The 106,193-nt window shown below is 69.8% G+C and carries 98 protein-coding genes and 1 tRNA gene (1 of these 99 running past the window's edge); 36 read left to right on the plus strand and 63 right to left on the minus strand.

The genetic code is table 11. From position 1 onward, the window contains the following. The 4 genes from KK087_RS08945 to KK087_RS08960 all read left to right on the plus strand — a co-directional run. On the plus strand, positions 1–562 hold the final stretch of the coding sequence (locus KK087_RS08945; RefSeq protein WP_214564887.1) for a SulP family inorganic anion transporter. Its footprint begins 956 nt before the window's first position; only the last 562 of its 1,518 coding nucleotides appear in the window; its start codon lies off the left edge, out of view; the stop codon is at positions 560–562. 122 nt (positions 563–684) lie between these two features. After that, positions 685–1,395 (plus strand): NADPH-dependent F420 reductase, encoded by a 711-nt coding sequence (locus KK087_RS08950; RefSeq protein ID WP_214564888.1) that lies wholly within the window; start codon positions 685–687, stop codon positions 1,393–1,395. A gap of 135 nt (positions 1,396–1,530) precedes the next feature. Next, positions 1,531–2,070: an RNA polymerase sigma factor gene (locus KK087_RS08955; RefSeq protein WP_083389453.1), complete on the plus strand. Its 540-nt coding sequence runs from the start codon at positions 1,531–1,533 to the stop codon at positions 2,068–2,070. A 25-nt stretch (positions 2,071–2,095) separates the two neighbouring features. Beyond that, on the plus strand, positions 2,096–2,875 hold the full coding sequence (locus KK087_RS08960; protein ID WP_214564889.1) for a hypothetical protein: 780 nt from the start codon (positions 2,096–2,098) through the stop codon (positions 2,873–2,875). 61 nt (positions 2,876–2,936) lie between these two features. Here KK087_RS08960 and KK087_RS08965 read toward each other — a convergent pair whose 3' ends face one another. Then, a complete protein-coding gene (locus KK087_RS08965) occupies positions 2,937–4,007 on the minus strand; it encodes a magnesium and cobalt transport protein CorA (RefSeq protein ID WP_214564890.1) in 1,071 nt (356 codons plus the stop codon). Between the two features lie 242 nt (positions 4,008–4,249). Here KK087_RS08965 and KK087_RS17910 point away from each other — a divergent pair, with 242 nt between their 5' ends. The 4 genes from KK087_RS17910 to KK087_RS08985 all read left to right on the plus strand — a co-directional run bounded on the left by KK087_RS17910 (position 4,250) and on the right by KK087_RS08985 (position 8,102). Next, entirely contained in the window at positions 4,250–6,202 is a 1,953-nt protein-coding gene (locus KK087_RS17910) for an alpha/beta hydrolase (protein ID WP_214564891.1), read from the plus strand. Between the two features lie 2 nt (positions 6,203–6,204). After that, positions 6,205–6,714, plus strand: a complete 510-nt coding sequence (locus tag KK087_RS08975) for a hypothetical protein (protein WP_214544610.1) — start codon at positions 6,205–6,207, stop codon at positions 6,712–6,714. 217 nt (positions 6,715–6,931) lie between these two features. Beyond that, positions 6,932–7,627, plus strand: coding sequence for a helix-turn-helix transcriptional regulator (locus KK087_RS08980; protein WP_214564892.1), 696 nt, complete (start codon positions 6,932–6,934; stop codon positions 7,625–7,627). A 97-nt stretch (positions 7,628–7,724) separates the two neighbouring features. Next, positions 7,725–8,102 (plus strand): VOC family protein, encoded by a 378-nt coding sequence (locus KK087_RS08985; protein ID WP_214564893.1) that lies wholly within the window; start codon positions 7,725–7,727, stop codon positions 8,100–8,102. Between the two features lie 10 nt (positions 8,103–8,112). Here the strand turns inward: KK087_RS08985 and KK087_RS08990 are convergent, their stop codons facing one another. Further along, on the minus strand, positions 8,113–8,508 hold the full coding sequence (locus tag KK087_RS08990; RefSeq protein WP_214530086.1) for a MerR family transcriptional regulator: 396 nt from the start codon (positions 8,506–8,508) through the stop codon (positions 8,113–8,115). 56 nt (positions 8,509–8,564) lie between these two features. Between KK087_RS08990 and KK087_RS08995 the strand changes: the two genes are divergently transcribed. Further along, positions 8,565–9,275 carry an SDR family oxidoreductase gene (locus KK087_RS08995; RefSeq protein ID WP_214544613.1) on the plus strand — a complete coding sequence of 237 codons (711 nt, stop codon included), beginning with the start codon at positions 8,565–8,567 and terminating at the stop codon, positions 9,273–9,275. A 9-nt stretch (positions 9,276–9,284) separates the two neighbouring features. Here the strand turns inward: KK087_RS08995 and KK087_RS09000 are convergent, their stop codons facing one another. Continuing rightward, on the minus strand, positions 9,285–9,938 hold the full coding sequence (locus tag KK087_RS09000; protein ID WP_214564894.1) for an FMN-dependent NADH-azoreductase: 654 nt from the start codon (positions 9,936–9,938) through the stop codon (positions 9,285–9,287). 124 nt (positions 9,939–10,062) lie between these two features. On the opposite strand from KK087_RS09000, the gene KK087_RS09005 reads away from it, so the two are divergent. Continuing rightward, the gene (locus KK087_RS09005; protein ID WP_307860013.1) at positions 10,063–10,497 is read left to right on the plus strand and encodes a winged helix-turn-helix transcriptional regulator; all 435 of its coding nucleotides are present in this window, start codon (positions 10,063–10,065) and stop codon (positions 10,495–10,497) included. 181 nt (positions 10,498–10,678) lie between these two features. On the opposite strand, the gene KK087_RS17650 is transcribed toward KK087_RS09005, so the two are convergent. The 3 genes from KK087_RS17650 to KK087_RS09015 all read right to left on the minus strand — a co-directional run bounded on the left by KK087_RS17650 (position 10,679) and on the right by KK087_RS09015 (position 12,319). After that, entirely contained in the window at positions 10,679–10,804 is a 126-nt protein-coding gene (locus KK087_RS17650) for a hypothetical protein (protein WP_284732960.1), read from the minus strand. A gap of 119 nt (positions 10,805–10,923) precedes the next feature. Then, positions 10,924–11,967: a DMT family transporter gene (locus KK087_RS09010; protein ID WP_307860016.1), complete on the minus strand. Its 1,044-nt coding sequence runs from the start codon at positions 11,965–11,967 to the stop codon at positions 10,924–10,926. Then, positions 11,948–12,319 (minus strand): ArsR/SmtB family transcription factor, encoded by a 372-nt coding sequence (locus tag KK087_RS09015; RefSeq protein WP_214564896.1) that lies wholly within the window; start codon positions 12,317–12,319, stop codon positions 11,948–11,950. The genes KK087_RS09010 and KK087_RS09015 overlap by 20 nt, the downstream gene beginning before the upstream one ends. A 356-nt stretch (positions 12,320–12,675) precedes the next feature. Between KK087_RS09015 and KK087_RS09020 the strand changes: the two genes are divergently transcribed. Continuing rightward, positions 12,676–16,479, plus strand: a complete 3,804-nt coding sequence (locus tag KK087_RS09020) for a TIM-barrel domain-containing protein (protein ID WP_214564897.1) — start codon at positions 12,676–12,678, stop codon at positions 16,477–16,479. Positions 16,480–16,507: 28 nt separating this feature from the next. After that, entirely contained in the window at positions 16,508–16,918 is a 411-nt protein-coding gene (locus KK087_RS09025) for a P-loop NTPase family protein (protein ID WP_214564898.1), read from the plus strand. Between the two features lie 123 nt (positions 16,919–17,041). On the opposite strand, the gene KK087_RS09030 is transcribed toward KK087_RS09025, so the two are convergent. After that, entirely contained in the window at positions 17,042–17,908 is an 867-nt protein-coding gene (locus KK087_RS09030; protein WP_214564899.1) for an AraC family transcriptional regulator, read from the minus strand. A 565-nt stretch (positions 17,909–18,473) separates the two neighbouring features. Between KK087_RS09030 and KK087_RS09035 the strand changes: the two genes are divergently transcribed. After that, positions 18,474–18,662, plus strand: a complete 189-nt coding sequence (locus KK087_RS09035; RefSeq protein WP_214564900.1) for a hypothetical protein — start codon at positions 18,474–18,476, stop codon at positions 18,660–18,662. 243 nt (positions 18,663–18,905) lie between these two features. On the opposite strand, the gene KK087_RS09040 is transcribed toward KK087_RS09035, so the two are convergent. Further along, the gene (locus tag KK087_RS09040) at positions 18,906–19,388 is read right to left on the minus strand and encodes a GNAT family N-acetyltransferase (RefSeq protein WP_214564901.1); all 483 of its coding nucleotides are present in this window, start codon (positions 19,386–19,388) and stop codon (positions 18,906–18,908) included. Positions 19,389–19,996: 608 nt separating this feature from the next. On the opposite strand from KK087_RS09040, the gene KK087_RS09045 reads away from it, so the two are divergent. Next, positions 19,997–20,206, plus strand: coding sequence for a hypothetical protein (locus KK087_RS09045; RefSeq protein ID WP_214564902.1), 210 nt, complete (start codon positions 19,997–19,999; stop codon positions 20,204–20,206). A gap of 95 nt (positions 20,207–20,301) precedes the next feature. Here KK087_RS09045 and KK087_RS09050 read toward each other — a convergent pair whose 3' ends face one another. Together KK087_RS09050 and KK087_RS09055 are read right to left on the minus strand one after the other, a co-directional pair. Then, positions 20,302–21,549, minus strand: a complete 1,248-nt coding sequence (locus KK087_RS09050; protein ID WP_214564903.1) for an MFS transporter — start codon at positions 21,547–21,549, stop codon at positions 20,302–20,304. A 241-nt stretch (positions 21,550–21,790) separates the two neighbouring features. Continuing rightward, positions 21,791–22,813 (minus strand): DUF6414 family protein, encoded by a 1,023-nt coding sequence (locus tag KK087_RS09055; protein WP_214564904.1) that lies wholly within the window; start codon positions 22,811–22,813, stop codon positions 21,791–21,793. A 1,048-nt stretch (positions 22,814–23,861) separates the two neighbouring features. Here KK087_RS09055 and KK087_RS09060 point away from each other — a divergent pair. After that, entirely contained in the window at positions 23,862–25,196 is a 1,335-nt protein-coding gene (locus KK087_RS09060; protein ID WP_214564905.1) for a cell envelope integrity TolA family protein, read from the plus strand. 3 nt (positions 25,197–25,199) lie between these two features. Here the strand turns inward: KK087_RS09060 and KK087_RS09065 are convergent, their stop codons facing one another. Both KK087_RS09065 and KK087_RS09070 read right to left on the minus strand, forming a co-directional pair. Continuing rightward, entirely contained in the window at positions 25,200–25,781 is a 582-nt protein-coding gene (locus tag KK087_RS09065; protein ID WP_214564906.1) for a GIY-YIG nuclease family protein, read from the minus strand. 22 nt (positions 25,782–25,803) lie between these two features. Further along, positions 25,804–27,000, minus strand: coding sequence for a PIN domain-containing protein (locus KK087_RS09070; RefSeq protein WP_214564907.1), 1,197 nt, complete (start codon positions 26,998–27,000; stop codon positions 25,804–25,806). A gap of 917 nt (positions 27,001–27,917) precedes the next feature. Between KK087_RS09070 and KK087_RS09075 the strand changes: the two genes are divergently transcribed. Next, positions 27,918–31,637 carry a YobI family P-loop NTPase gene (locus KK087_RS09075; RefSeq protein WP_214564908.1) on the plus strand — a complete coding sequence of 1,240 codons (3,720 nt, stop codon included), beginning with the start codon at positions 27,918–27,920 and terminating at the stop codon, positions 31,635–31,637. 102 nt (positions 31,638–31,739) lie between these two features. Here KK087_RS09075 and KK087_RS09080 read toward each other — a convergent pair whose 3' ends face one another. Together KK087_RS09080 and KK087_RS09085 are read right to left on the minus strand one after the other, a co-directional pair. Next, positions 31,740–32,009, minus strand: a complete 270-nt coding sequence (locus tag KK087_RS09080) for a hypothetical protein (protein ID WP_214564909.1) — start codon at positions 32,007–32,009, stop codon at positions 31,740–31,742. A 53-nt stretch (positions 32,010–32,062) separates the two neighbouring features. Next, complete coding sequence (locus KK087_RS09085) at positions 32,063–34,660, minus strand: AAA family ATPase (RefSeq protein ID WP_214564910.1); 2,598 nt, start codon at positions 34,658–34,660, stop codon at positions 32,063–32,065. Between the two features lie 230 nt (positions 34,661–34,890). On the opposite strand from KK087_RS09085, the gene KK087_RS09090 reads away from it, so the two are divergent. After that, positions 34,891–35,784, plus strand: a complete 894-nt coding sequence (locus tag KK087_RS09090) for a hypothetical protein (RefSeq protein ID WP_214564911.1) — start codon at positions 34,891–34,893, stop codon at positions 35,782–35,784. 422 nt (positions 35,785–36,206) lie between these two features. On the opposite strand, the gene KK087_RS09095 is transcribed toward KK087_RS09090, so the two are convergent. The 3 genes from KK087_RS09095 to KK087_RS09105 form a co-directional block, all read right to left on the minus strand. Beyond that, positions 36,207–36,280, minus strand: a tRNA-Pro gene (locus tag KK087_RS09095). 137 nt (positions 36,281–36,417) lie between these two features. Continuing rightward, complete coding sequence (locus KK087_RS09100; RefSeq protein ID WP_214564912.1) at positions 36,418–37,008, minus strand: DUF2238 domain-containing protein; 591 nt, start codon at positions 37,006–37,008, stop codon at positions 36,418–36,420. Further along, positions 36,996–37,826 (minus strand): endonuclease/exonuclease/phosphatase family protein, encoded by an 831-nt coding sequence (locus tag KK087_RS09105; protein WP_214564913.1) that lies wholly within the window; start codon positions 37,824–37,826, stop codon positions 36,996–36,998. The genes KK087_RS09100 and KK087_RS09105 overlap by 13 nt, the downstream gene beginning before the upstream one ends. Before the next feature lie 70 nt (positions 37,827–37,896). On the opposite strand from KK087_RS09105, the gene KK087_RS09110 reads away from it, so the two are divergent. Continuing rightward, complete coding sequence (locus tag KK087_RS09110; RefSeq protein ID WP_214564914.1) at positions 37,897–39,372, plus strand: hypothetical protein; 1,476 nt, start codon at positions 37,897–37,899, stop codon at positions 39,370–39,372. Positions 39,373–39,496: 124 nt separating this feature from the next. Further along, positions 39,497–41,626: a RecQ family ATP-dependent DNA helicase gene (locus KK087_RS09115; protein ID WP_214564915.1), complete on the plus strand. Its 2,130-nt coding sequence runs from the start codon at positions 39,497–39,499 to the stop codon at positions 41,624–41,626. Between the two features lie 275 nt (positions 41,627–41,901). Here KK087_RS09115 and KK087_RS09120 read toward each other — a convergent pair whose 3' ends face one another. From KK087_RS09120 to KK087_RS09190, 15 genes are all read right to left on the minus strand, one after another. Continuing rightward, complete coding sequence (locus KK087_RS09120; protein WP_214543607.1) at positions 41,902–42,423, minus strand: hypothetical protein; 522 nt, start codon at positions 42,421–42,423, stop codon at positions 41,902–41,904. A 155-nt stretch (positions 42,424–42,578) separates the two neighbouring features. Next, entirely contained in the window at positions 42,579–43,205 is a 627-nt protein-coding gene (locus tag KK087_RS09125) for a hypothetical protein (RefSeq protein WP_214530713.1), read from the minus strand. Between the two features lie 114 nt (positions 43,206–43,319). Further along, positions 43,320–44,840 carry a ribosome biogenesis GTPase Der gene (gene der / locus KK087_RS09130; protein WP_071405612.1) on the minus strand — a complete coding sequence of 507 codons (1,521 nt, stop codon included), beginning with the start codon at positions 44,838–44,840 and terminating at the stop codon, positions 43,320–43,322. A 109-nt stretch (positions 44,841–44,949) separates the two neighbouring features. Continuing rightward, entirely contained in the window at positions 44,950–45,645 is a 696-nt protein-coding gene (gene cmk, locus KK087_RS09135; RefSeq protein ID WP_214564942.1) for a (d)CMP kinase, read from the minus strand. A 227-nt stretch (positions 45,646–45,872) separates the two neighbouring features. After that, complete coding sequence (locus KK087_RS09140; RefSeq protein WP_214564916.1) at positions 45,873–46,985, minus strand: prephenate dehydrogenase; 1,113 nt, start codon at positions 46,983–46,985, stop codon at positions 45,873–45,875. Positions 46,986–47,043: 58 nt separating this feature from the next. Beyond that, complete coding sequence (locus KK087_RS17385) at positions 47,044–47,832, minus strand: pseudouridine synthase (RefSeq protein WP_250893284.1); 789 nt, start codon at positions 47,830–47,832, stop codon at positions 47,044–47,046. A 1,297-nt stretch (positions 47,833–49,129) separates the two neighbouring features. After that, on the minus strand, positions 49,130–49,798 hold the full coding sequence (gene scpB / locus KK087_RS09150; RefSeq protein ID WP_439647691.1) for an SMC-Scp complex subunit ScpB: 669 nt from the start codon (positions 49,796–49,798) through the stop codon (positions 49,130–49,132). 43 nt (positions 49,799–49,841) lie between these two features. After that, complete coding sequence (locus KK087_RS09155) at positions 49,842–50,645, minus strand: segregation and condensation protein A (protein WP_214530711.1); 804 nt, start codon at positions 50,643–50,645, stop codon at positions 49,842–49,844. After that, a complete protein-coding gene (locus tag KK087_RS09160; RefSeq protein ID WP_214564918.1) occupies positions 50,629–51,504 on the minus strand; it encodes a ParA family protein in 876 nt (291 codons plus the stop codon). The genes KK087_RS09155 and KK087_RS09160 overlap by 17 nt, the downstream gene beginning before the upstream one ends. Positions 51,505–51,574: 70 nt before the next feature. Continuing rightward, the gene (locus KK087_RS09165; RefSeq protein WP_214530710.1) at positions 51,575–52,390 is read right to left on the minus strand and encodes an SseB family protein; all 816 of its coding nucleotides are present in this window, start codon (positions 52,388–52,390) and stop codon (positions 51,575–51,577) included. A gap of 4 nt (positions 52,391–52,394) precedes the next feature. After that, positions 52,395–53,141, minus strand: a complete 747-nt coding sequence (priA, locus tag KK087_RS09170; protein ID WP_214564919.1) for a bifunctional 1-(5-phosphoribosyl)-5-((5-phosphoribosylamino)methylideneamino)imidazole-4-carboxamide isomerase/phosphoribosylanthranilate isomerase PriA — start codon at positions 53,139–53,141, stop codon at positions 52,395–52,397. 97 nt (positions 53,142–53,238) lie between these two features. Then, positions 53,239–53,877 carry an imidazole glycerol phosphate synthase subunit HisH gene (hisH, locus tag KK087_RS09175; RefSeq protein ID WP_017885903.1) on the minus strand — a complete coding sequence of 213 codons (639 nt, stop codon included), beginning with the start codon at positions 53,875–53,877 and terminating at the stop codon, positions 53,239–53,241. Next, positions 53,874–54,476, minus strand: a complete 603-nt coding sequence (hisB, locus tag KK087_RS09180) for an imidazoleglycerol-phosphate dehydratase HisB (protein WP_214530708.1) — start codon at positions 54,474–54,476, stop codon at positions 53,874–53,876. The genes hisH and hisB overlap by 4 nt, the downstream gene beginning before the upstream one ends. Continuing rightward, positions 54,473–55,579 (minus strand): histidinol-phosphate transaminase, encoded by a 1,107-nt coding sequence (locus KK087_RS09185; RefSeq protein WP_214564920.1) that lies wholly within the window; start codon positions 55,577–55,579, stop codon positions 54,473–54,475. Before KK087_RS09185 ends, hisB begins: the two co-directional genes overlap by 4 nt. A 64-nt stretch (positions 55,580–55,643) precedes the next feature. After that, positions 55,644–56,021 carry a LysM peptidoglycan-binding domain-containing protein gene (locus tag KK087_RS09190; RefSeq protein WP_214530706.1) on the minus strand — a complete coding sequence of 126 codons (378 nt, stop codon included), beginning with the start codon at positions 56,019–56,021 and terminating at the stop codon, positions 55,644–55,646. A 236-nt stretch (positions 56,022–56,257) separates the two neighbouring features. On the opposite strand from KK087_RS09190, the gene lexA reads away from it, so the two are divergent. Then, complete coding sequence (gene lexA / locus KK087_RS09195) at positions 56,258–56,902, plus strand: transcriptional repressor LexA (RefSeq protein ID WP_214530705.1); 645 nt, start codon at positions 56,258–56,260, stop codon at positions 56,900–56,902. A gap of 196 nt (positions 56,903–57,098) precedes the next feature. Here the strand turns inward: lexA and hflX are convergent, their stop codons facing one another. Continuing rightward, entirely contained in the window at positions 57,099–58,640 is a 1,542-nt protein-coding gene (gene hflX / locus KK087_RS09200) for a GTPase HflX (RefSeq protein ID WP_214564921.1), read from the minus strand. Positions 58,641–58,701: 61 nt separating this feature from the next. Here hflX and KK087_RS09205 point away from each other — a divergent pair, with 61 nt between their 5' ends. Further along, entirely contained in the window at positions 58,702–59,313 is a 612-nt protein-coding gene (locus KK087_RS09205) for a class I SAM-dependent methyltransferase (RefSeq protein WP_214530703.1), read from the plus strand. Positions 59,314–59,450: 137 nt separating this feature from the next. On the opposite strand, the gene dapF is transcribed toward KK087_RS09205, so the two are convergent. The 14 genes from dapF to KK087_RS09275 all read right to left on the minus strand — a co-directional run bounded on the left by dapF (position 59,451) and on the right by KK087_RS09275 (position 74,274). After that, on the minus strand, positions 59,451–60,341 hold the full coding sequence (dapF, locus tag KK087_RS09210) for a diaminopimelate epimerase (RefSeq protein WP_214530702.1): 891 nt from the start codon (positions 60,339–60,341) through the stop codon (positions 59,451–59,453). Continuing rightward, positions 60,338–61,249 carry a tRNA (adenosine(37)-N6)-dimethylallyltransferase MiaA gene (gene miaA / locus KK087_RS09215; protein ID WP_214564943.1) on the minus strand — a complete coding sequence of 304 codons (912 nt, stop codon included), beginning with the start codon at positions 61,247–61,249 and terminating at the stop codon, positions 60,338–60,340. Before miaA ends, dapF begins: the two co-directional genes overlap by 4 nt. Before the next feature lie 85 nt (positions 61,250–61,334). Continuing rightward, the gene (gene miaB / locus KK087_RS09220; protein ID WP_214564922.1) at positions 61,335–62,828 is read right to left on the minus strand and encodes a tRNA (N6-isopentenyl adenosine(37)-C2)-methylthiotransferase MiaB; all 1,494 of its coding nucleotides are present in this window, start codon (positions 62,826–62,828) and stop codon (positions 61,335–61,337) included. A gap of 26 nt (positions 62,829–62,854) precedes the next feature. Beyond that, entirely contained in the window at positions 62,855–63,775 is a 921-nt protein-coding gene (locus KK087_RS17915) for a regulatory protein RecX (protein ID WP_214543617.1), read from the minus strand. After that, complete coding sequence (gene recA, locus KK087_RS09230; RefSeq protein WP_214530699.1) at positions 63,772–64,833, minus strand: recombinase RecA; 1,062 nt, start codon at positions 64,831–64,833, stop codon at positions 63,772–63,774. Before recA ends, KK087_RS17915 begins: the two co-directional genes overlap by 4 nt. A gap of 271 nt (positions 64,834–65,104) precedes the next feature. Next, positions 65,105–65,329: a DUF3046 domain-containing protein gene (locus KK087_RS09235; protein ID WP_214530698.1), complete on the minus strand. Its 225-nt coding sequence runs from the start codon at positions 65,327–65,329 to the stop codon at positions 65,105–65,107. 87 nt (positions 65,330–65,416) lie between these two features. Beyond that, positions 65,417–65,725 (minus strand): helix-turn-helix domain-containing protein, encoded by a 309-nt coding sequence (locus KK087_RS09240; protein ID WP_214530697.1) that lies wholly within the window; start codon positions 65,723–65,725, stop codon positions 65,417–65,419. A 154-nt stretch (positions 65,726–65,879) separates the two neighbouring features. Next, on the minus strand, positions 65,880–66,407 hold the full coding sequence (locus KK087_RS09245) for a CinA family protein (RefSeq protein WP_214530696.1): 528 nt from the start codon (positions 66,405–66,407) through the stop codon (positions 65,880–65,882). Then, positions 66,404–67,048 (minus strand): CDP-diacylglycerol--glycerol-3-phosphate 3-phosphatidyltransferase, encoded by a 645-nt coding sequence (gene pgsA, locus KK087_RS09250; protein ID WP_250900959.1) that lies wholly within the window; start codon positions 67,046–67,048, stop codon positions 66,404–66,406. The genes KK087_RS09245 and pgsA overlap by 4 nt, the downstream gene beginning before the upstream one ends. A 5-nt stretch (positions 67,049–67,053) precedes the next feature. Next, positions 67,054–69,993, minus strand: a complete 2,940-nt coding sequence (locus KK087_RS09255) for an FtsK/SpoIIIE family DNA translocase (protein WP_214564923.1) — start codon at positions 69,991–69,993, stop codon at positions 67,054–67,056. A 139-nt stretch (positions 69,994–70,132) separates the two neighbouring features. After that, entirely contained in the window at positions 70,133–71,809 is a 1,677-nt protein-coding gene (locus tag KK087_RS09260) for a ribonuclease J (protein WP_214530694.1), read from the minus strand. A 49-nt stretch (positions 71,810–71,858) separates the two neighbouring features. Next, positions 71,859–72,836: a 4-hydroxy-tetrahydrodipicolinate synthase gene (dapA, locus tag KK087_RS09265; protein ID WP_017885921.1), complete on the minus strand. Its 978-nt coding sequence runs from the start codon at positions 72,834–72,836 to the stop codon at positions 71,859–71,861. 125 nt (positions 72,837–72,961) lie between these two features. Then, positions 72,962–73,444, minus strand: coding sequence for a dihydrofolate reductase (locus KK087_RS09270; protein WP_214564924.1), 483 nt, complete (start codon positions 73,442–73,444; stop codon positions 72,962–72,964). Further along, positions 73,444–74,274 carry a thymidylate synthase gene (locus KK087_RS09275; RefSeq protein WP_214543623.1) on the minus strand — a complete coding sequence of 277 codons (831 nt, stop codon included), beginning with the start codon at positions 74,272–74,274 and terminating at the stop codon, positions 73,444–73,446. The genes KK087_RS09270 and KK087_RS09275 overlap by 1 nt, the downstream gene beginning before the upstream one ends. A gap of 38 nt (positions 74,275–74,312) precedes the next feature. Here KK087_RS09275 and KK087_RS09280 point away from each other — a divergent pair, with 38 nt between their 5' ends. Next, positions 74,313–75,227: a TIGR01777 family oxidoreductase gene (locus tag KK087_RS09280; RefSeq protein ID WP_214530691.1), complete on the plus strand. Its 915-nt coding sequence runs from the start codon at positions 74,313–74,315 to the stop codon at positions 75,225–75,227. A 53-nt stretch (positions 75,228–75,280) separates the two neighbouring features. On the opposite strand, the gene KK087_RS09285 is transcribed toward KK087_RS09280, so the two are convergent. Together KK087_RS09285 and KK087_RS09290 are read right to left on the minus strand one after the other, a co-directional pair. Next, entirely contained in the window at positions 75,281–75,745 is a 465-nt protein-coding gene (locus KK087_RS09285; RefSeq protein WP_214564945.1) for a tetratricopeptide repeat protein, read from the minus strand. 14 nt (positions 75,746–75,759) lie between these two features. Then, on the minus strand, positions 75,760–76,506 hold the full coding sequence (locus KK087_RS09290) for a 4-hydroxy-tetrahydrodipicolinate reductase (protein ID WP_250900960.1): 747 nt from the start codon (positions 76,504–76,506) through the stop codon (positions 75,760–75,762). Between the two features lie 23 nt (positions 76,507–76,529). On the opposite strand from KK087_RS09290, the gene KK087_RS09295 reads away from it, so the two are divergent. Next, the gene (locus KK087_RS09295) at positions 76,530–77,021 is read left to right on the plus strand and encodes a GNAT family N-acetyltransferase (protein ID WP_214564926.1); all 492 of its coding nucleotides are present in this window, start codon (positions 76,530–76,532) and stop codon (positions 77,019–77,021) included. 49 nt (positions 77,022–77,070) lie between these two features. Here the strand turns inward: KK087_RS09295 and KK087_RS09300 are convergent, their stop codons facing one another. Together KK087_RS09300 and KK087_RS09305 are read right to left on the minus strand one after the other, a co-directional pair. Then, the gene (locus tag KK087_RS09300; protein WP_214530688.1) at positions 77,071–77,673 is read right to left on the minus strand and encodes a histidine phosphatase family protein; all 603 of its coding nucleotides are present in this window, start codon (positions 77,671–77,673) and stop codon (positions 77,071–77,073) included. Positions 77,674–77,681: 8 nt separating this feature from the next. Then, on the minus strand, positions 77,682–79,016 hold the full coding sequence (locus KK087_RS09305) for a M16 family metallopeptidase (protein WP_214564927.1): 1,335 nt from the start codon (positions 79,014–79,016) through the stop codon (positions 77,682–77,684). Between the two features lie 251 nt (positions 79,017–79,267). On the opposite strand from KK087_RS09305, the gene KK087_RS09310 reads away from it, so the two are divergent. Both KK087_RS09310 and KK087_RS09315 read left to right on the plus strand, forming a co-directional pair. Further along, the gene (locus KK087_RS09310) at positions 79,268–79,915 is read left to right on the plus strand and encodes a TetR/AcrR family transcriptional regulator (protein ID WP_214530686.1); all 648 of its coding nucleotides are present in this window, start codon (positions 79,268–79,270) and stop codon (positions 79,913–79,915) included. A 279-nt stretch (positions 79,916–80,194) separates the two neighbouring features. Next, positions 80,195–80,722 carry a YbhB/YbcL family Raf kinase inhibitor-like protein gene (locus tag KK087_RS09315; protein ID WP_214543628.1) on the plus strand — a complete coding sequence of 176 codons (528 nt, stop codon included), beginning with the start codon at positions 80,195–80,197 and terminating at the stop codon, positions 80,720–80,722. 194 nt (positions 80,723–80,916) lie between these two features. On the opposite strand, the gene KK087_RS09320 is transcribed toward KK087_RS09315, so the two are convergent. After that, positions 80,917–83,196: a polyribonucleotide nucleotidyltransferase gene (locus KK087_RS09320; protein ID WP_110864729.1), complete on the minus strand. Its 2,280-nt coding sequence runs from the start codon at positions 83,194–83,196 to the stop codon at positions 80,917–80,919. Between the two features lie 281 nt (positions 83,197–83,477). Between KK087_RS09320 and KK087_RS09325 the strand changes: the two genes are divergently transcribed. Next, on the plus strand, positions 83,478–84,680 hold the full coding sequence (locus KK087_RS09325) for a coiled-coil domain-containing protein (protein ID WP_214564928.1): 1,203 nt from the start codon (positions 83,478–83,480) through the stop codon (positions 84,678–84,680). A 102-nt stretch (positions 84,681–84,782) separates the two neighbouring features. Here KK087_RS09325 and KK087_RS09330 read toward each other — a convergent pair whose 3' ends face one another. The 3 genes from KK087_RS09330 to KK087_RS09340 all read right to left on the minus strand — a co-directional run bounded on the left by KK087_RS09330 (position 84,783) and on the right by KK087_RS09340 (position 86,531). Further along, complete coding sequence (locus tag KK087_RS09330; RefSeq protein WP_214564929.1) at positions 84,783–85,400, minus strand: CE1759 family FMN reductase; 618 nt, start codon at positions 85,398–85,400, stop codon at positions 84,783–84,785. Positions 85,401–85,711: 311 nt separating this feature from the next. Beyond that, positions 85,712–85,981 (minus strand): 30S ribosomal protein S15, encoded by a 270-nt coding sequence (gene rpsO, locus KK087_RS09335; protein ID WP_017885935.1) that lies wholly within the window; start codon positions 85,979–85,981, stop codon positions 85,712–85,714. Between the two features lie 100 nt (positions 85,982–86,081). Next, complete coding sequence (locus KK087_RS09340; RefSeq protein WP_084741173.1) at positions 86,082–86,531, minus strand: VanZ family protein; 450 nt, start codon at positions 86,529–86,531, stop codon at positions 86,082–86,084. A gap of 182 nt (positions 86,532–86,713) precedes the next feature. Here KK087_RS09340 and KK087_RS09345 point away from each other — a divergent pair, with 182 nt between their 5' ends. The 3 genes from KK087_RS09345 to KK087_RS09355 are packed head-to-tail and all read left to right on the plus strand — an operon-like array spanning position 86,714 to position 89,197. After that, positions 86,714–87,790, plus strand: a complete 1,077-nt coding sequence (locus KK087_RS09345) for a glycoside hydrolase family 6 protein (RefSeq protein WP_128781326.1) — start codon at positions 86,714–86,716, stop codon at positions 87,788–87,790. Between the two features lie 58 nt (positions 87,791–87,848). Next, positions 87,849–88,898, plus strand: coding sequence for a M4 family metallopeptidase (locus KK087_RS09350; RefSeq protein ID WP_214564930.1), 1,050 nt, complete (start codon positions 87,849–87,851; stop codon positions 88,896–88,898). A gap of 29 nt (positions 88,899–88,927) precedes the next feature. After that, positions 88,928–89,197, plus strand: coding sequence for a protealysin inhibitor emfourin (locus tag KK087_RS09355; RefSeq protein WP_111033192.1), 270 nt, complete (start codon positions 88,928–88,930; stop codon positions 89,195–89,197). A gap of 150 nt (positions 89,198–89,347) precedes the next feature. Here KK087_RS09355 and KK087_RS09360 read toward each other — a convergent pair whose 3' ends face one another. The 3 genes from KK087_RS09360 to KK087_RS09370 form a co-directional block, all read right to left on the minus strand. Then, positions 89,348–91,591: a HelD family protein gene (locus KK087_RS09360; RefSeq protein ID WP_214564931.1), complete on the minus strand. Its 2,244-nt coding sequence runs from the start codon at positions 91,589–91,591 to the stop codon at positions 89,348–89,350. 78 nt (positions 91,592–91,669) lie between these two features. Continuing rightward, positions 91,670–92,506, minus strand: coding sequence for an aldo/keto reductase (locus KK087_RS09365; RefSeq protein WP_214564932.1), 837 nt, complete (start codon positions 92,504–92,506; stop codon positions 91,670–91,672). Beyond that, positions 92,506–92,877: an FKBP-type peptidyl-prolyl cis-trans isomerase gene (locus KK087_RS09370; RefSeq protein WP_017885942.1), complete on the minus strand. Its 372-nt coding sequence runs from the start codon at positions 92,875–92,877 to the stop codon at positions 92,506–92,508. The genes KK087_RS09365 and KK087_RS09370 overlap by 1 nt, the downstream gene beginning before the upstream one ends. Before the next feature lie 69 nt (positions 92,878–92,946). On the opposite strand from KK087_RS09370, the gene KK087_RS09375 reads away from it, so the two are divergent. Together KK087_RS09375 and KK087_RS09380 are read left to right on the plus strand one after the other, a co-directional pair. Next, positions 92,947–94,266, plus strand: coding sequence for an MFS transporter (locus KK087_RS09375; RefSeq protein ID WP_214564933.1), 1,320 nt, complete (start codon positions 92,947–92,949; stop codon positions 94,264–94,266). A 196-nt stretch (positions 94,267–94,462) separates the two neighbouring features. Continuing rightward, on the plus strand, positions 94,463–95,548 hold the full coding sequence (locus KK087_RS09380; RefSeq protein ID WP_111224104.1) for a YihY/virulence factor BrkB family protein: 1,086 nt from the start codon (positions 94,463–94,465) through the stop codon (positions 95,546–95,548). Positions 95,549–95,628: 80 nt separating this feature from the next. On the opposite strand, the gene KK087_RS09385 is transcribed toward KK087_RS09380, so the two are convergent. The 3 genes from KK087_RS09385 to KK087_RS09395 form a co-directional block, all read right to left on the minus strand. Continuing rightward, the gene (locus KK087_RS09385) at positions 95,629–97,110 is read right to left on the minus strand and encodes an aspartate ammonia-lyase (protein ID WP_214564934.1); all 1,482 of its coding nucleotides are present in this window, start codon (positions 97,108–97,110) and stop codon (positions 95,629–95,631) included. A 441-nt stretch (positions 97,111–97,551) separates the two neighbouring features. Beyond that, positions 97,552–97,848, minus strand: a complete 297-nt coding sequence (locus tag KK087_RS09390; protein ID WP_214531393.1) for a hypothetical protein — start codon at positions 97,846–97,848, stop codon at positions 97,552–97,554. A gap of 55 nt (positions 97,849–97,903) precedes the next feature. Further along, entirely contained in the window at positions 97,904–99,160 is a 1,257-nt protein-coding gene (locus tag KK087_RS09395) for an inorganic phosphate transporter (RefSeq protein ID WP_214531392.1), read from the minus strand. 115 nt (positions 99,161–99,275) lie between these two features. On the opposite strand from KK087_RS09395, the gene KK087_RS09400 reads away from it, so the two are divergent. From KK087_RS09400 to KK087_RS09410, 3 genes are all read left to right on the plus strand, one after another. Continuing rightward, positions 99,276–100,964, plus strand: a complete 1,689-nt coding sequence (locus KK087_RS09400; protein WP_214531391.1) for a cation:proton antiporter — start codon at positions 99,276–99,278, stop codon at positions 100,962–100,964. 229 nt (positions 100,965–101,193) lie between these two features. Next, a complete protein-coding gene (locus KK087_RS09405) occupies positions 101,194–102,495 on the plus strand; it encodes an ABC transporter permease (RefSeq protein ID WP_214564935.1) in 1,302 nt (433 codons plus the stop codon). A gap of 16 nt (positions 102,496–102,511) precedes the next feature. Continuing rightward, positions 102,512–102,799: a hypothetical protein gene (locus tag KK087_RS09410; protein WP_214531389.1), complete on the plus strand. Its 288-nt coding sequence runs from the start codon at positions 102,512–102,514 to the stop codon at positions 102,797–102,799. A gap of 33 nt (positions 102,800–102,832) precedes the next feature. Here the strand turns inward: KK087_RS09410 and KK087_RS09415 are convergent, their stop codons facing one another. Then, on the minus strand, positions 102,833–103,345 hold the full coding sequence (locus KK087_RS09415) for an 8-oxo-dGTP diphosphatase (RefSeq protein ID WP_214531388.1): 513 nt from the start codon (positions 103,343–103,345) through the stop codon (positions 102,833–102,835). A gap of 64 nt (positions 103,346–103,409) precedes the next feature. Here KK087_RS09415 and KK087_RS09420 point away from each other — a divergent pair, with 64 nt between their 5' ends. Then, positions 103,410–103,760 (plus strand): tryptophan synthase subunit alpha, encoded by a 351-nt coding sequence (locus KK087_RS09420; protein WP_027464736.1) that lies wholly within the window; start codon positions 103,410–103,412, stop codon positions 103,758–103,760. A gap of 19 nt (positions 103,761–103,779) precedes the next feature. After that, positions 103,780–104,670: an aminodeoxychorismate lyase gene (locus KK087_RS09425; RefSeq protein ID WP_214531387.1), complete on the plus strand. Its 891-nt coding sequence runs from the start codon at positions 103,780–103,782 to the stop codon at positions 104,668–104,670. A 288-nt stretch (positions 104,671–104,958) separates the two neighbouring features. Here KK087_RS09425 and KK087_RS09430 read toward each other — a convergent pair whose 3' ends face one another. Further along, on the minus strand, positions 104,959–106,158 hold the full coding sequence (locus KK087_RS09430) for an amidohydrolase (protein WP_214531386.1): 1,200 nt from the start codon (positions 106,156–106,158) through the stop codon (positions 104,959–104,961). Positions 106,159–106,193: the final 35 nt, after the last annotated feature.

Consider the following 106,193-nt stretch of genomic DNA (forward strand, 5'->3'; position numbering starts at 1 on the left):
CGTGGTCGGGCTCGGCGACGTGGTCGCGATCATCCCGATGGCCGCGCTCGTCGCCGTGATGGTCATGGTCTCCGTCGGCACCTTCGACTGGCACAGCATCAAGCCGTCCACACTGCGGCGCATGCCAGTCGGTGAGACGGTCGTCATGGTCCTCACCGTCGTCATCGTCGTCGCGACCGACAACCTGGCCATCGGCGTGATCATCGGCGTCGTCGCCGCGATGATCGTCTTCGCACGCCGCGTTTCCCACTTCACCAACGTGTCGCGGAGCATCGAGACGCTCAGCACCGGTGAGCAGCACGCGCTCTACACGGTCGAGGGCGAACTCTTCTTCGCGTCGAGCAACGACCTCACCACGCAGTTCGACTACGTCGACGACCCCGACCTGGTCGTCATCGACATGACCGGATCGCACATCTGGGACGCCTCCACCGTCGCCGCGCTCGACGCCATCGAGACGAAGTACCAGCAGCACGGCAAGCGGGTCGAGATCGCCGGCATGAACGAGGCCAGCCAGGCCTTCCACGGCCGCCTCGCCGGGAACCTCGGCGCCGGTCACTGATCCCCCCTACGTCACGTGACGGAAGACATCGGGGTCGAGCCGATCGACGATGGACCGAGGGCGGCAGGACCGCGGTGCGACCTGTGCCGCACGTCGCCCCACGACACGGCAGGAGCGTCGCCATGACAGTCATCGCAGTGATCGGCACCGGCAAGGTGGGAGCGGGGTTCGCGCAGGCGGCCGTCGCCGCTGGCCACAGTGTCGTCCTCGCCAACTCGCGCGGCCCGGAGAGCCTGTCCGAGATCGTGGCCGCACTCGGTGAGCGGGCATCCGCGGACACCGTGATCGGGGCTGCGGAGCAGGCGGACATGCTGCTGCTCGCCGTCCCGCTGCACCGGTACGACCAGCTCCCGCCTGCTGCGCTCGACGGCCGGATCGTCATGGACGCGGGCAACTACTACACCGACTGGTCCGGGCGCATCGAAGCGCTCGACGACGAGTCGACCACCACGTCGGAACTCCTGCAGGCTTCGTTCCCGGCCGCTCGTGTGGTGAAGGCGTTCAACAGCATCTACGCCGAGGAGATCGCCACGGACGCACGTCCGGGCGGAGGACCCCGGCGAGCGCTGCCCGTCGCGAGCGACGACGCCGCAGCCAAGGACACCGTCAGCGAGCTCATCCGGAGCATCGGCTTCGACGTCGTGGACGCCGGTCCGCTCCGCGAGGGCTGGAGGTTCCAACGCGGAACGCCGGCGTACGTCGTCCCGCTGACCGCCACCGAACTCGTGGGGGCACTGGCCGACGCACGCCGCTACCGGGACATGGAGGCGGACGACGTCGTCTCGCGTCGGACGCACCGGATGCCGCACGCCGAGACGGAGACGGACCGCTGACGCAACCGGGCGACGCGATGGCACCCCTGCAACCGCCGACTCCGGGGTGTCCCCTCGGCCACACGACACGCCCGACGGCGACCCCTCTGTGAGGATGTCCCCTCCGTGCACACTGCGCAAGTGAAGGGGGTGGACATGAACCGATCAGCCGAGCCGGACAGCGCGCTCGTGGCGGCAGCAGCGCGCGGCGACCGCAGTGCGGTCACCGCGTTGTTCGACCGTCACGCCGAGACCATGACCCGGTACACGTGGGCACTGGTCACGCGGCGCATGGACGTCGAGGAGATCGTGCAGGACGCGTTCCTGACCCTGTGGCAGAAGGCCGACACCGTGGAGGTCCCCGGGGAGTCACTCCTGCCGTGGCTGCTCGTCGTGTGCCGGAACCACGCCGCGAACTTGCGGCGACAGCAGCGGCGGCACGAGGGTGTCGACCTGCCCGACGAGCTCGCAGCGCCCGAACCGGACGACGACGCCCGCGAACGGCTGCGGTGGGTCCGCGCCGAGATCGACGCGCTCGCACCACTCGATCGCCAGGTGTGCGAGCTCTGCCTCATCGAGGGCCGCTCCTACGCCGAGGCCGCCGACCTGCTCGGCATGAGCGTCGGCGCCGTCACCCAGCGCGTGTGGCGGTCCCGTGCACGGATCAAGAAGGCGGTGACGAACGATGAACGATGAACGACGAACCGACCACGGGTCCCCGATGAGCAACGAGCCGCCCGGAGGCGACGAGATGCAGCGGATGCTCGCCGGCATGCGGCAGCAGGTTGTCACGGGCATGCACGACAAGCCCCGCCCGGCCGCCAAACACCGTCGCGTCGGCCTCATCGTGGCGCTGATCGGCGTGCTCGGCATCGGCACCGCGAGCGGTTCGGTGGCGCTCGGACTCGTTCCGACGCCCTTCGCCGCAGCACCGGCACCCGTGCCGTCTTCTGCACCGCCGACACCGGCACCGACCGGGTCACCGTCACCGTCCGCGGCCCGCATCACGCCGACCCCCGCGCCAGCCGACACCACGGCGACGATCCCAGGGGCGTGCACCGACGCCGTGCCGGCCGCCGATGCTCCGCGCTTGTTCGGTTCGCTGGAGATCACCCAGTTCCGCCCCCAGGTACCGGGCGGAAGGACCGACTACTACATCGACCCCGAGATCCCGTTCAAGGAGGACGCGGAGCTGGTCTGTTCCTGGACACCGGGCGGTACCTCCGAGGGCGACGAGGGGCTGTTCCTCGAGATGGGTACGGCAGACCGCGCCGTCCTCCAGGCTCGGCTGCAGGCCCTCGCCGGCAAGGACTGGACCTGCACCGACACGCTCGGCGGACGTTCCTGCCAGCACACCGAGACGTCGATGTACTACTCGGATCAGGTGGAGACGACGCACACGTTCTTCGTGCGCGGCGACACCTGGGTCTCGATCACGCAGTCGAACGTCCCGACCGACGGCCTCCTGAAGGCGCTCGTCCAGCAGACCTGGACGGACTGACCGACGGACTGGAGGCACGCTGCCAGCTGGCACCGTGCCTCCAGTCCGTCGTCACGCACGCTCAGAGCCAGTGCTTCCGCTTGAACACCGCCCACAGCACGACCGCCAGCAGGACCATCGCGACGATCGCCGCCGGGTACCCCCACGCCCACCGCAGCTCGGGCATGTGCTCGAAGTTCATGCCGTAGATCGACGCGACCAAGGTCGGGGCGAACAGGATCGCCGCCCATGACGAGATCTTCTTCACCTCTTCGCCCTGCTCCATCGACGCACGTGCCAGCCGTCGGCTCTCCTCCCCCTGCGCCAGGCTCGCGCTGGTCATCCGGCGCATCGCGTCGTTCTGCTCCTGCGTGACCAGGGTCGAGTGCAGCGTGAGCGCGTTCTCGAGCAGTGTCCGGAACGTGTCCACCCGCTCGGTGACGCGGATCGCGTGGTCGAGGACGTTCCGCAGCTGGTTCTGCACCTCGGTGTCCGTGTCGTACTTCTGCGCACCCCGCAGCAGGGCGTTGAGCATCTCGGGCAGCGGGCCGATCGCGCGCTGGAACCCGATGACCTCGCTCAGCAGCTGGTAGATCCGCCGCGACGACGACGGGTCGACGTCGCCGTCGAACAGGTCGTCCTCGATGTCGTCGATGTCGTCCTGCAGCCCGGCGACCACGGGGGCGTAGCTGTCGATGACCTCGTCGAGGACCGCGCAGAGCACCGCCTCGGATCCGCGCCCGAGGGCTTCCGGATCGGCTTCGAGGCGCTTCCGCACGTCGGCGAGGTTCGGCCGCTCCGCCTGCCGGACGGTCACGACGAAGTCGCGCCCGGTGAACAGGTGCACCTCACCGAACTCGACCGTCTCCTCGTCCTCGTCGTACCAGGCGGGTCGCAGCACCACGAACAGGGTGTCGCCGTAGCGCTCGAGCTTCGCCCGCTGGTGCCCCTTGTGCGCGTCCTCGACGGCGAGCGGGTGCAGCCCGAACTCGTCGGCGACGGACGCAAGCTCGGTGGCGGTCGGACGGAACAGCCCGATCCACGCCATCGCGCCCCTCCCCGCGGCGTCGAGCGCTTCGTAGGTGCGCCCGAGGTCCGCCGGGGAGTCCGTCCGGGTTCCGTTGACGTAGATGCCGTTGTCGATGAGGGCCACCGCTGTCCTCCTGGTTCCGTGGTGCGTGCGGCCCGCGGGTGGGCCGGGGTGATCGTAGCCGCGGTGCACGCGGGCAACCTGCCGATCATGCCGGAGGGCCGACGGAGCGAGCCGCTCCCCTCACGCCACGCTGACGCTGCCGGCCCGCATCCTCACGGTTCGCTGACGGTCATCGGTGCGCTCCGCGCACCCGCCCTGTACAGTCGGGATCGCGTCGGGGAGCAGGCGCAAGGGGGATCACCGTGGGGGAAATCCAGTACGACGACGCTGCAGCCGATCTGCTGGCGCAGGCGGCGTCCGGCGCTGCCGAGACGCTGCGTGGCCAGAGCGCCGCACGACGCACCGGCGTCGAGAACGCGCTCGACGACTTCGACGGTGCGTACGCGAAGCGCTTCGAGGAATCGGCGCAGATCGAAGCGGACGACCGTCCGAAGCTCGCCTCCGTGCTCGACGAGCTGAGCACGCAGGTCGACGCGACGACGACCGCCGCCGCGAACGAACGGCAGCGGCAGGCCGACCTCGCCGCGTGGCAGGTCCGGCAGGACGAACGGGACCGGGCATCCGCCGAGGACCCGATCAGCGTCCTCCGGCTGCCCGGCATGCAGAGCTTCGACCTCAAGCCGTCCGAGATCCCGATCGCTCCGCCGAGCATCTCCGCGTCGTTCTCGGCGCGGACCCGGACGCGGACCGGCGGCGGGACGTCGGGCGGCACGAGCTCGGCCGATCCGGGGCACCTCCGGTCCTTCGCGAGCGGCTCGCGCGCACTCGACCGAGCAGCGTCCACGAAACAGACCACGCTGCGGAACGCATGGACCGGCTTCACGGCGAGCTGCGGGTGGGCGAAGATCGACGGTTCGACGTTCCTGCACGGATTCGAACGCCTGCTCGAGGAGAACGACGCGGACGCCGCCTGGGCCGACCGCATCGCCGACGCCTTCGAGCAGGCCGGAGGCCACGGGTCGATCTCGAACGCGACCCTCGACGTCTCCGCTGCCGCCGAGCTGCCGCCGGCGTTCCAGCAGATGCTGGACCCGGACCTCTCCGCGGCCGAGGTCGCGGCACTCTGGGCCGGACTCGGCTACTCGGCGGCGGACGCGAACGACCTCAGGGCGCTGCCGTTGCCGGTCCTGAGCGTCCTCGGCAACCTGGAGGGCGTGGACTACTGGGCGCGGGACACCGCCAACCGGGCCGTGCTCGATGCCCGCATCCGGGCAGCGGAGCAAGAGGTGGAAGACCTCCGGTCCACGGTCGCGTACGACAACGGGACGTCGTGGATGCTGGCGTCGGAGAACCTCGAGGCGCTGCGGGCGATCGACACCGCGAGCCAGTTCGAGCAGGGCAGCAAGGCCGGGGAACGGTTCATCGTCTCGTTGACGGACGACGTCCCGCCCCTGGCGGCGGTGTCGGTCGGCGACCTCGACACCGCAGACAACGTCACGTGGGCCGTGCCGGGGATGGGCTCCGACACGACCGGCATGGTCGGGTGGACCGACTCCGCCCAGCACCTCTACGACCAGCAGGCGGACACCGGGCCCGAAGACCGCGCCGTGATCTCGTGGATGGGCTACAAGACCCCGCCGCAGCCGGTCGTCTCCGGCAAGCTCGACTTCGGGGTCCTCGGCAGCGACTACGCCGAGACCGGCGGTGACCAGCTCGCCGCGTCCATCCGGGGGTTGGACGCGGTCCGCCAGGACGACGGGCCCACCACGAACGTCGTCGCTCACTCCTACGGCTCGACCACGTCGGCGTACGCCCTCACTCAGAGCGGTGTGCAGGTCGACTCGTTCACCACCATCGGGTCCGCCGGGCTCCCGAACTCCATCGAGGACGCCGACGACCTCAACGCCGACCACGTGTACGCCGGACAGGCGCGGGACGTCTGGGCGATCGACCCCGAGAAGGGCGACCAGTGGGCGTGGACCGGACGACTGAGCCCCGTGCACAGCCAGGACCCGACCGATCCGGACTTCGGGGCCACCGCCTTCGGCGCGGACGGCTCGGGCGCGCTCAACCCGGTCGAGGACCACGGCACGCACACGGAGGACGAACGGGGCTACCTCGACCCCAACACCGAGTCCCTCACCAACATCGGTTTCGCCACGACCGGGCACCCCGAGCTCATGACGGAAGCCCAGCCGAAGGGGCCGACCCGGTTCCAGGAGTCGCTCCTGGAGAATCCGCAGTGGACACTGTGACCGTGAACGAACGATTCCGCGGCCTCGCCCGCACCAGCACCGGCGTCGCCCTCGTCCTGACAGCGGCGCTGACCATGACCGGCTGTAGCAACACCCCCGGAGGCAAGACCGTGGATCCGTCCGACGCCAAGAAGTCGATCGTCGATGTCGTCAAGGAGTCGACCGACGCGGTCGGCGGCGACTGGACCGTCTACCGCGGCCCCGCTGCCGAGGTCTGCACGCGGTCGGGCGGCCAGGAAGGCGCCCGCTTCGTGTACATCCTGGAGCGGAGCGGCACGGACGGGGGCGGCGATCCGGCAGCCGACATCCGCACCGTCGAGGAACTCTGGAAGGCCAAGGGGATCACGACGGAACGGTTCGAGAGCGGCGGCGCGGACCCGCTCACCGGGATCCGCGGCGTCGACGGCCCCGTCACCTCGATCGGCTTCAACGCCTACCCGCAGCGCTACAGCATCACCGGCGTCTCGAAGTGCTCCGACGGTGACGTGCAGGAGCTGCGCTCCGCGGAGTGAGCGCGCCCGTGCGCGGGTCGACGCGCCCGGTCCAGGACCACTGACGGACTGGAGGCACGGTGCCAGCTGGCACCGTGCCTCCAGTCCGCCAGTGGCGCGCGTCCAGTGCCGCGCACGCCGCGACCGCGTGCGCCGACGAACGCGAGCCCCGCGAACACCCGTCACACGAGACGGCGTGGATCGGACGGAAGGTCGACGCGCGAGGGAAGATGACGAGGTGAACCGCACCGACCGGCTCTACGGCCTCGTGGAAGAGTTGCGCGCCGTCTCCCCGCACCCGCGGAGCGCGCGTCGTCTCGCGGAACGGTTCGAGGTGTCGGTGCGGACCATCGAACGGGACATCTCCGCGTTGCAGCAGTCGGGTGTGCCCATCTGGGCGGAGCCCGGCCGGGCGGGTGGGTACGTCATCGACGCGTCCGCGACGCTCGGCCCGGCGGGCTTCACGCCGGATGAGGCCCTCGCGGTGCTGATCGGGCTCGGCTCGCTGGGGCGCAGCCCGTTCCGGCACGCCGCGCACACCGCGGCCAGGAAGACGCTCGCGGTCATGCCCGCCGGGGACGCCGCACGAGCCAGCGCGCTGGCGTCCCGGGTGCACTTCCTGGAGGGCGAGGAGGACACGGTCGTCCCGGCCGAGTTCGCGGCGGCGCTGCGTGCGGATCGAGTCGTGCGGCTCCGGTACCAGGACGCCTGCGGAGCCGAGTCCGTCCGCGACGTCGAACCGCTGGGGTCGATCGGGAAGGACGGCCAGTGGTACCTGATCGCCTGGTGCCGGATGCGCGACGGGGTGCGGGCGTTCCGGGGCGACCGGATGCTGTCGGTCGAGGTCACCGACGAGCGGCCCGCGCAGCGTGTCCTGCGCTCCGAGGACCTGGCGATCCAGTACGGACGACTCCGGCCGGTCCTCGACGACTAGCCGGCGCGGTCGGTTTCCGGAAACACCGACAGGACGGTGTCGCGACCGCCGGAGAAGCTGGTCACTCCGAGTCAGCAGCACCACCGTGAGGAACCCCATGACGTTCACATCCGTCCGCATCATCACCGACGACCTCGAGGGCATGGTCGCCTTCTACGAACGGGTCACCGGCCAGCAGGCCGAGCGCCCCGCACCGGTCTTCGCGCAGTTCAGCGGCCCGGGTGGGACCCTCGCGATCGCCAGCACCGCCACGGTCGCCATGCTCGGCGGCGCGCTGACGCCGGCGACGAACCGTTCCGTGCTCATCGAGTTCGAGGTCGCCGACGTCGACGGCGACTTCGCCGAACTGCAGCTCAGCAGCGACGACGTCGTCCTGGAGCCGACCACGATGCCGTGGGGCAACCGCTCCGCACTGGTCCGCGACCCGGACGGCAACGTCGTCAACCTGTTCAGCAGGCCCGCTGCCGCCAGCTAGGCGGGGTTGCTCAGGCGGCGGCGGCATTCGCCGACGAGCGGCACTCCTCCGGCGGCCGCCCCGCGACGGACTCCGCCGCGATGTCGCGGAGTCGTGCGAGGCGATCGTGGGTAGCGGTGAGGGCCTCGATCTGGCGTCGGATGCGATCGCCCTCTTCGTCGAAGTGGTCGAGCATCGTCCGCGTGGCGACCCCGGTGTCGAGGAAGGGCAGGAGTTCGATGATCCGGCGGCTCGGCATGCCCGCCGCGTAGAGCATCTGCATGAAGCGCACCCGCGCGACATCGGGCTCGCGGTACTCCCGGTGTCCGCCGCTGGTCCGCTCCGACTCCAGGAGCCCCTGTTCCTCGTAGTACCGCAGCGACCGGACGCTGACGCCGGCCCGTTCTGCGAGTTCGCCGATCCGCATCGTTCTGTCCCTCGGGCTTGATCCTCACGTTGACGTCAGGTTCTACCGTAGCGGGCATGAACCTCTCTGGAGCCACTGCCCTCGTCACCGGCACGAACCGCGGTATCGGACGCCACCTCGCCGCACAGCTGATCGCACGCGGGGCGAAGGTGTACGCGACCGCCCGACGCCCCGAACTGATCGACCTCGAGGGCGTCGAGCATCTCGCCCTCGACATCACCTCCCCCGCGTCCGTCGCAGCGGCCGCCGCGGTCGCGACCGACGTGGATCTCCTGATCAACAACGCCGGGATCGCGACCACGGCGACCCTGCTGGGCGACCTGGACGCAGCGCACGCCGACATGGACACGAACGTCTGGGGCACCCTGTCCGTGATCCGCGCGTTCGCGCCGGTCCTGGCGGCGAACGGCGGTGGGAGCATCGTGAACATCGCCTCAGGCGCCTCCTGGCTCGCCATGCCCGGAGCCTCCGCCTACGCCGTGTCGAAGGCCGCCCTGTGGAACATGGGCAACGCCTTGCGGCACGAGCTGGCCGGCCAAGGGACCACGGTGATGTCCGTGCACCTCGGAGTGGCCGACACCGACATGACCGCGGGGATCTCGATGGCCAAGACCGACCCGGCGGACGTGGCGCGCGCGACCCTGGACGGGGTCGAGCGCGACGACTACGAGGTGGTCGTCGACGAGCAGGCCGCGTTGATCAAGCAGATGCTCGCCGGCGACCCCAGGGAGCTGTACGCGGTGGTGGCGCAGATGCTCGCGTCGTAGGAGCCGGCTTCACGCAGCCTTCGGCATGGCCGCCAACGTGCGGCCGTGCTGGGCCGCCTGCTCTTCGGCGCGGACCCGCAACTCGTCGGCCAGCTCGGTGAACTGGTCGAGGGCGGGGTTCACCCCGACGAGCGTGAACTCGCGCGTCACCACCTCGAGGTCGAGCTGCCAGATGTCCTCCAGGATGCGGCGCATCCAGGCTGTGGCGTGGTCCCAGCCCTCCCGGGGTGTGCCAGCGGAGTAGTTGCCACCCTGCACCGTGACCAGGACGGCCGGCTTGCCCGCGGTCGCGGGCACGGCGCCGGGTGCCATCCGCGGGTCGGTCAGCACGAGGTCGACGTAGGACTTGAAGTGCTGCGAGACGCCGAAGTTGTAGAGCGGCACGGCGAACAGCAGCGCGTCAGCACCGGCGAGCTCGTCGGTCAGCTCGGCGGCCAGGGCGACCGCGGCGACCTGGGCCGCCGTGCGCTCGGACTCAGGCGTCGCGGATGCGGCGACGGCGTCGGCCCAGCTGTCGGCGGGCACGGGGTCGGTGCCGACGTGACGGCGGGTCACCTCGGCGCCCGCGTGCACGGCACTCCACTCGGTTTCCACGATGTCACCGAGCGCTCGGCTGGTGGAGCCCTCGGTGCGGATGCTGGCGTCCAGGCGGAACAGGGTCATGACACTCCTTCGATCGTTCCCGGGTCGGCGACCCGGGCTTCGGTTACGATGGGTAACCCTGCCCGCCGGGTTCCCGTTACCGCAAACGATCCCCTGTTACCCGGCAGTAACCACGGGAGACCCCATGACGGACCAGACCGCGCTGGAGACGTTGCAGGCCCGGCTCCACCAGTCGATGCCCACGATGGCCGAGCTGTGCACGAGCGAGGACCCGGAACTCTTCCGGTCGCTGCTGTCCCGGATGGGCGACAAGTGGACGCTGTTGGTGATCGGGGTGCTCGGTGACGAGCGGCGGCGGTTCACCGAGCTCTCCGAGGTCATCCCCGGCATCTCACGCCGGATGCTGACCGTGACGCTGCGCGCACTCGAGCGCGACGGGCTCGTCTCGCGGACGGTCCACGCCGAGGTGCCGCCCCGCGTCGAGTACGAGCTCACCGACCTCGGACGGTCGCTGCAGTACGTGGCCCTCGCCCTCGCCGACTGGGTGCGGGAACACCAGCAGGTGATCGCCGGCAACCGGCAGGACTTCGACGGCGACGGTGACACCCGAGATCGATGACGACGGTGAGGCTCGCGTGCGACGGCCGATGGGCTACCGGACGCGTCTGGCGGAGTGTGCACCGACCTGCCATGGGCTGGAAATGGCAGCAGCCTGCCGTTTCGACGGTGTCTGCACAGAGCACTGGCGGGAACCCGGTTCCCCGGATTCCCGCCAGTGAGTCACCGCTTCGCGGCGCTTGTTACTTGCCCTTCTTGTGCGAGGTCTGCGTGGTGCTGGGGTGCGACTTCGCGTACTTCGACGTCACGTACTTGCCAGTGATCGAGCTTCGCGACGAACCGCCGCTGCTCTTGCCGGACTTGGCCATGACTCCGCGCTCCTTCCTGCCGCGAACGAGTGGGCGATCCACCCTCTTCGACATCACCATGGTCCTTCAGAAAGGCTCATGTGGTTGCTTGACGCGCCGATGACCACTACATGTAGTAGTCAGTGGGTGTGGCGGTGGTGACTGTCGGGGTAGTGCTCGTGGGTGTGGGTGATCGGCTCGTGCGTGTGGACGTGCCGGTGCCAGGTGCCGGCGGCGACGGGTTCCGGGTGTTCGTGCTGGTGGTGCTCGTCGTGGTGGTGCCAGTGGTCGTGGGTCACGGCCTGGTGGGTGTGCTCGTGTTCGTGTCGCTCGGTCAGGTGGAGCCAGATCCCGACGGCCATCAGGATCCCGGCGACGACGAGGGGCACGGTCACGGGTTCGCCGAGCACGATCGCGAGGACAGCGCCGAAGAAGGGGGCCACCGAGTAGTAGGCGCCCGCCCGGGCGGTACCGACGTGGCGGAGCGCGACGATGAAGAGCACCAGGCTCACGCCGTAGGCGAAGAAGCCGACCACCATCGCTGCGGCGACGTTGCCGATGGCGGGCAGCTGTGCGCCGAGGAGGAACGCGAGGACCAGGTTCACGGGACCGGCGACGCCGCCCTTGATGCCGGCGAGCCAGGACGCGTCGTGGATGGCGACCTTCCGGGTGAGGTTGTTGTCGATGCCCCACGACAGGCATGCTCCGAGGATCGCGAGCGACGGCCAGGCGCTGCCGAACTCGATCCCGGCGGGGACGGTCAGCACGACGGCGCCGGCGACGATCGCGAGCATGCCGAGCGCGATGCGGCGGTCGAAGTTCTCCCGGAACACGAACCAGGCCAGCAGCGCTGTCGCGACACCCTCAGCGTTCAGCAGCAGTGATGCCCCCGACGCCGGCATGTTCACCAGGCCGACCAGCAGGAGGACCGGGCCGAGGATCCCGCCGAACAGGATCGCCCCGGCGAGGGGCAGCTGCTCGCCCCTCGCGAGGTGCACCCGTGGTGAACGGCGGATGAGTCGGATGAGTCCGAGCCCGAGCCCTGACCCGGTGTAGAGCAGCCCGGCGAGCATGAACGGGCTGACCGCGTCGAGGAGCAGCTTCGCAGCAGGTGTCCCCGCGCCGAAGAGCACCGCCGAGAGCAGTGCTGCCTGGACGCCGCGACTACGCAGAGCGGTCAGCACGCGCGGCTCCCTCGTGGTGGTGGGCGGGGGTGCCGTCGAGCTGGTGCTCGGCCTGGAAGATCGCATCGGACACGAGCTGTCGGGCGTGCTCGTTCGTGAGCCGGTAGAAGACGCGTGTGCCTTCCTGTCGGGTGGCGACCACGCGGGCCAGACGCAGCTTGGCGAGGTGTTGCGAGACCGCGGCTGGCGACCTACCGACCTGCTCAGCGAGGTCGTTCACGGGCAGCTCGACGTCGGAGAGCGCCAGCACGATCCGCACCCGGGTGGCATCGGCGAGCATGCTGAACACCTCGACCGCCAGCTCGACGTAGTCACTGTCGACGTGGCGACCACACCTGCTATCTGCATCCATGCGCAGATTCTTGCATACCCGTTCGGGCTCCGCGGCGAGAAGCCGTCGCGCCAGCGGGCCGACGGCCAGGCCGGGCCGGGCCGGGCCGGGCCGGGCCGGGCCGGGAGGCACGGTGCCAGCTGGCACCGGGCCTCCAGTCCGTCAGTGGCTCGAGTCCACGGCCGCGCACGACGCGACCACGCCGCTCACCAAGGCGGCGGAAGCCGCGAAACGAGCCGACCCCCAGCTGCCCCTTCCTCGGAAGCCCTCCTGGTCGTATGGTTTACAGCGTTGTAAACGGGCCGCCGCAGGGACGGCCCGCAGGTCACGGCCGTTGCACGGCCCGATGGACGACGACGTCCACGAGGAGCACCCACTTGCGCCCCATCTCCTTCCGATCCCGAGGGCTGCGCCGTGCGCTGTCGTCGGGCATCGTCGCTGCGACCGCCCTCGGCATGCTCGGGATCGCCGCGATCCCGGCCGCCGCGGACCCCGCAGCCGACCGCACCGTCGTCTCGGGCCAGGCCCGGTTCGAGGTGCTCTCCCCCACCCTGATCCGCACCGAGTACGCGGGTGACGCGCAGTTCACCGACGGCAGCACCTTCAACGTCATCGGCCGCGACGACTTCGCACCCACGACGTTCACGAAGACCGAGCGGGACGGCTGGCTGACCCTCGACACGGGCGCGATGACCGTCCGGTACAAGGAGGGCTCGGGGGCATTCGCGCAGGACACCCTGCAGACCACCGTGACCACGGCCTCCGGGCAGCGGGTCACCGGCACGCCGTGGGTGTCGACGCCCACCCCCTCGTGCACGATCGGATCGCTCTGCGAGGCCGAGACGCTCGGGCTCACCGGCCTGTCGCTCGCCACCGACCACACGGGCTTCACCGGAGCCGGGTTCGCCGCGGGCTTCGAGTCCGTCGGCAACGCGATGACCTTCACGACCACGGCGGAACGGGCCGGCTCGTACGACCTCGCCCTGCGCTACGCGAACTCGCAGGGCGGCGACGGCCAGGTCGCCACCCGCACCCTCAGCCTGACCGTCGACGGCGGCGCCGCGAAAACGATCCGGCTCGCACCCGGCGCGAACTGGGACGACTGGAAGACCACCGCCGCCACGACGCTCGACCTGCCCGCAGGCGAGCACCGTGTGCGCATCGAACGCACCGCGGACGACTCCGGCCGGGTGAACGTCGACAGCCTGGCCCTGGTCAGCACGGGTGCCGCCTACCCGGCACCGTCGACCACGGTCACCGGTGAGGACTGCGCGTTCGGCACCGTGTGCCAGGCCGAGGACTCGGCACGGACCGCTCCGGCGACGACCGCCACCAACCACAACGGCTTCGCCGGAGTCGGCTTCGTCGCCGGGTTCGAGCGTGCCGGGGCGCAGCTGACGACCCACATCACCGGGGTGCCCGCCGCGGGCGACTACGCCCTGCAGGTCCGCTACGCCAACGGCTCAGCCGGCACCCCGACGCTCACCGCGGCCCCGACCGGTCAGCAGTCGACCACTGCACCGCTCCCGAGGACGAGCGGCTGGGACTACTGGAACACCGCCACCGTGCCGGTGCACCTGGCCGCCGGCACGAACGACGTCGTGATCGGGTGCCCGACCGTGACGAACAACTGCAACGTGAACTTCGACACCGTCGCCGTGGTCAACACCGCGTCGCCGGTCCTCGCCGCACACGCACCGCTCGGCGGGTACCGACGGGACCTCGACACCGCCAACGGATCGGTGAAGACCAACCCGGGCCTGCTCTACCAGGACGTCTGGTCACTCCTCGACGACAGCGCCTCGGCGCTGTACGACCAGGCGACCAACACCGTCACCCCCGCCGGCGACCACGGCGGCGAGCGCTACCAGGACGGCTACGTCTTCGGGTACGGCAGCGACTACCGTCATGCCCTGCAGGAGCTCGCCGTCCTGACCGGTCCGACGAAGCTGCTCCCCCGTTGGGCGTACGGCGTCTGGTACTCCGAGTACTACGACCGCTCGCAGGCGGACTACCTGGCGATCGCGAAGCAGTTCCAGGACGAAGGCGTCCCCGTCGACGTCATGGCGATCGACACCGACTACAAGATCGGCAGCCCCACCAACCAGGGCGACAGCAAGTGGAACGGCTGGTCGGTCGACCCGTCCCGGATCCCGGACATGACCGGCCTGCTCGCCGACTGGCACGCCGAGGGCATCCACAACACCCTCAACATCCACCCGTCGATCTCGAGCCAGGACCCGCAGTTCGCGAAGGCCCAGGCCACCGCGAAGGGCAAGCTCACCAAGGGCGACGGCGACCGGTACCTGTTCGACTGGTCCGACCCGGACCAGCTCAAGGCCTACTTCGACCTGCACACCTCGCTGCAGCCGAAGGGCGTCGACATGTGGTGGCTCGACTGGTGCTGCAGCGAGAACTCGAAGTACTCCGCGAACGGCGTCACCCCCGACGCGTTCATCAACCAGCAGTACGCGAAGTACACGGACCAGGCGCTCGGCGGCCGGGGGCTCGCGTTCTCGCGGGCGTACGGCTCGCTGACGGCTGGCGGCTACGGCAACCCGCAGGCGGTCCCGACCGGCCCGTGGGCGGACAAGCGCACGACCGTGCACTTCACCGGCGACACCACGTCGTCGTGGGACATGCTGCTCGCCGAGGTCGGCTACACCCCCGGTGAGTCCGCCGCGACCGGTCTGGCCTCGGTCAGCCACGACATCGGCGGCCACAACGGTGCGCAGTACGGCATCGAGGGCGCCGAGGAGGGCACGACCCAGCTGCCCGAGGACCTCTACGCCCGCTGGGTGCAGCTCGGCACCTTCCAGCCGATCGACCGCCTGCACAGCAACCACAGCGACCGACTGCCGTGGCAGTACCCGGCCGCTGCAGAGGCCTCGGCGAAGCGGTTCCTGAACCTCCGCGAGGCCCTGGTCCCCCTGACCTACACGCTCGCCGCCCAGGCGACCGAGACGGGCACCCCGATCCTGCAGCCGCTCTACCTGCAGTACCCCGAGGCGCAGGAGTCCTACGCCCAGGCCGGCTCGGAGTACCTGTACGGCCCGGACGTGCTCGTCGCCCCGGTCACCACCGCGAACGACGACTCCGGCAAGGCGACCCGCTCCGTCTGGTTCCCGGCCGGCAGCTCGTGGACCGACTGGTTCACCGGTAAGACGTACGCCGGAGGCACCACCGCCGACGTGACGACCGACCTGAACAGCATGCCGGTGTTCGTGAAGAGCGGCGGCATCGTCCCCACCCGCTCGGAGCAGGTCGGGAACGACGCCGCACCGCTCGACGCCGTCACCCTGACGGTGGCGACCGGAGCGAACGGCTCGTTCGACCTGCACGAGGACGCCGGCGAGGACAGCGCCGCCACCGCGAAGGCCGCGGCGGGCAGCGCCTCCACCGCCGTCCGCTACACGCAGCAGGCAATGGGCGGCTCGCTCGCCATCGCCCCCGCCGACGGCTCCTTCGCCGGGCAGGTGCAGGACCGCTCGTGGACCGCGACGTTCACGAACGCCGACCGCCCCCGAACCGTCACCATCGACGGCCGCGTGATCGCGGACACCGCCTGGACCTACGACGCCGACACCCGCACCATCAGCGTGCCGGTCGACGAACGGTCCGTGACGGAGCGAACGGTCGTCGCCTTCAGCAGCAGGGCGGCGGCGACCGCGGTCCTGCGGGTCGAGTCGCCTCGGGTGGACGCGGGCGACACGCAGACCGTGACCGGCGCCGGGTTCCCGGCCGACACCGACGTGGCGCTGGCGACCGCGCCGCGCATCGGTGGTGCCACCGCGCACACCGACGCGAGTGGTGCGTTCTCGGCGGACCTGCGGGTGCCTGACACGGCGTCCGGTCGGGTGACCGTCACCGCGTCGGTCGACGGTGTGACCCTGGCTCGGGCCGCCTTCACCGTGGTGGCTGCGGCTGCTCCGGCGCCGACCACGTCGCCGGGTGCGGGCACGCCGGGCAGCGGCGCTCCGACGCCGGGTGACAGCGGATCCGCTCCACCGGGAGCGGCAGCGCCGGGCAACGGTGGCGCGGTTGCGGGCAGCGACCCGGGCGGCGCGCTGGCCTGGACGGGCGCGAACCTGCTCCCCCTCGGGCTGTTGGCGGCGGCACTGCTCGCGGCCGGTGGACTCGTGTGGACGCTGCGGAGCCGGCGACGCCGGGCGCGTGCCTGAGCCCGCCTGAGCGGTCTCCCGTCCGTCCGTGGTCGCGCTGCAGATCCCCGATCACCGGACCGCGATGCTGCGGCTGCGGCTGCGCTTGCGGGCATCGCCCGCTCGCTCGCGTGGTGATGGAAGGCATCTCAACGTGCGCCAGTACGAGGACCTGCTCGCTCGGACCGCTCAACATGCGACTGACGCCCGCTTCTACGCCTTCGACCTCACACTCGAGGAAACGGTCCGTCGACATGCCACGAGACCGAAAGTTGCTGAGTTCGACGCCGAACGAGTGGTATCGCGGGTAGGCAGACCCATCCGGTTGACGATGGTCGATCGGACACTCGATTGGACCTCCGACATCGCCCGCAGCGAAGTGAGGCCTACGGACCCGGCCCGGCTTGAACGGGCAGCCACCCTCGCCGTGCTGCGGGCAGGACGCACCCTTACCGGGTAGATGCGCCTTGGGCGGGTTCCCGTGACGATTACCGTCCCTCAGCGCCTGGTCTTCGTCCCGCTTGCCGATCCATCGACGGGTGGCGGGCCTGCCGGCATCCCACGGCCGACAGGTCCTTCTCTGCTAAGCGCGCTCGACAGGGAGCCAGAGCTCGCAGGTGGCCGTGCTGAAGTCATCGGCGCGGTCGAGTACCGCGACGATGGACGGTCCGGGCCGGAGCCGCCAGGGGTTCGACGGGAACCAATCAGTCGCGGTCGCCGCCCATGTCTCCTGCAGTGCAGCCGGGTACTCGCCCTCGGTGCGGAACACAGCCCACGTGCCGGCCGGAACCTCGATCGTGTCGAGATCTCCGATCATCGGAGCCTTCCCCGCGACGGCTACTCCGTGCAGGTAGGTCAGTTCGCTCCCCTCGGTGTAGTCCGGGTCGACATCGGCGCTGACCTGGAGCAGGCCGCTCGGTTCGGTGTCGCTCAGGGCTTTGAGGCGTGCGTGCTCAGCTGCCGGAAGTGAGCCGATGTGGGCTTGGATGTGCGGGTTCATCCCCTCGTGGATGAGGGGCACGCGGGTGGCGTGACCCACGAGGAGAAACGCCGGTCGATCGGTGATCCGTGTGTCCATGGTGATGTTCCCTTCTACGGTCAGGCGGAACCTGAGCTGCGGTTGCGTTCGAAGGGGGCCACCATTTCGCTTGACGCTGCCGACGCTGACGCCGTGAACCGAGCGGAACGCTCGACCGAACGCCTCGGTTGAGCCGTAGCCGTACCGCACCGCGATGCTTAACAGGTTTCCGTCTCCGAGGACATCCGCTGCCGCGACTGACATTCGGCGACGACGGATGTACTCCGACAGCGGCATGCCAGCGAGCGATGAGAACATCCGCCGAAGGTGGTACTCCGTCGTGCCGAGTTCCCGCGCCAGGGATGCAACGTCGAGGTCGTCGTCCAGACGACCTTCGACCAGTTCGACCAGTCTGTTCAGCTCAGCGATCATGCCGCCTCCTTCGACACCCACACTTCCGGGCCGTAACGATCGGGACCCTACTATCGCGGTCCGATCGGATCGCCTCTGTGCTCCGGAACATGCCCGTGAGCCGGTCGGTCTCCGGTCACAACGCGGAGCGGTCACGAGTGGGGCATGCTCGACTCATGACGTTCTCCTGGTGGATCTGGTCTGCCGTTGTGCTCGTCGGGCTCATCGGAGCGGGACTGCTCTTCCGTTCGGTTGTGGTGACGGTCCGCGAGTACGGGTTCGGACGAGGTCAAATGACCAGGCGACCGGGGGCGCCCTGGTTCTGGACGGGACTGGCGACTCTGATCATCGCGGGGTTCCTCGTCATCGGCTGGGCCTTCATGCTCGACGGGTGATCTCCGCAGGATGGCGAGTCTCGGCCGCGTCTCGACAACCGCCTTGCGTTCGGAGCTCTTGCGGAGCACGCAGCAGTTCACCGGCGCCCGCTGACCGATCGGCTGCCGGGCGGCTGCAGTCTGGTTACATCGATGCGCGCTCGAGAACTCCTCGGGCCGCACCCGCCGCCGCTACAGGAGAGGTGCTCTGCATGTTCAAGATGAAGGGAAACCTGGTTCCGCCGACCATCATCGGGTTGTTCGCGGTTGCTATCGGTGTCGTCACGCTACTTTCACCGAATCGCGCAGATATCAGCGTTGCCGTCTGGGGTGTCCTCGCAGGATTGTTTGGTCTCTATGTGCTGTGTGGCGTCGTAGTTTCGTGGCGCGCGCGACAATGACGCTTCGAAGCGCAGTAGACCACGACGCCCTCCTGGCGCCCGGGAGTGTCCGGTGGCCGATCGTTGACCGGGCGCGCATGGGGATTGGTGGGATCCTTCCGGTATGCAGGCGAACATCCGGCTCGGGAAGCAGATGGACCTCCGGAACGCGGTGCAATCGCTCCTGGAGTGACTTACGACCGGTAGCTGATCCCCATACGGAACACTGATCCCGGCGGGGAAGACCGGTGAGGCAGCAATCGCTCAGCTCTGCTGGACGGTGCGGCGGAACACCACGAGGTCATCGCCCTCGGTCCAGTAGTCGCTGACCTGCGCGACCTGCTCGTAGCCGAGCCGGAGGTAGAACGCGCGCGCCGGAGCGAACTGCTCCGTCGAGGACGTGCGAACGAGGATCATCCGCGCCCCTCCCTCGATCAGCGCCGACTCCACCGCCCGCATCAGCGCCTGCCCGATACCGTGGCCCTGCTGGTCGGTGCGCACGCCGATCATCGTGATGTCCCACACCCGATCGGTCGCCTCTTCCGCGCGAGCGAGCACCGCGCCGAGAACCCGGCCGTCGACGGATGCGACCAGGCTCCGGCTCTCCTCCCGCGTCGACGTGAGGTGCCTGTCGAGGGCGTCCTCGAGGAAGGGTGCATCCTCGCGCGCGAACATCTCCGCGAGCACCATCACCTCGACCACGGCCTCCTGATCGAGTGCGGTGTAGGGCCTGATGTCGACGGTCATGAATCCGCACCTCTCTTCGGCGACAGCCCAACGTTGGGCCGGTCGTCGGGGCCACCCTACGGTGAGCGGCCACCACCAGGAGCGTTCCGGTGACCCATCGGCTATTGCGGTGTGATGGTTGAGCCGCGCGGAGCGGTGGATTGTCGAGTCGTGGATACCGCGGAGGAGATCCTGTAGGACGGACAAGTGATCGATCGCCCTGCTCTGGCCGAGTTCCTACTCGGGTCGCAGGACGTAGTTGAACGCGCACTTGCTTGCGTCCGTCTTGCAGACGACCGAAATAGAGCCTTCAAGAACCCGGCTCTGAAGGGGGTTGGGGCAGACGAGCGCGCAGCTGCGCTCGCTGCGTTCGTGCGCGCCTGTCGGGAGGACCTCTCGCTCGCCGAGCTCGATACTTTCCGACTCAGAACAGATTACGCCTCGGTCTCGGGTGCTTTGCTGCCGGGTGGTGATTGAGCGACGCCTGGCCACGAGAAGCAAGGAGTCAGCTTCGGTCTGCGGCGGGTTGGACAAGTTAAACGGCAATGTATGCGGACGGAAGGATGCGCGGGACTGTCTCTGCACTGGGTGCCGGACAGGTTGGACGGCGGCCGACAGAAACGGCGACGATGATGCGCTCGATCGCCATCACGCTCTTCATCATCGGCGCAGTGCAGTTCGCGAGCGGCATCGTTTACTACCTCATCGACTACAAGCGAACTGGCAAGCTCTACCGCAAGAAGCTCCCGTGGTTCCCGATCATCATCACCGGTTGGGTGCTCTGCGCCGCTGGCGTGTTGGCCGGCCTCATCGGCACCAGCGGACAAGGGTTCGCATGATCACGGCACCGGCAGAATCGTTCTGACACTGTCGCCGCACCGAACCACGTGGCCAAGCCGCGAGCGAGCGCCAAGTTGTCTCGTTGATCCATCCTCTATCGAACGGCGGTTGTCCTGAGTGGTGAGCACATCGCGACGACGACGGCGCCGGCGAACACGAGGGTCACCGCGAGCAGCGCGACGCCATCTCCAGCGACGGTCATGAGCGCGCCGCCGCCCACTGCTCCTGCAGCCGCGAGGGTCCTGTTTGCGCTGCGCATCGTGCCATTCATCCGGCCGAGGAGTGTGTCGGGTGTGACGGTTTGGCGGAGGCTCATCTCGTTCGCGTTCTCGCAGCCCGCTGCAGCGCCGTGCATGGCGAAGGCGACGAACAACACCGCGACGGTCGTCGGTGTTCCTGCGGTGCCGGTTCCAACCGTCGTGAGCGTGATGGCGGCCCAGGCGATCGGGTACGCGGCTCGAGCGGCGATGATCGTCCGGCCGGCACCGAAGCGGGTGCCGAGGCGCGGAGCCGCAGTGGCGCCAACCAGCATCGCGACACCGCTGACGGCGAGGATGCCCCCGTACACCGCGGCTGGGAGCGCGAAGGTGCGGAGCGCGAGTGTCGCGGACACCGTCAGTCCGGCGGCGTTGGCGAGGAACCAGAGATGTGTCGACAGAGCCAGCGGTGCGAGCGTCGCATGACCGTACGTCCACCGCAGACCGTCGGCGATGTCGCTCCGCAACCGCGCACCCGCCGTGCGCGCTGGCGTCTGCTCGATGACGCGGACGCGCGCGATGAGGACGGCGTCGACGAAGTAGCTCACCGCATCGAGCGCGATCGCGACCGGCGCGGTCACGATGCTGACCAGGACACCTCCGAGAGCCGGGCCCACCGTCTGCGCTGCAGCGTCACTCTGGTCAACCCGCGCATTCGCCGCCAGGAGGAGCGGGCGAGGGACGATTCGAGGGAGGAGGGACTGCGTTGCGGCGAATCCGATGACGGACAAGATGCCGAACACGAACAACGCTGCTGCCGTCACCCAGAGGTTCAAGAGCCCGGTCAACCAAAACACCGGGATCGCGCCCAGGCACACGCCACGACCGACACTCGCCCAGATCAGCAGCGGCTTGCGCCGGAATCGATCGACGTACGCGCCGACGATCAGCCCGAACAACGCGTACGGCAGGAACTGCGCAGCGTTCACCAACCCCACCTCGAACGGGCTAGCGTGCAGCACCGTCACCACGAGAACCGGTACGGCCACCGCGCTCACCGCGGATCCGAACGACGAGAGGGTCGCGGCAGACCAGTACGAGCGGAACCCGGGCACTCGACCCAGCGTGGTCACGTCCTCGCCCATGCGCCAACGCTGGCAGACCGCGACGCTGCGAGCAAGACAGTTCGCACCACCCGTCCCTGTCTCGTTCGGCGATCCAGCACTGCTGTCCGCCCAGCCACCTAGGCGGTTGTTCGGTCACCGCGCCGATGACGCCCAGAGTTCTTCTTCGAGCGGGGCAAGGAAGCGTCGGGACAGTGCGGTCAGTGCTTCGCGGGCGCGTGGCGGTCGTAGGGCTGTGGCTCGAACCGTCCAGTCCTTTCGATCAGGAGAAGATGGCGAGGGGCATGACTCGCACAGATACTCCAGGCACGCGAGAGTCGAGCTTCAGATCCACGTACTCCGACGGAGCGTTGCCGTCCACTTCCGGGGCTTCATCGATGAGCTCGTAGAGCTTGCTGATGCCCAGATCGAGCGCGCTCGGCGCCAGGTTGCGAAGAAGCTTGTTCCGCGCAAACGTCGGTACGTTCTCCTCAGCTGGCGAGATGACTTTGCCGAGCACGGTGAAGGTGCCATCGAGGAGGCGATCGGGGTCATCAACGATGAAGTGCACCAGGTCGCAGATTGTGATCGCGGTCAGCGAGGGCTCCTCGGCGATGCGCCCGTAATACTCGCGCGTAGTTTCCTGCCGAGTGTCTGCCTTGAACGCATTGGTGATCGCCCTGGCGAGCTCTCCCTTGGTATCCGCTTCGAGCTGCATCTTCTCCGCGTGCCGCACACGCGCCTTGTGGCCGCCGTCCGTCGGAAAATTTTCGACGTAGTCGCGTTTGACTATGAAGCGGGTGATCGCTTCGACCAGGTCCGGCGAGATAACGTCGAGTGCGAGTGTGAGCTCGACCGGATCGAAGGTGGTCGTGTACTCGACGAAGGCGCCGGGTCGCAGCTCCGCTGCTTCCTCGGCGGATGTCAGGTGTGTCAGTAGCGACCCCTGCTCGAGGAACTGGCGTACGAGGTGCAGGTTGTAGGCCTGGGAGTATACGAACTGTTGACGCGATGCGGTTCCGGTGTTCTGCGTCCAGCTCGACGACAGGCTCGCCTGTGCTTCCATGCCCAGCTCGACTCCACCGACCATCGGGAGCTTCGCTTTCCCGCTGCCTTTACCCGTCGCGGATCCGCCAGCTGCGGTGTCGGTACCTCCCGCTGCGGTCGTCTCGCGAGATTCTTCTGTCAGGAGTGGTTGCCGCACGATCTGCTGCAGGATGCCCGCAACCTGGTCGGAGTTCTGGTAGATCGTCGCGATCGGAGCAGCGGCAGAGCTGCTAAAAGGTGGTTGAACAGCTTCGGTCATGACATCATCTTGCCTCCAGCGTCCGACGTGCTGAACGTGTCGGACAGCGACAGCTCGCTTAGCGAAGTATCCGCCGGTGTGAGAACTGGTCAGGGAAGCGACTCTCAACCGCCTCGGCGAACGCAAGTGACATCGCCGAGATCCTCCAGTGCTCGTCAACACCGTCGGGACCAGCGTGTGGAGGGGCGCCCTCATATGCCTGCGCAAGGTCTCTTGCCTTTGTCGCTGCTTCACGCGGGGTCAAAGCTTCCCGCAGCTTCGCTTCGTCGAAGGGGTGCGGCAGAGAATCACCGCGACGGAGACGGATCTCCTCAAGGACAAGCGTCGTACCGGTGCGATGCACCTGATCACTCCGCGGTAGCTCTCTGATCCAAGGAGCGAGCCGTTCAGCGAGTCCGTCGTCAGCAGTGGCCATGAGACCTCCTCTTCCTGGTTCAACGGTGAGCCGAGCGACCGACAGGTCGGCAAAAACCTCTGCCCGGTAGCCGGTCCTCCCACGGACCTCGGTATCCAACTCGGACTCGGACTCGAACCGGATGACCCGTGAGAAGACTCGTGTCGCACATAGGTGGTCCGCTGAACGTCGCAATGAGGCAGCCCTATGCGGACGACCCCACGACAGACACAGGAACGAAAAAGCCCACCGAGATCCTCGGTGGGCTTCTGTCGTCGTGTCAGACACGTTTCGGTGGGCTGTCTTAAGAACTCTCCGGAGCCTGTAGCGGTGCGGAGTCCTACAGGGCGATCAAGCGGCCTATCCTTCAGCAAGACATCGTCTATCCTCTGGCGCGACTGGCATGAGGCGCAACTCACTCCTGACCTGGGCATTCCCTGCCTGCCTCCTTCATTCTCGTCGACCCGCCGACGGACGTCGACCACGCCCGACACTTCGCGCGCGAAGGCAGCAATAAGAGCAGCCAGCTTCTGGGCGCGGCGCCAAGAGCGGTCACGCCAGCGCACTCCCAGCAGTGCAACATACTTCCCATACGCCACCGCTCAGTGATCCGCGAAGGTGACGATGTCGCACGTTCTCACTAACGTGCGACTCGTGACCACGTCGCCGTTCGCATTCGATCACGCTGTGCAGTTGGCCGCCTTCCAGACCCAGGGCGATGACCGGTTCCTCTGGGGCCTCGACAGGAGCGTCGGCGCAGCGTTCTACCTCGAAGAAGACCAGGCACACGCGCAGCACCAGTACGTCAACGACCACGTCGTCTGCCCTGTAGCCGGATGCGCGTCGAAGCTCACGACGGTCCACAGCACCGTCAAGCGCGATCATCTGCGGCACCTCGGCAGCACCGGCGGCCATAGCCTCGAGTCACTCTTCCACTCCCAGGGGTGTGCACTCATCCAGGCGTGGCTTGCGACGAAGTACCCGCTCTGCCACGCCAAGCGCGAGGAGTACACCAGCCCCGAAGGCGAGAGCCGCGCAGACGTGCTGATCACCCATCCGTCGCGGCTCCGTGTTGCGTTCGAGGTGCAGTACTCGCCGCTCACCAACGACGCCTGGACAGAGCGACACCGCCGCTACGAGGCCAGAGAGGTCCGAGACGTGTGGATCTTCGGCCACACCACGAACCACCTGAAGCTCGACGATGACGGACACCTGAAGACGAACCCTGCACTCGCGGCTGTGGCTGCTACCGGTGCACCGCTATTATTCGTCAACCCGACCACCGAGCAACTGGCGATCACCATCGCGCGCCGCGGAGTGTTCTCGGCCGAGCTCGGCGGCTACATCCCAGGAGAGCGCGTGCCAGTCCTCGGTGGTGCAGACGGCAGTTCCTTAGAGATGCACGACCTGACCTCGTTCCGACTCGGCGCCCCGCAGCGGGAGCCTGCTCTGACGTCCGACCGGATCAACGAGCTGATCCGGAACGCGACCGCCCTCGATGCGCACAACGACGAGCAGCGCCGTCTTTACGCCCGGCAGCAGGAGCTCGCCCGCGAGCGTGCCGAAGCCCAGCAGGCTACGAGGGAGGACCGGCTCCGCAAGGCGAAGGAGCGCCGCGAGCAGCAGGCTGACGAGATTCGCGCTGCGCTGGACACGCCGGCCCGCTGGGGCAGCGAGCACCCAGCGATGCCGCTGATCGCTGCATTCGTCGAGGGTCGCGCGCAGCGAGACCTTGGGACGCCCGACAACCTGGAGCAGTGGAAGTGCGTCGCGTACTTCTTCCACGTCGCCATCAAGGAGCAGGAGATCTTCACCACCAAGACGGTCGCAGACACGCTCTACAAGCACCGCATCCGCCTCGGCGCCGGTATGTACAAGACGATCGGGAGATGGCTCCATGCCCTCGTCGACGCGGAGTTCCTCTTCGAGGGCCGCGGCGACGATGGGTTCCCCGTGTACAAGCCCACCTACGCCGGCGCGTGGTGGTGACCCTCAGCTCTGCGAGAGCCGCCACGCTGCCGCCTCGGCTGCCATCGCCTTCCGCGCGACCTTCAGCCGCACGAGCTTGTTCGGGTTCTTGTCGAGGTTGATCACGGGCGTGAAGTGGCGGATCAGCTCGGTCTCGACGTCTGCGAGCTTGACCTGCATCGTGGCGGGCACCGCCCAAACCCCCAGCGTCAGCCGCTCGTGCATCCAGGTGGTGAGCCGCGCGTCTCCGTCGCCTGCCAGCGAGTACGCGCTGAAGTACCCCGGATGCTCGAGGTTCCTCGGCACACCCTGCAGGTCGAGGCTCTTCCGAAGCAGCGCCGCGAAGGACCTACGCACGGTCGACCCGCCAGTTCGTGCTGTGCTCCCGGGCACCGCGGCGAAGTGATCCTTCAGATCCCGTGACACGAAGCTCTCCTCGGCCTTGCCGATGTAGAGCGGGACGTCCGGCGCGGTGCGGGCCGCTGCGTCGTCGTGAAGGCTCAGCTCTCGGTGTGCCTGGTCGTCACCGTAGATCGCGTAGAGGCCCGGTCTCGCTGGCACGTACGCCGGTGCATCCGTGATCGACCAGCGGGCGCCGGTCAGCACTGCGACCGCGTCTGTGGCGAGGTCAGACAGCGTCACGAGGATCTCCGAGATCTGTCTCGAGCTCGAAGTCGAGCTGCACGCTCGTCGGATCAGCCGGTCGCCGCGGGCTGGGGCTGTCCTCGAGGACGATGTACGTGACCTCGAAAGCATCGGGGTCCTCGATGTCGATGTCGACGGTGAGTCGCGCTCGGACCTCGTCGGACTCGCCGAACAGGTCCCCAGCTTCGATCGAGAGGACCACGTCCGCCCGGCCTGTAACGGTGTCGCCGGCCGGTGCATCGAACTCGAAGTCGGAATCGAGGTCGTATCCGTAGATGGAGAGGTCCCCTCCGATCTCGGGAAGCTCGAACTGCACCCAGTCCGGCAGCCCGTAGTCGCCGCCGTAGGTCAGTTGTTCGTCCATCGGCTGACCAACCAGCTCGTCGAGAGCTTCTGTAGCCACGCGGACCAGCTCGGCTCGACGAGAAGCGTCGAACGCGTACCCGCGAAGCAGAGACGCCAACCGATGTGCCTCGTCATCAGGTGGCGTCGAAGCGGCTAGCGCCTCGGCTGCCCGTGCCTCGGCTTCGGCGACCGCCGCACGAACGTCTTCGACGACGTTCGCAACCTTCTCGACCAGTACCAGGCGATCTCGGGCGATACCTCGTGCGTCGAGATCCTCGAGCAGGTGGCGATGCAACTCCTTCGGAGCGTCGTCGTCGATGAACCCCTTGTCCGCGGATACAAAGAACACCGGGTCTACGGTCGCGTCCTCGTCCTCGTCCTCTTCCATTACGTCCAGGACGATCTCCCAGATCACGGCGTCGCGGAAGCCGTAGGACTTCTTGCCGCCGAGGGTCTCCATGAACGGGCGGCGCGCTGCGAGATCGCGATCCACGAGCGCCCGAGTGCGGTCCTCTGGGACTGAGGTCACGCTCACGCCGCTCGTTGCGAGCAACCTATCGCGCGAAGCATCCGTCTTCGCTCCGAGGCGGTCGAACGCCTCGTCGATCGCGGTCGCGCTGATGTCATCTCCGACCTCGCTCAGCACCACCTTGGCCTTGTCACGCTTCGACTTGAGGGTCTTGCGATCCTGCCGATCGAGTTCGTCAACGACGACCCGAGGTAGCACCACCCGGCATTTGCCCGATTTCACGAGATCGACGAGGTTCAGGCCCGCGACCGACGTCATCCACTCGTGCCCGAAGAGCGCGTTCGTGTCCGGGACGACGGTGATCATCGCTCAATCATGCCGGAGCATCGACATCAGGCCGTTTCGACGCGCGACCCCGGCAGGTCTACCGCACTCGCGACGCACTGCTGCCGCAACAGCGCCGCCCCGAGGACGCAGAACGATCGCGCCAGCCCCAACGGCGCGCTGCCTCGCACTCCTGACGCACGCTCAACGCACGTCGCATTCTCGACCCACCAGGCTCGCATCCGCGCTCCGCACCACCGTCCAGGGACTCACCGTCGCCGCAAGTAGCACTCAGAGCCGTCGCCCACTCACCGCGACTCAACTACATGCACCTGTCGCGCCAGGCTCTCCTATCCGGGCAGACCTTTCACCAGCCCAGTCCCTGGCTCGATGCTCGTGTGTGCCTTCTACTCGAGCCAGATGGACGGCCAGCTCATGGAGAACGAGCGGCCGTAGCCGCCGCGCAGGCGCAAGCGCAAGCGCAAGCGCAAGCGCAAGCGCAAGCGCAAGCGCAAGCGCAGATGGAATCAGTGAAGCATGAACTCGAGGAGCATCCGAGTTTCGGCGCAATCGACAAGTGGCATGTGAGCGGTGCAGTCGTGGTTGAGACGGCCAGCTCTTTGGGCCGATCAAAACGGGTCCTTCCTCCGTTGCCGCGAAGGCCTCGGGAAGGTTCGAGTCATCTGATCCGACGAGATCAGCGAACCACTCAAGCATCTACACACGCCTCTCTCAAATCTAGGTGCAAGCTGCAGAACGTCCTAGCTGGCCAAGCCGTGACCGATGCGCCATCCTGGAGATCGCGCCTTAAGCGCCGCTCTCGTCATCCTCTGAAACGCCTGACGCGCGCGCACCTCTGCACCAGGGTCCCCGCGGCTCGCAACCCCGCTCTCCATTCGACGAGTCGGTTCAGCACGCTCTGAAGCTTCAATGTCCGAGTCTGCCGGTAATCTGTCACTGTGGTAGACGCGGCAACCCCTTCGACTCCGACCACGATTGCGTCCGGAACGGATCACGAAGTTCCGGCGCTCTCAACCCTCTCTGCCACTTATGAACCGCAGCACCACAAGCTGTACTACGACTTGCTTCTACATGCGATCAACCTTCCGTCCAGCCGGAACATTGCGCTCACGGGGCCGTACGGCTCGGGCAAGAGCAGCGTCCTCGAAAAGCTCCGAGTCGACCACAACGGCCGCATCATCAGCATCTCGCTGTCCACGATCGCTCCTGACCTTTCCGATGAAAGCGACGAGCCAACAGTCTCCGCCAGATCAAATCTGATTCAGAAAGAGATTGTCAAGCAACTGCTGTACCGGCTCGCTCCTCAGCGGGTCCCTCGCTCCCGCTTCCGACGCGCAACAGTGCAGCCGCACCTGCTCGACTCCCTAAAAGCGACCGTCGTCGGCGGTGTCATTTTCCTCATCGCCGAGATTCTCGGCCTGGTCAGCACGCTGGCGGCGATGCTCGCGCCGGCGGACAGTATCCTCGCAGCCGCCGTAGCACGTGGCGTCCTCGCAGCGCTCTGCATCGGCGCAACCTGGATCGTCTTCCGCGTCGCCCAAGCCCGGCCGCATCTTGATGCCGCACTCCGAGCCGGTCCCGCCACTGTCAATCTCTCTCGCACCTCGAACTACTTTGATGAGTACCTCGATGAGATCGTATACTTCTTCGAATCTAGTAAACGCGACATCGTCGCCATCGAGGACATCGACCGCTTCGATGAAGCGCGAGTATTCGACACGTTTCGAGCGTTGAACAACTTGCTCAACGAGTCCGAACAAATCGGCAGGCGCATAGTTTTCGTGTATGCAATCCGGGACAGTGTCTTCGAAACGATCGGCGCCAGCGCCCCTCCGACCGAAACACAGAACGAAGCGCGTTCCGATTCACAAGACCGGGCCGTGGCAACACTGGAACACGCAAGCCGGACAAAGTTCTTTGATGTCATGATTCCAATCGTGCCGTTCGTTAGCGGCGACAACGCACGAGATGTCATGACCGACACGATGACCAGCCCCAACTTCACCATAAATCCCGCACTGATCCGCGTCGCCGCCCGCCACGTCCCCGACATGCGTCTAATCCGCAATCTGAGGAACGAGTTCGAGGTGTACCGTCGCCGTCTGATCCTCACTCCGGAGCGCTTGCCGGGAATTGACGACGACCTCGTGTTCGCGATCGTAGTTTTCAAGAACACGCACGCGTCCGACTTCGAGGCCATTCAGAAAAAGGCAAGCAGTCTCGACACCTTGTACGCGGTGTGGCGGGAACTCGTTCGACAAAACGCCCGCAAACAGACGACGGTTATCAACAACTCACGAAATCGGCAACGGAATGGGCCGCAGGCCAGGGTGATCGGACGCCTCGCACAGAAGTACGAAGCGTTCATCGACGACCTCACCTCATCGGCCGAAATCGACAGCGGCCGCTACACAACGACAGTCGAGTCGGTCGGCCCGCTGACCACCGATACCATGCTCGATCCAGCCGCATGGAGGGAGCTCGCCTCTGGAACACCACAGAAGGTGACTCTCCGGAATACGAGAACGAATTGGACGATTGACCTGCAGTTCACCGCGGACCAGCTGAGGAGCCGTCTGGGACTGAACGTCGACCCCGACGCGGGAGTCAATGACGAGACACTTGAGCAGTCCCGCGTCGCGGAAGCGGACCTGGAGTTTCTCCACCACCACACCTGGGAGCAACTCATCGCCCGCGACGATCTCACAGTCGACCTCAACGCGCTCAAAATGGTACCCGCGGGCGCCAATGACCTCGGCCCGATCAGTTTCCGAACTGCCGTCGACACCATTCTTGAGTCTGAACTCGCAAAGGAGCTCGTTCGTCGTGGTTTCATCGATTCACACTTCGCGTTGTACTCCTCCAGGTTCTACGGCGGTCACGTCAGCCAGGATGCGATGGAGTACATCCGCCGCAGCATCGAGCCCGGCGAGCCAGACGCATCTTTCTCGCTTCTACCTGAAGACGTGCGACAGATCCTCACCGAGCAGGACGCCACCGACAGCGATACGGCAGAGTTCTTCACCGACCCGAGCGTTTTCAATGTCAGCATCGTCAACTACTTGATCGAGCATCGCGAGGGCGCGGCTCGCACCGTTGCCCGTCGCCTCGCTCGAGCGCAGGACGCCGAACTTGACTTTTTGGAAACATACATCCGCGAAGGACAGCAACCCGATCGGCTTCTCGCACTGATGACGCCGGAGTGGTCGAACGCTTTGAACTTCGTAGCGAGATCGCAGTCGATCCGCACCGAGGACCGCATTCCATTCCTCAACATCGTCCTCGCGAACGCTTCCGTCGAGACAGCGGGCCCCGATGAGCACACCGCCGCGGTCATCAGCGACGCTTACGGCTCTATGTCCTCCATCACGCATCCATCAAATGCGACCGCCGCACGCACGGTACTGACACTGATTGACCGCGCTCACATTCGGTTGACAACTCTGAAGCCACTATCCAAGGCAGCCCGCCGCGAGGCGCTTCGGCTCCGCATGTTCCCGCTCACTCCTCAGAACCTTCGTCTCCTGCACTCTGAGGGCCCAATCGGTCTTGACACCCTTCGAGCCGACGAAGATCTCTACGGCTACGTGTCGGACAACCTCGACACCTACCTTGACATGGCCCACAGTCGCCGCCGAGAGATCGGCGCGGTCACGAGCAGCCAGAACTTCATCGCCGTCCTGACAGCTCTCTCTCCGATGGCTAGCGCCGAGCAACTTGATCGGATTGTCGCGTCCACGCCGCGGACCTTCACTGTCGACTCGCTGGCCGCTGTGCCCGAAAACTCATGGCCCGCGCTGGCCCACCATCGACGCATCCCTCCGACTTACACGAACGTGCGCGGCTACATCGACGAGCACGGCCTCGACCATCATCTTGGGCGAATCTTCGGACGGCGTCGAGTCGTCATCGACGGTCTGGAACAAGATCCAGCAGAGCGGTCGGCGCTCGCGATCGAGCTCATCAACGCGGCAACGGCAATTCCATCAACCGCACTTCGTGTCGCACTCGCGAAAAGTCTGAAGCCCGGTCCGCTCGCGCCCGCTGACGTTCAGCCAGAGTCCGGGGACCTCGTCGCCCGCCTCCTGGTCAATAAGCTTCTCCCGGACGCCGCCGCAACCTTCGAGCCGCGACTGATGACCGACTGGGCCACACTCGAGGCGACCATGGCGAAGTCGAAGGAACTCGCGTCGTTCATCATCCCCGGGATCCTGGCGACCGAGCGTGTTGCTCCCGCGCTCCGGAGTCCTGCGGTCCCGTACGAAACGAAGCAGGCGGTAGTCAAGGCCCTCCCCGACTGGTTGAGCGCAGCCAAGCCCCGACACGCGGAAGAGATCTCGCGCGCGCTGCAGGAACATGGTTGGAGCTTGCCGGCCAACCTCATCCTTGCCCTACAGACCGCAGGCACCTCACCCGAAAGCCTGATTCCGATCATTGCTCAAAGCGAGAACAAAGTCGACATTGACGACCTTCGCGAACTCCTCCGAGGGTTCGGCGCCGACTGGACACGGGTCGCCAATGGGGGTCGCGGTCGACCCACCTTCACAGTCACGGAACCGAACCGACAGGTGCTGCAACGTCTGGTAGGCAGAACCATCAGAGCGGTCGAAGACCAAGCATTCAAGTCCGGGCCGCTGCTCGTCGCACCGCTGCGTTGACCCCTCTGGGTGTCCTCGATCGGGGTCTGCTGCACGGATAGGTGACATCTGATCTGGCTTGCCCGGGACGGTGGGCCTGGAGGATGCGATCGTGCCCAAGCCCTATCCGAAGGAGTTCCGCGATGACGTGGTGCGTGTCGCGGAGAACCGCGAGCCCAGCGTGTCGATCAAGCGCATCGCTGGCGACTTCGGGGTCCACCGGATGACGCTCACGAAGTGGCTCCCCGCTCGCGCGCCAAGAAGACAGCCGTTGACACCGGTGCGCCGCTGCTTGGTGGTCGAGATGCTGAGATCCGCGAGTTGCGTCAGCGCAACCGTCTCCTCGAGCAGGAAGTCGAGGTGCTGCGTCGTGCGGCGGCGTATCTGTCGCAAGCGCACCTTCCGGGAATCAGGGCGGACCTCCCGCTACATGACTATCAACAGGCTCACGCCGCTTTGCCTTCGTTCAGCTTCTTGAGCTCCTGAAGCTCGGCCCAGTGTTGTTCGAGTCCGGCGAGAGTAGGGCTGACACCCTGAGTGATGAGGGCTTGGGAGTGCGCGTCGATGTACCGGCAGGCTTCTTCGAAGATCTCGCTGACCTTTGGGATGATCTCGCCGAGCTTGTCGACGTTGATGTTGCCGAGCGTCGTCATCTGGACGTTGGCCTGATATCGGCGGGTCACGCCCTTGAGTAGCTCGTCCTCCGTAAAGACCTCGCACCAGGAACGAAGATGGCTGTAGCCGGTGTGGACCAGCGCATCCCGGGCTTCGCCGTCCAACTGCTTGGCGGCTTGGATGGTGCTGTTGATCCGCCCCTTGATCGCGTTCAAGGAGTCGATGCGCGGTCCTGTGGCGCGGGACACCTTGCCCTTGCCGCTCTCGTCAGTGATCTGGAAGTAGGCGCACCGCTTCGACTTCTCGAACAGGGCGAGGAGCGTCGTGGCGAACAGGATGTCGTGGGTGAAGACGATGACCTGGTTGTCGTCGGCCAGGCGGGCGATACGCTGGGCAACTTCCTTGATCCGACGGTGGTCGAGGCTTGATACAGGGTCGTCGAAGATGACAGGCGCCGTGATGCCTGCGAGGCGAGCCTCGGCGAGGAAATCTGCGAGCGCTAAGACTTTCTGTTCGCCCTCAGACAGCACCTTGGACGGCTTGTGCTTACCGCTCAGCACCTTGCGGCGCTGCGCCTTGCCCTCTCGCCCGACGAACTGGACCTTGAGGGACGGGGTACGGAGGGCTTCGCACTCCTCGAGGAACAGCGCATCGAAGCTCCGGTTGATCAGCTGATCGCTGGCGGTCTTGGCGAGCGCGGTCACGGAGCGGCCGAGGCCAGGCAGCGGGCGCTTGAGCGTCTTGAGGCGATCGGCCTCCTTGGCGCTTTTGACCTGCGTCTCGATCACCGCCCAGGACTTACCCAACTCGATGGCGTCCTTGAGTTCGAGTAGCTCTGCTTGCCTCTCAGCCAGCGCCTCGGTTCGGCCCTTCTGCAAGGTTTCCAGGTCCGTGATGCTGTTGCCCACGGTGGTCAGCGCAGTGTCGACCTCGGCGCGAGCCTTGGCCACGAGATCGGCGATCTCGATGCTGGCTGGTTGTCTGGCGGCCACTGCCGTGGCGGCGGTGCTTCGTGCGCCTTCGATCGCTTCAACCTGAGTGAAGTAGGTTGGGCGCTCGCTTGGATCGGCGTCCTTGTATTGCTGAATGAACGACGCCATCTCGTTGCCTTGGAGCGCGGCAGCTTGCCTCCTGTAGCCATCGAGCGTGGTGTCGGTTGTACGGATGTCGGCTGAGATCTTGTCCTCAAGGTACGTCGAGTAGCGAGTGAGCAGATCACGCGCCGGATCGAGCAGAGGCTGGCGGCAATAGAGGCAGCGGTCTGCATCATGCGCCTCAACCTCGACGAGATGCTGGCGGTACGTCTCGCCGGCCTCGATGAAGTCGTTCCAGGTGTCGTCGGGCTCAGCAGGCAGGTCCGCGGCGGCGAAAAGCTCGCGGCGGAAGGTCTCGAAATCGGTCGTGAGCTGCGCGCGCGTTGCCAGTGCGTCGTTGTACTTGGCCTGCTCGAAGCCCAGCAGAGCTTCGGCCGCGGTCGCTGCCTCTGACAGAACTCGCTGCTCGCTCTTGAGGCCGGTTATCTGGGCACCCATGGTGTTGGCGCGCAGAGCCGCAACGCCCTGGGTCAGAGCATCGAGCTCTTGATCGACGTCATCCCCGCTCTTGGCCTTGGCCTTGAGGTCGGCAAGCTCAGTGGAAGCACCGAGGGTCTCGATCAGCGGATAGATGGTCGATCCGCGCTGGAAGCTGGAGAGCAGTGCCGAGCCGCTCGAACCAAGCCCAGAGATCGCCGCATCAATCTGAGCTGCTACTGCCTGGATCGCAGTCGTAACGTCGTTGAACAGGGCCAGTGAGGCCGGGGTGTAAACGTAGTCAAGGTCCTCGTCGACGTGGGTGCGCACGGCGGGACTGTCAAAGATCGACATGCGCGTGAACGGCGACACCCCCAGTTCGCCCGCCCAGATCAGAGCCTGAGCGTCGTCGCCGAGCTTGAACTCAAGCTTGGCGGACTGTGCTTCCGAGGTGTCGGCATCGATGTTGCCGAGGATTGTGTCGGCGGTACGGCTGTTGGCCAGAGCCTTGAAGATGCGGGAGTAGCCCGTCTTACCGGTTCCGTTCTCCCCGTAGAGGATCGTCAGGCCCTCGTGGGGCTCGATCACTACACCCGCCACCAGCGCGTTGACACCACGTACCTCGGAGAGCCGGGTCAGCGACATGGGCGGTGCCGACTCGTCCTGGCGAGCCTCGATGTTGAGCAGTGGAACGGCTGGAAGCTCCCGCTTGTCGAGCGCTTTCTCCTGTCGGAACAGCAGGTAGGCCTTGTCGACCACGGAGGTTCCGACCGGGCGTCCGGTGGCGATCACTTCGGCTACAAGCAGGCGCACCCACTCGTCGTTGGCGTTCGCCCACTCGGCGAGTTGTGCCCGCGGGTCGATGAGCTCGGCTGGCTCAGTCGACTCTGCGACTTGGACTTCAGTCGGTGTAGTCATCAGGCGCAACCCTCCCGCGGCGCATCAGCAGTGATCGGTCTTGACGGCCCGCGCCGATGGTGTCCCTCATAACCTGCTCGCAATCTCCTCTGCGCCGCAGCGGGCGTTCATCCGTTGTCCCAACGCTAGCCATGTGGTCCGACACGGTCGACCGTGCCGCGCCCAATGCGATTGCGCACCAGACTCCGGACGCACGATCAGGTGCGCCTCGGCGTCGACGCTGTCGCTCAGTGGCCGGCGGCGACGTCCTCGAATGGATCGCGCTGGCTGGAGATCTCATTGGAAACAGGTCGAGCCGGCGCCGCCAATCCCGAGCTCTCAGCGGGCAGCTCGTCTTCGTCCTCGTCGCTGGACGCACAGTTGTTGATGTGTTCTTCTGCGCGGTCGCAAAGTGCGAGAACGTCCGGGCTCTCGGGGAAGGCGCTTCGAATGGCGGCGACGTAGTCGCGTGGAGTTTGGTAGGTCCGAAGGCTCGACCCGACGAGCAGGGCCGCGTTCCGATGATGTGCCCCGCCTCCGGCGACAGCCCCACCATCATCTGCCCCCTGAAGCAAATCAGCCGGCGCGTCTCCGAAGCGAAGAAGCGCACGCTCGACGAAGTCAACCCCACCGAAGACGGATTCCCGATCGGCGACGACCTCCCCGAGATCCGCCGCCAGCACTCCGTGCTCTTCACGCAGGACGACATGCCCCCGGTCCAGCAAGCGCTGCGTTACAAGTCCAAGGAATGGCGCAACTTCCACGGCTATGCCCGCAACCTCTCGGAGGGCGGAAACTCCATGGCGAAGAGCACCAGGTACGGCAGCCTCCATGACGACTCCCGTCGCCGAGTCCGAGGCTTCGCGGCCGCTCAGATCTTCATGACGTTCCTCCTGGCTGCCATGAACATCCGCATGATCTGCGACTTCGTCCGCAAACTTGAGCGAGAAGAAGCACGCGAGAAGGCCGGCAAAACGCCGCGCAACGTCCCCATTCAGAAGCGACGAGACCGCGAATTCGCAAACACCTACACGGGCACTCTCCCCGGCGGCGCACCCGACTTCGAACTCAGACAGCAGAAAGCCGCAGAGAAAGCAGCTCGCACGGCGCAACGCACTACGCGCGCGGTCAAGAAGCGGACGTAGGCGAGACCTACCTCAGCGTCCAGGTAGCTGGCTGGGAGGAACTCCCATCCCTTTGGCGGTGCCGACCGGCTCGCTGACGTCGAGCACACGACTGATCACCGAACTTCTCAAGCTGGCCCCGCGCAAGAGCAGTTGCAGTTGTAACGGCGTACCAGATGTGCCGCCAAGGGCGACAGCGAGCGCGACATCGAGGGCGACGCCGTGGCAGTGGCCGTGGCCACATGCACGTGCACGTGCACGTGCACGTGGCGATCCTTGTCGCGCCTAGAACCGGGAACGCGCTCCGCGCGAACCCGAAACAGCAACGATAAGTTCCGCGCGCCCCAGCACGAGCCCGTACAAAACGAAGAAGCCCACCGAAATCTCGGTGGGCTTCTTCGTTCTAAACAGATCTTAAGACGATTGCTAACTCGCCCCTTCGGTCGGGCTGACAGGATTTGAACCTGCGACCCCTTGACCCCCAGTCAAGTGCGCTACCAAGCTGCGCCACAGCCCGCGAGTTCCGGAGAACTCAGGATCCCGGAGGATCCTCGCCCACGTCCGACCGGAGCGCGAGCGACCGGTCCAGCATAGCGGACGTCAGACCCCCTCCGTGCCACGGCGAGTCGGAGCAACGCGACCCGAACGACACGCTCAGCCCGGCCACACCACCTCGCGCCGCGCCGCCAACCACGGCAACCCGAGCCCGACGAGCAACCCACCGGACCCGTCCGCAGCCAGGTCCCCGACCGTGTCGTCGTACCCCACGAAGATCTTCGAGTCGACGAAGTTGTGCCCGAGCCACTCCCCCATCTCCCAGACGGCCCCGACCGCGAGTCCCGCACACAGCGCGAGCACCGCGACGACCACCCGGCGCTCGGCGTGCGGCGCCGGCACCGCACGCAGGTCGGCGCCGATGACGTACAGCACCGCCGCGAGCAGCCCCGTCAGCACGACGTGCATGAACTTGTCCCACAGGAAGACGGACGTGTACCACTCGAGCACGCTCGACCACCCGGCGACGAGCACGAGCACGCACACCGCCAGGTCGAAGGCGGGCCGCAGCCCGAGCATCCGCGGCACGACGACCCCGAGCAGCGCCAGCGCCATGACCGGGAACGCCGTCCCGCCCCACCCGACGCTCGCCACGACGACGCTCACGAGCGTCAGCGCCCGCACCACGTCGGCCACCAGGAACCGCGGCCGCAGGAACGTCGGTCCGAGCGCCCGGATCACGACGCCCACCGCACGACCGCGTGCACGGCGGCGTGGTCGGACGGCCACACGCCGCCCGGCCGTCGCACGTCGACCGCGACGCGGTCCACCTCCGCCTCGGACGTCACGAGCACCCCGTCGATCCGCCGGCCACCGACACGCGGACTCCCGTAGTGCGGGTAGGTCCCGTAGGGCTCACCCACCTGCCTGGAGGCCCGCCCCCAGCTGTCCTCGACCCCCGCCTCCGCCAGGGCTCGCCATGGTGCGGAACCGGCGGGGCTGTTCCAGTCGGCCATGACCGCGGCGGGCAGTCCGCGCTGCCGGACGATCCGGCCGAGCAGTTCGGCGGACCGCAGACGGGCCCACGGCGAGGCGACGTCGAGGTGGGTGGCGATCGCCAGGAACCGGATGCCGGTCGCGCGGTCGTCGACGACGGCTCCGACGGCGTGCCGGGGGAAGGACGTCGCCCACGACCGCGAGCCGGGGCGGTGGGGTGTGCGGGAGAGCGCCCAGGTGCGGCGCTCGACGACGTCGAGGCGGGAGCGGTCGAGGAACAGGCCGACCTGCTCACCACCGCCACGCGCTCCCCGTCCGGCCAGCACGGGCTCCCAACCCGACCCGAGGCCAGCGGTGAGGTCGTCCGCCTGGGTGGGGAGGGCCTCCTGGACGGCGAGGACGGTGGGCGCTTCGGAGGTGACGAGCGCGAGGACGGCGTCGCGGCGACGCTCCCAGGCGTCAGAGTGGGTCGGCTGTCGCGGCACGCGGCGACGCACGTTGAGCGTCATGCAGTGCACCTCGGGCGACCGGACCCGTCCGATGAGCGGGCGGTCGTCGGGGTGGTGGGGCATGCCTCCCTTCTACGAGACGACACCCGTCGGATTCCCAGGGACCTCTCCGTCTGGCTCGTAGGGTGGCCCGATGCGTTCTCGTTCCACCGCTCGTCTCCTGGTCGCGATCGCGGTCTCCGGGCTGCTGCTCGGAGCCGCCGGGTGTACGTCGAGCGGACCGGACACGAGCCGCCCGACGCTGGCGAAGGCCTCGGCCGACACCGTCACGGTGGCCGATGCTGCGGATGCCGCAGCCCGGTCCGTCCGTGTCAGCAAGGCCCTGTTCGCGAGTGCTCCCGGGGCGGTCGTCGCCCGGGCCGGCGACACCGAGGGCATCAGCGCGGCGAGCAAGGCTGCGGCGAGCGCCCACGTCCCGGTGCTGCTGACCGCAAAGAACAAGGGCGCCGCCGTCGCCCGCGAGCTCGACCGGCTCGGTGCCGACTGGTACCAGGCCGAGGGCGACGTGTCGCTCGACACGGACGTCGAAAAGCGGCAGGCGCCGGACGGCGGTGACGCGCCGGAGTCGACCCGGGCCTCCCGGCAGGCGACCGTGGTGGTGGCGGACGCGCGTGCCGATGCCGCTGCCGTGGCGACCGCGAAGGCCGCCGGCGCGCGGGTGGTGACCATGCCGGAGGGCGTGACGGACCCGGCTGCCGCACCCGACGTGGTGACGGCGCTGCACGAGCGGGCGAAGCACCCGACCGTCCTGGTCGGTGCGGCGTTCGACGCGCTGCCGGACCCGGAGTGGACGGTCCGGGCAGCCGAGGGCGGGTTCCAGCTGCGGAACGGCGGTCAGCGACCGTTCGACGGGCACCGGTACGTCGCGCTGTACGGGGCTCCCGGGGCGCCGGCGCTGGGCGTGCTCGGCGAACAGGGGCCGAAGGAGACCGTGCAGCGGGCCGAGCAGGTCGCGAAGCCGTACCGTGCCGAGTCCGACGAGCTCGTGACGCCCGCGATGGAGGTCATCGCGACCGTCGCCGCCGGGGACGCCGGAGCCGACGGCGACTACTCGACCGAGCTGCCGGTGTCGACGCTCGAGCCCTACGTCGACGCCGCCCACGACGCGGACATGCCGGTCATCATCGACCTGCAGCCCGGCCGGTCGGACTTCCTGTCGCAGGCCAAGAAGTACGAGTCGCTGCTGAAGAAGCCCGGCGTCTGGCTGGCGCTCGACCCGGAGTGGCGGCTCAGGAAGGACCAGGTGCCGCTCGAGCAGATCGGCAGCGTGTCGGCGTCCGAGGTGAACGAGGTCTCCTCGTGGCTGGCTGCACTGGTGAAGAAGGAGGGGCTGCCGCCGAAGGCCCTGGTGCTGCACCAGTTCCGGCTGTCGATGATCCAGGACCGCTCCGCACTGCAGACCCACCCGGAGCTCGACATGCTCGTGCACGTCGACGGGCAGGGGTCGCAGCCGGACAAGCAGGCGACGTGGAAGGCGCTGCACCAGGGCGCGCCGGAGGGGTTGCACTGGGGCTGGAAGAACTTCTACGACGAGGACACGCCCATGCTGACGCCCGCGCAGACGATGCAGGACGTGCAGCCGACGCCGTCGTTGGTCACGTACCAGTAGGGCGCTTCTCCACAGCGTGGCGCGCTCCGCTCAGCGGCGACGCGAAGCGTTGCGCGGGGCGCGCCGACCGAGCCTGCGAGGGAGGTGCCTGCGTTCCGTCGGTCGGTGCTGACAGCATGGGGGCATGGAAACCACCGCCCCGCCTTCTGCAGACATCGCCGCCGAGGCGCAGCAGGCGCTCGCTGCGCTCACGGGGCGCCCCGACGCGGTGTTCCACCCCGGCCAGCTCGAGGCCATCTCCGCGCTGGTCGAGCACCGGCAGCGCGCCCTGGTCGTGCAGCGCACCGGGTGGGGCAAGTCGGCGGTGTACTTCCTCGCGACGCTGCTGCTGCGCCGACGCGGGGGCGGCCCGACCGTCCTGGTGTCGCCGCTGCTCGCACTGATGCGCGACCAGGTCGCCGCCGCCGCGCGGGCCGGTGTCCGTGCGGTGTCGATCAACTCCGCGAACGCCCACGAGTGGGGCGAGACCCAGGCAGCCCTCGCCCGTGACGAGGTCGATGTGCTGCTCGTCTCCCCCGAGCGCCTGAACAACCCGAAGTTCCGCGACGAGCAGATGCCCACCCTGATCGCCCGGATGGGCATGCTCGTGGTCGACGAAGCGCACTGCATCTCGGACTGGGGCCACGACTTCCGTCCGGACTACCGCCGGCTGGCCGAGCTCATCCGGTCGCTCCCCTACGGCGTCCCCGTCCTGGCCACCACCGCGACGGCGAACGAGCGCGTGGTCGAGGACGTCGCCGAACAGCTGACCGCCGGTCCGGCCGACCCGGTGTTCACGATCCGCGGGTCCCTCGCCCGCAAGTCCCTGCGCCTCGGCGTGCTGACCCTGCCCGACGCCCGGCAGCGGCTCGGGTGGCTCCTCGCCCACCTCGGCGACCTGCCCGGCAGCGGCATCATCTACACGCTCACCGTCTCGGCGGCCGAGGACATCGCCCGCCTGCTGCGCGACAACGGGTACGCCGTCCGCGCCTACACGGGGCGCACCGACACCGACGAGCGCGAACAGCTCGAACAGCAGCTCAAGGGCAACGAGCTGAAGGCCCTGGTCGCCACGAGCGCGCTCGGCATGGGGTTCGACAAGCCCGACCTCGGGTTCGTCGTGCACGTGGGCGCTCCGTCGTCCCCCGTCGCCTACTACCAGCAGATCGGTCGTGCGGGTCGTGCGACCGACAACGCCGACGTCCTGCTCCTGCCCGGGCGCGAGGACCGCGAGATCTGGCAGTACTTCGCCAGCGCCTCGATGCCGACCGAGGCCCGCGCCGCCGCCGTGCTCGGGGCCCTGTCCACCGACTCGGCGATGTCGACCGTCGCGCTCGAGGGTCTGGTCGACATCAAGCGCTCCACCCTCGAACTCCTGCTCAAGGTGCTCGACGTCGACGGCGCCGTCCGACGGGTCACCGGCGGCTGGGTGTCGACCGGGCAGCCGTGGGAGTACGACGCGCCCCGGTACGAGCGGGTCGCCGCGGCCCGCGCTGCCGAGGCCGCGTCGATGCTCGACTACGAGTCCACCTCGGCCTGCCGCATGCAGCTGCTGCAGCAGGACCTCGACGACCCCTCGGCCGAGCCCTGCGGCCGGTGCGACAACTGCGCCGGCTCGTGGTTCCCGACCGCCGTGTCCGACACCGATTCATCCGGTGCCGCGGCCGCACTCGACAAGGTCGGTGTCGAGATCGCCCCGCGTGCCCAGTGGCCCTCGGGCATGTCGTCGCTCGGGGTCTCGGTGCGGGGCAAGATCGGCGCAGACGAGCTCGTACAGCCGGGCCGTGCGGTGGCGCGTCTGACCGACCTCGGCTGGGGCGGTCCCCTGCGTGCACTGTTCTCGCCGTCCACCCCCGATGCCCCGATCTCGCGCGAGCTCGTCGACGGCTGTGTCCGGGCGCTCAAGGACTGGCCGTGGGAGACCCGGCCGACCGGCATCGTGGCGATGTCGTCACGGTCACGGCCCGAGCTCGTGGGGTCCCTCGCCCAGGCGCTGTCCACCATCGGGCGGTTGCAGTTCCTCGGCACCCTCGGCCGTGCCGGCGGGACCCCTCGTGGCGACGGTGCGACGAACAGTGCCTACCGGTTGTCCGGCGTGTGGGACACCTTCGTGGTCGATCCGTCGCTCGCCGCTGCCCTGCAGTCGCACGAGGGGCCGGTGCTGCTCGTCGACGACCTGGTCGACAGCCGGTGGACGATGACCGTCGCCGGCCGGGAGCTCCGGCGCGCCGGGGCCTCCGCCGTGCTGCCGTTCGCCCTGGCCACGGTCGCGTAGTCCGGTCGCACCGGTCGCTCCGGGTCGCTCCGGTCGCTGCGGTCGCTCCGGCCTCGCACCACCGTTGCGACAGTCCACGTGTCGATCGACGCGTGTTCTGACGCCGTGCCGGTCCACCCGCGCCGCCGACGCCGAGCGACACCACCGACGTCGTACGACACCGACATCGTCGCTCCTGGGCGCGTGCAACCACCCGCGCAGGCACGAAACGACACCACCGACGTCGTACGACACCGACATCGTCGTTCGGCGTCGATACCCGCCCGGCCGGCGCCCTACCGCCGCGCGGGCTTCGGGAACGTTGCCCGCATGTGGTCGCTGGTCAGTACATCGCCGATCCCGACCATGAGCACCGAGAACAGGATCTGCTCGATCACCATCCAGAACGGGTAGAGCCCCGGGATCGCCGCGACGATGAGCGTCACGATCGGGAAGATCCGGCTGAACAACCGCAGCCGCTGGTACGCCCAGTAGTACCCGAGCTGTGCCCGCCAGGCGAACACGTAGAGCGTCAGCGTGATGAGCAGCACCACGGTGGACCGGAACCACACCGCCCACGACAGGGTGTCCCCCGCGCGGGTCAGCAGCACGGCGACCACGATGGCGGTCAGGCCGACGACGGTCTCCGCGACGAGCAGCCACCGGATCCGCCGGAACGATCGCACGGTGTCCGGGTGTTCGAGCATGTCCTCGCGGATCACGTACCCGGACTGCCGGCCTCCGGCCAACCGGTCGAGCCGCAGACGGCACCACACACGGTCGGCGAGCACACCGAGTCCGTCGTTCTGCTGCGTCACCAGTACATCGTGCCCCATCCCGAGGGCGGCAGCGGACGCGGCACGGGCCGGTCTGCGGACGCGGAACGACACTGTCGACGTCGGACGACCACGACACCGTCGTTCTGCGTCGGCGCAGCGCACCGCAACCCCGGCCCCCAGCCAGCGCGCCCCGCTCAGTCGGACGGGACGAGCGCCGCGCCGCCCAGCACGGTGCCGGTGTCGGCGTCGAGCAGGACGAGGGACCGGACCTCGTCGGGCAGCGTCCACGGTTCGCCGAGCACCACGGTCAGCCCCTGTTCGACCCCGTCGGCCTGGAACAGGTCGTAGGACTCGCCGGCGGGGGTCCACACCGGCTCCGCTCCGCCGCGAATCGTCCCCGCGGAGAGCACGACGTCGACCGGGCCGTCCCCGCCGGTCTCCAGGTGGTCGATCTCCACCGCGAGGGTCTCATCGCTCGTGTTCGCGGCGATCCGGACGTGTCCGGCGGCAGCAGCCCCGATGCCGACGATGTCACCGGAGACCGGCGGGACGCGGCGCCACCACGGGTCGATGGGCGAACCGTCGACCGGACGGACGGGTTCGGGCTCGATCGGTTCCTCGAGGCCGGCGGACGGCGGCAGCCGGACGTCGGGCGACCGCGCCGGCTCGGAGGGCACGGAGTCGGCACGGGTGACCGAGTCGCCGTCGTCCGGTGCGTGCGAGATCGTCCACAGGGACACCGAACCCACGACGACCACACCGACGAGGACACCCACCAGGGCGAGCCGACGTCGGTCCGCTGCCCACAGCCTGATCCCCACGCCCCCATGATGCCGCACCGGCGCACCGGACCGGCCCCGGGCCTCCAGGCCGAACGCGGACGCAGAACGCGCCCCGACGGATCGGGGCGCGTTCTGCGTGACGAGTGGGAGGGCTCAGCGCTTCCGGCGCTCGCGCACCCGCATGTTGACGTTGATCGGCGTGCCGGAGAAGCCCCAGACCTCGCGGAGTCGACGCGTGATGAAGCGTCGGTACTGCGGGTCGAGGAACGCCGACGTGAAGAGCACGAACGTCGGCGGCTGGCTCGACGCCTGGGTCCCGAACAGGATGCGGGGCTGCTTGCCGCCGCGCACGGGGTGGGGGTGTTCCTGCACGAGCTCGGCGATGAAGGCGTTGACCTTGCCGGTCGGGATGCGGGTGTCCCACGACTCGAGTGCGGTCTCGAGCGCCGGCACGAGCTTCTCGAGGTGGCGGCCGGTGCGGGCGGAGATGTTCACGCGCGGGGCCCAGGCGACGTGCGCCAGGTCCTGCTCGATCTCGCGCTCCAGGTAGCGGCGTCGCTCGTCGTCGAGCAGGTCCCACTTGTTGTAGGCCAGCACGAGGGCACGGCCCGACTCGAGGACGAGGTCGATGATGCGGAGGTCCTGCACGGACACCGGTTCGGTGACGTCGAGGACGACGACGGCGACCTCGGCCTTCTCGAGCGCGGCGGTGGTGCGGAGCGAGGCGTAGAAGTCGGCGCCCTGCTGCATGTGGACGCGCTTCCGGATGCCGGCGGTGTCGACGAAGCGCCACACCTTGCCGCCGAGCTCGATCTGCTCGTCCACCGGGTCGCGGGTGGTACCGGCGATGTCGTTCACGACGACCCGCTCTTCACCGGCGGCCTTGTTGAGCAGCGAGCTCTTGCCGACGTTCGGGCGCCCGAGGATGGCCACGCGGCGGGGGCCGCCGACCTCCTGCTTGGCGACGGCCGAGGTGTCGGGCAGCGTCTTGATGATCAGGTCGAGCAGGTCCGCGACGCCGCGACCGTGCAGGGCCGACACCGGGTGCGGCTCGCCGAGCCCCAGGTTCCAGAGTTCGTAGGCGTCGAGTTCACGGCGCTCGTCGTCGGCCTTGTTCGCGACGACGATGACGGGGCGGTCGGTGCCGCGGAGCATCTTGACGACGTGCTCGTCGGTGGCGGTGATCCCGACCGTGACGTCCACGACGAACAGCACGGCGTCGGCGAGGTCGATCGCGACCTCGGCCTGCGCGGCGACCGAGGCGTTGATGCCCTCGGCGCCGGGCTCCCAACCGCCGGTGTCGACGAGCGTGAAGCGCTTGTCGTTCCAGTCGGCCTTGTAGCTGACACGGTCGCGGGTGACGCCGGGGACGTCCTGCACGACGGCCTCACGACGACCGAGGATGCGGTTCACGAGCGCGGACTTGCCGACGTTCGGGCGGCCGACGATCGCGAGCACCGGGTAGGCGGGCAGGTAGTGGACGCCGTCCTCGCCGACCTGACCGGCCTCGAGCAGGGCGAGGTCCTCGTCCTCGAGGTCGTACTCCTCGAGTCCGGCGCGGAGCGCGGTCGCGCGCTGCTCGGCCTCGGCCTCGTCGAGTCCGGCGAGCCGCTCGCCGAGGGCGTCGTCGTACCTGGGGAAGTCGTCGTTGTCCGGGTTGTCCAGCTGAGCCATCTTGGGTTCCTCGCGAGCGGCCGGGGCCGCGGTGTCGGTGGCCGTTGCCGGCCGGGGCCGGGGGTCCGGCCGTGGTGTGACCAGGCGGCCGAGGCCGTCCGGTCGTGCGTCAGTGCGTGGCCGCGCGGGCCAGGTCGACGACCGCCTGCACGGTCTGGTCGAAGTCGAGGTCGGTGGAGTCGAGCGTCGTGACGCCGTCGGCGGCGTTCATGAAGTCGACGACCTTCGCGTCCGCCGCGTCGCGACGAGCGAGTGCTGCGGAGGTCTCGGCGGCCGACTGGGTCGTGACCTCTGCCGAGCGTCGGGCCATTCTAACGGACTCGTCGGCCGTCAGCAGGATCCGGACCTCGGCGTCGGGTGCGACGACCGTGGTGATGTCCCGGCCCTCGGTGATGATGCCCGGGGCGTCGGTCTTCCGCATGACGTTGCGGAACAGCTGGACCAGGCGCTTCCGGACGTCCGGGAGCTTCGCGATGTGGGCGACCGCGCCGGTGACGTCGGGGGTGCGGATGGCCTCGGTGACGTCGGTCTCCCCCACCTTGACGTAGTAGTCGTCGGGGTCGGTGCCGATGGCGTAGTCGAAGGTGTCCCAGCTCGCCAGGATCGCCGCGGGGTCGTCGAGGTCGACCCGCTGCTGCAGGGCGTGCCAGGCGAGCGCACGGTAGGCGGCGCCGGTGTCCTGGTAGCCGTAGCCCAGGGCGCGGGCGGCCGCACGGGAGACGCTCGACTTGCCGCTGCCGGCGGGACCGTCGACCGCGATGACGATCTTCGCCACGTAGGCGCCGTCGGCCAGGCCGGACGGCATCGGGGCGCTGGTCGAACCGGGCTCCCCGCCGGGTTCGCCGAGCCCGCCGGCGGGGCCACCGAGCGGACCGCCGTCACCGCCGGAGCCGTCGCCCGGGCCGCCGAGCGGACCACCGGCACCGCCGGTACCGGGCGTCGGCAGGCCGGAGTCGGGCCCGTCGGTCCCACCGGCCGGAGCGCGTCCGCCGGTCACACCCGAGTCGTTCATCGCTGCGTTCGTGTCGTCGTTCAGGCCCATGCTGCTGCGATCCTCCATCCGCGCCCCTCGAGTTCCTCGACGAGTCGCTGTTCCTGCTCGGGCAGCACCGACACCTCGACGATGCCGATCTGTGCGCCCGGTGAGTGCTCGAGGCGCATGTCCTCGAGGTTGATGCCGATCTCCCCGATGAACGTCAGGAGTGCGGCGATCTGCCCGGGGGTGTCGTCGACCAGGACGACCACCTGGGCGAAGCGCTTGGTGGTGCCGTGTTTGCCCGGCAGCCGTTCGACCCCGCGGTTGCCGTCGGCGATGGTCTCGGCGATGGTGCGCGGCGAACCGGCACCGTCCGGGTCGCTGAGCGCGTCGATCACCCGGGACAGGTCGTCACGCAGGTCGGTGAGCACCGGCCGGATGTGCCCGGCGTTCGCCCCGATGATCTGCACCCAGAGCCCGGGGTCGCTCGCGGCGATCCGGGTGACGTCGCGCACGCCGCCACCGGCGAGCCCGAGCGACCCGTCGGGGGCGTCCCGCAGGCGCGAGGCCATCAGCGTCGACACGAGCTGGGGTGCGTGCGAGACGTACGCCACGGCGAGGTCGTGGGACTCGGGGTCCATCGGCACCACGGTGGCGCCGACGTCGAGCGCGAGGTCCTCGACCACCGCGGCACGCTGGTAGGTGATGCCGTCGTGCCCTGCGATCACCCAGGGGCGGCCGACGAACAGGTCGGCGCGGGCGGCGGTCGGACCGCTGCGCTCGCGTCCGGCCATCGGGTGGGACCCGATGTAGCGGGAGACGTCGGCCCCGGCCGCCACCAGGGCGGCGAGCGGCCCGGACTTCACGCTGGCGACGTCGGTCACCACGGCGTCCGGGTACGCGGCGAGTTCGCGCTCCACCACGGTCGCGACGACGTCCGGCGGCACCGCGACGACGACGAGCTCCGGCTGGTCGCCGGCAGCCGGTCGACGCCCGGCGCCGTAGTCCACGGCGAGCGCCAGCGCGGCGGGCGAGACGTCGTCGAGGACGACGTCCACACCCTTCTCGCGCAGGGCGAGACCGATCGAAGCACCGAGCAGCCCGGCACCGACGACCCGGACCGGGCCGCGCAGACGGCGGTCGATGTCGGTCGGGGTCACGTCGGTCACCGGGCAAGCCTACCGATCGAGGCTCGGGCATCGGTCGATGCCCGAGCTTCGGGGTCGGTCAGTCCGCGGACTCGTCCTCGTACTCGTCGTCGTCCTGGTCGAGCGCGACGTCGCGGTCGTCACGAGCGGACGGCTTGGCGTCACGGACCGTACTGAGCAGCTTGCCGACCTCGACCGTGCCGAGCTCGCGCATCTTGCCCGGCGGCAGGCTGCCCAGGTGCAGCGGCCCGAACGACCGGCGGACGAGTTCGAGGACCGGGTGGCCGACCGCCTCGAGCATGCGACGGACGATGCGGTTGCGCCCGGAGTGCAGCGTGATCTCGACGAGCGACTCACCCCGCGAGGACTCGAGCAACCGCACCTTGTCGGCCTTGATCGGACCGTCCTCGAGCTCGACGCCCTCGGTCAGGCGCTGCACCACGGCGGGGTTGACGTTGCCGTGGACCTTCGCGATGTACGTCTTCTGCACGCCGAACGACGGGTGCGCCAGCACGTGTGCCAGGTCGCCGTCGTTCGTCAGGACGAGCAGTCCGGAGGTCTCGGTGTCGAGACGGCCCACGTTGAACAGGCGCTCCTCGTAGCGGTCCACGAACTCCGTCAGGTCGCGGCGACCGCGCTCGTCCTGCAGGCTCGAAACGACACCGGTCGGCTTGTTCAGCACGATGTAGCGCCGCGACGAGTCGATCTGCACCGGCACGCCGTCGACGCTGATCGCGTCCTTCTCGGGGTCGACGCGACGCCCGAGGGCATCCACGACCTCGCCGTTGACCGTCACGCGGCCCTCGACGATCAGGTTCTCCGCGACCCGGCGGGATGCCACGCCGGCAGCGGCGATCACCTTCTGCAGGCGCTCACCCTCTGCCTGGAGGCCCGGCTCGGCCCCGGCAGGCGCCGATCCGTCCGCCGCGTCCCAGTCCTCGATGATCGGCCGTTCCGGCGTGCCCTCGGCCGGGTTGCCCCGGTCGTCGCGCTGCCCGCTCGGCTTCGGCGTCGTGCGGTCGCTGTTGCGGACGCTCGTGGTGCCGCCGACGTAGCGGCGGCCGTTGTGCCAGACGCGGCTCTGCTGGCCGTCGGGGCCGCGGCGGTCGTCACGGGAGCGGTCCTCGCGGGGTGCCGAGCCGCCGCGGTCGTCGCGGCCGCGGTACCCACCGCGGTCGTCGCGGGGAGCCGAAGCACCACGGTCGTCGCGGCCGCGGTACCCACCACGGTCGTCACGCGGAGCCGAAGCCCCACGGTCGTCCCGGCCGCGGTACCCACCGCGGTCGTCACGCGGAGCGGCGCTGCGGTCGTCGCGACCCCGGTAGCCACCACGGTCGTCACGCGGAGCGGAGTTGCCCCGGTACCCACCACGGTCGCCGCCACCGGAACGGTCATCGCGCGGAGCAGAGCCACGGTAGCCGCCACGGTCGTCACGCGGAGCAGACGCACCACGGTCGTCACGGCCCCGGTACCCACCACGGTCGTCGCGCGGAGCCGAGCCCCGGTAGCCGCCGCGGTCGTCGCGCGGAGCAGACGCACCACGGTCGTCGCGACCCCGGTAGCCGCCGCGGTCGTCACGGGGAGCCGAGTTGCCCCGGTACCCGCGACGGTCGCCGCCACCGGAACGGTCGTCGCGCGGAGCAGAACCCCGGTAGCCACCACGGTCGTCACGCGGAGCAGAACCCCGGTAACCACCACGGTCGTCACGCGGAGCAGAACCCCGGTAACCACCACGGTCGTCACGCGGAGCAGACCCACGGTAGCCACCACGGTCGCCGCCCCCGGAGCGGTCGTCGCGCGGGGCCGAGCCGCGGTACCCACCACGGTCGTCACGCGGCGCGGAGTTGCCCCGGTAGCCACCACGGTCATCACGCGGAGCGGAGCCACCGCGGTCGTCACGACCCCGGTAGCCACCACGGTCGTCACGCGGAGCCGAAGCCCCGCGGTACCCGCCACGGTCGTCGCGCGACGGGTACCCGCCACGACGGTCGTCGTCACGCGGCGGGCGTGCGCCCCCGCGGTCGTCGCGACCGTACCCGCCGGAGCGGCCACCGGCACTGGAGCCGGCCCCGCCGCGCCCGCCGGCCGGGCGGCCGGAGCGATCCGGGCCTCCCGAACGTCCGTTGCGGTCGTCTCGGTCTCGGGGCGCGCCGCGCCCCCGGTCGTCAAACCCTGCCATCGGGGATCCCTTCGTTCTGCTCGAAGCCGTCCGCACCGTCGTCCAGGAGGGGCGAGATGAGCGGCAGCTCGTCGAGCGAGTTGATGCCGAGCTGCTGCAGGAGCAGGTCGGACGTGACGTAGTTGATGGCGCCGGTCTCGGCGTCGGTGAACGACTCCTCGATGAGGCCGCGTGCCACCAGGGTTCGGACGACGCCGTCGACGTTGACGGCGCGGATCGCAGCGATCTGCGAGCGGGTGATCGGCTGCTTGTAGGCGACCACCGCCAGGGTCTCGAGCGCGGCCTGCGACAGCCGCGAGGGGCGCTCGGCCTCGACGAACTGCTCGACGACGGAGTCGAGGTCCTCGCGGACGTAGAAGCGCCAGCCGCCACCGACCTCGCGGAGCTCGAAGCCGCGGCGGATCGTGCCGTCGACGCCGTCGAAGTCCGCGACCAGGCGTTCGATCGCCTGGCGGACTGCGGGCACGGGGGCACTCACGGCGGCACCGAGGGCGACGAGCGACTGGGGCTCGTCGGCGATCATCAGGATGGCCTCGAGCTGGCGGTCGATGGGGACGGCGGGGTGGGCCTGCGGCTCGGCGCCATCGGGAGCGGTCGGCGCGGCGTGGGCGGCGCGGGCGTGGATCTCGCGCTCGATGGCGCGGGCATCGGCCATCTCGTCGGCGCCGCCGGGTTCGGCGCTGGACGTGTCGTGCACGTCATCCGTCATAGTCGGCTCCCAGGTTCGCGAGGCTCTCGTCGGACCAGTCCTCGGCGGTCCACCGCAGTGTCAGCTCCCCGAGCGGCTCGAGCTGCTCGAACGAGATCGACGCGTTCCGGTACAGCTCGAGGATCGCGAGGAAGCGAGCCACCACGATACCCGCCTGGTCGACGCCCGCGACCAGTTCGCGGAACGAGACACCCTCACCATCGCGGGTGCGGAGGATCGAGACGACGATCGCGGCCTGCTCCCGGATGCTGATGAGCGGGGCGTGCAGGTGGTCGAGGCCGACGGTCGGGATCTCCCGCGGCGCGAACGCCAGCGCGGCCAGGGCGGCGAAGTCCTGCACCGACAGGGTCCAGACGAGTTCCGGGGTCCGGGCTCGGAAGCGCTCCTCGAGCCGGACACTGCGGACGTGCCGGCGCGACTCCACGCCCCACCGCTCCCCGAACCACTGGGCCGCCTGCTTGAACGCCTTGTACTGCAGCAGACGGGCGAACAGCAGGTCGCGGGCCTCGAGCAGGGCGACGTCCTCGGCGTCCACGAGCTCACCCTGTGGCAGCAGCCCGACGATCTTCAGGTCGAGCAGGGTCGCAGCGACGACGAGGAACTCGCTGGCCTCGTCGAGCTCGTCGGCCGATTCGGCCTGGCGGACGTACTGGATGAACTCCCCCGTCACGGCGCCGAGGGAGACCTCGGTGATGTCGAGCTCGTGCTTCGTGATGAGCGACAGCAGGAGGTCGAACGGCCCGTCGAAGTTGGTGAGCCGGACCCGGAACCCCGCGTCAGGCGACGGCGCCACGCTGGACGAGCTCTCGTGCGAGCTGCCGGTAGGCGTGGGCGGCGGGGTGGTCCGGAGCGGTCTGCGTGATCGGGCGCGCGGACACCGTGGCGTCCGGGAACTTCACGGTGCGGCCGATGACCGTGTCGAGCACGCGGTCGTCGAAGGTTTCGACGACGCGCTCCATGACCTCGCGCGAGTGCAGCGTGCGCGAGTCGTACATCGTCGCCAAGATGCCGTCGAGCTTGAGCGCCGGGTTGAGCCGGTCGCGCACCTTGTCGATCGTCTCGATGAGCAGCGCGACACCGCGGAGCGCGAAGAACTCGCACTCGAGCGGGATGAGCACGCCGTGCGCGGCGGTGAGGGCGTTCACGGTGAGCAGGCCGAGCGACGGCTGGCAGTCGACCAGGATGACGTCGTAGTCGTTCGCGACCTTGCGCAGCACGCTGGCCAGGATCTGCTCGCGGGCGACCTCGTTGACCAGGTGCACCTCGGCCGCGGACAGGTCGATGTTCGCGGGGATGACGTCGAGACCGGGGGTGTTCGTCGGCTGGATGACCTGGTTCGGGTCCTTCACGGCCCCCATCAGCAGGTCGTAGACGGTGTGGATGTCGTGCGTCCGGACGCCGAGGCCCGCGGACAGCGCGCCCTGCGGGTCGAAGTCGACGGCCAGGACCTTGCGGCCGTACTCCGCGAGCGCCGCACCGAGGTTGATGGCCGTCGTGGTCTTGCCGACGCCGCCCTTCTGGTTGCAGAGCGCGATGATGCGGGCGGGTCCGGTGCTGTCGAGCTCCTCGGGCACGGGGAACTCCCGGACGGGACGCCCCGTCGGACCGTGGGTGGTCGCGCCGGTGGGGTTGGTCGTCGGGTTCGGGCTCACCCCGCCATCGTACCGGCGACCTCGGGCTGGGCCGGGCCGCACCGCCGCGGGACCGCAGCGCCGCAGCTCGTCAGGCAGCGCGCAGGGCGACGCGCATGCTGTCGACCCGCTCGGCGATCACGGGGTCGGTCGACCACCGCTGCTGCAGCCGGCCGACGAGCTCGCCGACCTGCTCGCGGTCGAGCCCCGGGTGCAGCGCCAGGCCCACCGTCAGCTCCGGCCCGGCGAACCGACCGACCGGGTCGCCGGGCGCGAGTTCGACACGGGCGACGCTGGGCTCCTGGGCTACTGATGTCGCGAAGGCCTGCGCGACCTCGGGGTCCTCGAAGCACGGGGTCCACGGCAGGTCCTGTCCGAGGGCCCACACCGCCGGACGACGCAGCACGAACTCGGTCGGCGACTTCGGGTCGAGCACGACGAGCTGGGTGTCCTCGCTCGCCGCGGCCATCGCCACACGGCGGGACTCCACCGGCACGGGGCGCGCGTCCGGGTCCCAGGCGTGCATCGCGTCGACCGAGGTGAACGCCGGCATGACACTGCGGCCGTCCGGGCCGGCGACCGTCACGATCGAGAGTTCCTGGGTCTTGTCGACGAGCTTGCCCGCGTCGGTCTCCCCCACGTCGCCGGCCTCGGCGATGAGCGGGATGAGCAGACGGGCGGTGCGGAGTGACTCGACGATCGTCGCCTGGGACCCGCCGCTGGCGAGCGAGCCGATCGCCGCGACCACTGCGGGATCGGCGAGCCCGTCGTCGTCGGCGAAGGCGGTGTCGTGGTGGTCGAACGTGCGGCCCTCCCACGAGAAGCCCGCCGAGTCCGCCGCACCACCCGGGGTGTGCGCGTCGTCGGCGTCCGGCCCGGTGCCGCGGCCGTTGGAGATGCCCGCCACGGCGTTACTCGGAGGCGATGTCGAGCGCGGCCGGCAGCGTGAACGCCCCGGAGTACAGCGCCTTGCCGATGATGGCGCCCTCGAGCCCGTACGGCACGAGTTCGCGCAGCGCACGCAGGTCGTCGAGGGTCGAGATCCCGCCGGAGGCCACCACGGGCTGGTCGGTCCGGTCGCACACCTGGCGGAGCAGTTCGACGTTCGGCCCCTGCAGCGTGCCGTCCTTGGTGACGTCGGTCACCACGTAGCGGGCGCACCCGGCGGCCTCGAGCCGGTCGAGGACCTCCCACAGGTCACCGGCGTCCTCGGTCCAGCCGCGGCTCGAGAGCGTGGTGCCTCGGACGTCCAGCCCGACGGCGATCTGCTCGCCGTACTCACCGATCACGCGGGCGGCCCAGTCGGGGTTCTCGAGCGCTGCGGTGCCGAGGTTGATGCGAGCGGCGCCGGTCGCCAGCGCTGCCTCGAGCGAGGCGTCGTCGCGGATACCACCGGAGAGCTCGACGGACACGCCCTCGACCTCGCGGATCGCGTGCGCGATGACCCGGCGGTTGTCGCCACGACCGAAGGCGGCGTCGAGGTCCACCAGGTGGATCCACTCCGCACCCTGGTCACGCCAGGTGCGTGCGGCGGCGACGGGGTCGCCGTAGCCGGTCTCGCTCCCCGCCTCGCCCTGGGTGAGCCGCACCGCCTGCCCGTCGACGACGTCGACGGCCGGCAGCAGGACGAGGGGCGGGGTGTCGGTGAGGTCGGTCATGGTCCTGTCGGTTTCGTTGCGGTGGAGAAGGGGCTGCGTTCGACCTGGAGGCCCGGTGCGCGTCCGGCACGGCCGTCACGCCCGGCGCCGGCCGGGTTCAGAGCGAGCGCACCCAGTTGGAGAGCAGGCGGATGCCCGGCTCGCCGGACTTCTCGGGGTGGAACTGCGTGGCGGTGAGCGGCCCGTTCTCGACCGCGGCGATGAACGGCTGCCCGTGCTCGGCCCAGGTCAGACGGGGCGCGCGGAACGGCCCGTACGCCTCGAGCGGGAAGTCGGTCACGCCGTAGGAGTGCACGAAGTAGAAGCGCTCGTCGTGCAGCCCGTCGAACAGCACGGAGTCCTCGGGGGCCTGCACGGTGTTCCAGCCCATGTGCGGCAGCACCTCGGCCTGGATCTCCTGCACGGTGCCGGGCCACTGGCCGAGCCCCTCGACGTCGGCACCGCGCTCGATGCCGCGCGAGAACAGGACCTGCATGCCGACGCAGATGCCGAGCACGGGTCGCCCGCCGGCCAGACGGTGGTCGACGATCTCGCCGCCCTGCACGCCTTCGAGCTGGTCGATCACGGCGGCGAACGCCCCGACGCCGGGGACGAGCAGGCCGTCGGCCTTGAGCGCCGCCTGCTTGTCCGAGGTCAGGGTGACGTCGGCACCGGCGCGCTCGAGCGCCTTGGCGGCGGAGTGGACGTTGCCCGACCCGTAGTCGAGGACGACGACGTTCGGCTTGGCGGCGGTCACAGAGCGCCCTTCGTGGAGGGGATGCCGTCGACGCGCGGGTCCAGTTCGACCGCCGTGCGCATGGCCCGGGCGAACGCCTTGAACTCGGCTTCGGCGATGTGGTGGGGGTCGCGGCCCTCGAGCACGCGGACGTGGACGGTGATGCCGGCGTTGAACGTGATCGCCTCGAACACGTGGCGGACCATCGAGCCGGTGAAGTGGCCGCCGATGCGGTGGAACTCGAAGCCCGCGGGCTCTCCGGAGTGCACCAGGAACGGGCGCCCCGAGACGTCCACGACGGCCTGGGCCAGCGCCTCGTCGAGCGGGACCAGGGCGTCGCCGTACCGGCCGATGCCGGAGCGGTCACCGAGGGCCTGCTTGATCGCCTGTCCGAGCACGATGCCGGTGTCCTCGACCGTGTGGTGCACGTCGATGTCGGTGTCGCCCGTCGAGCGCACCCGCAAGTCGATCAGGGAGTGCTTGCTGAACGCGGTCAGCATGTGGTCGAAGAACGGGACGGAGGTCGAGATCGACGAGGTCCCGGTGCCGTCCAGGTCGAGCTCGAGTTCGACACTCGATTCGCTCGTCGAACGGCTGATCGAGGCGGTGCGGGCGGTCATGCCTCAACCCTAACCGGCGGCTGCTCGGCGGCGACCTGGCGCATGGCGTCGAGGAACGCGGTCGTCTCGGCTTCGGTCCCCGCACTGACTCGCAGGTGGTTCGGGATCCCGAGGTCGCGCACGATGACGTCGCGCTCGAGCAGTGCCTCGAACGCGGCGTGCGGGTCGGCCACGCCACCGAACAGCACGAAGTTCGACCAGGTCTCGTACGTGCGGTACCCCATCGCCCGGAGCTCGGTGACCATGCGGTCGCGCTGCGCCTTGATGTCGTCGACCATCGCCAGCATCTCGGGCGCGTGCCGGAGTGCCGCGATCGCCGCAGCCTGCGTGAGCGCGGACAGGTGGTAGGGCAGTCGGACCAGCCGGACGGCGTCGACGACGGCGGGGTGCGCGGCCATGTACCCGACCCGGGCGCCGGCGAACGCGAACGCCTTGCTCATCGTGCGGGAGACAACGAGGCGCTCACGACCGGGCAGCAGGGTGAGGGCGCTCGGGGCCTCGGACGGCATGAACTCGGCGTACGCCTCGTCCACCATCACGATGCCGTCGGTCGCGTCGTAGGCGGCCGCGATCGTCTCGATGTCGAGCGGCGTGCCCGTCGGGTTGTTCGGCCCGCACAGGAACACGATGTCCGGCTGGTGCTCGCGGATCGCCGCCACGACGGTCTCGGGCGAGATGCCGAACTCGTCGTCGCGCTGCGCCGGGATCCAGGTGGTTCCGGTGCCCGACGCGAGGATCGAGTGCATCGAGTAGGTGGGCGGGAACCCGAGGACCGAGCGACCGGGACCACCGAACGCCTGGAGGAGCTGCTGCAACACCTCGTTCGACCCGTTCGCCGCCCAGAGCTGCTCGGCGGTCAGGTCGTGCCCGAGGTAGTCGGCGAGTGACTGCCGGAGCTCGGTGAACTCGCGATCCGGGTACCGGTTGACCGTCAGCAGGGCCTGCCGGATCGACTCGACGATGTCGGCAGCGACGTCGTCCGGAACGGGATGCGTGTTCTCGTTGACGTTGAGCTGCACGCGGACGTGCTTCTGCGGGGCGCCGTAGGGGATCTGCCCGCGCAGGTCGTTTCGGATCGGGAGGTCTTCGAGCGTGAATGCCACCGATCCATCGTAGGCCGCTGTCGCCGTGCGACGACCAGCCGTCTGGACGGCGCTGCCCGGCTGACTACTCGCCGTTGGTGTACTTGGTGGGGATGGCGATCTCTTCGCCGGCCTGCAGCGCGGAGCCGTCGAGCGCGTTGAGGCTCACGACGTCCTGCACGAAGTCGCGCGGGTCGGAGTTGGGCGCGGTCTGCTCGGCGAGCTGCCAGAGCGTCTCGCCGGGCTGGATCGTCACGGTCTCGAACGGGGTGCGGGTGCCGCCGGCGGTGGCGTCACCGGCGGACGCCTGTCCACCGTTGAGCACGCCGAGGGCGACGACGATGAGGAGCGGGATCGCAGCGAGCGTCGTGAAGACGATGCGGCCGCGACGCGTCAGACGCAGGCGGGTACGCACGGCGGGCGCCGCGGTGCGCTGGATGTCAGCGATGGCGATGGTGCTCATGTCGTTCTTGCCTTCCCGTTCGGTGGAACCGAAGTCGTGTACCGAACATAGTTTCGAATCAGACGACGCACAAGTCCTGGGGGAGGATTTCTGCGGGGTTTTCTTGCGACACGCTCGAACAGGTGTTTGTCCGGCCCTGGCTGGTCGGATACTGTTTCGATCGACTGGGACAAGCCTGACGGGGACCACCGACATTCCCGCCGCGGCCGGACCGGCACCGACGAAAGCGAGACGACGTGGTGGACGAACTGCGGGGCCAGAAGCCGCTGACGCCGAAGCAGCAGGCGATCTTCGACGCGATCCGCGCGTCGATCGCCTCCCGGGGCTACCCGCCGAGCATGCGTGAGATCGGCGACGCGGCCGGGCTCTCCTCGCTCTCGAGCGTCTCCCACCAGCTCGGCCAGCTCGAGCTCGGCGGCTGGATCCGTCGCGACCCGAACCGCCCCCGTGCGCTCGAGGTCCTGGTGGACGAGCCGTCCTCCGACGCCGGTGGCCCGGACATCGACGCCACCACGCTCGTGCCCCTCGTCGGCCGGATCGCCGCCGGTGTCCCGATCACCGCCGAGCAGCACGTCGACGAGATCATCCCGCTCCCCCGCCAGCTCGTCGGCACCGGTGAGCTCTTCATGCTCAAGGTCGTCGGCGAGTCGATGATCGACGCCGCGATCTGCGACGGCGACTGGGTCGTCGTCCGGTCACAGCAGACCGCCGAGAACGGTGACATCGTCGCGGCCATGCTCGACGAAGAGGCGACCGTCAAGGTCTTCCGCCAGCGCGACGGCCACACGTGGCTGCTGCCGCGCAACTCCGCCTTCGAGCCGATCCTCGGCGACGCGGCCTCGGTCCTCGGCAAGGTCGTCGCGGTCCTCCGCTCCCTCTGACCGCGGCCCGCGGCCCACGACTCGCGCTGCACCGGCGCGAGACGCCGTCGTCACCGTCCGACGCCCCCTGCACGACGAAACGCCGCCGGAATCGGCGGCGTTTCGTGTGTTCCGGGGCGTCTCGGTGACGCGACGGCGTCTGGCGGACCCGTGACGGGCCTCCAGACCGCGCGGCAGCGCCTGCCGGAGCCGATCGTCAGACGGTCGTGGCGGGCGTGACCACGTACGGCTCGAGCTCGGAGACCTGCCGCTGGAAGACGCGCACCCGCAGGCGCGTGCCGTCCTCGACGTAGTCGACGGACTCGACCGATCCCGCGTCGTGCAGCGACGACACCAGGTCGCCGCGGTCGTACGGCACCACGATCGTCAGGTCGACGTCGGGCTCGGGCAGGCGGTCCTCGATGACGCTGAGGAGCTCCGGGATGCCCTCGCCGGTGCGTGCGGAGACGAACACCGCGTCCGGCACGAGTCCGATGAGCACGAGGCGTTGCGCGTCGTCGATCAGGTCGGCCTTGTTGAAGACGACGATCTCCGGGATGTCGCCGGCCCCGACGTCGCCGATTACCTCGCGCACGGTGGACAGCTGCGCCCCGGGGTCGGGGTGCGAGCCGTCGACCACGTGCACGATGACGTCGGCGTCGCCGACCTCTTCGAGGGTGGAGCGGAAGGCCTCGACGAGCTGGTGCGGCAGGTTGCGCACGAAGCCGACGGTGTCGGCGAACGTGTACTCACGGCCCTTGGTGCTCTCGGTCCGGCGGACCGTGGCGTCCAGCGTCGCGAACAGCTGGTTCTGCACCAGCACGCCCGCGCTCGTCAGCCGGTTGAGCAGCGACGACTTGCCGGCGTTGGTGTAGCCCGCGATCGCGACGCTCGGCACCTCGTTGCGGTTGCGCTCGGCGCGCTTGGCCTCACGCGCGGGGCGGAAGCCGGCGATCTGGCGGCGCAACTTGGCCATCCGGGTGTGGATGCGTCGGCGGTCCAGCTCGATCTTGGTCTCACCGGGGCCACGCGAACCCATGCCCGCACCGCCGGAGACCTGACCACCGGCCTGTCGGGACATCGAGTCACCCCAACCGCGCAGTCGCGGCAGCAGGTACTCGAGCTGGGCGAGTTCGACCTGTGCCTTGCCCTCGCGGCTCTTGGCGTGCTGGCTGAAGATGTCGAGGATCACGGCCGTGCGGTCGATCACCTTGACCTTCACGACGTCCTCGAGCGCACGACGCTGCGAGGGAGCGAGCTCGGTGTCCGCGATCACGGTGTCGGCGCCGGTGGCCTTCACGATCATCGCGAGCTCTTCCGCCTTGCCCTTGCCGAGGTAGGTCGAGGCGTCCGGGTGCGGTCGGCGCTGCAGGAGCCCGTCGAGCACGACTGCGCCGGCCGTCTCGGCCAGGGCGGACAGCTCGCGCAGGGAGTTCTCGGCGTCCTGCGCGTCGCCCTGGGGGTACACGCCGATGAGGACGACCTGCTCGAGCCGCAGTTGGCGGTACTCGACCTCGGTGACGTCCTCGAGTTCGGTGGAGAGGCCGGCGACACGGCGCAGCGCCGCACGGTCCTCACGGTCGTACTGGTCGCCGTCGCCGGTCCAGCTGCGGTCGTCGACCGACTGCGTCTGGATGGCCTGGGCGGGTGCGAAGATGGACGATGCCGCGCGACGGTCTGCGTTGCGCAACACCCTCTCGACGACACCGTCTGCGCTGTCGTCGTTGGTCTGGTGGTTCTGCTGATGGGTATCCGTCATCCTGTGCACAGGCTACCTCCGGCGGCCCTCCGACACACTCGGTTGCCGGTACGGTTCATCCATGGCGAACGACCACTACTTCTCGGCCAACCCCGAGAGCGACGTCCGGCCCCGCCAGGTGGACGTCACGCTCGCCGGTCAGCCCCTCACCCTGGCCACCGCTGCCGGGGTCTTCAGCCCGGACGGTGTCGACCGTGGCACGAAGGTCCTGCTCGGTTCGGTGCCGGCACCCGCGGCTGACGGCGCGCTGCTCGACATCGGCTGCGGCTGGGGTCCGATCGCGATCACGATGGCGCTGCAGTCCCCGGACGCCCACGTCTGGGGCGTCGACGTGAACGAGCGGGTGCTCGGGCTCGCCCGGGCCAACGCTGTGACCGCCGGGGCGACGAACGTGACGATCGCGCTCCCCGACGACGTGCCGGCCGACCTGCGCTTCCGCACGATCTGGTCGAACCCGCCGATCCGCGTGGGCAAGGACGAGCTGCACGAGATCCTGCTGACCTGGCTGCCCCGGCTCGAGGTCGGGGGTGACGCCTGGCTCGTCGTGTCGAAGGACCTCGGCGGCGACTCGCTGCAGAAGTGGCTCGTCGGGGCGCTCGGCTCGGGGTTCTCCGTCACCCGCGAGTCGACCGCCAAGGGCTTCCGCGTCATCCGCGTGCAGCGCAGCGCGTAGGGCGCGTGCGCACTTCGTGTGCGTGCACTTCGTGAGCAGGAATGGTCGGGTTGCCGCTGGGCACCCGACCACTTCTGCTCACGAAGCGCCGCGGGGCGAAGCGCCCACCCGCGCGCCGCGCGCACCGCGCACCTGCGTCAGACCGTCAGGTCGCCCGAGAAGACGAGCTCGGCCGGCCCGGACAGCGACACGTGCTCGCCGTCCTCGGTCGCCGTCATCCGCACGGTCAGCAGCCCACCCGGCACCCGCACGCGCCAGGTGTCCGGCGCACCAGCCCCGACCCAGTAGCGCGTCGCGAGGGCGGCCGCCACGGCCCCGGTGCCGCACGAGAGCGTCTCACCGCTCCCCCGCTCGTGCACCCGCATGGTGATCTCGCCGACGCCGTCCTTGATGAGCGGATCGCCCGGCAGCACGAACTCGACGTTCGCACCGTGCTCCGGTGCCGGGTCGAGCACGGGCAGGAAGGTCAGGTCGAGGTCGGCAAGTTCGTCTTCGGTCTCGACGGCGACGACCACGTGCGGGTTGCCGACGTCGATGCCGATGCCCGGCCGCGCCCCGTCGAGGTTCTTCGCCCGGACGAGCACGTCGTCGGATCCACCACCCTCGATCCCGAGGCCCCAGCGCCCGAGGTCGGCGGCGAACCCGTTCGTCGTGCGTTGGATGTCGACCAGGCCCTTGCGGCTGCCCACCGTCAGCGTCTCACCGGGGGCGAGGTCGACCAGGCCGGACTCGGTCAGGTACCGGGCGAACACCCGGATGCCGTTGCCGCACATCTCCGCGACCGTGCCGTCGGCGTTGTGGTAGTCCATGAACCAGGTGGCCTCGGGCTCGACGGCCACGAGCGCGCGCCCCTCGGGGATCGCCTCCGACCGCACCGCCCGGATCACGCCGTCGCCGCCCACGCCGAAGCGTCGGTCCGCGATGGCACGGATCCGCTCGGGGGTCAGGTCGACGGTGGCGTCGGGGTCGGCGAACAGGACGAAGTCGTTGCCGGTCCCCTGGCCCTTGGTGAAGTGCAGCTCGGTCACGGCACGATCCTACGGGCCAGTGCCGACAGGTCGCCGCGGTCCGCCCCGGTGACGTCGAGCGTCTCGGCGTCGGCGTAGCGCCGGAACCAGGAGACCTGGCGCCTGGCGTACTTCCGGGTCGCGATGCCGGTCGCCTCCACCGCCTGGTCGACCGTCGACGTGCCGCCCAGCACCTCGAGTGCCTGCGAGTAACCGATCGCGCCCCGCGCCGTCTTGCCCTGCTCCAGCCCCTGCTCGCGGAGCGCAGCGACCTCGTCGACGAGTCCGGCGTCGAACATCCGTGCCGCCCGCGCGTGCAGCGCCGACACCAGCTGCTCACGGTCACGACGCAGGTGCAGGATGCGGGACGGTCGCCAGGCGCGGGGCGTGGCCGGGAGGCTCGGGGTCACGACCTCGGATCGGCTCGCGATCTCGAGTGCCCGGATCAACCGCCGTGGGTTGCGTGCGTCGATCGTCGTTGCGGCCGCCGGGTCGAGGGTGCGGAGCCGTTCGAGCAGGATGCCCGGACCGAGTTCCTCGTGCTCCCGCTCGAGCTGTGCGCGGAGTTCGGGGTCGGTGCCGGGGAACGACAGGTCGAACAGCACCGCGGAGACGTAGAGGCCGCTTCCGCCGACGAGGACGGCCACGCCGCCGTCGGCCTGGATCCGTTCGACGTCTGCCCGTGCGGCGACCTGGTACGCGGCGACGCTCGCCTCGTCGGTGACGTCGAGCACGTCGAGCTGGTGGTGCGGGACCCCGTGTCGTTCGCCCGGCGGGAGCTTCGCGGTCCCGATGTCCATGCCGCGGTACAGCTGCATCGCATCGGCGTTGATGATCTCGGCGTTCCGGCCTGCGGCACGGAGTCGGTCGGCGATCGCGATGCCGAGGTCGGACTTGCCCGTCCCGGTCGCCCCGACGACTGCGATCAGGTCCGCGGCGTCACCGTCTGCGGGCGACTCGGCGGCGTCACCGGACGCGGGCGACGCGGCGCTCGTCGACGCAGCCCCGGGGAGCTCAGCGGCCGACACGGAGCGTTGGCAGCCCGAGCGAGACCGGACGAGGGCCACCGGCCTCGGCGGCCGGGGTGGGCACGCCGCAGCTCGCGGCCTGCGCGCGGTCCCAGGCGTCCCCGGCCCGGGTGCGCCGGATGCGCAGCGGAGCGTCGTCGTCCGCGAGCAGGAAGTGCGGCGCAGCACGCGTGATGTCGACCGTCACGACGTCGCCGGGGCGCGGGACCTCAGAGCCGGCGGGCACGGCGAAGTGCACGAGCCGGGAGTCCTGGGCACGGCCGGACAGCCGACGGGTGGCGTCGTCCTTCCGCCCCTCGCCCGAGGCGACGAGGACCTCGACGCTGCGACCGACCTGACGGGCGTTCTCCTCCGCGGTGATGCGTTCCTGCAGGGCGACGAGTCGTTCGTAGCGCTCCTGCACGACCTGCTTCGGCAGCTGGTCGGCCATCGTGGCCGCCGGCGTGCCCGGGCGGATCGAGTACTGGAACGTGAAGGCCGAGGCGAAGCGGGCCTGCTCGACGACGCGCAGGGTGTCCGCGAAGTCGGCCTCGGTCTCGCCGGGGAACCCGACGATGATGTCGGTGGAGATCGCCGCGTGCGGGATCTTCGCGCGGACGCGGTCGAGGATGCCGAGGAACCGCTCGCTGCGGTAGCTCCGCCGCATCGCCTTGAGGATCCGGTCGGAACCGGACTGCAGGGGCATGTGCAGCTGCGGCATGACGTTCGGCGTCTCGGCCATCGCGTCGATGACGTCGTCGGTGAAGGCCGCCGGGTGCGGGCTCGTGAACCGGACGCGCTCCAGCCCCTCGATCGTGCCGGTGGCGCGCAGCAGCTTGCCGAACGCCTGCCGGTCGCCGAACTCCACGCCGTAGGAGTTGACGTTCTGGCCGAGCAGCGTGACCTCGATCGCGCCGTCGTCGACGAGCGCCTGGATCTCGGCGAGGACGTCACCGGGGCGGCGGTCCTTCTCCTTGCCGCGGAGCGAGGGGACGATGCAGAAGGTGCAGGTGTTGTTGCAGCCGACCGAGATCGACACCCAGCCGCTGTGCGTGGAGTCCCGCTTGGTCGGCAGCGTCGAGGGGAACACGTCGAGCGCCTCGAGGATCTCGATCTGCGCCTCGTCGTTGTGCCGCGCCCGCTCGAGCAGCGTCGGCAGCGACCCCATGTTGTGCGTCCCGAAGACGACGTCGACCCACGGCGCCTTCTCGAGGATGACGTTCTTGTCCTTCTGCGCCAGGCACCCGCCGACAGCGATCTGCATGCCGGGGTGCTCGCGCTTGATGCCCGCGAGCTGTCCGAGGTTGCCGTACAGGCGGTTGTCCGCGTTCTCGCGCACCGCGCAGGTGTTGATGACCACGACGTCGGCCTGCTCGCCGTCGGCAGCGGTGTACCCGGCGGCCTGCAGTGACCCACTCAACCGCTCGGAGTCGTGCACGTTCATCTGGCACCCGTAGGTGCGGACTTCGTAGGTGCGGGGGCGCGCTGCGACGGTGGCCATGGTCGTCCCAGTGTAGGTCGGGCCGACTACTCGAACCGAACGGTCCCGCCGCCGGGTCGTGGGCGCTTCCCGCCGCCGCCGAGGGCCCGTTCGACGGCGATCCGGACGACGCCGGAGCTGTAGCCCTTGCGCATCAGGAAGCCGGACAGCCGACGTTCCGCCGTGGCCCGGTCGAGGCCGCGCATCTGCGGAGCACGCTTGTCGGCGAGCTCCTGGGCGCGGAGGAACTCGTCGTCCTCGTCGTCGGCTGCTTCGTCCAGCGCGGTGTCGATCGCCACCTGGTCGATGCCCCGGCGACGGAGTTCGGTCACGACACCCTGTCGGCCGAGGCCCTTGCGAGCGTGCAGGCGGTCCACCAGGTCGGTGGCGAGGGCGACGTCGTCGAGCAGGCCGACACGGGTCAGCCGTTCGATCTCGTGCTCGACCACGTCGGGGTCGAGGTCCTGCTGGAGCAGCAGCGTCCGCATCTCGGACTCGCTCACGCCCTTGCGCCCGAGGGCACGGAGGCTGAGCCGCTCGGCGTCGGCACGCTGTTCGTCGAGCGGACGAGGCGCGTCGGCGGGGTCGATCTCCTCGCCCCCGGCGATCGAGAAGACCGAGGCCGTGGTGGCGTCGGCGGTCTCGGAGGCGTAGCCGTCCTGCTCGGAACGCGCTGAGCGCCCGCTGCCGTCGCCGATGACGGGCGACACCCACGCGGCCGGACCACGGGCACCGTGCAAGGGCAGGGGCACGGGCGTGTCCGCGTCGAACGCGGTAGGGGCCTCGTCCGGCCGGACGTCGTCCGGCCCGGGAAGCGCCCAGCCATCGGCGTCACGCGGCTCGTCCGGTGACACCGGGGGTGCGGGGATGTCCGGCATCGCGGGTGACACCGGAGCGCGACGACGCGACCTCGCACCGAACAGGTCGGTGACCGGTGCGAGGCCGTCGTCGTCGTGGTCGGTGCTCACGCGCCCTTGCGCTCCGCGAGCTTCGGCGCGATCGACTCGACCGGGGCGTCCTCGGCCTTGGCGCCACCGACGCCGAGCTTGGCGAGGATCTTGCCTTCGATCTCGGCAGCGATCTCGGGGTTCTGGATCAGGAAGGAACGCGAGTTCTCCTTGCCCTGCCCGAGCTGGTCGCCGTCGTAGGTGTACCAGGCACCCGACTTCTTGACGATGCCGTGGTCGACACCGAAGTCGAGCAGCGAGCCTTCGCGCGAGATACCGACGCCGTACAGGATGTCGAACTCGGCCTGCTTGAAGGGCGGCGCCATCTTGTTCTTGACGACCTTGACGCGCGTGCGGTTGCCCACGGCGTCGGTGCCGCTCTTGAGCGTCTCGATGCGACGGATGTCGAGGCGGACGGACGCGTAGAACTTCAGCGCCTTACCACCCGAGGTGGTCTCCGGCGAACCGAAGAACACGCCGATCTTCTCGCGCAGCTGGTTGATGAAGATCATCGTGGTCTGCGTCTGGTTCAGGCCACCGGCGAGCTTTCGCAGCGCCTGGGACATGAGGCGGGCCTGCAGACCGACGTGCGAGTCGCCCATCTCGCCCTCGATCTCGGCGCGGGGCACGAGGGCTGCGACGGAGTCGATCACGATGAGGTCGATGGAGCCAGAGCGGACCAGCATGTCCGCGATCTCGAGCGCCTGCTCGGCGGTGTCGGGCTGCGACACGAGCAGGGCGTCGATGTCGACACCGAGCTTCTTGGCGTACTCGGGGTCGAGCGCGTGCTCCGCGTCGATGAAGGCTGCGATGCCACCGGCGCGCTGGGCGTTGGCGATTGCGTGGATGGTGAGGGTCGTCTTACCCGACGACTCCGGGCCGTAGATCTCGACGATGCGGCCGCGGGGCAGGCCACCGATGCCGAGCGCGACGTCCAGCGCCACTGACCCGGTCTGGATGACGTTGACGGGGGCGCGTTCGTCCGAACCGAGGCGCATGATCGCACCCTTGCCGAACTGCCTGTCGATCTGAGCGAGTGCGGTCTCGAGGGCCTTCTCGCGGTCTGCCGGTGATGGCATGGGGTGCTCCTTCGTGCTCGTGTTCGGCCGCCTGTAGGCTGTCGCGTCCACGCCGGCCGATGGTGCAAGGCCGGTGGTTCTGCGACAAGGCTTCGGGCTGTTCCCGATGTCCATCAACCTATGGCGGGCCACCGACATCACTGCCGACGGTCACGCGATCTGTGGATGGAACACCCGGGCGACGCCGCTGTGGAGGAAGCTACCACCGATCGAACACGCGTTCGAGCAACACGCCGAACACAGTTTCGGGTACCGGCTCCGTGGAACCCGGTCAGTCCTGGGGTTCGGCGAGCCCCTTGCCGTGCCGTCGCTCCATCGGAACGTCCTGCGAGTCGCACAGGGCGTCCCACACCCGGCGGGCGTCGATGCCGGCGTCGATGGCATCCACGGCCGAGCGACCACCCAGTTGCTCGAGCACGACGTCGCGGGTCACCACGGACCCGTAGGCCTCCCCGAACACCTGGTCGACGGCTCGCCAGAACTCACTCACGCGCATCCGACCAGCCTAAGCGTGCGGTCGTGGGCCGGAACGCAGAACGCCCCCGCCGGGAAGGACCGGCGGGGGCGTTCGGTGCGGTGCGGGTCAGCGCACCGCGAGGTCGTTGTCGAACTCGGCGACGAGGTCGTCCGGGAGCGTGTCGGGGACGGGGGTCAGCCCCTCGACGATCGCGAGGCGGTCACCCACTTCGCGCATGATGGTCGAGATGGGCGTCTCCAGAGCGTCCGCGACGGACGCGAGGATCTCCGAGCTGGCTTCCTTCTGCCCGCGCTCGACCTCACTGAGGTACCCGAGCGCGACACTGGCCTTGGACGCGACCTGACGGAGGGTCCGGCCCTTCTGCAAGCGGAAGTCCCGGAGCACATCGCCGATTTCCTGACGAACGAGAACCATGAGAACTCCTCCTCTCTGTCGTCTCCGCGCCCGCTCGGTCCGGTGGATCGAGTTCGGGTTCAGCAACAGTAGCGTTGCCGGTTGCAGCATGCTAGCCAGGCTGGCTGCCGTACTGCTGGAGATTTCGTGAGATGTAACCCGGCGGAAACGGGACCTATTCCCGGCCCCGGACTTCGGACGACATCCGTGACAGGAGTTCGGAGACGGTGGCGTGCCGGATTGCTTCCCGGTCACCGTCGAGGTGGAGCGCGAAGGCCTCGGCCCCGGCGGCGGACGCGATCCCGACGTACACCGTGCCGACGGGCTTGCCGTCCTGCGGGTCCGGACCGGCGACGCCCGTCGTGCTGATCCCCCACGTCGCGGGTTCCCCGTCGACGGACAGCGCGATCCGGACACCGGCGGCCATCTGCCGAGCGACCTCCGGGTGGACGGCCCCCTCCGCCTCGAGCAGGGACGCCGACACCCCCAGCACGGAGTGCTTCACGGGCGTCGCGTACGCCACGACGCCGCCGCGCACGACGGCACTGGCGCCCGGCACGTCGACGAGCGTCGCGACGACGAGCCCGCCGGTGAGCGACTCCGCCACGGCGAGGGTCTCCCCCCGTGCCGTCAGCTCGGCGATGAGTCCTGGTGCGACCGGGACGGGAGGCGCGGCCTGCGTCGAGCGGTCGGGCCCGGTCACGCTGTGGTGCGGTTGTACTTCCATGCCTGCCACAGGTAGTCGATCCCGCTCAGGATCGTTGCCAGGAACGCGGCCGTCATCAGGATGCCGTTGACCCAGTGTGCCCAGTCGCCGACGAGGTTCCACCAGGGGAACAGCGCGGCCGTCAGGGCGACGGCTTGCAGCACGGTCTTGATCTTGCCGCCGCGGCTGGCCGGGATCACCCGGTCCGACAGCACGGCGAAGCGGAACACCGTGATGCCGATCTCGCGCACCATGATCAGCACGGTCACGTACCAGGGCAGTTCCTGCAGGATCGACAGGGCGACGAGCGCACCACCGATGAGCACCTTGTCGGCGATCGGGTCGACCAGCTTGCCGAAGTCGGTGACCAGGTTCTGGCGGCGGGCGATGATGCCGTCGGCGCTGTCCGTGACGATCGCGACGACGAACACGACCGCCGCCCAGATGCGCAGTGGTCCGTCGTTGCCGGCGTCGGCCAGCAGCAGGACGAAGAACAGCGGCGCCATGAGGATGCGCACCACCGTGATGATGTTCGCCACGTTGGCGGTCGACGCCGGGCCGGGGCCCTTGCGCAGCAACCGGCCGCGCCACGGGAACCGTGCGCCGTGCGTGGTGTTCGTGCTGTCCGAGGCGGTCATCGCCGTCACTCCCTGCCCGTCAGTCCCCACGCGTCCTCATCGGGCTCGTCGTGGACTTCATCGTACCCGCGGGTCATGTCCCCGACGGGGTCGGCGCCGTACCGGTCACCGTCGGCGGACGGTGTCGGCGCGGCTGCTGCCGGAGCGGCTGCGGCGGGCGGCTCCTCGCCGCGGAGCTTCGCGAGCACCGCGGGCAGCTGGTCGGCGGTCACCAGGACGTCGCGGGCCTTGGAGCCCTCGGACGGCCCGACGATGTCGCGCGACTCCATCAGGTCCATCAGACGACCGGCCTTGGCGAAACCGACGCGGAGCTTGCGCTGCAGCATCGACGTCGAACCGAACTGGGTCGAGACGACCTGCTCGACGGCCGCGAGCAGCAGTTCGAGGTCGTCGCCGATGTCGGCGTCGATCTCCTTGCGCTCGACCACGGCCTGGACGTCCTGGCGGTACTCGGGCTGGGCCTGGCGCGTCACGTGCTGGACGACCTCGGCGACCTCGCCCTCCTGCACCCAGGCGCCCTGCACGCGGAGCGACTTGGACGAACCCATCGGCAGGAACAGCGCGTCGCCCTGGCCGATCAGCTTGTCGGCACCGGGCTGGTCGAGGATGACGCGGGAGTCCGTGACGCTCGTCACCGCGAAGGCGATGCGCGACGGCACGTTCGCCTTGATCAGCCCGGTGATGACGTCGACCGACGGGCGCTGCGTCGCGAGCACCAGGTGGATGCCGGCGGCACGGGCGAGCTGGGTGATGCGGACGATCGACTCCTCGACGTCGCGCGGCGCCACGAGCATGAGGTCGGCGAGCTCGTCGACGACGACGAGCAGGTACGGGTACGGCTTGAGCTTCCGCTCGCTGCCCGACGGCAGGACGATCTCGTTGTTCTCGATCGCCTTGTTGAAGTCGTCGACGTGGCGGAAACCGAACGACGCCAGGTCGTCGTACCGCATGTCCATCTCCTTCACGACCCACTGCAGCGCTTCTGCCGCCTTCTTCGGGTTCGTGATGATGGGCGTGATGAGGTGCGGGACACCGGCGTAGATCGAGAGCTCGACGCGCTTCGGGTCGACCAGGACCATGCGGACCTCGGACGGCTTCGCCCGCATGAGCAGCGACGTGATCATCGAGTTGATGAACACCGACTTGCCGGAACCGGTGGAGCCCGCGACGAGCAGGTGCGGCATCTTCGCCAGGTTCGCGACGACGAAGCCGCCCTCGACGTCCTTGCCGACGCCGATCGTCATCGGGTGCTTCGACTTGCGTGCGGCGTTCGAACGCAGGACGTCGCCGAGGGACACGATCTCGCGGTCGGTGTTCGGGATCTCGACACCGATGGCGCTCTTGCCCGGGATCGGCGACAGGATCCGGACCTCGTTCGAGGCGACCGCGTACGACAGGTTCTTCGACAGCGCCGTCACGCGCTCGACCTTGACGCCGGGGCCGAGCTCGATCTCGTACCGGGTGACCGTCGGCCCGCGGGAGAAGCCGGTGACCTTCGCGTCGACCTTGAACTCGGTGAGCACGCCGGTGATGGCCGCGACGATGTCGTCGTTCGCCTGGCTGCGAGCGACCGAGGGTGTGCCCGAGCTCAGGGTCGTCGCGGCGGGCAGGCGGTAGGGCTTCGAAGGGTCCTCGTCGGAGCCGGCGGCGGCCGCACTGAGCTCGGCGGCGGCGTCGATGTCCTCCGGCTCGTCGACGACCTCGGGCTCGGAGAGCACCTCGGGGACCACGGGACGGATGTCGGCGGTCGGCTCCGGCCGCGCGGGGACGTCGGTGCCGAACGCGCGGAGGGCCTGCTCGGCGTCCTGCAGGTCCTGCCCGACGGAGTCGTTGAGGTTGACCGACGCGGGCTCGGCCGGCGTCAGGTCGACGAGCCCGGCAGCAGCGCCGGCGTTCGGGCTGACGACCGGTGCAGCGGGTGCGGCGGCGGCGGCGGGCGCGGCCGGCGGGGCCGCCGGGGCGACACCGGTGGCCGGGGGCAGCACCGGGCTGTCGTACGCCGGGTCTTCTTCGCGACCGGACTTGTTCCGGCGCCACCACGGCACGGTGTCGCCACCGGCCTCGGCTTCGGCCGCGGCGGCCGCCTGCTCGTCACCGAACCCGAGGTCGTCGAACAGCTGGAAGTCGGTGTCGCCCTTCTTGCCCCGCTTGGTTGCACGGGCACGGGCGGCGGGCTCCGCGACGGCGGCTGCGTCGACCTCGGGCTCGGCCGCGGGGGCCGGTGCGCCGAACAGGTAGGCGTAGAGCTCGTGCAGACGCCGACCGAGCTTGTTCGGTGGGGTCTTGGTGATGATGAAGAGCGAGAGCACGAGCAGCACGATCGCCACGGGCACGGCCACCCAGGCGGTCGCGATGGTGACGAGCCAGCCGATGACGACCCAGCCGAGGACACCGCCGGCCGCGGCCAGCGCGGGCATGCCGTCGGCCGCGCTCGGTCGGCCGCCGAACACGTGGCAGAGCGAGGCGATCGACACGATCAGGATGCCCAGCCCGATGCCGATCCGGGTGTTGTCGTGCACGGACGCGGGGTGCCGGAACAGCCACCCGGCGAACACGATCATGATCACGGGCAGCGCGAACGCCAGACGGCCGAACAGCCCGCCGAACGTGTACGCGTCGAGTGCGACGGAGACGCTGTTGGTCGGGTTGAGCCACTCCACGACCCCGCCGGCGATGGCGAGCAGGAACAGCAGGAACGGGAACCCGTCGCGCCGCTGGTCCTTCTCGAGGGTCTCCTTGCCGAGCAGCCGGAACATCGCCCCGACGCCGTGCGCCATCGCGAGCCAGAAGGTCACGAGCGGGTTCTGCTCGCGGAACACCGGTGTCGGTGCGGCCTGCGGCAGCTTCTTCGTCGTGGCCTGGGTGCGCGACGAACCGCGCGTCCCGTTGCCACGGGACGACGTGGACGCGCGCGAGCGCGTGGTCGACTTGGTGCCTCCGGCCATGGGCAGAACCCTAACGCCCGCTCAGGACAAACGCAGGAAGGCCCGCCGCAGCGTCCGTGACGGACGCCGGACGGGCCTCCCGGCCGAACGCGACGAACGCGACGAACGCGACGAACGCGACGAACGCGATCGTGGCGCGCTACGCCTCGATGACCACCGGGACGATCATCGGACGGCGACGGTGCTTCGTGTTCACCCAGCGGCCGACGGTGCGGCGGACGACCTGCGCGAACGCGTGCGAGTCGCGGGTGCCGTTGGCAGCGGCCTCGGCCAGGGCCTTGGCGATCTGCGGACGGACGTCGTCGAAGACCGCGTCGGTCTCGGCGAACCCGCGCGACTGGATCTCCGGGCCGATCACGCACTGCCCCGTGGTGAAGTCCACCGCGGCGAAGATCGAGATGAAGCCCTCCTCCGCGAGGACACGGCGGTCCTTGAGGTCGGCGTCGGTGATCTCGCCGACGGTGGAACCGTCGACGTAGACGTACCCGATGTCGAGCTGCCCGGCGACCGTCGCGACGCCGTCCTTCAGGTCGACGACGATGCCGTCCTGCCCGAGGATGACGTTGCGCGGCGGGACACCCGTCTGGATCGCCAGGTCGGCGTTCGCGTACAGGTGGCGGTGCTCGCCGTGGACGGGGAGCACGTTGCGCGGACGCAGGATGTTGTAGCAGTAGAGCAGCTCGCCGGCGGAGGCGTGTCCGGAGACGTGCACCTTCGCGTTGCCCTTGTGCACGACCTTCGCACCGAGCTTGGTCAGCCCGTCGATGACGCGGTACACGGCGTTCTCGTTGCCCGGGATGAGCGACGACGCGAGGATGACGGTGTCCCCCTCGCCGATCTCGATCTGGTGCTCGAGGTTCGCCATGCGGGCCAGGACGGCCATCGGCTCGCCCTGCGACCCGGTCGACATGTAGACGATCTGGTCGTCGGGGACGTTCTTCGCCTTCTTCGTGTCGATGAGCACGTTCTCCGGCACCCGCAGGTACCCGAGCTCGGCGGCGATCGTCATGTTGCGGATCATCGAGCGGCCCATGAACGCGACCTTGCGGTTCGCGGCCGCGGCGGCGTCGAGGACCTGCTGCACGCGGTGCACGTGCGACGAGAAGCTCGCCACGACGACCTTCTTGCGGGCGCGCATGATGATGTTCTCGAGCACCGGGCCGATGTCGCGCTCCGGAGCGGTGAAGCCCGGCACGTCGGCGTTCGTGGAGTCCGGCAGGAACAGGTCCACACCGGCCTCGCCCAGACGGGCGAACGCACGGAGGTCGGTGATGCGGTCGTCCAGCGGGAGCTGGTCCATCTTGAAGTCGCCCGTGTGCAGGACACGACCGGCGGGGGTCGTGATGGCGACGGCGAGGGCGTCCGGGATGGAGTGGTTCACGGCGACGAACTCGAGGTGGAACGGGCCGATCTGCTCGGTCTGGTCCTCGGCCACGACGAGCGTGTACGGCTTGATCCGGTGTTCCTTGAGCTTCGCCTCGACCAGAGCGAGGGTCAGCGTGGAGCCGATCAGCGGGATGTCGTCGCGGAGCTTGAGCAGGTACGGGACGGCGCCGATGTGGTCTTCGTGGCCGTGCGTGAGCACGACACCGAGGACGTCGTCGAGGCGGTCCCGGATCGGCGAGAAGTCCGGCAGGATCAGGTCGACACCGGGCTGGTGCTCCTCGGGGAACAGCACGCCGGCGTCGACGATGAGCAGCTTGCCCTCGTACTCGTAGACGGTCATGTTGCGACCGATCTCGCCGAGGCCCCCGATGGGGACGACGCGGAGGGTGCCGGCTTCGAGCGGCTGCGGTTCGGAGATCTGTGTGGGCATTCGGTCCTACGGATTCGGGCGACGCGCGTGCTGCGCGCCGCGGTGTTCGCTAGCGGGTGGTGCCTGGCACCTTCGGTAGTGCACCGCCGGCCGCCGCGTTGCGGTCGGGGCGGAAGTTCGAGAAGTCGGCGCCGGGTACGTCGCGCACGGCTTCGAGCGAGGTCTCGATGGCGTACGCCTCGGAGTCCTCGGGGCCGACGAGCGGCAGTCGGACGCGCGGGCTGCCGATGCGGCCGAGTCCGTGCAGGATGTACTTCGCGGCCACGGTACCGGGAACGTGCGTCATCACGGCGCGGACGAGCGGCTCGAGTCGCTTGTGCTCGGCCGTCGCGGTGGCCAGGTCGCCCCGGTTCACGGCGTCGACGATGGTGCGGTACGGCGCGCTCGTGATGTTCGCGGTCACGCCGATCAGGCCGGTGGCACCGATCGACAGGTGCGGGAGCACGTTCGTGTCGTCGCCGGAGAAGTACATCAGGTCGGTGTTGTTCAGTACCCGTGAGACCTCGGCGAAGTCGCCCTTGGCGTCCTTCACGGCGAGGATGTTCGGGTGCTTCGATGCACGAAGGATCGTGTCGTACGTGATCGGGATGCCGGTGCGGCCCGGGATGTCGTACAGGATCACCGGCAGGTCGGTGGCGTCCGCGATCATCCGGAAGTGGGTGAGGACACCCGACTGCGTCGGCTTGTTGTAGTACGGCGTGACGATCATCACGCCGTCCGCGCCGGCCTTCTCGCTCTGCTTGTACAGGTGGATCGCGTGGGCGGTCTCGTTCGAGCCACCACCCGTGATGATCTTCGCGCGGCCGGCGGCGACGGACTTGCCGACCTCGACCAACCGGAGCTTCTCCGGGTCCGTCAGCGTCGACGTCTCGCCGGTCGTGCCGGTCACGACGATGCCGTCGGCGCCGGCGGTGATGCAGTCGTCGATGTGCTGCTCGACGCCGGGCCAGTCGACCTCGCCGTCGGCCGTGAACGGGGTCACGAGGGCGACGAGGACCTGACCGAAGGGATTCTCACGCGGGGACACGGGCACCAGCGTACCGGGGATGCGCGCGAGGACCGCCGTCCGTGTGGACGGTGGACCGCCTGCGGCGCGGACAGGAGGCCCGGATCACGTCCGTCCCGCCGGTCACGCCCGGCGACATCGGGCCCTCAGGCGCGGCGCTGCCACTCCAGGAACCGGTAGCGGGTGCCGCCGTTCCGGGACTCCTGCCACGGGCCGTCGTCGACCAGGGTCCAGTCGTCGCCGAGCTCGGGCGCCGCGGTGTCCCCCGCGACGTCGACGTCGATGAGGGTCTCGGAGACGTGGTCGGCCGCGTCGAGTGCGGCGTCGTACACCTGGCCGCCGCCGATGACCCAGACGGTCTCGTCGGTGTCGAGCGCGGCCTGCAGGTCGTGCACGACCTCGGCCCCGTCGGCCGTCCACGTCGCGTCACGGGTCAGCACGACGTTGCGCCGCCCGGGCAGCGGCCGGAAGCGCTCGGGCAGGGACTCCCAGGTGCGCCGGCCCATCAGCACGGTCGCGTTGCCTGTGACCTGCTTGAAGTGCGCCAGGTCCTCCGGCACGTGCCAGGGCATGCCGCCGTCGGCCCCGATGACGCCGCTGGTCGAGCGGGCCCAGACCATGCCGATCATCAGACGGCGACCGCGGCCTTGATCGCCGGGTGGTGCTCGTAGCCGACGACGGTGAAGTCCTCGTACTCGTAGTCGTCGATCGAGTCGCGCGCGGCGAGCTCGAGCGTCGGCAGTCGGTAGGCGGTGCGGGACAGCTGCTCCTCGACCTGTTCGACGTGGTTGTCGTAGATGTGGCAGTCGCCGCCGGTCCAGACGAAGTCGCCGACCTCGAGCCCGGTCTGCGCCGCGATCATGTGGGTCAGCAGCGCGTACGAGGCGATGTTGAACGGGACGCCGAGGAACATGTCGGCGCTGCGCTGGTAGAGCTGGCACGAGAGCTTGCCGTCGTTGACGGAGAACTGGAAGAAGGCGTGGCACGGGGCGAGCGCCATGTCCGGCACGTCCGCGACGTTCCACGCCGAGACGATGAGCCGGCGGCTGTCCGGATTCGTCTTGATCTGCTCGATGACCTGGGCGATCTGGTCGACGTGCTCACCGGAGGGGGTCGGCCACGAGCGCCACTGCACGCCGTACACCGGGCCGAGGTCACCGTCCTCGTCCGCCCACTCGTTCCAGATCCGGACGCCGTGCTCCTGCAGCCAGGTCGCGTTGCCCTCGCCGCGCAGGAACCACAGGAGTTCGTACGCGACCGACTTGAAGTGCACGCGCTTCGTGGTGACGAGCGGGAAGCCCTCCGACAGGTCGTAGCGGAGCTGTGCGCCGAACAGGCTCCGGGTCCCGGTGCCGGTGCGGTCGCCCTTCGGCGATCCCTCGGTGAGGACCCGGCGGAGCAGGTCTTCGTAGGGCGTCGGGACGGAGGCGTCGGGCTGTACGGTCTCGCTGTCGGTCACACACAGAAGCCTACGTCGGTGTGAGTAGCGTTGCGGGCATGCCCGACACGACGGAACAACCGCTCTCGATCCTGGTGGCCGGCTCGTCCGGGTTCATCGGGACGCCCCTCGTCCGTGCCCTGCGCGAGGCGGGTCACCACGTCACCACGCTCGTCCGCCGCGAAGCGCGCACCGCGACCGAGTTCCGCTGGGCACCGGGGCGACGTCCCCTCGACCCCGCGATCGTGGACGGCGCCGACGTCGTGATCAACCTGGCCGGCGCGAACATCGGCAAGCTGCCGTGGACGGACGCGTACCGCAAGGAGATCCGCAGCTCGCGCATCGACGCCACCGACACCCTGGTCGAGGCGATGCGGCACGCCGCCACTCCCCCGGCACTGTTCCTGTCGGGCTCGGCCTCCGGCGTGTACGGCGACCGCCCGGCCGACGTGCTGCAGGACGACGCGGCCCCGGGCACGGGCTTCCTCGCCGACGTCTGCACGGCGTGGGAATCGGCTGCGAACGCCGCGCCCGCGGGGGTCCGCGTCGTCACGCTCCGCACCGGCATCGTCATCGGCAAGGGCGGCGGGGCACTCGCACCCCTCGTCCCGCTCACGAAGCTCGGCGTCGGCAGCCGGCTCGGCACCGGTGGGCAGCACTGGCCGTGGATCGCGCTCGAGGACGAGGTCGGCGCGATCGTGCACCTGGCGACCGCGGCACCGGACGTGACCGGTCCGGTGAACCTCGCGGGCCCCGAGCCCGTCGTCGCCGACCGCATCACGAAGCACGTCGCCGAGGCGCTGCACCGGCCGTACCTGTTCCGGATCCCGGAGTTCGCCCTGCGCCTGGCGCTGCGCGACGCGGCCGACGACATGCTGCTGTCGAGCCAGCGGATGGTCCCCACGAAGCTGCTCGAGTCCGGCTACACGTTCCGGTACACGCAGGCGGCGGACGCGATCGACGCCGTCTTCTGATCCGTCGCGCAGGCCGCCGACGAGCCAGCGGTCAGCGGCTGACGGGCCAGCGGTCAGCGGCCGGCAGCGCGCGCCAGGGCGGTGCGCATCGCCGCTCGCGCACGCTTGCGGTCCCCGGCGGCGTCGTAGACCACGCCGAGCCGGTACCAGGCCCGCCAGTCGGTCGGGTCCTGCTCGACCGCGTCGCGGTACTGCGGGAACAGCTCGTCGGCGGCGTCGCGCACCGGCCGGCCGGAGGGGCGGACCGGGACGACGTCCTCCGGTGCCCCACCCTCGGCCTCGAGCCGTGCGCCGAGCCGGGTGATGCGGATGCCGAAGCGGAACTCGAGCACGAGCAGGAGCGCCCCGATCGCGGCGACGACGAACAGCGCGACGCCGATGCCGATGCCGATCGGGACGCCGGTCGCGATGAAGGCGACGGCGCGCTGCCCGACGAGCCCGATGTAGAGGGCGAGCAGCACCGCCATCAGCGCCGCGCCCCAGAACGGTGAGCGGATCCTGCGTCCGGCCCGCTCCATCCGACCCACGGCCGTCAGCCGATGCCGAGGACGCTGCCGAGGCCCACGGTGAGCCCGCGCGCCGAGACCACGTTCGCCAGCGCGGCACGGATGCCCGCCACGTAGGCGACGTCGTCGTTGGTGTCGTGCCGGATCGTCAGCGTCTCGCCGGGGCCGCTCAGCACGACGTCCTGCACGGCCTTCACACCCGGCAATCGGAGCGAGTGGATCGGCACGCTCGCGACCTGCTGGCCACGGGCGCGCTGGTCGACGTGCGGGGCGTCCACCGGGCCGACCTCGCGCCGGGCGTCCGCCATCAGCTCGGCGGTGCGCACCGCGGTGCCCGAAGGCGAGTCGATCTTGCCGGCGTGGTGGGTCTCGACGATCTCGGCGGCCGGGAACCACGGCGCCGCGATCGTCGCCAGGTGCGTGCCGAGCACCGAGCCGATCGAGAAGTTCGGGACGACGAGCACCCCCTGCTCCGGGCGCTCCTGCAGCCCGGAGCGGAGCTTGGCGAGCCGGTCGAGCGACCAGCCGGAGGTGCCGACGAGCACGTTCGCGCCGCTCGACAGCGCGTTCTCCACGATCGCCGGGCTGAGCGACGGCACGGTCACGTCGACGACGAGTGCCGCGCCGCCGAAGACCGAGGGCGGCGCCTCGTGCGCGCCGTCCTTCGAGGACAGACGGGCGACGAGCTCGAACTCCGGGAGTTCCTCGACGACGGAGGCCACGAGGCCCCCGAGACGACCGGTGGCGCCGACGACGGCGACGGGAGTGACCATGCCGTCCATCCTAGGATCGACGCATGTCAGTCGAGGTCAGGACCGTGCCGGCCGATCTGCCCGAGGTCGACGTGCTGCTCGACGCGTACCTGGACGAGCGCGAGGCGACGTTCCCGAGCGCGCAGGGCAGCTACTCGCGGAAACGCACCCCGGCGGCCGAGTTCACACCGCCGAACGGGGTGTTCGCGGTGGCGTACGCGGGTGTCACCGCCGTGGGGTGCGGTGGGCTCCGCCGGATCGCGGACGGTGTAGACGCGTCGGGAGCCGTCGACGTCCGGTTCGAGGTCAAGCACGTCTTCGTCACCCCGGACGGACGCGGCAAGGGCGTCGCGACGGCCGTGATGGACCTGCTCGAGCGTGCCGGGGCCGACCTCGGGGCCACGAGCATCGTGCTCGACACGAACGACTCGCTCGTCGCCGCAGCCGCGCTGTACCGGAGCCGCGGCTACGAGCGCGTCGAGCCGTTCAACGACAACCCGAACGCGACCGCCTGGTACCGCAAGCCGATCGCCTGAGCCGCCACGGGCCTCCAGGCAGGCTGGCGATCCCGGGCAGGGCGCGTCGCTAGACGGGCTGGTCGACCGGCAGACCGGTGCGCAGTTCCACCGGCAGGTGCGCCAGGTCGTTCAGCGTGACGACCTCGGCGGGCTTCGCCGAGCGGATCCGGATGATCGTGAGGGCGGTGTGCGCGACGTTCGTGCCCATCCAGCGCCACTCCGGAGCCTGGAACGCCTCGCGCACGAACCAGCCGATCACGGCGTTGTGCGTGATGAGGAGGTCGTGGCGGTCCTCGCGCGCAGGGGTGAACCACTCCGACACGGCGTCACCCATCTGGGCCTGTCCGGCGACGATCTCCTCTTCGGTGATGCCGCCGTACCAGCCCTTGTACGCGTGCGGCATGTCCGGGGTCGGACCGGAGGGGATGCAGTCGAAGAGCAGCGTCGAGGGCTCCGGCTGGATCGACGGCAGGCGCTGCGACAGGAACGCAGCGGTCTCGCTCGGGGCTTCGAGCGGGGAGTGGTACACGCCGTCGAAGGGCACACCACCGAGCCGGTCCGCGATCAGGGTCGCCTGACGCTTCCCGCGCTCCGAGAGCTTGCCGTCCCGCAGGCCGTGTTCGGCGTCCTGGTGTTCGCCGTGCCGGACGAGGTACAGGTAGTGCGACATGTCCCTGCTCAGCTGCCGATCCCGATGGCCGCGGCGAGTTCGTCCTGCTGCACGGCACCGACCACCGAGGTGATCGTCGGTCGGGTGAGCAGGTCGCGCGCGAGTTCGAGTACGCCGTCGGTGGTGACGCCGTCGACGCGTTCGAGCGCGGTCGAGAGGTCGGTGTACTCCCCCGTGCCGAGCTCGGAGCGGCCGAGGCGGGTCATCCGGGCGTCGGAGTCCTCGAGCGAGAGCGTCAGTGCCCCCTCGATCTGGCCCTTCGCGCGACGGAGTTCGTCGTCGGTGATGCCGTGGTCGACCATCCGGCGGAACTCCGCGTCGACGATGTCGACGACGCCGGCGACGTTGTCCGGCGCGCACCCGGCGTAGACGCCGAACGCACCGTTGTCCAGGTAGGCCGGGGCGAACGACGACACCGCGTAGGCCAGCCCGCGACGCTCGCGGACCTCCTGGAACAGGCGCGAGCTCATCCCGCCGCCGAGCACGGCGTTCAGGACGCTGAGCGAGGGCCGGCGGTCGTCGCGCAGGTCGAGGCCCTGCGAGCCCCGGAGCATGCTGACCTGCTCGGTCGGGCGGTGCACCACGGACAGCTTCGGCTCGACCGGGTCGGCGACGGTCTCGGGGGTGCGACGTGGCAGCGGGTCGGCGTCGGGCGCGCCGTGGAAGACCCCGGCGACGAGTTCGCAGAACCGGTCGTGGTCGACGGCACCGGCGGCGGTGACGACGATGCCGTTCGGTGCGTAGTGCTCGCGGTAGTGGGCCAGCACCTCGTCGCGCTGGACCGCGCGGATGCTGTCCGGGGTCCCGCCGATCGGACGGCCGAGCGGGTGTCCGCCGAAGGCCGCGGCGAAGAACGCCTCGCCCGCGACGTCGGCCGGGTCGTCGGCGGCCATCGCGAGTTCTTCGAGGATGACGCCGCGCTCGACGGCGAAGGCGTCCGGCTCGAGCACCGAGCCGGTGACCATGTCACCGATGACGTTCACGGCCATCGGGACGTCGGCGTCCCGGACCCGTGCGTAGTAGCAGGTGTACTCCTTGGCGGTCGCGGCGTTGTGCTCGCCGCCGACCGAGTCGAAGGCGATGGCGATGTCGAGCGCCGATCGGGTCTCCGTGCCCTTGAAGAGCAGGTGTTCGAGGAAGTGGGTCGACCCGAACTGACCGTCGCGTTCGTCACGCGAACCGACGCCGACCCAGAACCCGATGCTCGTCGACGCGGCACCCGGCACCGCCTCGGTCAGCACACGGACACCCGACGGCAGCACGGTGCGACGGACGAAGGCCCCGCCGGACGTCAGGAACGACGTGTCCGGGGCCCCGAGCGGCAGTGGCACTGGCTGGTTCATCGCAGACGAGCCTACTGATCCGTCGGGGCGGCCCGCCCAGTTTCCCGGCCCGGCGCTCCTGACACTCGAAGTGGGGTACAGAAAGTGCGGACAGACCGACTCGTCTGTCTGTCCTCCTTGTGCTACTGTTGCTCACGCCGGATCGAAAGCCCCCCTAAGTTCCGATCCGGCGGCTCGGGACATCAGTCCTGCGCGACCACCGAGTCCCCCCACTCCGGTCGCGGAGCCGATGAGTCCGAGGAGTACACGCTGTGACGGTCGATTCCCCCCAACCGGCCGTCCAGCGTCTCCCCGGCCCGAGCAAGAACCTCGCGTCGCCGGACGGGTCGAGCGTCCCCCCGACTCCCCGCTCCGGCGGCGCGAAGGTCCGTGTCCTCGAGACCGCCACGCGACTCTTCTACGAAGAGGGCATCCACAGCGTCGGCGTCGACCGTCTCATCTCCGAGGCGAGCGTCACGAAGGCGACGTTCTACAAGCACTACGGGTCGAAGGACAACCTGATCCTCGCCTACATCCGCACCCAGCACGAGCGCGTGCAGGGGCGGATGGAGCAGCTCATCGCCGACGCCGGCTCCCCCGAGCGCGCCGTCCGCGCCTGGGTCGCAACACTGGCCGACGACGTCAACGACCCGGCGTTCCGCGGCTGTGCGTTCCTGCACGCCGCCGCCGAGTACCACGACCCGCGCGACCCGGTCCGCCAGGTCGTCGCCACCCACCGCGAGTGGTACACGGAGCGGCTCGCGACCCTGTTGCAGGAGGCCGGACACCCCCTCCCCGGCGACGGCGCCGACGAGCTCATGCTCGCGCGTGACGGAGCGATGGCCGGCGCCTACGCCGGAGACGCGATCGCCGCGACCGCCGCACTCAACCGCGTGGTCGACCGGGTGCTCGCGGGCTGACGCCCGGCTCCCGCCCGCGCTGTCGCGTTCGGCTGTCGCTCTCGCTTGCACGAAAGCGACAGATCACCGCGAACAGTTCGCGGGATCCTGTCGCCTTCGCGGCAGGGATGCACCCGCGTGACGCAGATCTGTCGCCTTCGCGGGGCGGTCGTGGTGACCGCAGACGGACGGGAGGCCCGTGGCGGCCCCGCACCGCGCCTCCAGGCCGTCCCGTGCGAACTTCCACAGCCCGCCGCGCGCATCGAGCGCAGCCCGAGCCGGCGGGTGTTGGCTGGGGACATGGCCAACGACCCCAACTGGAACCTGCCCGACGTCCCGTCCTTCACCCTGACGAGCCCCGACTTCGCCGACGGGGCTGCGCTGCCCACCTCGGCGCGCGGCTCCGACGTCGGCGGCGAGGACCGCTCCCCCGCACTCGAGTGGTCGGACGCCCCGGAGGGCACGAAGAGCTTCGTCCTCACGGTGTACGACCCCGATGCACCGACCGGCTCCGGCTTCTGGCACTGGAGCCTGACCGACATCCCTGGCTCGGTGACCTCGCTCCCCGCCGGTGCCGGCACGGATGACGCCCTGCTGCCTGCCGAGGCGCTCCGCCGTCGCAACGAGTTCGGCTCGGACACCTTCCTCGGCGCCGCACCGCCCGCGGGCCACGGCGTGCACCGCTACTTCTTCACGCTGAGCGCCCTCGACGTGCCGGTGCTCGAGGTGCCGGCAGACGCGACCCCGGCGGTCGTGGGCTTCATGCTCCGCGACCACCTGCTCGGACGCGCGCAGCTCATGGGCACGCAGGAGACGCCCGCCGCCTGACCGTGTGCGCGCCGGCGCCGCGACCTTTCGGGCACAGCGACAGTCCACGCGGCGCCGCGCCCGTGACGTGTCGCTCACCGCGAAACTTCCGCGGCCGACGCAGCGCACCGCACGCCCCGCACGCTCCCGCAACGGCGAACGGCCGCCGCCCCGGAAGGGACGGCGGCCGTTCGTGCGTCAGGACGCTGTGAGGATCAGCCCTCGGCCGGGTCCTCGGCGTGCGCGCGGACCGTCTCGGCCGAAGTGGAGTCACCCTCGGTCTCGTCGGCCACGACGGGCGCGAGCGACAGCTTGCCGCGGTCGTCCACCTTGGTGACCTCGACCAGGACCTTCTGGCCGACGCCCAGGACGTCTTCGACGTTCTCGACACGCTTGCCACCAGCGAGCTTGCGCACCTCGGAGACGTGGAGCAGACCGTCGCGGCCCGGGAGCAGCGACACGAAGGCGCCGAACGTGGCGATCTTCACGACGGTGCCGAGGAACTGGTCCCCGATCTCCGGGTTGGTCGGGTTCGCGATCGCGTTGACCTGGGCACGAGCGGCCTCGGCCGACGGACCGTCGACGGCGCCGATGTAGACGGTGCCGTTGTCCTCGATCGAGATGTCGGCGCCCGTGGTGTCCTGGATGCCGTTGATCGTCTTGCCCTTCGGGCCGATCAGCTCGCCGATCTTGTCGACGGGGATCTGCACCGAGATCACGCGAGGAGCGGTGTCCGCCATCTCGTCGGGTGCGTCGATCGCCTCGTTCAGCACACCGAGGATGGCCGAGCGGGCCTCCTTGGCCTGCTTGAGCGCCGCGTCGAGCACCGTCGACGGGATGCCGTCGAGCTTGGTGTCGAGCTGGATCGCGGTGACGAACTCCGAGGTACCGGCGACCTTGAAGTCCATGTCGCCGAGGGCGTCTTCCGCACCGAGGATGTCGGTCAGTGCCGCGTAGCGGGTCTGACCGTCGACGGTGTCGGAGACCAGGCCCATCGCGATGCCGGCGACCGGGGCCTTGAGGGGCACACCGGCGTTGAGCAGCGACAGGGTCGAGGCGCAGACGGAACCCATCGAGGTCGAGCCGTTGGAGCTGAGCGCCTCGGAGACCTGACGGATGGCGTACGGGAACTCGTCACGCGACGGCAGCACCGGCACGAGGGCGCGCTCGGCGAGGAAGCCGTGCCCGATCTCGCGACGCTTCGGCGAACCCACGCGGCCGGTCTCACCGGTCGAGTAGGGCGGGAAGTTGTAGTGGTGCAGGTAGCGCTTCTTCGTGACGGGCGACAGCGAGTCGATCTGCTGCTCCATCTTGAGCATGTTCAGCGTGGTGACGCCGAGGATCTGCGTCTCACCGCGCTGGAAGATCGCCGAACCGTGGACGCGCGGGATCACGGCGACCTCGGCGTCGAGCGGACGGATGTCGGCGAGGCCGCGACCGTCCATGCGGATCTGCTCGGTCAGGATGCGGCCGCGGACGACCTTCTTCGTGACCGACTTGTACGCGGCGCCGACCTGCGAGTTGGCGACCTCGGGCAGCGAGCCCGCGGTGACCTGCTCCGCGATGGCGGCCTTGACGCGCGACTTGAGCGCGTCGTCGGCGTCCTGACGCTCGGTCTTGGCGGCGATCTTGTAGACGTCACCGAGCTCGGAGAGCGCGAGGGCCTCGACCGCGGAGTAGACCTCGGGCGCGTACGGCGGGAAGACCGGGAAGTCCTGGATCTCCTTGGCCGACTGCGCGGCGAGCTTGGCCTGCGCGTCGACGAGGGACTTGAGGAACGGCTTCGCCGCCTCGAGGCCCTGCGCGACGATGGCCTCGTCGGGCTTGGTGGCGCCGCCCTGGATGAGGTCCCAGGCGTGCTCGGTGGCCTCGGCCTCGACCATCATGATCGCGACGTCCTCGTTGCCCGCCTCGTCCGTGACGACACGGCCGGCGACGGTGAGGTCGAACACGGCGTCGGCCAGCTGCGAGGCCTTCGGGAACGCGACCCACTGGTCACCGATGAGCGCGAGGCGCACACCGGCGATCGGGCCGGAGAACGGCAGACCGGAGATCTGCGTCGACGCGGACGCGGCGTTGATGGCCAGCGCGTCGTAGAACTCGTCCGGAGCGATGCTCAGGACGGTGATGACGATCTGCACCTCGTTGCGGAGGCCGTCGACGAACGACGGACGCAGCGGCCGGTCGATGAGACGGCAGACGAGGATGGCTTCGGTCGACGGACGGCCTTCGCGACGGAAGAACGAACCGGGGATCTTGCCGGCGGCGTAGGAGCGCTCCTCGACGTCGACGGTCAGCGGGAAGAAGTCGAATCCTTCACGCGGGTGCTTGCCGGCACTGGTGGCCGAGAGGAGCATCGTTTCCTCGTCGAGGTACGCGGCGACCGCGCCCTGTGCCTGCTGTGCGAGCCGACCGGTCTCGAACCGGACGGTGCGCTTGCCGTACTTGCCGTTGTCGATGACGGCTTCGGCGAACTTGATCTCGGGACCCTCCAAAAGGGCGCCTCCTTGATGTGTTTCCGGCAGGCCGTGGCGACGGCACTCGATGGTGCGTGCGCGCCGATCGTTCCGGACGCATGTCTGGCCAGCAGTAGAAGCACTCGGGAAACCGTTCCGGCCCGCGAGCCACCACCGATGACCAGCTCCGTGCCCGGCCTGCGCAGTGTTGTGTGTGACGTCCGGGGAATGAGTCCTCGGACACGATGGACTTTACCAGTCCTCAGGCTGTGGGCGGCGCGGCTCGCTGGACTCCTGGTGAACATCGGTAGCCTGCCGACATGCGCCTCACCCCCTCGCGGGGCGTGCTCGTCGCGGCCGCCGTGGTCGTCGGCGCGCTCGTCGCCCCGGCCCTCACCGCCGTGCCCGCGAACGCGACCGAGTACCCGACCTGGCAGGACGTGCAGCGCGCGAAGGGCAACGAGACCGCGAAGCGTGCCGAGGTGCAGAAGGTGCAGGCTGCACTGCAGTCGGCGCAGGACGAAGCGGCCGCGAAGTCGCAGGCCGCCCTGGTCGCCTCGTCGAAGGCGGACGCGGCCGAGGCGGAGCTGGCGACGGCCGCCCAGGCCGCCACGAGCCTCCAGGCCCAGGCGCACCACGCAGCCGAGACGGCGGACCGGGCCCAGCAACGGGCTGGCCAGCTGGCCGCGGACCTGTACCGCGACGGCAGCACGAACCAGATGACCACCCGGATCGCCACCGCGACGAACCCCGACCAGCTCCTGTACCAGCTCGGCGCGCTCGACCAGCTGTCGGAGACCTGGTCGGGCGTCATGGACGACGCGTCCGTCGCCGCCGGAACGGCCTCGTCGCTGCAGGAACAGGCCCAGCGGGCGGAGACGGAGCGCGCGACGCGCGCGCAGGCCGCCGAGGAACGTTCGGCTGCTGCGAAGTCGGCGGAACAGGCGGCGGACGCCGCCGTCGAGTCGACGGAGCGGCACAGCGACGAGCTGTACGCGCAGCTCGCGTCACTCAGGGACAGCACCGCGAAGCAGGAGGCCGGGTACGAGCTCGGCCAGCGGGTCGCCGCGCAGAAGGCGGAGCAGCAGCGCAAGCGGGCCGCAGCCGCAGCGGCCGAGGCAGCGGCGAACGCGGCAGCGGCGAACGACGGCGGCGGCGCGACCAGTGGCGGGACCGGCACGTCCTACCCGAGCACCGGCGGCGTCGTCGTCGACCCGGCCGGCGCTCAGGCCTACGCGCGCGGAGCCCTGGCGTCGAACGGATGGGGCGACGACCAGTTCTCGTGCCTGGTGTCACTGTGGACGCAGGAGTCCGGGTGGCGGGCGAACGCGTTGAACGCCTCGAGCGGCGCCTACGGCATCCCGCAGTCACTGCCGGCCGAGAAGATGGCGGTCGCCGGAGCCGACTGGCGGACGAACGCCGCGACGCAGATCAACTGGGGCCTGGCCTACATCAAGAGCGCCTACGGCTCACCCTGCGGCGCCTGGAACCACGAGATGAGCGTCAACCCGCACTGGTACTGACCGTCCGGTTGACGCCGTCGTTTCACTGAGACGCCGCCGAACGCACGAGACGCCGCCCGATTCGGCGGCGTCTCGCGAACACGGCGGCGTCTCGGGAGCGAGTCAGTGGCCGAGGCCACCGAGCAGGCTCGCGAAGTCCGGGGTCGCGGGGAGCGCGTCGGCTTCCTGCGGGGTCCGACTGGAGGCCCGGATCGCCCAGGCCAGGTCGGCTCCGGCCCGGCGGATGCGACCGTCCAGGGCGGCCGCGTCACCGTCGGTCCCCCAGTCGTCGGTCGCGGCGAACACCCCGGTGGGCACGATCGCCGCGCGCAGGTACGCGAAGACCGGCCGGAGGGCGTGGTCGATCGCGAGCGAGTGCCGCGACGTCCCGCCGGTCGCACCGAGCAGGACGGGCATGTCGGCCATCGAGTCCTTGTCGAGCACGTCCAGGAACGACTTCGCCAGCCCACTGACGCCCGCGGTGAAGATCGGCGTGACGAACACGACGGCGTCGGCCTCGACCACGGCGGCCGTCGCTGCGGAGAGCGCCGGGGCCGCGAACCCGGTGAGCATCGCGTCGGTGATCTCGTGCGCGAGCGGTCGGAGTTCGACGTGCACGACGTGTGCGGGGGTGCCCTCGGCGACGAGCGAGGACACCGCGGCCTCCCCCAGGCGGTCGGCGAGCAGGCGGGTGGAGCTGGGCTCGGAGAGTCCGGCGGAGACGACGGCGATGGTGGTCATGATGCTTCCCGACTTTCGATGCGTTTGCATGAACATAGCATCCAACCGGGTCACCATCGCAACCATTCCCGCCATCGAGCAGCGTGCCGATCGGTCACGACTCCCCGCGCGCTGACTCCGGACCGGTCACGAAGTGTCGCTTGGGACCCCGGTGGCCGACGAATCATGACCGCCGCAAGAGCGCGGGCGACGTGTCGCGACCGACCGAGGACGGAGCGCGCCCCCGCCGAGCGTCGAACGCCCCGGGAACGAAGAACGCCCCGGTCCTCACGAAGAGGACCGGGGCGTTCGGTCAAGCGTGTGTCGGTCGACTAGCGACGCAGGCCGAGGCGCTCGATGAGCGTGCGGTAGCGGGCGATGTCGACGTCGGAGAGGTAGCCGAGGAGACGGCGACGCTGACCGACCATGAGGAGCAGGCCACGACGCGAGTGGTGGTCGTGCTTGTGCTCCTTGAGGTGCTCGTTCAGGTCGTTGATACGACGCGTCAGAACGGCGACCTGGACCTCGGGGGATCCGGTGTCGCCCGGGTGGGTCGCGTACTCTTCGATGATCTCCTGCTTGACCTGTGCGTCAAGTGCCATGGTGATCCCCTTCCTGTCCGTTGCGCGGTGCCCGTGCCTGATGCACGAGCGCTCTTTGTCCGCGGCCGTTCGACGGCAACCGCACAAGACTACCAGAGTCCTAGGCGGTCCTGGGGTGCAGACGGCGTCGGCGACGACGCTCCGGCAGCAGGCTGCGGACGAGTCCGACCAGCGTCGCGCCGAGCAGTCCGCCGAGGCCGTTCGACAGCACGTCGCGCGGGTCCGCGACGCGGTACGGCAGGTACGTGGCCTGCGCGAACTCGATGCCGGTCGACAGCGCGACCGCGACGAGCGCGCCGAGGATCCACCAGCGCCGGGGCAACCACAGCGCCGCGAGCATCCCCACGGGCACGAACATCGCGATGTTGGCGAGGAACTCGGTGCGCTCGTACGTGAACCAGGCACCGTGCGGCAGCTGCTGCACCCAGGCGATCGCGTGCAGCACGAGGGAGTTCTGGGCCGAGGTGAAGACCTGCGGGGTCAGCGTCATCCGCCAGATCACCCAGGCGTAGCCCGCGGTCAGGGCGAGGAGGAGGAGTCGACGGAACATCCGCACAGTGTGCTGCACGGTCCTGCGCGGTCGCTGGAGCGCTCCTGTCAGCCGTCGGTGCGACACCTGGGCGATCGCGGATCGGCGCTGGTCAGGACTCCCCCGCACCTGTCAGCATGGGTCCGGGCGCGATCGGTGCCCGCACCACCGACACCGCACGGTCAGATCAGGAGCACCGCAGCATGCCGGAGCACGAGGCACCCAGCACCCCACGCCGCAACCGCACCGGCGGCCTGCGGCAGTGGGGGTGGATCGCCGCTGCGGCTGTCGTCGTCGCCGCGGTCGTCACGACCCTCGTGGTCGTCGGCCCGTGGAACGGCGGCCAGCCGGACGGCGACCGTACCCCGAGCGGGCGCAGCGTCGCCGAGCGGAAGTCCGCGGCCGAGGCGTTCCCGGGCGGGCTCGCGCGCCAGCCGACCGCCGTGAACCAGGCCGGCCTCCGCGAGCGCCAGGCCCGGGCCGAGGGCGACGCCGAGACCGCCGAGCAGATCGCGGTGATCGCCGACCAGCCGATCGCGACGTGGCTGACGAACACCTCGCGGGCCGAGACCCGCTCGACGATCCGGTCGGTGGTCAGCACGGCGGAGGAACGCGGTGGCACCCCCGTGTTCGTCCTCTACAACATCCCGGACCGTGACTGCGGCAGCTACTCGAAGGGCGGCACCGAGGACGACGCCTACCTGCCGTGGGTCCGGTCCGCCGTCCGGGCGATGGCCGGTTCGCACGCGGTCGTGCTCGTCGAACCCGACTCGATCGCCCAGATCCAGAACTGCGAGCGGCTGCGCGACGAACGCCTGCCCCTGCTGCGGAAGGCCGTCGACGCCCTGACCGGCCACGGGCTCACCGTGTACCTGGACGGCGGCAACGAGAACCGTGTGCCGACCGCCACCATGGCCGACTGGCTGCGGCAGGCCGGCGTCGACGAGGTGCAGGGCTTCTTCACGAACGTGTCGAACTTCTACCGGGTCGACCAGGAGCGCGCGTACGCCGACGAGCTCGCCGACGCGATCGGCGGCGACCCGCACTTCGTCATCGACGTCTCCCGCAACGGGCAGGGGTGGCGGGGCACCTGGTGCAACCCCGAGGGTGCCGGCCTCGGCCAGGAGCCGCACGTCACCGGCGGCAGCACGCGGCTCGACGCCCTGCTCTGGGTGAAGACACCGGGGCTCAGCGACGGCACCTGCAACGGCGGCCCCGCGGCCGGCCAGTGGTGGGAGTCGTACGCGCTGGCCCTCGTCGAGCACCGCAAGCGCGACTGACCCCGCCACGAGACGGCCCGCGCAGGGCCGTGTCGGTGCCCGGTGGTTGCATGTGCGCATGACCGCGACCGACCGCATCCGCTCCGTCGTCCCGCCCTACCTGCTCCGCGCCGTCGCCGGTGCCGATGCGTTCCCCCGGGCGGCCTCGGCGGCACGCACCGCACTGGCCTCGCTCGACGCCGTGCAGGCGCCGAAGCACGCGCACCTGGTCGCACCGCGCGGCGTCAGCGGTGCCGTCGACCGCTCCCCGCAGCGGACGATCACCGACGCGCACGGCACCACGACGCTGCCCGGCACCGTCGTCCGGCGCGAGGGCGACGCCGACTCCGGTGACGCCGCGGTCGACGAGGCGTACGCGGGCCTCGGCGCCACGCACGCCTTCTGGCTCAAGGTGTTCGACCGGGTGTCGATCGACGGCGCCGGGCTCCCCCTCGACGCGACCGTGCACTACGGCCAGGACTACGACAACGCCTACTGGGACGGCAACCGGATGGTGTTCGGCGACGGCGACGACGAGGTGTTCCGCCGCTTCACCGTCGCGCTCGACGTCATCGGCCACGAGCTCGCGCACGGCGTCACGCAGTACACCGCCGACCTGACCTACCAGGGCCAGTCGGGCGCCCTCAACGAGTCGATCAGCGACGTCTTCGGCTCCCTGGTCGCCCAGTACGCGGCGGGGCAGACGGCGGAGCAGGCGAACTGGCTCATCGGCGAGGGGCTGTTCACCGACGCCGTGCAGGGCGACGCGCTCCGGTCGATGCGGGCCCCCGGCACCGCGTACGACGACCCGGTGCTCGGGAAGGACCCGCAGCCGGCGACCATGTCCGGCTTCGTCGTCACCACGGACGACGCCGGTGGGGTCCACACGAACTCCGGCATCCCGAACCACGCGTTCTTCCTGGCGGCCACGGCCATCGGCGGCCCCGCGTGGCTGGGCGCCGGTGCCGTCTGGTGGGACGCTCTGACGTCGGCCGAGGTGACCGCCTCGATCGACTTCGCCGGCTTCGCCACCGTCACCGTCGACGCGGCCGGGCGGCGGTTCGGGGACGGTTCCGCCGAGCAGACCGCGGTCCGTCAGGCCTGGCAGCAGGTGGGCGTGCTCGACTGAGCAGGCCACCCGGGCGTACCGTCGGGGCCATGCGCATCGAGGTCCGCCGCTCCGGGGGCTTCGCCGGCACCACACGGCGCTGGCGGGTCGACACCGACACGAGCAGCGACCCCACGGCGTGGTCCGACGTCGTCGACGCGCTGCGGCGTACCCCGGCACCGACGGCCGAGCCCGTCCCCGACGACTTCAGCTGGACGATCACCGTCGAGCGCACCACCGTGACGATCCCGGGTCGCCGCCTCGACGGTCCGTGGGCCGACCTGGTCGCGCGGGTGCGGTCCGAAGGCGACCCGACCTGAACCGGGAGGCCCGTGGCGGGCCCGCACCGGGCCTCCCGTCCGCCCCGCGGAGACGCCACCGCCCAACGGTCGTGAGCAGGAGCGGTCGCGTGGGACCGACGGACCCGGACCGTTCCTGCTCACGGAGTGCGCGTCGGACGCGCGCCATCGTCAGTCGACGTCGATGACCGTCAGACGACGGGTCGGACGCGTCATCGCGACGTAGACCGCGGCGGCGGCACGGGCGGCGTCGGCGCCCACGCCGTCCGGGTCGACGAGCAGCACGCCGTCGAACTCCAGGCCCTTGGCGTCCGCACCCGTCAGCACCGTGAGCGAGCCGGCGTTCGGCGAGGCGAGCCCCCGGACGTCCGCCTCGGTGCGGGCGAGCCGCCGGCGGATCGTGTCGACCTGGGCCTCGGGGACGATGACGCCGATGGTGCCGGACCCGATCCGGGCACGCTCGGTGTCGGCGACCGCCACGACGGTGTCGAGCAGGTCGGCCCGCGCGACGCGGACGCGCTCGACGGGGTCGCCGTCGCGCACCGCCTCGTTGCGGGTGACCGTGAGGCCGGCGCTGTCCGCGAAGGCCCCTGCCGCCTCGACGATGGACCGCGGGGTGCGGTAGTTGACGGTGAGCTGCTCGATGCGGTGGTCGAGCGGCACCTGCGGTGCACGGCCTCGGCGGCGACGGGCGAGCGCCCCGATGACGTCGTCCCAGGTGCGTGCGGCACCGGGCGAGGAGCCCTGGGCCATGTCGCCGACGATCGTGAACGAGCGCAGCGGGTTGCGGCGGGCGAGCACGCGCCACTGCATCGGTGAGAGCTCCTGCGCCTCGTCGACCACGATGTGTCCGTAGGTCCACTCGCGGTCCTCGGCGGCCCGCTCGGCCGTGGAGCGGGGGTCGCCGCCCTCGGCGAACGAGCCGGCGACCTGCTCGGCGCTGACGATGCCCTCGACGCCCATGTTCTCGATCGCCTGGCGGGCGTTCTCGATGTCGCGGTTCCGGCTGGCCTTCGCCGCACGCTTGGCGGCGCCGCCGGTGGGGTCGAACGGACCGAGCAGTTCGGCGGCCTCGTCGAGCAGGGGGACGTCCTCGACCGTCCAGGCGGTGCCACGGGCGCGCTGCAGCAGGGCGCGGCGCTCCGGCGTCCAGTCGGGGGTCAGCGAGGCGAGCCAGTTCGGCCGGGCGTAGAGGTCCTCGAGGAACTTCTCCGGCGGCAGCGGCAGCCACGCGGTGTTCAGCAGCACCCGGGCGTCGTACGAGCTCCGGATGTCCTCGCGCAGGACCTTCTCGTCGGCTTCGTCCACCGTCGTGCCGCGCTCCCGCAGCTGCTCGGCGAGCAGGCGGGTCATCGCGTCGAGGGCGATCTTGTTGAACGTGACGCGGGCGGCGTTGTGCGGCTTGCCGCGGTCCTGCGCACGCTTCATGGCGTCGGCGACGAGCTGCGGCGGCACGACGAGCCGTTCGCCCTCGACGTCGAGCGTGACCGACTCGGTCGGCGCGACCTGGCGCGAGCGCACGGCCCGGCGCAGGAGCGACGCCATCTGCGCGGCGCCCTTCACGGCGGCGACGTCGCGCGTGTCGTGCGTCGTCGCGTGCACGCCCGGGTAGAGCGAACCGAGCGAGGCCATCACGACACCGGTCTCGCCGAGCGACGGGAGCACCTGCTCGATGTAGGTCAGGAACGCGGGCGACGGGCCGACCATCAGCACGCCGGAGCCCCGCAGCCGCTCACGGTACGAGTAGAGCAGGTAGGCGGCGCGGTGCAGCGCCACGGCGGTCTTGCCGGTGCCGGGACCACCCTGCACGATGAGCACACCCTCGAGCGGGGAGCGGATGATGCGGTCCTGCTCGCCCTGGATCGTCGCGACGATGTCGGTCATCCGGCCGGTGCGTTCGGCGGTCACCGCGGCGAGCAGCGCCCCCTCACCCTGCAGGTGGGTGCGCTCGTCGTCGTACAGCGAGGCGTCGAAGACCTCGTCCTCGACGCCGACCACCCGGCGCCCCTGCAGGGACAGGTGCCGGCGGGAGCGCATGCCCATCGGGTGCGCCGCGGTGGCCTGGTAGAAGGCGCTGGCACCGGGGACGCGCCAGTCGAGCAGCAGCGGCCGGTGCTCGGCGTCGCGCAGCCCCACGCGGCCGATGTAGCGGAAGGTGTCGTCGGGGCTCTCGGGTTCGGCGACCTCGAGCCGGCCGAAGACCAGCCGGTCCCCCACCCGCTCGAGCGTCGCGACGGTGTCCTCGTAGAGCCGCGCGTACGCATCGCGCTCGCTGCGGCTCTGGTGGTTCCCGCCGACGGCCTGACGGCGGGTCTCGGCGAGGCGCTGCTCGGCCTCGGCGGTCAGCTCGTCGAGACGGCGGAAGAGGCCGTCGACGTAGCCGCGTTCACGGTCGATCTCGGTCGGTTCGGACACACACAACCCTTCGGGAAGAGGGGGAACCAGTGTACTGCCCACCGGACACCCCGCTCTCCCCGGAGGGTCGCGATGGGGTCACATCTCTTCGTGCGTGTCCGGGTCGCCGTCCCACAGGCGGCCGCGCTCGAGCGCGGAGATCGCCTGCACCTCGTCGTCGGTCAGCTCGAAGCCGAAGACGTCGAGGTTCTCCTTCTGGCGGGCGGCGTCGCCCGACTTCGGCACCGGCACGGCACCGAGCTGGACGTGCCAGCGCAGCACGACCTGGCCTGGGGCCACCCCGTGCGCGGCGGCGGCGTCGACGATCGGCTGCTCGGTGAGCAGTTCCGACCGCTTCGCGAGTGGGCTCCAGCTCTCGGTCACGATGCCGAGCTCCTGGTGCACGTTCCGCAGTTCCGCCTGGGGGAAGTACGGGTGCAACTCCACCTGGTTGACGGCCGGGGCGACCCCGGTGGCGTCCACGATGCGGCGGAGGTGCTCGGGTGTGAAGTTCGAGACGCCGATCGAGCGGACCTTGCCGCTGTCACGGAGGTCGACGAACGCCTTCCAGGTGTCGACGAACCTGCCCACCGACGGGTTCGGCCAGTGGATGAGGTACAGGTCGACGTGGTCGAGCCCCAGGTTGCCGAGGGTCTCGTCGATCGAGCAGTGTGCCTCGTCGTAGCCGTGGTGTCGGCCGGGCAGCTTCGACGTGACGACGAGGTCCTCGCGCGGCACCTCGGACTCGCGCACGGCCCGGCCGACGGCGTCCTCGTTGCCGTAGTTCAGCGCCGTGTCGAGCAGCCGGTAGCCGCTCGCGATCGCGGTGCCGACTGCGGCCGCGCCCTCGTCGCCGTTCAGGCCGTAGGTGCCGAGGCCGAGCTCCGGGAACCGGTGGCCGTCGTTCAGCTCGATCGTCGGGGCGCCGACCTGCATCAGCGGACCCCGAGCAGGTCGATCACGAAGATGAGGGTCTTGCCGGACAGGAAGTGGCCACCGCCGGCGGGGCCGTAGGCGAGCTCCGGCGGGACGACGAGCTTGCGGCGGCCGCCGACCTTCATGCCGGGGATGCCCTCCTGCCAGCCGCGCACGAGCGCCGCGAGCGGGAAGTCGATGGGCTCGCCGCGGTTCCAGGAGCTGTCGAACTCCTCGCCGGTCTCGTACTCGACGCCGGCGTAGTGGACCTTGACGGTCGACCCGGCGGACGCTTCCTCGCCGGAACCCTCGACGATGTCGGTGACGACGAGTTCGGTGGGGGCGGGGCCCTCGGGGGCGTCGAACTCGGGCTTGCTGTTGAGGTCAGTCATGCCGATCAGTCAACCAGAGGGCGCACCGGGCAGACGCAACGAGCGTCCAGCCCGCAGAATGGTTCCACCGTGACACCAACGACTCCCGCACCGCCGCGCCGCCGCCTGCTCGCCGACCTCACCCCGCTCCGCCGCTCCCCCGCCTTCGCCCGGCTCTGGGCCGGCACCGCGATCGCGGGCATCGGTACCCAGATGACCACCGTCGCCGTCGGGCTCGAGGTCTACGAGATCACCCGCTCGACCTTCGCCGTGGCACTGGTGGGCGTCATCGCGCTCGTGCCGATGATCGTCGCGGGGCTGTACGGCGGGATGCTCGCGGACGCCTTCGACCGGCGCCTCGTCGCCCTCGTGTCGTCGATCATCGCCTGGGTCGCGGTCGCCCTGATCGCCACGCACGCCTGGCTCGACCTGCACAGCGTCCTGCTGCTCTACGTCCTGGCGACCGTGAACGCCGTTGCCGCGACCGTCAGCAACGCCTCCCGCTCCGCCATCGTGCCCCGGCTCGTCGGCACCGACCTGCTCCCCGCGGCGAGCGCCCTGGGCGGGATCGCGTCGGGGTTCCAGGTCACCGTCGGTCCGGCGATCGCGGGCGTCCTGATCGCCACGGTCGGGTTCGCGCCGACGTACACGATCGACGTCGTGCTGTTCACGTTCGCGTTCCTCGGGGTGTTCACCCTGCCGCGGATGGCCGCCGAACACGGCGCACTCCGACCGGGGCTCGGCTCGCTCATCGAGGGTGCGAAGTTCCTGCGGCGGTCACGCAACATCACCATGACGTTCGTGCTCGACATCGTCGCGATGACGTTCGGGCAGCCGCGCGTGCTGTTCCCCGCGATCGGGGCGCTCGTCATCGGCGGCGGGTCGATCACCGTCGGCACGCTCACCGCTGCCTACGCGATCGGCGCGCTGCTGTCGAGTGTGTTCTCCGGGCCGCTCGGGCACGTCCGACGCCAGGGTGAGGCCGTCGGCTGGGCCATCACGGCGTACGGCGGGGCGATCGCGGGGTTCGGTGTGGTCATCGCACTGGCGCACGTGCTCGGCGGCCGCTCGGGCGAGGCGTTCGGCGTCGAGATCCTGCCGGCGCTCGGGCTCGCGGCGCTGTTCCTGGCGATGGCCGGCGGTGCGGACAACGTCAGCTCGGTGTTCCGGAACACGATCCTGCAGGCGGCGTCGCCGGACGGCATGCGCGGGCGGCTGCAGGGCATCTTCATCGTCGTCGTCACGGGCGGCCCGCGCCTCGGCGACCTGTACGCCGGCCTGGTCGTCGCGGCCGGCATCGCGTACCCGCCGGTCATCGGCGGCGTGCTGATCATCGGCCTCGTCGCGCTGCTCCTCCGCATGGTCCCCTCGTTCCGCCGCTACGACGCCCTGCACCCGCACGCCAACTGACGGCCGCGGCGGTCGGGGCGGTCGGGGCGGGCCGCAAAACACCGGTGCTCGCACGTCGAACACCCGCGTTCCGCGGTGCGGAGCGTGAACACCGGTGTCTTGCAGGCGCACCAGCGCGACCAACAGGCAGTCGGGAGGCGCGGGGCGGGCCCGCCACGGGCCTCCAGGACCGCACGTGTCGGGTACCGTACGACGCATGCCGGACAGCGCATCGCGCGACCTCCAGCGGACGGGAGTCCGCGCCGTCGTCCGGCGCACCTACCACTCGGTCATCCGGCACCGCGTCGTCGACGCGGCCGCGTCGCTGACGTTCTTCGCGCTGCTGACGGTGTTCCCGACCGCGCTCGCCGTCGTGTCCGCGCTGTCGATCGTCGACCGGAAGGGCGACAGCGTCACCGACATCGTCGAGGTGCTCGGGTTCATCGTCCGGCCGGAGACCGCGTCGCACCTCGAGACACCGCTCCGGCAGCTGCTCACCCTGGACAACCCGTGGCTCGGCTTCACGATCGGCGTCGTGCTGACGCTCTGGTCACTCTCCGGCTACGCGACTGCGTTCGGGCGGGCGATGAACACCGCGTACGAGGTCGAGGAGGGCCGGCGGATCTGGAAGTTCCGCAGCATGATGCTCCTCGTCACGCTGCTCGTCATGGTCGGCGGTGCCGTCGCGATCGTCATCCTGCTCGGCACGCCGACGATCTCCGAGGCCGTGATCCGGCAGCTCGGGTGGGCGCCGTGGATCGACGACGTGTGGAACGTGGTGAAGTGGCCGGTGCTCGCGGCCGACCTCGTGGTGATGGTGGCGGTGCTCTACTACGCGACGCCGAACGTGAAGACCCCGCAGCTGCGGTGGGTGTCCGCCGGTGCCGCGTTCGCGATCGTGACCTGGGCCATCGCCACCATGGGGTTCGCGCTCTACGTGGAGACCCTCGGCGGCGGGAACCGCGCGTACGGGTGGCTCGGCGGCGCGATCCTGCTGCTCGTGTACCTGTACATCTCGAACTTCGTGCTCGTGGTCGGCGGCGAGCTCGACTCCGAGGTGATCCGGATGCGGCAGCTGCTCGCCGGCATCGAGGCGGACGAGTCGATCCGGCTGCCGCTGCGGGACGTCACCCGCAACTTCACGCTCGCGCGCTGGCGGGACCAGGACATCGCGGCCGCGCAGCACGTCCGGGCCGAGGCCGCTCGGGTGGCCGAGGAAGAGGACGCCGAGCCGACCCCGGGCGAGGAGCACCTGCGGGCGATGGCGCAGCAGGTGCGGGTGGGCGAGCGGCCGCTGCCCTGACGCGTGCTCGCATGCGTCGGCGCGCGCGACCGCGGGCGCGGGCCTGCTCACGCCGCCGTGCTCGGGCCGCGGTGCTCGGGTCAGTGCTTGCGCGCCTCGGCGTCCAGCATCTCCTCGGTGACGATCGGGATGGCCCCCGTCGCCAGCTCGATGCCCGACAGCCGTGCCGGGCTGAGCACCCGCATGACCTGGTCCTCCTCCATCAGGCCGGCGGCCACGACGAGCGTCGAGATCGGCGTCGAGGTGGTCAGCGCCGTGTGCGCGATCGACGCCGCCGCCGCGTACCCGATGTACGGCGTGAGTGCGGTGACGACGCCGACGTTGGTGTCGACCTGGGCCGCGAGCTTCGCCTCGTTCGCCTCGATGCCGACGACGCAGTGCTCGCGCAGGGTCGCGCAGCCGCGGGACATCCACTGCAGCGACTGGAGGATCGAGTGGGCGATGATCGGCTCGAAGGCGTTGAGCTGGAGCTGCCCGCTCTCCGCCGCCATCGTCACCGTGGTGTCCGCGCCGGCGACCGCGTAGGCGATCTGGTTCACGACCTCGGGGATCACCGGGTTGACCTTGCCCGGCATGATCGACGAGCCGGCCTGGCGTGCCGGCAGGGTGATCTCACCGAGGCCCGCCTGCGGTCCGGACGACAGCAGCCGCAGGTCGTTGCAGATCTTCGAGAGCTTCGCGGCGCTCCGCTTCACGATGCCGGACAGGGTCATGAACGACCCCGCGTCGCTCGTCGCCTCGATGAGGTCGGGAGCGGTGACGACGTCGATGCCGCTCGCCTCCTGCAGCTGGCGGCGGACCTCGTCGCGGTAGAGCGGGTCCGCGGTGATGCCCGTGCCGATCGCCGTCGCACCGAGGTTCATCTCGGCGAGCAGCGGCATCACCTTGCGGAGCAGGTCCGCGTCCTCCTGGATGGTGTGCGAGAACCCGGTGAACTCCTGCCCGAGGGTCATCGGCACCGCGTCCTGCAGCTGGGTCCGGCCGACCTTGAGCACGTCGGCGAAGGCCCGGCCCCGCTCGGCGAACGCCGCGGAGAGCTCCTCGAGCTGCACGATGAGCCGACGGACCCCGAAGATCATCGCGATCTTGATGCTCGTCGGGTACGTGTCGTTGGTCGACTGGCTGCGGTTCACGTGGTCGATCGGGTGCAGGTACGCGTAGTCGCCCCGCTCCCGCCCCAGGAGTTCGAGGGCCCGGTTCGCGAGGACCTCGTTCGTGTTCATGTTCGTGCTCGTCCCCGCGCCGCCCTGCACCACGTCGACGACGAACTGCTCGCGGAGCGCTCCGTCGCGGACCTCCTGCGCCGCCCGGTCGATCGCGTCGGCACGCTCGTCGTCGAGGACACCGATCGCCCGGTTCGCCCGAGCCGCCGCCTGCTTCACGGTGACGAGTGCCTCGATGAGGTCCGGGTACACGGCGATCGGCACGGAGGTGATCGGGAAGTTCTCCAGCGCCCGCAGGGTGTTGATGCCCCAGTACGCGTCGATCGGGACCTCCCGTGATCCCAGCGAGTCGCTCTCGGTCCGCGTCGTCGTCACAGGTGCCTCCTCGTTGCCGGTCACACGTCGAGGCTAGTCCGGTCCGTCCGGCCGGTCCGGAACCGCGCCGGGGTGGGGCGGTGGGCGCCACGCGCCTCCCGTCACTTCGTGAGCAGAAGATGTCAGGTCGCGCTGCGGGACGCGACATCTTCTGCTCACCGAGCGCGCCCGCCCGCGCACTTCGTGAGCAGAAGATGTTGGGTCACGGACGGCGACGCGACATCTTCTGCTCACCAAGCGCGCCGCCAGCGCGAGCGGGCGGAATGCCGGGGTCGCCCTGGCAACGCACGGCGGCATTTCGCCCGCTCGCCCGCGACGGACGGGAGGCCCGGGGCCAGGCCGCCACGGGCCTCCCGTCGACCCGCGGTCACGGCCCGCACGCAGCGCACGGACGACCAGTGAGCAGAAGACGCCGGGTCGCGAGGGGCGACCCGGCGTCTTCTGCTCACGCGGTGAGCGCGCGCGTCAGTGGAACTGCGGGACGATCAGGTAGATGCCGTAGAGCACGACGGCACCGCACACCGCGAAGCACGCGACGGCGGCGGCACGGAGTGCGCGCGTGGCCGTCGAGGCGCCGGCCGGGTTCGGGAAGCCGGCGGTCGCCGGGCCGATCGTGCCGTCGTCCTTCACGGTGAACTTCCCGGCGCGGGTGTCGGCGGCACTCCAGAGCCGGAGACCGACCGAGTACACGGCGACGACGAAGCACGACGAGACCACGGCGACGATCGCCACGGTGAGGAACGCGAACCAGTCGATGCCCATCAGCGGTCTCCCCCTTCGAGGAATGCGAAACTGCGTCCGTCAATGGCGATGCCCATCAGCGACGGCCTCCCTTGCGGGCCGCCATGCGACGGAGCGTGCGCTCGCGGCTCAGTTCGGCGCGACGCTGGGCAACCGCGTCGGCGCGCTTCTTGCGCTGCATGTCGCGCAGCTCCTTGCGGGTCAGGACCGCGTTCGCGGCGACGTCGACCTCGATGGCGGCGGCCTGCTCGTGCGGCTTGCGGAGCGACCAGAGGTACAGGCCGAGGATCACGGCGGCACCGACCACGGCGTCGATCACCAGGCCGCCGACGCCGAGGCGGGCGATCCCCGAGGCGACCGCGCCGACCGCGGCCGCGGCGGGCAGGGTGATGAACCAGGCGATGACGATCTTGCCGGCGGTCGACCACTGGATCTTCGAGCCGCGGCGCCCGAGACCGGCACCGATGATGGAGCCGGAGGACACCTGCGTGGTGGACAGGGCGAAGCCGAGGTGGCTCGAGGCGAGGATCGTCGCGGCGGTCGATGCCTCGGCCGCGAAGCCCTGCGTCGCGCGGATCTCGGTGATGCCCGAGCCGAGGGTGCGGATGATGCGCCAGCCGCCGGTGTAGGTGCCGAGGGCGATCGCGAGGGCACAGGCGACGACGACCCAGAACTGCACGCCCTGGTTCGACGACTGCGCGCCCGAGGCGATGAGGGTCAGCGTGATGACACCCATCGTCTTCTGCGCGTCGTTCGTGCCGTGCGCGAGGGACACCATCGAGCTGGTGAAGACCTGCCCGATGCGGAAGCCACCGCGCTCGTTCGGGAACACCGGACGCTTGGTGATCCGGTACGCGATGCGCGTCGACAGGAACGACACGAGCGCGGCGATCACGGGCGAGGCGAACGCCGGGATGATCACGACGGTCAGCAGTGCGACGTAGTTGACGGACTGGAACCCGGCACCGACGATCGCGGCACCGATCAGCCCGCCGAACAGCGCGTGCGACGACGACGACGGCAGGCCGCGGAGCCACGTGATCATGTTCCAGACGACCGCCCCGATCAGGCCCGCGAAGATCATCTCGGGGCTGATCGCGACGCCACCGGGGCCCTCGTTGATCAGCCCGTGCGAGATCGACGTCGCCACGGCGGTGCTGAGGAACGCACCGACCAGGTTGAGCACCGCGGCGACGGTGACCGCCACCTTGGGCTTCATGGCGCCGGTCGCGATCGGGGTCGCCATCGCGTTGGCGGTGTCGTGAAAACCGTTTGTGAAGTCGAAGAAGAGGGCCAACGCGATGACCAGGACGACTATGAGTGTGATGTCCACCGCGGGCAAGTGTCCCAGGCGTCGCCCCATCGAGCAAACCCGATCGTCCACCTGCTGTTCACCGGAGCTTCACATTCGTTCAGCTTCGGAACCATGCCGATGGAAGAATGCGTGCATGGACACCGCAGAGCTCCTCATCCTGTTGATCGGATCGCTCGCGGTGACCGGGTTCGCTCGGGCCAAGGGGCTCCCGGCTCCGCTCCTCGTGACGGCGGTCGCCCTGGCGGCCTCGTTCCTGCCCGGCTTGCCGCCGATGGAGATCGACTCCGAGGTCATCCTCACGGTGATCCTGCCGCCGCTGCTCTACTCGGCCGCCCTCGACGTGTCGTGGCAGAGCTTCCGCGGCTCGATCAAGCAGATCCGACGGCTCGGCATCTTCCTGGTGATCGTGACGGCACTCGTGGTCGGCCTGGTGGCCTACCTGCTCATCCCGGACATGACCCTGCCGGCGGCGATCCTCCTCGGTGCGATCGTCGCCCCGCCGGACGCCGTGTCCGCCGCCGCGATCGGCCGGAAGCTCGGACTCCCCCGGCGCGTCATGACGGTGCTGTCCGGCGAGAGCCTGATCAACGACGCGGCGTCGCTGACCCTGGTGCGCGTGTTCACGCTCATCATCGCGGGCACCTCGCTGACGATCTGGCAGGACCTCGGCATCTTCGGACTCGCGATCGGGGTGGGGCTCGTCGTCGGCATCGTGCTCGGCGTCCTCGTGCACTGGATCCGGATGCGCATCAACGACCCCGTGGTCGAGACGATCATGAGCATCCTGCTGCCGTTCGTCGCGTACATCCTCGCCGAGGACCTGTCCGGCTCCGGGGTCATCGCGGTCGTCACGGCCGGGCTGTACATCGGCTACAACTCGCCGAAGGAGGGGTACGCCACCCGGCTGCAGGAGCGCCCGCTCTGGACGAGCATCGACGTCATCCTCGAGGGCTTCGTCTTCGCGCTCATCGGCCTGCAGCTCAACACCGTCGTGCAGGACCTGGTCGAGAGCGAGCGCAGCCTCGGGCAGACCCTCACCGCGGCGGCCGTCGTGCTCGTCGTCGTGATCCTGGTGCGGCCGCTGTTCGTGTTCGAGTCCTACGCGCGCAACCGCATCAACGGGAAGTGGCTCCGGCCGCTGCGGATCAAGCTGTCCCGCGGGCACCCCTCGCTGCGCTGGATGCGCGGGTCCGCGGAGCCGAAGCTCAACTGGCGGGAGCTCACCGTCATCTCGTGGACGGGCATGCGCGGCGTGGTCACCCTGGCCGCCGCGGTGTCCGTCGTCGCGAGCCCGGTCCAGATCCCGGCGCAGGACACGATCTTCATCATCGCGTTCTTCGTGACCGTCGGCACGCTGCTGCTGCAGGGCCTGACACTGCCCTTCGTCATCCGGGCTCTCAAGGTGCAGGACCCGGCCGAGGACGACGAGGACGTCCGCAGTGAGATGCGCCTCAACCAGCGCACGATCGAGGCCGCGATCGAACTGCTCGACAAGCGGCGGGCCGTCTGGTCGAAGCAGTACGGGCCCGAGGCCGTGGACTCCGTGGTGAACCGGCTGAAGGCTCGGCTCGAGCGCCAGGCCGAGACGTTCCGCCGCGATGCCGAGGAAGAGGAGGACGAGGACCGGAACGGCCCGATGCGCCTCCGTGGCGCGCAGATCCAGGACATCCGGCGCGAGCTCCTCGACCGCCGTCGCGAGATCGTGCTCGAGGAACGGGAGAAGGGGAACCTCGACGAGGAGGTCATGCGCCGCGTGCTCGTCACCCTCGACGCCGAGGAACTCGCGATGGACTCGGCGCAGGCCTCGCGCAGTCGGTCCTGAGCGCCCCGGGCGTATCCTGGCGCTCCGATCGAGAGCAGGAGCCGAGCGCCGAGTGAGCACGCCGCGGAACGACGTCCCCAGGAACGACGACGTGCCGGAGCGCCCGGGCGGATCCCGACCGACGCCCCCGAGACCGCGCGGCACCCGACCCTCCGCTCGTGGGACCAAGCCCCGCCGCGGTGCGAAGGTCGCCGGGCACACCCGGTCGGCTCCCCGTCGACAGGCTCCCGTGCCCGCACCCCAGCAGCACAGCGCGTACCGCCGGTGGTACTCGTCCCTGCACCCGTCGCTGCAGCTCATCGGCCTGCAGCTGTGGATGCCGCTGTTCTTCATCGTCGGCTTCTGCCTGTGCTACGTCTTCGCCTTCCACGCGCCGCACCCGCACGACGTCCCGATCGCCCTGATCGGCAGCGACCCGACCTTCGTGCAGGCGGTGCAGCAGGCGTTGCCCGGTGAGTTCGTGTTCCACTCGTACGACTCGCTCGCACAGGCCAAGCGCGACGTGATCGGCGGGTCGATGGCGGTCGCGTACGACCCGTCGGCGAACGAGTTCTTCACGGCGAGCGCCCACCAGTTCCAGGTCGCGAGTCTGGTGCCCGCCACCCTCGGCGCGGTGCTCACCGGCATGGGCGTCACGACGCCGATGGTCACCGAGCTCGCCCCGCTGCCCGCCTGGGACGAGTACGGCACCGTCGCGATGTACGTGATGCTCGCGTGGTGCATCGGCGGCTACATGGTCGCGATGTTCATCGGCATCATGGGCGGTCCGCTCCGGCACCGCACCCGGATGGCGGTCATCGTCGTCGGCGGCCTCGTCATCTCGCTCATCACGAACACGCTCGCCGGCCCGGTGCTCGGCGCCGTCCACGGGCACTGGGTCCAGCTCGTCCTCATCGCCTGGGGCTGGATCGTGGCGATCGGCCTCGCGGTCAACGGGCTGAGCTACTTCGTCGGCCGCTTCATCGCCGCTCCCGCGATGATCTGCTTCGTCTTCCTGTCCATGCCGTCGTCCGGCGGTGCCTACCCGAAGTGGTTCATGCCGGAGCCCTTCGCCTGGCTCAACAACGTCGTCGTCGGTTCGAGCATGGTCGACATGATCAAGCACCAGGTCTACGGCGTCGGACCAGGCCCGGCACGCGGGCTGATCACGATGGCCTGCTACGCGGCGGCCGGGCTCGTGCTCATGTACTTCGGCAAGCAGTGGTGGGAGCGCCGACGGATCCGCGCGATCGTCACCGGCCGCACCACGATGTTCCAGGACGCCAACACCGCCAACCGCGAGTTCCTCGGCAAGCAGCGCGATGCCGAGCTGGAGCGCCACGGCCTCACCTCCACCGAGACCGGCACCCTGAGCGTGCTGCGTGACGACGACTGGGAGGACGACCGCACCGGCGGGGACGTCTTCACGGGCGGGCGGGACGGCCTGGAACCCGGCGCGACGCCGACCGGCCGCATCGCCGTGCAGCGTCCCGCGAACCGGACCGAGCCGCGGTCGACCCCCGCTCCGCACGGCAAGCAGGCCGACCGCTGACGCGTATCCTGGGGGGATGAACCCGCGCATCACCTGGCACCGCGTCCTCGTCACCGTCGTCGTCGTGTTCCTCGTGCTGACGGTCGGCTTCTACGCCGCGAGCGTCCTGCTCGCTCCCGCCGACGGCCGGAACACCGCCGGTCTGTTCGTCGGCTGGGCGATGTTCTCGATGATCGGCGCGATCGTGGTCGGCGTCATCGACTTCTTCGTGCGTCCCCTGGGCGGCCGGAGCGGCGACGCCGACGTCATCGCCGCCGCCGAGGAAGCGCGCACCGGCAGCACCCGCACCCAGCAGACGCGCTGAGCCCGAGCAGTCGCGCGCAGCGCAGCAGTCGCGCTAGGCCCCGACCCCGGTCCCGGTGAACCCGGACACCGTCGCGTCGTCCTCGGCGAACGTGAACCGCGCGCGGACGCTGCCGCCGGCGAGCACCCCCGGCAGCCAGTAGCGGGCGTCGTCCCACATCGCGTCGTAGGGGACGGCGTCGACCGGGATCCACCGCGGCTCGAGCTCGTCGGACCCCGACGGGTCCCCCTGCCAGCGGCGGCAGACGAAGACGTCCGAGACCTGGGACCAGGACGGTCGGTACGGGAACCGGTAGTCCAACGTGCCACGGGCCTCCAGGTCGACCGCGTCGAGCCGCAGGCCGACCTCTTCCCGCACCTCGCGCACGGCGGTCTCGACCGCCGACTCACCGGGCTCGCGCTTGCCGCCGGGGCCGACCAGCCGGCCCGTGCCGAGGCCGCGGCGCTTCTCCCCCAGCAGCACCTCGGGGCCGGCCTCGCCGTCGCGCAGCAGGTACACGACCACCACCCGGGGATGCTGGGACTTGCTCTCGTCGCGAAGGGTCACGCGTCCAGTGTGACCGATGGAGTGTCGTACGCTTTTCCCATGGCAGGCGTGCTGCGGGGGCACCATGGCTGAGCCCCGCAGGACCGGGCGCAGCCTCGAAGTGCTGCGCGCCGAGGCCGCCGAGGAGATCTCGATGCTCGTCGAGCACCGGAGCCGTCAGGGCGAGGACCCGTGGGAGTTCATGCCGACGCTCCCCACCGTCGACGAGCAGGTCGTGCTGATCCTGCGCGCGGACGCGGTCGACCTCGACGAGGCGATCGGCAAGCGGCACGCGCAGTGGTCGAGCCACCCGGCGTCCGGGCAGGGCACCAGGCTGGGCGAGGAGTACCACCGGCTCCGGCGGATCGCGCTGCAGCACCCCGAGCTGACGCCCGCGGTGTGGAAGCTGCTCGGCGCGCTGCCCGAAGCGGGCTGAGCTGGGGTTGGATGGGAGCATGACCGAAACCGTGCTCGCCGTCCTGAACCAGCCCTCCCGCGATGCTGCGCCGCACGACCCCGCAGCGGACGCCTTCACCTGGGCGAAGCCGCTCGAGGAGCACCTGCAGGTGCAGGACCTCGGCGTCACGCGCGGCGACGGCGTGTTCGAGACGATCACGGTCGTCGACGGTCGGCCCCAGGCCCTCGAGGCACACATCGCCCGCTTCGGCCGCTCCGCCGCGATGCTCGACCTGCCCGCGCCCGACCCCGAGGCCTGGCGCCAGGCCATCGAGGCCGTCTGCGCCCGCCTCGACCCGGTGCGCGAAGCCTTCGCCAAGACCGTCCTGACCCGCGGCGTCGAGGGCACCGACCGACCGACGGGCTGGGTCTACGCTGCACCGTCCGGCGACTCCACCGCTGCCCGCACCGAGGGCATCTCCGTCGTCGTCCTGGACCGCGGGTACCGGCACGACGTCGAGCGCACCTCGCCGTGGCTGCTGCAGGGCGCGAAGACGCTGTCGTACGGCGTCAACATGGCCGCCCTGCGCGAAGCCGCACGCCGTGGTGCCGACGACGCCCTGTTCGTCTCGAGCGACGGCTACGTGCTCGAGGGCACGCGCGCGAACCTCGTCATGAAGGTGGGCGACCGGCTCGTCACGCCCCGCACCGACATCGGGATCCTGGCCGGCACGACGCAGGCCGACGTGTTCCGCTTCGCCGAGGAAGCCGGCATCGAGACCGCGTACGAGCTCGTCACCCTCGCCGACCTGGCGGCGGCGGACGCGCTCTGGCTCGTGTCGAGCGTGCGGCAGGCTGCGCCGATCCGTTCGGTGAACGGCGACGCGCGACCGATCGACGCCGAGCTCACGACGCGGATCAACGACTTCCTGCTCGCTCGCGAGGTCTGAGCACGGTCTGACCGCTCGACCCGGAAGACGCCGTCGTGTCCTCGAGACGCCGCGGAATCGGGCGGCGTCTCGCGGACGTGGCGGCGTGGTGCCGAGACGACGGCGTCTCGCGACCGGGCGCCTGACGGACGGGAGGCCCGTGGCGGGCTCGCCACGGGCCTCCCGTCCGCCTGTGGCTGAGCCCACCGCGTCACGCAACACGCCGTCGTGTCGTGCGGACGCCGCCGAATCCTGCGGCGTCACGGCCACTTGGCGGCGTCCGGCCACAACGCCGGTGTGTCGTGGCCGCTACCAGCGCGGGGTGGTGACGCCGGCTCCGTCGGCCCACGTGAAGACGGGCTCGCCGTCGATCCAGACGCGCGTCGCGCGGCTGGTGGCGTCGAGCGGGTCGCCGTCCCAGAGCACGAGGTCGGCGTCGTAGCCCTCAGCCAGGCGACCGACGCGGTCGCCGAAGCCGAGGAAGTCGGCGGGGTTGACCGTCAGCGCCTCGAGTGCGGTCTGGGCGGGCAGCCCTTCCTTCACGGCGGCCGTCGCCTGGTCGACGAGCATGTTGATCGGCACGACCGGCGCGTCCGTCGTGATGGCGACCCGGACCCCGGCGGCCGCGATCGTCGCGAGGTTCGGGATGCCCCGGTCACGCAGCTCGACCTTGGAGCGGCTGGTGAAGAGCGGGCCGTAGATGACCGGGATGTCCTTCGCGGCCAGCACGTCGGCGATCTTGTGCGCCTCGGTGCCGTGGTTCACGACGAGCCGGTAGCCGAACTCCTCGGACAGCCGGATCGCGGTGGCGATGTCGTCGTGGCGGTGGGTGTGCTGGTCCCAGACGAGCTCGCCGTCCAGCACCCGCACGAGGGTCTCCTTCGTCAGGTCACGCGCGAAGGGCTCGTCCTTCGCCGCGGCGGCGTCACGGGCGGCACGGTAGTTCTGCGCCTCGACGAAGGCGTCACGGATGATCTTCGCGACACCGAGCCGGGTCGAGGGCGTCTGGCCCTTGCCGCCGTAGACACGCTTCGGGTTCTCGCCGAGGGCGCTCTTCACGCTCACGGCGTCCGAGATGAGCTGCTCGTCGATCGTCCGGCCGCCCCAGGTCTTGATGGCCACGCTCTGGCCGCCGATCGGGTTGCCGGAGCCGGGCTTGACGACGATGCTCGTGATCCCGCCGGCGAGCGCGTCGCGGAAGCCCTCGTCCTCGATGTCGATCGCGTCGATCGCCCGCACGCCGGCCATGTTCGGTGCGGTCATCTCGTTCGTGTCGTTGCCGGCCTCGCCGTTCGCCTCCTCGTGGATGCCGACGTGGCCGTGCGCCTCGACGAACCCGGGGACGAGCCACGAGCCGGTGGCGTCGATCACGGGCATCCCCGCGGGCGGGGTGACGTCCGGACCGACCGCGGTGATCCGGCCGTCCTCGACGACGACCGCGCCGCCGTCGAATGCGGGAGCGGAGACGGGGACGACGTGGGCACCGGTGATCGCGAAGGAGTTGCGCATGGCACCAACGGTACGCGGGGCGGGCGGGCGAGCGG

The sequence above is a fragment of the Curtobacterium aurantiacum genome (genome assembly GCF_018598555.1).
Lineage (GTDB): Bacteria > Actinomycetota > Actinomycetes > Actinomycetales > Microbacteriaceae > Curtobacterium > Curtobacterium aurantiacum.

What these genes read in the sequence shown, in the direction of transcription:
- KK087_RS09260 (WP_214530694.1), bottom strand. Translation starts at nt 71,809, where the DNA reads ATGCCCACACAGATCTCCGAACCGCAGCCGCTCGAAGCCGGCACCCTC.
- KK087_RS09270 (WP_214564924.1), bottom strand. Translation starts at nt 73,444, where the DNA reads ATGATCGGCATGGTCTGGGCCCGCTCGACCAGCGGCGTCATCGGGGCC.
- KK087_RS09235 (WP_214530698.1), bottom strand. Translation starts at nt 65,329, where the DNA reads ATGCGCGTGAGTGAGTTCTGGCGAGCCGTCGACCAGGTGTTCGGGGAG.
- KK087_RS09030 (WP_214564899.1), bottom strand. Translation starts at nt 17,908, where the DNA reads ATGATCGCTGAGCTGAACAGACTGGTCGAACTGGTCGAAGGTCGTCTG.
- KK087_RS09070 (WP_214564907.1), bottom strand. Translation starts at nt 27,000, where the DNA reads ATGATCACCGTCGTCCCGGACACGAACGCGCTCTTCGGGCACGAGTGG.
- cmk (WP_214564942.1), bottom strand. Translation starts at nt 45,645, where the DNA reads ATGCCGTCCGGCCTGGCCGACGGCGCCTACGTGGCGAAGATCGTCATC.
- KK087_RS09050 (WP_214564903.1), bottom strand. Translation starts at nt 21,549, where the DNA reads ATGGGCGAGGACGTGACCACGCTGGGTCGAGTGCCCGGGTTCCGCTCG.
- KK087_RS09295 (WP_214564926.1), top strand. Translation starts at nt 76,530, where the DNA reads ATGTCAGTCGAGGTCAGGACCGTGCCGGCCGATCTGCCCGAGGTCGAC.
- KK087_RS09420 (WP_027464736.1), top strand. Translation starts at nt 103,410, where the DNA reads ATGGCTGAGCCCCGCAGGACCGGGCGCAGCCTCGAAGTGCTGCGCGCC.
- KK087_RS09105 (WP_214564913.1), bottom strand. Translation starts at nt 37,826, where the DNA reads ATGCCCCACCACCCCGACGACCGCCCGCTCATCGGACGGGTCCGGTCG.
- priA (WP_214564919.1), bottom strand. Translation starts at nt 53,141, where the DNA reads ATGACCGACCTCACCGACACCCCGCCCCTCGTCCTGCTGCCGGCCGTC.
- KK087_RS09035 (WP_214564900.1), top strand. Translation starts at nt 18,474, where the DNA reads ATGTTCAAGATGAAGGGAAACCTGGTTCCGCCGACCATCATCGGGTTG.
- KK087_RS09330 (WP_214564929.1), bottom strand. Translation starts at nt 85,400, where the DNA reads ATGACCACCATCGCCGTCGTCTCCGCCGGACTCTCCGAGCCCAGCTCC.
- KK087_RS09000 (WP_214564894.1), bottom strand. Translation starts at nt 9,938, where the DNA reads ATGACCCTGTTCCGCCTGGACGCCAGCATCCGCACCGAGGGCTCCACC.
- KK087_RS09380 (WP_111224104.1), top strand. Translation starts at nt 94,463, where the DNA reads ATGCCGGACAGCGCATCGCGCGACCTCCAGCGGACGGGAGTCCGCGCC.
- KK087_RS08950 (WP_214564888.1), top strand. Translation starts at nt 685, where the DNA reads ATGACAGTCATCGCAGTGATCGGCACCGGCAAGGTGGGAGCGGGGTTC.
- KK087_RS08995 (WP_214544613.1), top strand. Translation starts at nt 8,565, where the DNA reads ATGAACCTCTCTGGAGCCACTGCCCTCGTCACCGGCACGAACCGCGGT.
- KK087_RS09390 (WP_214531393.1), bottom strand. Translation starts at nt 97,848, where the DNA reads ATGGGCATCGACTGGTTCGCGTTCCTCACCGTGGCGATCGTCGCCGTG.
- KK087_RS09015 (WP_214564896.1), bottom strand. Translation starts at nt 12,319, where the DNA reads ATGGATGCAGATAGCAGGTGTGGTCGCCACGTCGACAGTGACTACGTC.
- KK087_RS09110 (WP_214564914.1), top strand. Translation starts at nt 37,897, where the DNA reads ATGCGTTCTCGTTCCACCGCTCGTCTCCTGGTCGCGATCGCGGTCTCC.
- KK087_RS09340 (WP_084741173.1), bottom strand. Translation starts at nt 86,531, where the DNA reads ATGTTCCGTCGACTCCTCCTCCTCGCCCTGACCGCGGGCTACGCCTGG.
- KK087_RS09370 (WP_017885942.1), bottom strand. Translation starts at nt 92,877, where the DNA reads ATGACTGACCTCAACAGCAAGCCCGAGTTCGACGCCCCCGAGGGCCCC.
- KK087_RS09300 (WP_214530688.1), bottom strand. Translation starts at nt 77,673, where the DNA reads ATGTCGCACTACCTGTACCTCGTCCGGCACGGCGAACACCAGGACGCC.
- KK087_RS09255 (WP_214564923.1), bottom strand. Translation starts at nt 69,993, where the DNA reads ATGGCCGGAGGCACCAAGTCGACCACGCGCTCGCGCGCGTCCACGTCG.
- recA (WP_214530699.1), bottom strand. Translation starts at nt 64,833, where the DNA reads ATGCCATCACCGGCAGACCGCGAGAAGGCCCTCGAGACCGCACTCGCT.
- KK087_RS09425 (WP_214531387.1), top strand. Translation starts at nt 103,780, where the DNA reads ATGACCGAAACCGTGCTCGCCGTCCTGAACCAGCCCTCCCGCGATGCT.
- der (WP_071405612.1), bottom strand. Translation starts at nt 44,840, where the DNA reads ATGGCTCAGCTGGACAACCCGGACAACGACGACTTCCCCAGGTACGAC.
- KK087_RS09325 (WP_214564928.1), top strand. Translation starts at nt 83,478, where the DNA reads ATGCGCCTCACCCCCTCGCGGGGCGTGCTCGTCGCGGCCGCCGTGGTC.
- KK087_RS09305 (WP_214564927.1), bottom strand. Translation starts at nt 79,016, where the DNA reads ATGAACCAGCCAGTGCCACTGCCGCTCGGGGCCCCGGACACGTCGTTC.
- KK087_RS09280 (WP_214530691.1), top strand. Translation starts at nt 74,313, where the DNA reads ATGCCCGACACGACGGAACAACCGCTCTCGATCCTGGTGGCCGGCTCG.
- KK087_RS08960 (WP_214564889.1), top strand. Translation starts at nt 2,096, where the DNA reads ATGAGCAACGAGCCGCCCGGAGGCGACGAGATGCAGCGGATGCTCGCC.
- KK087_RS08990 (WP_214530086.1), bottom strand. Translation starts at nt 8,508, where the DNA reads ATGCGGATCGGCGAACTCGCAGAACGGGCCGGCGTCAGCGTCCGGTCG.
- KK087_RS09285 (WP_214564945.1), bottom strand. Translation starts at nt 75,745, where the DNA reads ATGGAGCGGGCCGGACGCAGGATCCGCTCACCGTTCTGGGGCGCGGCG.
- KK087_RS09410 (WP_214531389.1), top strand. Translation starts at nt 102,512, where the DNA reads ATGAACCCGCGCATCACCTGGCACCGCGTCCTCGTCACCGTCGTCGTC.
- KK087_RS09055 (WP_214564904.1), bottom strand. Translation starts at nt 22,813, where the DNA reads ATGACCGAAGCTGTTCAACCACCTTTTAGCAGCTCTGCCGCTGCTCCG.
- pgsA (WP_250900959.1), bottom strand. Translation starts at nt 67,048, where the DNA reads ATGACCGCCTCGGACAGCACGAACACCACGCACGGCGCACGGTTCCCG.
- KK087_RS08985 (WP_214564893.1), top strand. Translation starts at nt 7,725, where the DNA reads ATGACGTTCACATCCGTCCGCATCATCACCGACGACCTCGAGGGCATG.
- KK087_RS09400 (WP_214531391.1), top strand. Translation starts at nt 99,276, where the DNA reads ATGGACACCGCAGAGCTCCTCATCCTGTTGATCGGATCGCTCGCGGTG.
- KK087_RS09045 (WP_214564902.1), top strand. Translation starts at nt 19,997, where the DNA reads ATGATGCGCTCGATCGCCATCACGCTCTTCATCATCGGCGCAGTGCAG.
- KK087_RS09290 (WP_250900960.1), bottom strand. Translation starts at nt 76,506, where the DNA reads ATGGTCACTCCCGTCGCCGTCGTCGGCGCCACCGGTCGTCTCGGGGGC.
- KK087_RS09040 (WP_214564901.1), bottom strand. Translation starts at nt 19,388, where the DNA reads ATGACCGTCGACATCAGGCCCTACACCGCACTCGATCAGGAGGCCGTG.
- KK087_RS09430 (WP_214531386.1), bottom strand. Translation starts at nt 106,158, where the DNA reads ATGCGCAACTCCTTCGCGATCACCGGTGCCCACGTCGTCCCCGTCTCC.
- KK087_RS08955 (WP_083389453.1), top strand. Translation starts at nt 1,531, where the DNA reads ATGAACCGATCAGCCGAGCCGGACAGCGCGCTCGTGGCGGCAGCAGCG.
- KK087_RS09005 (WP_307860013.1), top strand. Translation starts at nt 10,063, where the DNA reads ATGACGGACCAGACCGCGCTGGAGACGTTGCAGGCCCGGCTCCACCAG.
- KK087_RS09315 (WP_214543628.1), top strand. Translation starts at nt 80,195, where the DNA reads ATGGCCAACGACCCCAACTGGAACCTGCCCGACGTCCCGTCCTTCACC.
- KK087_RS09345 (WP_128781326.1), top strand. Translation starts at nt 86,714, where the DNA reads ATGCCGGAGCACGAGGCACCCAGCACCCCACGCCGCAACCGCACCGGC.
- KK087_RS09365 (WP_214564932.1), bottom strand. Translation starts at nt 92,506, where the DNA reads ATGCAGGTCGGCGCCCCGACGATCGAGCTGAACGACGGCCACCGGTTC.
- KK087_RS09240 (WP_214530697.1), bottom strand. Translation starts at nt 65,725, where the DNA reads ATGGTTCTCGTTCGTCAGGAAATCGGCGATGTGCTCCGGGACTTCCGC.
- miaB (WP_214564922.1), bottom strand. Translation starts at nt 62,828, where the DNA reads ATGGCCACCGTCGCAGCGCGCCCCCGCACCTACGAAGTCCGCACCTAC.
- KK087_RS09355 (WP_111033192.1), top strand. Translation starts at nt 88,928, where the DNA reads ATGCGCATCGAGGTCCGCCGCTCCGGGGGCTTCGCCGGCACCACACGG.
- KK087_RS09085 (WP_214564910.1), bottom strand. Translation starts at nt 34,660, where the DNA reads ATGACTACACCGACTGAAGTCCAAGTCGCAGAGTCGACTGAGCCAGCC.
- scpB (WP_439647691.1), bottom strand. Translation starts at nt 49,798, where the DNA reads ATGGCCGATGCCCGCGCCATCGAGCGCGAGATCCACGCCCGCGCCGCC.
- KK087_RS09205 (WP_214530703.1), top strand. Translation starts at nt 58,702, where the DNA reads ATGGCGAACGACCACTACTTCTCGGCCAACCCCGAGAGCGACGTCCGG.
- hisB (WP_214530708.1), bottom strand. Translation starts at nt 54,476, where the DNA reads ATGACCGCCCGCACCGCCTCGATCAGCCGTTCGACGAGCGAATCGAGT.
- hflX (WP_214564921.1), bottom strand. Translation starts at nt 58,640, where the DNA reads ATGACGGATACCCATCAGCAGAACCACCAGACCAACGACGACAGCGCA.
- rpsO (WP_017885935.1), bottom strand. Translation starts at nt 85,981, where the DNA reads ATGGCACTTGACGCACAGGTCAAGCAGGAGATCATCGAAGAGTACGCG.
- KK087_RS09350 (WP_214564930.1), top strand. Translation starts at nt 87,849, where the DNA reads ATGACCGCGACCGACCGCATCCGCTCCGTCGTCCCGCCCTACCTGCTC.
- KK087_RS09115 (WP_214564915.1), top strand. Translation starts at nt 39,497, where the DNA reads ATGGAAACCACCGCCCCGCCTTCTGCAGACATCGCCGCCGAGGCGCAG.
- KK087_RS17650 (WP_284732960.1), bottom strand. Translation starts at nt 10,804, where the DNA reads ATGGCCAAGTCCGGCAAGAGCAGCGGCGGTTCGTCGCGAAGCTCGATC.
- KK087_RS09190 (WP_214530706.1), bottom strand. Translation starts at nt 56,021, where the DNA reads ATGAGCACCATCGCCATCGCTGACATCCAGCGCACCGCGGCGCCCGCC.